114 protein-coding genes and 1 pseudogene (2 of these 115 cut by a window edge) are annotated in these 109,351 nt (G+C 73.5%); 63 read left to right on the plus strand and 52 right to left on the minus strand.

The window, feature by feature from the left end; genetic code table 11:
- Positions 1-1,336, plus strand: the 3' portion of a protein-coding gene (locus ACFOYX_RS18430) for a PrsW family intramembrane metalloprotease (protein WP_322443341.1). Its footprint begins 152 nt before the window's first position; only the last 1,336 of its 1,488 coding nucleotides appear in the window; its start codon lies beyond the left edge, outside the window; it ends in the stop codon at positions 1,334-1,336.
- Positions 1,337-1,374: 38 nt separating this feature from the next.
- On the opposite strand, the gene ACFOYX_RS18435 is transcribed toward ACFOYX_RS18430, so the two are convergent.
- Together ACFOYX_RS18435 and ACFOYX_RS18440 are read right to left on the minus strand one after the other, a co-directional pair.
- Entirely contained in the window at positions 1,375-1,542 is a 168-nt protein-coding gene (locus ACFOYX_RS18435; protein ID WP_201749543.1) for a hypothetical protein, read from the minus strand.
- Positions 1,543-1,618: 76 nt separating this feature from the next.
- Positions 1,619-1,966, minus strand: a complete 348-nt coding sequence (locus tag ACFOYX_RS18440; RefSeq protein WP_109801032.1) for a co-chaperone GroES — start codon at positions 1,964-1,966, stop codon at positions 1,619-1,621.
- Between the two features lie 152 nt (positions 1,967-2,118).
- Between ACFOYX_RS18440 and ACFOYX_RS18445 the strand changes: the two genes are divergently transcribed.
- Positions 2,119-3,426, plus strand: coding sequence for an AI-2E family transporter (locus tag ACFOYX_RS18445; protein ID WP_377534163.1), 1,308 nt, complete (start codon positions 2,119-2,121; stop codon positions 3,424-3,426).
- A gap of 87 nt (positions 3,427-3,513) precedes the next feature.
- Here the strand turns inward: ACFOYX_RS18445 and ACFOYX_RS18450 are convergent.
- Positions 3,514-5,691 (minus strand): annotated as a pseudogene (locus ACFOYX_RS18450) (ATP-dependent DNA helicase); the annotation flags it as partial.
- 111 nt (positions 5,692-5,802) lie between these two features.
- Here ACFOYX_RS18450 and ACFOYX_RS18455 point away from each other — a divergent pair.
- The gene (locus ACFOYX_RS18455) at positions 5,803-6,309 is read left to right on the plus strand and encodes a DUF402 domain-containing protein (RefSeq protein WP_109801030.1); all 507 of its coding nucleotides are present in this window, start codon (positions 5,803-5,805) and stop codon (positions 6,307-6,309) included.
- A gap of 7 nt (positions 6,310-6,316) precedes the next feature.
- Here the strand turns inward: ACFOYX_RS18455 and sigJ are convergent, their stop codons facing one another.
- The gene (gene sigJ, locus ACFOYX_RS18460; protein ID WP_109801029.1) at positions 6,317-7,276 is read right to left on the minus strand and encodes an RNA polymerase sigma factor SigJ; all 960 of its coding nucleotides are present in this window, start codon (positions 7,274-7,276) and stop codon (positions 6,317-6,319) included.
- 211 nt (positions 7,277-7,487) lie between these two features.
- On the opposite strand from sigJ, the gene ACFOYX_RS18465 reads away from it, so the two are divergent.
- The 3 genes from ACFOYX_RS18465 to ACFOYX_RS18475 all read left to right on the plus strand — a co-directional run bounded on the left by ACFOYX_RS18465 (position 7,488) and on the right by ACFOYX_RS18475 (position 10,242).
- Complete coding sequence (locus ACFOYX_RS18465) at positions 7,488-8,477, plus strand: PPK2 family polyphosphate kinase (RefSeq protein WP_322475036.1); 990 nt, start codon at positions 7,488-7,490, stop codon at positions 8,475-8,477.
- Positions 8,478-8,606: 129 nt separating this feature from the next.
- Positions 8,607-9,233 (plus strand): DUF47 domain-containing protein, encoded by a 627-nt coding sequence (locus ACFOYX_RS18470; RefSeq protein ID WP_109804640.1) that lies wholly within the window; start codon positions 8,607-8,609, stop codon positions 9,231-9,233.
- A 4-nt stretch (positions 9,234-9,237) separates the two neighbouring features.
- Positions 9,238-10,242 (plus strand): inorganic phosphate transporter, encoded by a 1,005-nt coding sequence (locus tag ACFOYX_RS18475; protein ID WP_109804641.1) that lies wholly within the window; start codon positions 9,238-9,240, stop codon positions 10,240-10,242.
- 88 nt (positions 10,243-10,330) lie between these two features.
- On the opposite strand, the gene ACFOYX_RS18480 is transcribed toward ACFOYX_RS18475, so the two are convergent.
- Positions 10,331-11,299, minus strand: a complete 969-nt coding sequence (locus tag ACFOYX_RS18480; RefSeq protein WP_322443346.1) for a Gfo/Idh/MocA family oxidoreductase — start codon at positions 11,297-11,299, stop codon at positions 10,331-10,333.
- A gap of 70 nt (positions 11,300-11,369) precedes the next feature.
- Here ACFOYX_RS18480 and ACFOYX_RS18485 point away from each other — a divergent pair, with 70 nt between their 5' ends.
- Positions 11,370-12,197 (plus strand): NUDIX domain-containing protein, encoded by an 828-nt coding sequence (locus ACFOYX_RS18485; protein ID WP_322443347.1) that lies wholly within the window; start codon positions 11,370-11,372, stop codon positions 12,195-12,197.
- Here ACFOYX_RS18485 and ACFOYX_RS18490 read toward each other — a convergent pair.
- Entirely contained in the window at positions 12,142-12,876 is a 735-nt protein-coding gene (locus ACFOYX_RS18490) for a WYL domain-containing protein (protein ID WP_322443348.1), read from the minus strand. The genes ACFOYX_RS18485 and ACFOYX_RS18490 overlap by 56 nt on opposite strands.
- Here ACFOYX_RS18490 and ACFOYX_RS18495 point away from each other — a divergent pair.
- Positions 12,773-13,165 (plus strand): hypothetical protein, encoded by a 393-nt coding sequence (locus ACFOYX_RS18495; RefSeq protein ID WP_322443379.1) that lies wholly within the window; start codon positions 12,773-12,775, stop codon positions 13,163-13,165. The two genes, ACFOYX_RS18490 and ACFOYX_RS18495, sit on opposite strands and share 104 nt — an antisense overlap.
- On the opposite strand, the gene ACFOYX_RS18500 is transcribed toward ACFOYX_RS18495, so the two are convergent.
- The 10 genes from ACFOYX_RS18500 to ACFOYX_RS18545 form a co-directional block, all read right to left on the minus strand.
- Positions 13,096-14,085, minus strand: coding sequence for a phospholipase D-like domain-containing protein (locus tag ACFOYX_RS18500; protein ID WP_322443349.1), 990 nt, complete (start codon positions 14,083-14,085; stop codon positions 13,096-13,098). The genes ACFOYX_RS18495 and ACFOYX_RS18500 overlap by 70 nt on opposite strands.
- Before the next feature lie 55 nt (positions 14,086-14,140).
- Entirely contained in the window at positions 14,141-14,560 is a 420-nt protein-coding gene (locus ACFOYX_RS18505; protein ID WP_322443350.1) for a hypothetical protein, read from the minus strand.
- A 59-nt stretch (positions 14,561-14,619) separates the two neighbouring features.
- Complete coding sequence (locus ACFOYX_RS18510) at positions 14,620-14,898, minus strand: hypothetical protein (RefSeq protein ID WP_322443351.1); 279 nt, start codon at positions 14,896-14,898, stop codon at positions 14,620-14,622.
- An 88-nt stretch (positions 14,899-14,986) separates the two neighbouring features.
- Positions 14,987-15,763 carry a phosphate ABC transporter ATP-binding protein PstB gene (gene pstB / locus ACFOYX_RS18515; RefSeq protein ID WP_109799705.1) on the minus strand — a complete coding sequence of 259 codons (777 nt, stop codon included), beginning with the start codon at positions 15,761-15,763 and terminating at the stop codon, positions 14,987-14,989.
- Between the two features lie 20 nt (positions 15,764-15,783).
- Positions 15,784-16,872 carry a phosphate ABC transporter permease PstA gene (pstA, locus tag ACFOYX_RS18520; RefSeq protein WP_238454053.1) on the minus strand — a complete coding sequence of 363 codons (1,089 nt, stop codon included), beginning with the start codon at positions 16,870-16,872 and terminating at the stop codon, positions 15,784-15,786.
- The gene (gene pstC, locus ACFOYX_RS18525; protein WP_322443352.1) at positions 16,869-17,957 is read right to left on the minus strand and encodes a phosphate ABC transporter permease subunit PstC; all 1,089 of its coding nucleotides are present in this window, start codon (positions 17,955-17,957) and stop codon (positions 16,869-16,871) included. Before pstC ends, pstA begins: the two co-directional genes overlap by 4 nt.
- A 46-nt stretch (positions 17,958-18,003) precedes the next feature.
- Positions 18,004-19,107 carry a phosphate ABC transporter substrate-binding protein PstS gene (gene pstS, locus ACFOYX_RS18530; RefSeq protein ID WP_238454051.1) on the minus strand — a complete coding sequence of 368 codons (1,104 nt, stop codon included), beginning with the start codon at positions 19,105-19,107 and terminating at the stop codon, positions 18,004-18,006.
- A gap of 311 nt (positions 19,108-19,418) precedes the next feature.
- Positions 19,419-20,345 carry a mycothiol synthase gene (gene mshD, locus ACFOYX_RS18535; protein ID WP_322443353.1) on the minus strand — a complete coding sequence of 309 codons (927 nt, stop codon included), beginning with the start codon at positions 20,343-20,345 and terminating at the stop codon, positions 19,419-19,421.
- 67 nt (positions 20,346-20,412) lie between these two features.
- Positions 20,413-21,258, minus strand: coding sequence for a polysaccharide deacetylase family protein (locus ACFOYX_RS18540; RefSeq protein WP_238454049.1), 846 nt, complete (start codon positions 21,256-21,258; stop codon positions 20,413-20,415).
- Positions 21,259-21,432: 174 nt separating this feature from the next.
- Positions 21,433-22,146 (minus strand): response regulator transcription factor, encoded by a 714-nt coding sequence (locus ACFOYX_RS18545; protein WP_109799711.1) that lies wholly within the window; start codon positions 22,144-22,146, stop codon positions 21,433-21,435.
- 252 nt (positions 22,147-22,398) lie between these two features.
- Between ACFOYX_RS18545 and ACFOYX_RS18550 the strand changes: the two genes are divergently transcribed.
- The 6 genes from ACFOYX_RS18550 (at position 22,399) to ACFOYX_RS18575 (ending at position 26,897) form a co-directional block, all read left to right on the plus strand.
- Complete coding sequence (locus ACFOYX_RS18550) at positions 22,399-23,454, plus strand: hypothetical protein (protein ID WP_238454048.1); 1,056 nt, start codon at positions 22,399-22,401, stop codon at positions 23,452-23,454.
- Between the two features lie 80 nt (positions 23,455-23,534).
- Positions 23,535-24,320, plus strand: a complete 786-nt coding sequence (locus tag ACFOYX_RS18555; protein WP_322443354.1) for a DUF2993 domain-containing protein — start codon at positions 23,535-23,537, stop codon at positions 24,318-24,320.
- A gap of 95 nt (positions 24,321-24,415) precedes the next feature.
- Positions 24,416-24,493, plus strand: a complete 78-nt coding sequence (locus tag ACFOYX_RS18560) for an Ms5788A family Cys-rich leader peptide (RefSeq protein WP_311202345.1) — start codon at positions 24,416-24,418, stop codon at positions 24,491-24,493.
- Positions 24,494-24,698: 205 nt separating this feature from the next.
- Positions 24,699-25,547 (plus strand): sulfurtransferase, encoded by an 849-nt coding sequence (locus ACFOYX_RS18565; RefSeq protein WP_238454046.1) that lies wholly within the window; start codon positions 24,699-24,701, stop codon positions 25,545-25,547.
- 5 nt (positions 25,548-25,552) lie between these two features.
- Positions 25,553-25,876: a DUF1416 domain-containing protein gene (locus tag ACFOYX_RS18570; RefSeq protein WP_109799715.1), complete on the plus strand. Its 324-nt coding sequence runs from the start codon at positions 25,553-25,555 to the stop codon at positions 25,874-25,876.
- 154 nt (positions 25,877-26,030) lie between these two features.
- Positions 26,031-26,897, plus strand: a complete 867-nt coding sequence (locus ACFOYX_RS18575; RefSeq protein WP_322443355.1) for a hypothetical protein — start codon at positions 26,031-26,033, stop codon at positions 26,895-26,897.
- Between the two features lie 16 nt (positions 26,898-26,913).
- Here ACFOYX_RS18575 and ACFOYX_RS18580 read toward each other — a convergent pair whose 3' ends face one another.
- From ACFOYX_RS18580 to ACFOYX_RS18590, 3 genes are all read right to left on the minus strand, one after another.
- On the minus strand, positions 26,914-28,968 hold the full coding sequence (locus ACFOYX_RS18580) for a glycogen debranching N-terminal domain-containing protein (protein ID WP_238454044.1): 2,055 nt from the start codon (positions 28,966-28,968) through the stop codon (positions 26,914-26,916).
- Complete coding sequence (locus ACFOYX_RS18585) at positions 28,965-29,345, minus strand: SCP2 sterol-binding domain-containing protein (RefSeq protein WP_322443356.1); 381 nt, start codon at positions 29,343-29,345, stop codon at positions 28,965-28,967. Before ACFOYX_RS18585 ends, ACFOYX_RS18580 begins: the two co-directional genes overlap by 4 nt.
- Before the next feature lie 90 nt (positions 29,346-29,435).
- Positions 29,436-29,798, minus strand: a complete 363-nt coding sequence (locus ACFOYX_RS18590) for a DsrE family protein (protein ID WP_109799719.1) — start codon at positions 29,796-29,798, stop codon at positions 29,436-29,438.
- 23 nt (positions 29,799-29,821) lie between these two features.
- Between ACFOYX_RS18590 and mtfM the strand changes: the two genes are divergently transcribed.
- Together mtfM and ACFOYX_RS18600 are read left to right on the plus strand one after the other, a co-directional pair.
- Positions 29,822-29,926, plus strand: a complete 105-nt coding sequence (gene mtfM, locus ACFOYX_RS18595) for a small membrane protein MtfM (protein WP_281180942.1) — start codon at positions 29,822-29,824, stop codon at positions 29,924-29,926.
- 54 nt (positions 29,927-29,980) lie between these two features.
- The gene (locus tag ACFOYX_RS18600) at positions 29,981-30,568 is read left to right on the plus strand and encodes an FABP family protein (RefSeq protein ID WP_322443357.1); all 588 of its coding nucleotides are present in this window, start codon (positions 29,981-29,983) and stop codon (positions 30,566-30,568) included.
- A gap of 9 nt (positions 30,569-30,577) precedes the next feature.
- Here ACFOYX_RS18600 and ACFOYX_RS18605 read toward each other — a convergent pair whose 3' ends face one another.
- On the minus strand, positions 30,578-31,426 hold the full coding sequence (locus ACFOYX_RS18605) for an aminotransferase class IV (protein WP_322443358.1): 849 nt from the start codon (positions 31,424-31,426) through the stop codon (positions 30,578-30,580).
- 69 nt (positions 31,427-31,495) lie between these two features.
- Between ACFOYX_RS18605 and ACFOYX_RS18610 the strand changes: the two genes are divergently transcribed.
- From ACFOYX_RS18610 to ACFOYX_RS18625, 4 genes are all read left to right on the plus strand, one after another.
- A complete protein-coding gene (locus tag ACFOYX_RS18610) occupies positions 31,496-31,924 on the plus strand; it encodes a Fur family transcriptional regulator (RefSeq protein ID WP_109799722.1) in 429 nt (142 codons plus the stop codon).
- A complete protein-coding gene (locus ACFOYX_RS18615) occupies positions 31,921-33,033 on the plus strand; it encodes a folate-binding protein (protein ID WP_322443359.1) in 1,113 nt (370 codons plus the stop codon). Before ACFOYX_RS18610 ends, ACFOYX_RS18615 begins: the two co-directional genes overlap by 4 nt.
- Positions 33,034-33,158: 125 nt before the next feature.
- Positions 33,159-33,986, plus strand: coding sequence for a 3-keto-5-aminohexanoate cleavage protein (locus ACFOYX_RS18620; protein ID WP_322443360.1), 828 nt, complete (start codon positions 33,159-33,161; stop codon positions 33,984-33,986).
- A 94-nt stretch (positions 33,987-34,080) separates the two neighbouring features.
- On the plus strand, positions 34,081-35,040 hold the full coding sequence (locus tag ACFOYX_RS18625) for an asparaginase (protein WP_322443361.1): 960 nt from the start codon (positions 34,081-34,083) through the stop codon (positions 35,038-35,040).
- A 245-nt stretch (positions 35,041-35,285) separates the two neighbouring features.
- Here the strand turns inward: ACFOYX_RS18625 and ACFOYX_RS18630 are convergent, their stop codons facing one another.
- A complete protein-coding gene (locus ACFOYX_RS18630) occupies positions 35,286-36,083 on the minus strand; it encodes an alpha/beta hydrolase (RefSeq protein WP_322443362.1) in 798 nt (265 codons plus the stop codon).
- Positions 36,084-36,194: 111 nt separating this feature from the next.
- On the opposite strand from ACFOYX_RS18630, the gene ACFOYX_RS18635 reads away from it, so the two are divergent.
- The 5 genes from ACFOYX_RS18635 (at position 36,195) to ACFOYX_RS18655 (ending at position 39,509) form a co-directional block, all read left to right on the plus strand.
- Positions 36,195-36,803, plus strand: a complete 609-nt coding sequence (locus ACFOYX_RS18635) for a helix-turn-helix domain-containing protein (protein WP_238455388.1) — start codon at positions 36,195-36,197, stop codon at positions 36,801-36,803.
- A complete protein-coding gene (locus tag ACFOYX_RS18640; protein WP_322443363.1) occupies positions 36,800-37,483 on the plus strand; it encodes a hypothetical protein in 684 nt (227 codons plus the stop codon). Before ACFOYX_RS18635 ends, ACFOYX_RS18640 begins: the two co-directional genes overlap by 4 nt.
- Positions 37,484-37,555: 72 nt before the next feature.
- Complete coding sequence (locus ACFOYX_RS18645; protein ID WP_109803686.1) at positions 37,556-37,876, plus strand: DUF2516 family protein; 321 nt, start codon at positions 37,556-37,558, stop codon at positions 37,874-37,876.
- Positions 37,873-38,760, plus strand: coding sequence for an alpha/beta hydrolase (locus ACFOYX_RS18650; protein ID WP_322443364.1), 888 nt, complete (start codon positions 37,873-37,875; stop codon positions 38,758-38,760). The genes ACFOYX_RS18645 and ACFOYX_RS18650 overlap by 4 nt, the downstream gene beginning before the upstream one ends.
- 11 nt (positions 38,761-38,771) lie before the next feature.
- The gene (locus tag ACFOYX_RS18655) at positions 38,772-39,509 is read left to right on the plus strand and encodes an alanyl-tRNA editing protein (RefSeq protein WP_322443365.1); all 738 of its coding nucleotides are present in this window, start codon (positions 38,772-38,774) and stop codon (positions 39,507-39,509) included.
- A gap of 53 nt (positions 39,510-39,562) precedes the next feature.
- Here ACFOYX_RS18655 and ACFOYX_RS18660 read toward each other — a convergent pair whose 3' ends face one another.
- On the minus strand, positions 39,563-40,249 hold the full coding sequence (locus ACFOYX_RS18660) for a DNA polymerase beta superfamily protein (RefSeq protein ID WP_322443378.1): 687 nt from the start codon (positions 40,247-40,249) through the stop codon (positions 39,563-39,565).
- 77 nt (positions 40,250-40,326) lie between these two features.
- On the opposite strand from ACFOYX_RS18660, the gene ACFOYX_RS18665 reads away from it, so the two are divergent.
- Entirely contained in the window at positions 40,327-41,241 is a 915-nt protein-coding gene (locus tag ACFOYX_RS18665) for an SDR family oxidoreductase (protein ID WP_109803689.1), read from the plus strand.
- Here the strand turns inward: ACFOYX_RS18665 and ACFOYX_RS18670 are convergent.
- A complete protein-coding gene (locus ACFOYX_RS18670) occupies positions 41,232-42,233 on the minus strand; it encodes a YafY family protein (protein WP_322443367.1) in 1,002 nt (333 codons plus the stop codon). The genes ACFOYX_RS18665 and ACFOYX_RS18670 overlap by 10 nt on opposite strands.
- Before the next feature lie 64 nt (positions 42,234-42,297).
- Here ACFOYX_RS18670 and ACFOYX_RS18675 point away from each other — a divergent pair, with 64 nt between their 5' ends.
- The gene (locus ACFOYX_RS18675; protein ID WP_322443368.1) at positions 42,298-43,089 is read left to right on the plus strand and encodes an EI24 domain-containing protein; all 792 of its coding nucleotides are present in this window, start codon (positions 42,298-42,300) and stop codon (positions 43,087-43,089) included.
- A 1-nt stretch (position 43,090) separates the two neighbouring features.
- Positions 43,091-43,606 carry an O-acetyl-ADP-ribose deacetylase gene (locus tag ACFOYX_RS18680; RefSeq protein WP_322443369.1) on the plus strand — a complete coding sequence of 172 codons (516 nt, stop codon included), beginning with the start codon at positions 43,091-43,093 and terminating at the stop codon, positions 43,604-43,606.
- 61 nt (positions 43,607-43,667) lie between these two features.
- Here the strand turns inward: ACFOYX_RS18680 and ACFOYX_RS18685 are convergent, their stop codons facing one another.
- The 8 genes from ACFOYX_RS18685 to ACFOYX_RS18720 form a co-directional block, all read right to left on the minus strand.
- Positions 43,668-44,564, minus strand: coding sequence for a GNAT family N-acetyltransferase (locus ACFOYX_RS18685; RefSeq protein WP_322443370.1), 897 nt, complete (start codon positions 44,562-44,564; stop codon positions 43,668-43,670).
- Positions 44,564-44,977, minus strand: coding sequence for a RidA family protein (locus ACFOYX_RS18690; protein WP_322443371.1), 414 nt, complete (start codon positions 44,975-44,977; stop codon positions 44,564-44,566). Before ACFOYX_RS18690 ends, ACFOYX_RS18685 begins: the two co-directional genes overlap by 1 nt.
- A gap of 60 nt (positions 44,978-45,037) precedes the next feature.
- A complete protein-coding gene (locus tag ACFOYX_RS18695) occupies positions 45,038-46,045 on the minus strand; it encodes a LacI family DNA-binding transcriptional regulator (RefSeq protein WP_109803694.1) in 1,008 nt (335 codons plus the stop codon).
- Between the two features lie 19 nt (positions 46,046-46,064).
- Positions 46,065-47,453: a GH1 family beta-glucosidase gene (locus tag ACFOYX_RS18700; protein ID WP_322443372.1), complete on the minus strand. Its 1,389-nt coding sequence runs from the start codon at positions 47,451-47,453 to the stop codon at positions 46,065-46,067.
- On the minus strand, positions 47,450-48,283 hold the full coding sequence (locus tag ACFOYX_RS18705; RefSeq protein WP_322443373.1) for a carbohydrate ABC transporter permease: 834 nt from the start codon (positions 48,281-48,283) through the stop codon (positions 47,450-47,452). The genes ACFOYX_RS18700 and ACFOYX_RS18705 overlap by 4 nt, the downstream gene beginning before the upstream one ends.
- The gene (locus tag ACFOYX_RS18710) at positions 48,283-49,269 is read right to left on the minus strand and encodes a sugar ABC transporter permease (protein ID WP_322443374.1); all 987 of its coding nucleotides are present in this window, start codon (positions 49,267-49,269) and stop codon (positions 48,283-48,285) included. The genes ACFOYX_RS18705 and ACFOYX_RS18710 overlap by 1 nt, the downstream gene beginning before the upstream one ends.
- Positions 49,270-49,342: 73 nt before the next feature.
- Positions 49,343-50,653 (minus strand): extracellular solute-binding protein, encoded by a 1,311-nt coding sequence (locus ACFOYX_RS18715; protein WP_322443375.1) that lies wholly within the window; start codon positions 50,651-50,653, stop codon positions 49,343-49,345.
- A 241-nt stretch (positions 50,654-50,894) separates the two neighbouring features.
- Positions 50,895-51,650, minus strand: a complete 756-nt coding sequence (locus tag ACFOYX_RS18720) for a maleylpyruvate isomerase family mycothiol-dependent enzyme (protein WP_322443376.1) — start codon at positions 51,648-51,650, stop codon at positions 50,895-50,897.
- A 70-nt stretch (positions 51,651-51,720) separates the two neighbouring features.
- Here ACFOYX_RS18720 and ACFOYX_RS18725 point away from each other — a divergent pair, with 70 nt between their 5' ends.
- Positions 51,721-52,812: a UDP-N-acetylmuramate dehydrogenase gene (locus ACFOYX_RS18725; RefSeq protein ID WP_322443377.1), complete on the plus strand. Its 1,092-nt coding sequence runs from the start codon at positions 51,721-51,723 to the stop codon at positions 52,810-52,812.
- A gap of 221 nt (positions 52,813-53,033) precedes the next feature.
- Here the strand turns inward: ACFOYX_RS18725 and ACFOYX_RS18730 are convergent, their stop codons facing one another.
- Both ACFOYX_RS18730 and ACFOYX_RS18735 read right to left on the minus strand, forming a co-directional pair.
- Positions 53,034-53,813 (minus strand): class I SAM-dependent methyltransferase, encoded by a 780-nt coding sequence (locus ACFOYX_RS18730; RefSeq protein WP_322439125.1) that lies wholly within the window; start codon positions 53,811-53,813, stop codon positions 53,034-53,036.
- Positions 53,813-54,577 (minus strand): SDR family NAD(P)-dependent oxidoreductase, encoded by a 765-nt coding sequence (locus ACFOYX_RS18735; protein ID WP_322439124.1) that lies wholly within the window; start codon positions 54,575-54,577, stop codon positions 53,813-53,815. The genes ACFOYX_RS18730 and ACFOYX_RS18735 overlap by 1 nt, the downstream gene beginning before the upstream one ends.
- 171 nt (positions 54,578-54,748) lie before the next feature.
- Here ACFOYX_RS18735 and mshA point away from each other — a divergent pair, with 171 nt between their 5' ends.
- From mshA to ACFOYX_RS18750, 3 genes are all read left to right on the plus strand, one after another.
- Positions 54,749-56,113, plus strand: a complete 1,365-nt coding sequence (gene mshA, locus ACFOYX_RS18740) for a D-inositol-3-phosphate glycosyltransferase (protein ID WP_238453362.1) — start codon at positions 54,749-54,751, stop codon at positions 56,111-56,113.
- 48 nt (positions 56,114-56,161) lie between these two features.
- Complete coding sequence (locus tag ACFOYX_RS18745; RefSeq protein ID WP_322439123.1) at positions 56,162-56,716, plus strand: YbjN domain-containing protein; 555 nt, start codon at positions 56,162-56,164, stop codon at positions 56,714-56,716.
- Between the two features lie 75 nt (positions 56,717-56,791).
- Positions 56,792-57,730, plus strand: a complete 939-nt coding sequence (locus ACFOYX_RS18750) for a hypothetical protein (protein ID WP_377534171.1) — start codon at positions 56,792-56,794, stop codon at positions 57,728-57,730.
- Between the two features lie 382 nt (positions 57,731-58,112).
- On the opposite strand, the gene ACFOYX_RS18755 is transcribed toward ACFOYX_RS18750, so the two are convergent.
- Entirely contained in the window at positions 58,113-59,426 is a 1,314-nt protein-coding gene (locus ACFOYX_RS18755; protein WP_322439121.1) for an MFS transporter, read from the minus strand.
- A gap of 155 nt (positions 59,427-59,581) precedes the next feature.
- Positions 59,582-60,907: an MFS transporter gene (locus ACFOYX_RS18760; protein WP_322439134.1), complete on the minus strand. Its 1,326-nt coding sequence runs from the start codon at positions 60,905-60,907 to the stop codon at positions 59,582-59,584.
- A 150-nt stretch (positions 60,908-61,057) separates the two neighbouring features.
- Between ACFOYX_RS18760 and ACFOYX_RS18765 the strand changes: the two genes are divergently transcribed.
- Positions 61,058-61,825: a phosphoglyceromutase gene (locus ACFOYX_RS18765; protein WP_238453366.1), complete on the plus strand. Its 768-nt coding sequence runs from the start codon at positions 61,058-61,060 to the stop codon at positions 61,823-61,825.
- Positions 61,826-61,874: 49 nt separating this feature from the next.
- Here ACFOYX_RS18765 and phoU read toward each other — a convergent pair whose 3' ends face one another.
- Positions 61,875-62,528 (minus strand): phosphate signaling complex protein PhoU, encoded by a 654-nt coding sequence (phoU, locus tag ACFOYX_RS18770; protein ID WP_109803599.1) that lies wholly within the window; start codon positions 62,526-62,528, stop codon positions 61,875-61,877.
- A gap of 213 nt (positions 62,529-62,741) precedes the next feature.
- Here phoU and ACFOYX_RS18775 point away from each other — a divergent pair, with 213 nt between their 5' ends.
- Together ACFOYX_RS18775 and ACFOYX_RS18780 are read left to right on the plus strand one after the other, a co-directional pair.
- The gene (locus ACFOYX_RS18775) at positions 62,742-64,037 is read left to right on the plus strand and encodes an ATP-binding protein (RefSeq protein ID WP_322439120.1); all 1,296 of its coding nucleotides are present in this window, start codon (positions 62,742-62,744) and stop codon (positions 64,035-64,037) included.
- A gap of 21 nt (positions 64,038-64,058) precedes the next feature.
- Entirely contained in the window at positions 64,059-64,742 is a 684-nt protein-coding gene (locus ACFOYX_RS18780; protein WP_238453368.1) for a response regulator transcription factor, read from the plus strand.
- Between the two features lie 292 nt (positions 64,743-65,034).
- Here ACFOYX_RS18780 and ACFOYX_RS18785 read toward each other — a convergent pair whose 3' ends face one another.
- Positions 65,035-65,706: a response regulator gene (locus ACFOYX_RS18785; RefSeq protein ID WP_238453369.1), complete on the minus strand. Its 672-nt coding sequence runs from the start codon at positions 65,704-65,706 to the stop codon at positions 65,035-65,037.
- On the minus strand, positions 65,703-67,340 hold the full coding sequence (locus tag ACFOYX_RS18790) for an ATP-binding protein (RefSeq protein ID WP_322439119.1): 1,638 nt from the start codon (positions 67,338-67,340) through the stop codon (positions 65,703-65,705). Before ACFOYX_RS18790 ends, ACFOYX_RS18785 begins: the two co-directional genes overlap by 4 nt.
- Positions 67,341-67,439: 99 nt before the next feature.
- Between ACFOYX_RS18790 and ACFOYX_RS18795 the strand changes: the two genes are divergently transcribed.
- Genes ACFOYX_RS18795 through rraA form a run of 5 tightly spaced genes read left to right on the plus strand, consistent with a single transcriptional unit; the run spans position 67,440 to position 71,524 of the window.
- Positions 67,440-68,447: a tripartite tricarboxylate transporter substrate binding protein gene (locus ACFOYX_RS18795; protein WP_109803595.1), complete on the plus strand. Its 1,008-nt coding sequence runs from the start codon at positions 67,440-67,442 to the stop codon at positions 68,445-68,447.
- A gap of 5 nt (positions 68,448-68,452) precedes the next feature.
- Complete coding sequence (locus tag ACFOYX_RS18800) at positions 68,453-69,127, plus strand: tripartite tricarboxylate transporter TctB family protein (RefSeq protein WP_322439118.1); 675 nt, start codon at positions 68,453-68,455, stop codon at positions 69,125-69,127.
- Positions 69,128-70,630 (plus strand): tripartite tricarboxylate transporter permease, encoded by a 1,503-nt coding sequence (locus ACFOYX_RS18805; RefSeq protein ID WP_322439117.1) that lies wholly within the window; start codon positions 69,128-69,130, stop codon positions 70,628-70,630.
- Entirely contained in the window at positions 70,627-71,028 is a 402-nt protein-coding gene (locus ACFOYX_RS18810; RefSeq protein ID WP_322439116.1) for a universal stress protein, read from the plus strand. Before ACFOYX_RS18805 ends, ACFOYX_RS18810 begins: the two co-directional genes overlap by 4 nt.
- 13 nt (positions 71,029-71,041) lie before the next feature.
- A complete protein-coding gene (rraA, locus tag ACFOYX_RS18815) occupies positions 71,042-71,524 on the plus strand; it encodes a ribonuclease E activity regulator RraA (protein WP_322439115.1) in 483 nt (160 codons plus the stop codon).
- Between the two features lie 16 nt (positions 71,525-71,540).
- Here the strand turns inward: rraA and ACFOYX_RS18820 are convergent, their stop codons facing one another.
- Entirely contained in the window at positions 71,541-72,350 is an 810-nt protein-coding gene (locus tag ACFOYX_RS18820; protein ID WP_322439114.1) for a hypothetical protein, read from the minus strand.
- A gap of 74 nt (positions 72,351-72,424) precedes the next feature.
- Here ACFOYX_RS18820 and ACFOYX_RS18825 point away from each other — a divergent pair, with 74 nt between their 5' ends.
- The gene (locus ACFOYX_RS18825) at positions 72,425-73,369 is read left to right on the plus strand and encodes a Ppx/GppA phosphatase family protein (RefSeq protein WP_109803590.1); all 945 of its coding nucleotides are present in this window, start codon (positions 72,425-72,427) and stop codon (positions 73,367-73,369) included.
- Between the two features lie 75 nt (positions 73,370-73,444).
- On the plus strand, positions 73,445-74,251 hold the full coding sequence (locus ACFOYX_RS18830) for a sugar phosphate isomerase/epimerase (RefSeq protein WP_322439113.1): 807 nt from the start codon (positions 73,445-73,447) through the stop codon (positions 74,249-74,251).
- 19 nt (positions 74,252-74,270) lie between these two features.
- Here the strand turns inward: ACFOYX_RS18830 and ACFOYX_RS18835 are convergent, their stop codons facing one another.
- Genes ACFOYX_RS18835 through ACFOYX_RS18845 form a run of 3 tightly spaced genes read right to left on the minus strand, consistent with a single transcriptional unit; the run spans position 74,271 to position 76,303 of the window.
- On the minus strand, positions 74,271-74,846 hold the full coding sequence (locus ACFOYX_RS18835; RefSeq protein WP_109803588.1) for a CGNR zinc finger domain-containing protein: 576 nt from the start codon (positions 74,844-74,846) through the stop codon (positions 74,271-74,273).
- 19 nt (positions 74,847-74,865) lie between these two features.
- Positions 74,866-76,032 (minus strand): glutathionylspermidine synthase family protein, encoded by a 1,167-nt coding sequence (locus tag ACFOYX_RS18840; protein ID WP_322439112.1) that lies wholly within the window; start codon positions 76,030-76,032, stop codon positions 74,866-74,868.
- Position 76,033: 1 nt separating this feature from the next.
- Positions 76,034-76,303 carry a hypothetical protein gene (locus ACFOYX_RS18845; protein ID WP_236648177.1) on the minus strand — a complete coding sequence of 90 codons (270 nt, stop codon included), beginning with the start codon at positions 76,301-76,303 and terminating at the stop codon, positions 76,034-76,036.
- Positions 76,304-76,420: 117 nt separating this feature from the next.
- Here ACFOYX_RS18845 and ACFOYX_RS18850 point away from each other — a divergent pair, with 117 nt between their 5' ends.
- The 12 genes from ACFOYX_RS18850 (at position 76,421) to ACFOYX_RS18905 (ending at position 87,355) form a co-directional block, all read left to right on the plus strand.
- Complete coding sequence (locus ACFOYX_RS18850; RefSeq protein ID WP_322439111.1) at positions 76,421-77,341, plus strand: proline dehydrogenase family protein; 921 nt, start codon at positions 76,421-76,423, stop codon at positions 77,339-77,341.
- 120 nt (positions 77,342-77,461) lie between these two features.
- Complete coding sequence (locus tag ACFOYX_RS18855) at positions 77,462-78,256, plus strand: alpha/beta hydrolase (protein WP_322439110.1); 795 nt, start codon at positions 77,462-77,464, stop codon at positions 78,254-78,256.
- A complete protein-coding gene (locus tag ACFOYX_RS18860; protein ID WP_322439109.1) occupies positions 78,249-78,818 on the plus strand; it encodes a WHG domain-containing protein in 570 nt (189 codons plus the stop codon). Before ACFOYX_RS18855 ends, ACFOYX_RS18860 begins: the two co-directional genes overlap by 8 nt.
- The gene (locus ACFOYX_RS18865) at positions 78,815-79,255 is read left to right on the plus strand and encodes a YrdB family protein (protein ID WP_322439108.1); all 441 of its coding nucleotides are present in this window, start codon (positions 78,815-78,817) and stop codon (positions 79,253-79,255) included. The genes ACFOYX_RS18860 and ACFOYX_RS18865 overlap by 4 nt, the downstream gene beginning before the upstream one ends.
- Positions 79,252-80,646: a hypothetical protein gene (locus tag ACFOYX_RS18870; protein ID WP_238453377.1), complete on the plus strand. Its 1,395-nt coding sequence runs from the start codon at positions 79,252-79,254 to the stop codon at positions 80,644-80,646. The genes ACFOYX_RS18865 and ACFOYX_RS18870 overlap by 4 nt, the downstream gene beginning before the upstream one ends.
- A 40-nt stretch (positions 80,647-80,686) precedes the next feature.
- On the plus strand, positions 80,687-82,075 hold the full coding sequence (locus ACFOYX_RS18875) for an HlyD family efflux transporter periplasmic adaptor subunit (protein WP_322439107.1): 1,389 nt from the start codon (positions 80,687-80,689) through the stop codon (positions 82,073-82,075).
- Between the two features lie 74 nt (positions 82,076-82,149).
- A complete protein-coding gene (locus ACFOYX_RS18880) occupies positions 82,150-83,028 on the plus strand; it encodes an ABC transporter ATP-binding protein (RefSeq protein WP_322439133.1) in 879 nt (292 codons plus the stop codon).
- A complete protein-coding gene (locus ACFOYX_RS18885) occupies positions 83,025-84,209 on the plus strand; it encodes an ABC transporter permease (RefSeq protein WP_238453378.1) in 1,185 nt (394 codons plus the stop codon). The genes ACFOYX_RS18880 and ACFOYX_RS18885 overlap by 4 nt, the downstream gene beginning before the upstream one ends.
- A gap of 221 nt (positions 84,210-84,430) precedes the next feature.
- Positions 84,431-84,640, plus strand: a complete 210-nt coding sequence (locus tag ACFOYX_RS18890) for a helix-turn-helix domain-containing protein (RefSeq protein ID WP_109803579.1) — start codon at positions 84,431-84,433, stop codon at positions 84,638-84,640.
- Positions 84,641-84,842: 202 nt separating this feature from the next.
- Complete coding sequence (locus ACFOYX_RS18895) at positions 84,843-84,944, plus strand: 30S ribosomal protein bS22 (RefSeq protein ID WP_007465623.1); 102 nt, start codon at positions 84,843-84,845, stop codon at positions 84,942-84,944.
- A 120-nt stretch (positions 84,945-85,064) separates the two neighbouring features.
- The gene (locus ACFOYX_RS18900; RefSeq protein WP_109803578.1) at positions 85,065-86,138 is read left to right on the plus strand and encodes an NAD-dependent epimerase/dehydratase family protein; all 1,074 of its coding nucleotides are present in this window, start codon (positions 85,065-85,067) and stop codon (positions 86,136-86,138) included.
- A gap of 260 nt (positions 86,139-86,398) precedes the next feature.
- On the plus strand, positions 86,399-87,355 hold the full coding sequence (locus tag ACFOYX_RS18905; RefSeq protein WP_322439132.1) for a lysophospholipid acyltransferase family protein: 957 nt from the start codon (positions 86,399-86,401) through the stop codon (positions 87,353-87,355).
- A 13-nt stretch (positions 87,356-87,368) separates the two neighbouring features.
- On the opposite strand, the gene ACFOYX_RS18910 is transcribed toward ACFOYX_RS18905, so the two are convergent.
- From ACFOYX_RS18910 to ACFOYX_RS18920, 3 genes are all read right to left on the minus strand, one after another.
- Entirely contained in the window at positions 87,369-88,238 is an 870-nt protein-coding gene (locus ACFOYX_RS18910) for an HAD-IB family hydrolase (protein ID WP_322439106.1), read from the minus strand.
- 122 nt (positions 88,239-88,360) lie between these two features.
- Positions 88,361-89,224: a DUF5667 domain-containing protein gene (locus ACFOYX_RS18915; protein WP_377534174.1), complete on the minus strand. Its 864-nt coding sequence runs from the start codon at positions 89,222-89,224 to the stop codon at positions 88,361-88,363.
- A gap of 287 nt (positions 89,225-89,511) precedes the next feature.
- Positions 89,512-90,486, minus strand: a complete 975-nt coding sequence (locus tag ACFOYX_RS18920; protein WP_109803575.1) for an ECF subfamily RNA polymerase sigma factor, BldN family — start codon at positions 90,484-90,486, stop codon at positions 89,512-89,514.
- A 548-nt stretch (positions 90,487-91,034) separates the two neighbouring features.
- Between ACFOYX_RS18920 and ACFOYX_RS18925 the strand changes: the two genes are divergently transcribed.
- Genes ACFOYX_RS18925 through ACFOYX_RS18935 form a run of 3 tightly spaced genes read left to right on the plus strand, consistent with a single transcriptional unit; the run spans position 91,035 to position 93,613 of the window.
- A complete protein-coding gene (locus ACFOYX_RS18925) occupies positions 91,035-92,678 on the plus strand; it encodes an AMP-binding protein (RefSeq protein WP_322439104.1) in 1,644 nt (547 codons plus the stop codon).
- Complete coding sequence (locus ACFOYX_RS18930) at positions 92,668-92,922, plus strand: glutaredoxin family protein (protein WP_109803573.1); 255 nt, start codon at positions 92,668-92,670, stop codon at positions 92,920-92,922. Before ACFOYX_RS18925 ends, ACFOYX_RS18930 begins: the two co-directional genes overlap by 11 nt.
- Positions 92,923-92,953: 31 nt before the next feature.
- Positions 92,954-93,613 carry an HAD hydrolase-like protein gene (locus ACFOYX_RS18935; protein ID WP_322439103.1) on the plus strand — a complete coding sequence of 220 codons (660 nt, stop codon included), beginning with the start codon at positions 92,954-92,956 and terminating at the stop codon, positions 93,611-93,613.
- 7 nt (positions 93,614-93,620) lie between these two features.
- On the opposite strand, the gene ACFOYX_RS18940 is transcribed toward ACFOYX_RS18935, so the two are convergent.
- Together ACFOYX_RS18940 and ACFOYX_RS18945 are read right to left on the minus strand one after the other, a co-directional pair.
- On the minus strand, positions 93,621-94,280 hold the full coding sequence (locus ACFOYX_RS18940) for a response regulator transcription factor (RefSeq protein WP_109801592.1): 660 nt from the start codon (positions 94,278-94,280) through the stop codon (positions 93,621-93,623).
- Between the two features lie 130 nt (positions 94,281-94,410).
- The gene (locus tag ACFOYX_RS18945) at positions 94,411-95,712 is read right to left on the minus strand and encodes a sensor domain-containing protein (RefSeq protein ID WP_322439102.1); all 1,302 of its coding nucleotides are present in this window, start codon (positions 95,710-95,712) and stop codon (positions 94,411-94,413) included.
- 414 nt (positions 95,713-96,126) lie between these two features.
- Here ACFOYX_RS18945 and ACFOYX_RS18950 point away from each other — a divergent pair, with 414 nt between their 5' ends.
- Genes ACFOYX_RS18950 through hemB form a run of 5 tightly spaced genes read left to right on the plus strand, consistent with a single transcriptional unit; the run spans position 96,127 to position 101,832 of the window.
- Positions 96,127-96,897, plus strand: a complete 771-nt coding sequence (locus ACFOYX_RS18950) for a redox-sensing transcriptional repressor Rex (protein WP_109801590.1) — start codon at positions 96,127-96,129, stop codon at positions 96,895-96,897.
- Positions 96,894-98,288 carry a glutamyl-tRNA reductase gene (locus tag ACFOYX_RS18955; RefSeq protein ID WP_109801589.1) on the plus strand — a complete coding sequence of 465 codons (1,395 nt, stop codon included), beginning with the start codon at positions 96,894-96,896 and terminating at the stop codon, positions 98,286-98,288. The genes ACFOYX_RS18950 and ACFOYX_RS18955 overlap by 4 nt, the downstream gene beginning before the upstream one ends.
- On the plus strand, positions 98,285-99,253 hold the full coding sequence (gene hemC, locus ACFOYX_RS18960; RefSeq protein WP_322439101.1) for a hydroxymethylbilane synthase: 969 nt from the start codon (positions 98,285-98,287) through the stop codon (positions 99,251-99,253). The genes ACFOYX_RS18955 and hemC overlap by 4 nt, the downstream gene beginning before the upstream one ends.
- Positions 99,250-100,830, plus strand: coding sequence for a uroporphyrinogen-III synthase (locus tag ACFOYX_RS18965; protein WP_109801587.1), 1,581 nt, complete (start codon positions 99,250-99,252; stop codon positions 100,828-100,830). The genes hemC and ACFOYX_RS18965 overlap by 4 nt, the downstream gene beginning before the upstream one ends.
- Positions 100,831-100,848: 18 nt before the next feature.
- A complete protein-coding gene (gene hemB / locus ACFOYX_RS18970; RefSeq protein ID WP_322439100.1) occupies positions 100,849-101,832 on the plus strand; it encodes a porphobilinogen synthase in 984 nt (327 codons plus the stop codon).
- Here the strand turns inward: hemB and ACFOYX_RS18975 are convergent.
- Together ACFOYX_RS18975 and ACFOYX_RS18980 are read right to left on the minus strand one after the other, a co-directional pair.
- Complete coding sequence (locus ACFOYX_RS18975; protein WP_322439099.1) at positions 101,826-102,971, minus strand: hypothetical protein; 1,146 nt, start codon at positions 102,969-102,971, stop codon at positions 101,826-101,828. The genes hemB and ACFOYX_RS18975 overlap by 7 nt on opposite strands.
- Positions 102,972-102,973: 2 nt before the next feature.
- Entirely contained in the window at positions 102,974-103,519 is a 546-nt protein-coding gene (locus ACFOYX_RS18980; RefSeq protein ID WP_322439098.1) for a sigma-70 family RNA polymerase sigma factor, read from the minus strand.
- A 306-nt stretch (positions 103,520-103,825) separates the two neighbouring features.
- On the opposite strand from ACFOYX_RS18980, the gene ACFOYX_RS18985 reads away from it, so the two are divergent.
- Entirely contained in the window at positions 103,826-104,329 is a 504-nt protein-coding gene (locus tag ACFOYX_RS18985) for a helix-turn-helix transcriptional regulator (protein WP_322439097.1), read from the plus strand.
- A 56-nt stretch (positions 104,330-104,385) separates the two neighbouring features.
- Here ACFOYX_RS18985 and ACFOYX_RS18990 read toward each other — a convergent pair whose 3' ends face one another.
- From ACFOYX_RS18990 to ACFOYX_RS19000, 3 genes are all read right to left on the minus strand, one after another.
- Positions 104,386-107,658: a lamin tail domain-containing protein gene (locus tag ACFOYX_RS18990; RefSeq protein ID WP_322439096.1), complete on the minus strand. Its 3,273-nt coding sequence runs from the start codon at positions 107,656-107,658 to the stop codon at positions 104,386-104,388.
- A gap of 94 nt (positions 107,659-107,752) precedes the next feature.
- Positions 107,753-108,769 carry a GNAT family N-acetyltransferase gene (locus ACFOYX_RS18995; RefSeq protein ID WP_322439131.1) on the minus strand — a complete coding sequence of 339 codons (1,017 nt, stop codon included), beginning with the start codon at positions 108,767-108,769 and terminating at the stop codon, positions 107,753-107,755.
- 72 nt (positions 108,770-108,841) lie between these two features.
- On the minus strand, positions 108,842-109,351 hold the 3' end of the coding sequence (locus ACFOYX_RS19000; RefSeq protein WP_322439095.1) for a lytic murein transglycosylase. It continues 834 nt past the right edge of the window; the window shows 510 of its 1,344 coding nt (coding positions 835-1,344); its start codon lies off the right edge, out of view; it ends in the stop codon at positions 108,842-108,844.

Genomic DNA, 109,351 nt, shown 5'->3' on the forward strand with positions numbered 1-109,351 from the left:
GTTCCTGGCGCTCGCCGGGGTCGTCCTGCTGATCGCCGTCGGGGCGGTCTTCATGGTCTTCACCCTCGGCGAGAGCCTGGGCGCCCAGGCGCTGCTGGTCGGCGTGGTCGCGGCGGTCCTGCCGGTGCCGGTGCTGGTCTCCTGCTTCCTCTGGCTGGACCGCTACGAACCCGAGCCGCTCAAGTACCTGATCTTCTGCTTCGCCTGGGGCGCGTTCGTCTCCACCGCCGTCTCCCTGCTGGTCAACGAGACGTTCGCCGGGCTGTTCAAGGACTGGGGGCTGCCCACGGCGCTCACCGCCGTGCTGGTCGCCCCGTTCATCGAGGAGCTGACGAAGGCGCTCGGGCCGATCCTGTTGCTGATCTTCCGGCGCCGGGAGTGGTCCGGGATCACCGACGGCCTGGTCTACTGCGGGCTCTCCGCGATCGGCTTCGCCATGGTGGAGAACATCCTCTACCTGGGCGGGTACGGCTACCGCACGGGCGTCGAGGAGTACGGTCCGGCGACCGGCGCCCGCCAGGTGATCGCCATCTTCATCGTCCGGATCCTGATCTTCGGGTTCGCCCACCCGCTGTTCACCTCGATGACCGGGGTGGGCCTGGGCATCGCCGCGCGGACCGCCGACCGGCGGGTCCGGGTGCTCGCCCCGATCGCCGGCCTGCTGCTGGCGATGATGCTGCACGGCACCTGGAACCTGCTGCCCTCGCTGGCCGCGGCCACCGGCCAGCCGCTGATCGCCCTGTACGGCTACATCGGCGTGATGGTGCCGATCTTCTTCGGCATGGTGGGCCTGGCGATCTGGCTGCGGGCCTGGGAGGGGCGGCTCACCGAGCGGACCCTGCCGGACTACGTGCGGGCCGGCTGGCTGACCCCGCCCGAGGTGGCGGCGCTGGGCAGCCTGGGCCGGCGGCACGCGGCCCGTACCTGGGCCCGCCGGATCGCCGGTGACGGCGGGGTGAAGGCGATGCGCGGCTACCAGTTCGCGGCCACCCGGCTGGCGCTGCTGCGCGACGGGATGCGCCGCGGGCTGGACCGCAAGCAGGCCGACCGGGACCGGACGGCCCGGGAGGAACGGGAGCTGCTGGAGGCGATCAGCGCGTACCGGTCGTTCTTCGTGGGGCGGGACCCGCAGACGCCGGTGGGGGTCTGGGACGGGCAGCGCTACCACCTGCGGTTCCCGGACGGGTCGCAGCGGGCGGTGCCGGCGCCCGACGAGCCGGTGGTGCCGATTCCGGTGGTGCTCACCCCGCCGCCGTCCCCGGCCTTCCCGGCCGCCTACGGCCCGCCCGGCTGGTACGGCCCGCGACCGGCCGCGCCCTGGCCCCCCGGCACCTGATCGCCGACCGCCGACGCGGGGCGGGTGGTGGCGGGTAGTCAGGTCATCAGGCCGGTCATGAAGTCGCCGAGGCCTTGGAAGATGGCCATCAGCGCCGCTCCGATCCCCTTGAACATCTGGGCCGCGCCGTCCGGGCGGAACGCTATGAAGTAGATCAGGAAGCCGACGAAGCCCCACAGCAGCAGCTTCTTCAGGAATTCCGGCATCGTCCCTCCCCAGGGCGCTGGAGGTGCCTGGCTTCCCGTCGGGAAGGAAGGCAAACGACGTCCGGGTGGGGAGGGCCTAGAGGTAGAGGCCGGTCGAGCCGGTGGGCTCGTGCTCCACCCGTTCGGCGGCGACGGCGTGCACGTCGCGCTCGCGGAGGAGGACGTACCCGCGGCCGTGCAGCTCGACCTCGGACCGTTCGTCGGGGTCGAAGAGCACCCGGTCGCCGGCGACGATCGAGCGCACGTGCGGGCCCACCCCCACCGCGGTGGCCCAAGCGAGGCGCTTGCCCACCGCCGCGGTCGCCGGGATCACGATGCCCGCGGTGGAGCGGCGCTCGCCCTCACTGCCCTCCATACGCACCAGCACGCGGTCGTGCAGCAGGCGGATCGGCAGGCCGGAGTCGAGGTTCTGGTCGGCGGTCACGCGAAGACGCTACCGCGTGCGCCGCGGTCGATCGTGCGGTGGTTGAGCGGAGTCGAGCGGGGGCAATGTGTGGCGGAACCGGCCTAGGGTGGGACGGACGGACGTATCCTGCCCCCTGTGTCGTGGGCGGGCCAGCTTTGCGGGAGGTGCGCTTGAGCCGCTTCGAGCGGGTACGCGGACGGCTCCGTCACGCGTACGAGTCGGGACGTGAGTCGGTGCGCGCGCGCCGTGACGACCCGGCGGACGAGCCCGACGACCCGGGCGTGGCCTCGCCGGCCTCGCCGGCCTCGCCGGGTCCGGTGGCGCCGCCCTCGGCGACGGTGGTGGGCGCGGAAGCGCCGGCCACCATGCACAACTCCACCTCCAGCCGGGACGACGCCGACGTGCCGCACGCGCTGCGGATCGCCGCCGCCTGGTCGTGGCGCCTGATCGTGATCGGGCTCGTCACCTGGGGACTGCTCAAGATCGTCGGCACCATCCGGATCGTGATCATTCCGCTCGCGGTGGCGCTGCTGCTCTCGGCGTTGCTCGCCCCCGCGGTCGGCTGGCTGCTCAAGGCCCGCTTCCCCCGGTCGCTGGCGACCGGCGTGGTGCTCGTCGGCGGGCTGGCCGCGGTGGTCGGCACGCTGACCCTGGTGGTGAACGAGTTCATCCAGGGCGTGCCGAAGCTGAGCGAGAAGTCGTCGGAGGGTGTGCGGCAGATCCAGAACTGGCTCAAGACCGGGCCGCTGCACCTCTCCGACGGCCAGCTCAACCGGTACATCGACGAGGCGCAGGGCTGGGTCAACGGCAACACCTCGAAGGTCACCAGTGGTGCCCTTTCCACCGCGGCCACCCTGGCCGAGGTGCTCACCGGCACCATCCTGGTGCTCTTCGCGACCTTCTTCTTCCTCCGCGACGGCAAACAGATCTGGCGGTTCCTGGTCCGGCTGCTGCCGGTCGCCGCCCGCTGGAAGGTCGACGACGCCGGCCGGGCGTCCTGGTCGACGCTGGGCGCGTACGTCCGGGCCACCGTCCTGGTCGCCTTCATCGACGCGGTCGGCATCGGCATCTTCCTGGTCGTCTTCGACATCCCGTTCGCCTTCCCACTGGCCGCGCTGGTCTTCCTGGGGGCGTTCATCCCGATCGTCGGGGCGGCCCTCTCCGGCGTCGTGGCGGTGCTGGTGGCGCTGGTCGACAGCGGGCCGATCAAGGCCCTGATCATCCTCGGCGTGGTGATCGGCGTGCAGCAGTTGGAGGGGCATGTGCTCCAGCCGCTGATCATGGGGCGCGCGGTGGCCATCCACCCGCTGGCCGTGATCATCGGGATCGCCGCCGGCGTCGTCCTCGCCGGGATCACCGGGGCGCTGGTCGCGGTGCCGCTGATCGCGGTGCTCAACACGGCCGTCCGGCGGCTCGCCGCCCGGACCGTGCCGGACACCCCGCCGGACGCGGTGGTCGTCGCCTCGCAGGCGCCCTGAGTTGACCGGAATTGACCGACGGGGACGGTCAGCGACCCATGTGGAGGGAGCGGGCGGACGGCCGACGGGGTCGTCCGCCTGCTCCCGTCAGCTCTTCCCGAGCCGTTCCAGGGCGCCCCGGGCCACGTCCGGCCGGGTGGTGTACCAGAACGGCGGCAGCGAGCGCCGCAGGAACGGGCCGTAGCCGCGGGCGGTCTCCAGCCGGGAGTCGAGCACCGCGACGACGCCCCGGTCCCCGGTGGCCCGGATCAGCCGCCCCACGCCCTGCGCCAGCCGCACCGCCGCGATCGGCACGCTCACCGCGGCGAAACCCGACCCGCCGCTCGCGTCCACCGCCGCGGCCCGGGCCGCCGCGAGCGGCTCGTCCGGGCGCGGGAAGGGCAGCCGGTCGATCACCACGAGCTGGCAGGCGTCGCCCGGCACGTCCACCCCCTGCCAGAGCGACATCACCCCGAACAGGCAGCTCGACCGCTCCTGCCGGAACCGGCGGACCAGCAGCGGCAGCGCCTCCTCGCCCTGGAGCAGCACCGGCAGGTCGGTCCGTGCGCGGAGCAGCTCCGCGGCCTGCTGCGCGGCCCGGCGCGAGGAGAAGAGCCCGAGGGTACGCCCACCGAGTGCCCCGGCCAGCGCGAGCAGCTCCTCGCCGGCCGCCTCGGGCAGCCCGGAGACGCTGGGGCGGGGCAGGTGCGCGGCGACGTAGAGGATGCCCTGCCGCGCGTAGTCGAACGGTGAGCCGACGTCGAGCGAACACCAGCCCGGCCCCTCGGTGGCCGGCACGGTGCCGGTGGCGGCCCGGCTGCCCGGCGTGGCGGCGACCGGCGCGGGCGGGACGGCGTCCCCACGCGCCGTGCTGGCGGCGAGGGCGGCGGCGGCCGGGGTCGGCGGGGCGGGCGGCGGCGCGTCGAGTCCGAGCGCTCGGGCCACCGTGTCGAACCGGCCGCCCAGCGCGAGGGTGGCCGAGGTGGCGACCACGGTGCGCTCGTCGTACAGGTGGGTGGCGAGGGTGCCGGCGACGGAGAGCGGGGCGACCACCAGGGCCCGGCGGCTGCCGTTGTCGGGCTTCTCCACCCAGGCCACGTCGTGGTCCGCCTCCTCCAGCAGCCGCTGGGCGGTGGTGGAGAGCTCGTCCAGCACCGCCTTCGCCTGCTGCTTGCGGACCGGGTCCGGGTCGTCGGCCTTGACCTCGCCGATCGCCTCCAGCGCTGCCCGGGTCGCCGCGTCGAGCAGCGTGCACGCCTCGCGCAGCGGCCCCGGCAGCCCGCCGGTCAGCCGCCCGGCGGGCACCTCGGCCAGCCCGACGGCGAGGGCGTCGCCGGCCTCGGTGAGCCGTTCGGCGACGTCCGGGCGCAGCAGTGGCCGGGCCCGCCGGGCGGACCGGTCGATCAGCTCCGGGGCCAGCTCGGCCTGGGCGGCCGAGGAGACCCGGTCGGCGAGCTCGTGCGCCTCGTCCACGATGAGCAGCTTGTGCGGCGGCACGATGTGCCGGCCGGCGAGCATGTCGACGGCGAGCAGGCTGTGGTTGGTGACCACGATGTCCGCCTCCCGGGCCCGGGCCCGGGACGCCTCGGCGAAGCACTCCTGACCGAACGGGCACCGGCTCGCGCCGACGCACTCCCGCGCCGGCATGGAGACCGTCCGCCAGACCTGGTCGTCCACGCCCGGGTCCAGCTCGTCCCGGTCGCCGGTGGCGGTCTCCTCGGCCCAGTCCCGCAACCGCTGGATCTGCTTGCCGAGCCGGCCCGCCTCGCCCAGCCACTTCGTGCCGCCGCCGCCGGGGCGGGCGGCCGGGGCGTCGAAAAGGGTCTCCTCCGGCTCGTCCTCGGTGGAGTTGTCCAGCCGGGCCAGGCAGAGGTAGTGGTGCCGGCCCTTGAGCACGGCGAAGGTGGGCCGCCGGCGGAGCAGCGGCTCCACCGCGTCGGCGAGCCGGGGCAGGTCGTGGTCGACCAGCTGGGACTGCAAGGCCAGGGTGGCGGTGGAGACCACGACCGGGCCGTCCACGGTCAGCGCCGGGGCGAGGTAGGCCAGCGACTTGCCGGTGCCGGTGCCGGCCTGGACGAGCAGGTGCTCGCCGGAGGCGATGCTCCGCTCGATCGCCTCGGCCATCTGCTGCTGGCCCGGGCGGGTGGCCCCGCCGGGCACCGCGCCGACCGCGGCGGCGAGCAGGTCGGCCCCGCTCGGCCGGGTGCCCCGACCCTTCCGGGACGCGGCGGGACCGGTGGCGGTGCGGGGCGGAGTCACCGTGCGACGGTACCCGTCGCCGCCGACACCGGGCGCGCCCATCCGCCGCGTGGCGTCGTCGCGGCATGCGTCCGCGCGGGTCGCGTCCGGTTACCTGCCGATCGCGTCGCGTGGCCGGAATCGGTTAGGGTGCCAGTCATGCCGAGCGACGTGGTCCGCGTGATCTACCGCAAGTACGACGGCAGCGCCCACCGCGACTACCCGGCCCGTCGGCTCGCCGAGGACGACCTCGGTGTCTGGCTCGGCGTGCCGGCCGGCACCGAGTCGGTCTACCACGGCCGGCCGTCGGTCGAGCAGATCCCCTTCGTCCTGCTGGTGCCGCACCACGGCTGGTGGACCGGCATGTTCAACCCGCCGCCGCGGACCAGCGAGGTCTACTGCGACATCGCCACGCCGGCCCGTTGGGAGGGCGACGACACGGTCCACCTGATCGACCTCGACCTGGATGTGGTGCGTCGCCGGGCGACCGGCCTGGTGGAGTTGCGGGACGAGGACGAGTTCGCCGAGCACCGCGAGCGGTTCGGCTACCCCGACGACGTGGTCGCCGAGGCCCAGTCGGCGGCCCGCTGGCTCTTCGGCGCGCTCGGCGACGGCACCGAGCCGTTCGCCACGTCGTACCGGAAGTGGCTGGCCCTGGTGGTCTGAGCCGACCTCACCAGCGCAGCGGCCAGGTCTCCTCGGCGCCCAGCGGTGGGAGGTCGCGCACCTTCTCCGGGTTGAGCTGGTTGAACACGCCGGTGATCCGGCCGGAGTGCACGGCGAACGCGGTCACCAGCCGGATCGGCCGGCCGTCCCGGTGCACGGTCTCGGCCTGCCAGCCGAGGGCGCCGTCGACCAGTGCGGGCCGGGCCAGCAGCCGGCCGCCGTACCGGCCGGCCTGGCCGAAGAGGCCGAGGATGAAGCGGGCCACCGCGTCGGCCCCGACGACCGGCCGGCGGGCCGCGGGGAAGTGCCCGCCGCTGTCGCCGATCAGCACCACGTCCGGGGCGAGCACCTGGACCAGCCGGTCCAGCTCGCCGGACTCCACGGCGGCGGCGAACGCGGTCAGCACCCGCCGCTGCTCGGCCAGGTCGGCGGTGTGCCGGGGGACGTCCGGGGCGGTGACCGCCCGGCGGGCCCGGGAGGCGAGCTGCCGGGCCGCGGCGGGTGTGGTGCCGAGCACCTCCGCGATGGTGGCGAACGGCACCGCGAAGACGTCGTGCAGCACGAACGCGACCCGCTGTTCCGGCGCGAGCCGTTCCAGCACCACCAGCAGCGCCGTGCCGACCTGGTCGGCGCGGACCGCCCGTTCGGCCGGGTCGGGGGCGAAGCCGTCGGCCGTCGGGACCGGCCGCACCACCGGCTCCGGCAGCCACTGGCCCGGGTAGGCCTCCCGGCGTACCCGCGCGGAGCGGAGCACGTCCAGGCAGATCCGCGAGCAGGTGGTGGTGAGCCAGGCGCGCAGGTCCCGGATCTGGGCGCGGGCCGCCGGGTCGGCGAGCGCGGCGGCGTACCGCAGCCAGGTCTCCTGGACCGCGTCCTCGGCTTCGCTCCGGCTGCCCAGCATCCGGTGGGCGACCGCCATCAGGTGCCCGCGCTCCGCCTCGAACTCGGCATCGAGATCCACTGCCATCACGTCCCTCCCCGCAGCCGCATTCTCCCCCTCCTCTGCACGTCCCGCCGCCCCGGAACGTGACGGCCACCGCGACTCGATGCCGAATCCTGCCCGACGAGGGCGCGGAACGGGTTGAACGGGTGTTCACACCGCCCTGGTTCGACCGGACGGGGGGCAGGGGAGGGGTTGTCGGGAGGCGGGGGCGGGTGGGCTGGGTGAGGATCGGGGGATGAGCGGAGTCGAAGGGGCCGGGGTCGTGCCGCCGCACGGCGGCACGATGCGGGAGTTGCTGCGGGTGCGGCCCGAGGGCGGCGCGCTGGACCTGGGGGCGCTCGACCCGCGCTCGACGCCGGGGCTGCCGGCGGCGGCGGGCAGCGGGAAGCGGCGTAGGGCGTGGGCCCACGAGCAGGTCGAGCTGCTCGGCGCCGACCTGGGCCGGCAGCAGGAGATGCTGTACGCGTCGGCGAAGGGCGCCGCCGGCCCGGATGCGCCGACCAGCGCTCCGACGGAGGCGGACGCCCACCTCGACGGCGACCGGCCGGGCCGGGTGCTGCTGGTGCTCCAGGCGATGGACTGCGGCGGCAAGGACGGCACGATCAAGCGGGTGGCCGGCGCGATGAACCCGCTCGGCCTGCACATCCGCTCGTTCGGGCCGCCCAGCGCGGAGGAGCTGCGGCACGACTTCCTGTGGCGGATCCGCCGGGCCCCGCCGCCCCCCGGTTACGTCGGGATCTTCAACCGCTCGCACTACGAGGACGTGCTGATCGCCCGGGTCGGCGCGCTGGTCGACGAGGCCACCTGGCGGGCCCGGTACGACGAGATCAACGCCTTCGAGCGGGAGCTGGCCGACGGCGCGGTGACCCTGGTGAAGGTGATGCTGCACATCTCGTACGCGGAGCAGGGCGAGCGGCTGATGGAGCGGTTGACCGACCCGCGCAAGTACTGGAAGTACAACCCGAGCGACCTGGAATCGCGGGCCCGCTGGGACGACTACCAGGCGGCGTACGCCGACGCCCTGGCCCGGTGCGACGCGGACGACGCGCCCTGGTTCGTGGTGCCGGCGGACCGCAAGTGGTACCGGGACTGGGCCGTCGCCCACCTGCTCCGGGAGACGTTCGGCGGACTTCACCTGGGGTATCCGGCTGCCGGTTTCGACGTGCAGCGGGAGCGCCAGCGGTTGCGGAGCGGGGACGAGGGGCTGAAGGTGAACGGCAGGTGAACGAGCGGTGAATCCGGCCTGACCAGGGGTGGGCCGGGGAATGCCCGCTCCCGCCGTGTCCTTAGCATGCCCAGAGCAGGCGCCCGGGGGCGTCGGCCACCCTTCCACCGACACGACGAGGTCCGTGCTGTGAAGTTTTCCTTCCGTCCCACCGAGGGCGCCTTCTACGAGCTCTTCACCAGGGCCGCGCAGAACCTGGTGCGGGGTACCGAGCTGCTCAACGAGCTGGCCCTGCCCGGCGTCGACGTCCAGTCGGTCAGCGAGCGGCTGACCGAGGTCGAGCACGACAGTGACCAGATCACCCACCAGCTGTACAAGAAGATCAACTCCACCTTCATCACCCCGTTCGACCGGGAGGACATCTACCGGCTGGGCTCGCTGCTCGACGACGTGATGGACCACCTGGAGGCAGTCGGCAACCTGCTCTACCTGTACGGCCTGACCAAGCTCCCCGCGCTGCCGCGCGAGCTGCACGAGCTGGTGAACGTCCTCGACCTGCAGGCCAAGCTGACCGCCGAGGCGATGCCCCGGCTGAAGTCGATGAAGGATCTCGAGGAGTACTGGATCGAGTGCAACCGGCTCGAGAACGACGGCGACCAGGCGTACCGGATGCTGCTGGTCCGGCTCTTCTCCGGCGAGTACGACGCGCTCACCGTGCTGAAGATGAAGGAGGTCGCCGACGAGCTGGAGGCCGCCTGCGACGCCTTCGAGCACGTGGCGAACACCGTCGAGACCATCACGGTCAAGGAGTCCTGATCCTGTGACTCCCGAACTCATCGCCGTGCTGGCGGTGATCGCGGTGGCCCTGGCGTTCGACTACACCAACGGCTTCCACGACGCCGCCAACGCGATCGCGACCAGCGTCTCGACCCGGGCGTTGACGCCCAGGATCGCCCTGCTGCTGGCCGCCGTCGGCAACTTCGTCGGCGCGCACTTCGGCGCCGGCGTGGCCAAGACCGTGGGCGACGGCCTGGTCACGCTCCCGACCGGCGTGGCCAGCCTCGGGGTGGTCTTCGCCGGGGTGCTCGGCGCCATCGCCTGGAACCTGATCACCTGGTACTTCGGCCTGCCGTCGTCCTCCTCGCACGCCCTCTTCGGCGGCCTGGTCGGGGCGACCCTGCTGGCCACCGGCGGCGTGGTCCAGTGGGCCAACATCGGCGAGAAGGTCATCCTCCCGATGATCCTGTCGCCGATCGTCGGCCTCACCCTCGGCTACCTCCTGATGCTGGCCATCCTCTGGCTCTTCCGGAAGGGGCAGCCGGGCAAGCTGAACCGCGGTTTCCGCTGGGCGCAGACCCTCTCGGCGGCGGCCATGTCGGTCGGTCACGGCATGCAGGACGCCGCGAAGACCATGGGCATCGTGGTGCTGGCCCTCTACACCGGTGGCTTCCAGGACGACAAGACGCACATCCCGGGCTGGGTCTTCTGGACCTCGGCGACCATGCTGGCACTGGGCACGTACGCCGGTGGCTGGCGGATCATCCGGACCCTGGGCCGCAAGATCATCGACCTGGGCCCGCCGGAGGGCTTCGCCGCCGAGACGGTGGCCAGCGCGGTGCTCTACTTCAACGCCCTCGTGCTGAAGGCGCCGATCTCCACCACCCACACGATCACCTCGGCGATCATGGGCGTGGGCGCGACCAAGCGGCTCTCCGCGGTCCGCTGGAACGTCGCCGGCAACATCGTGATCGCCTGGATCATCACGTTCCCGGCCGCCGCGGCGATCGCCTGCCTCTCCTACCTGGTGGTCCGGCCGCTGTTCTGACGCGCCGACCGCCCGTCGAGGGGCCCCCTGCCACGGCAGGGGGCCCCTCACGCGTGGTCGACGGGTTTGCTGCCACGGCAGTGGGCCTTCACGGGTAGTCGACCCCGATCCGCTCCCGGATCCCGTCCAGCAGCGCCATCACCTCCAGCGTCGTGGCGTGCGGGACCAGCGGGCTCTCGGTCAGCCCGGCGGCCAGGCAGCGCTGCACCTCGGCGGCCTCGTGCTGGTAGCCGCCGCCGGTCAGGTCGGCGGGAATGGTCTCCGGTTCGGTCCCGAGCCGGTGCAGCACGGCCGAGCCGGGCCGGTAGAAGGGCTCGGGCAGGTCGACGCGGCCGGTGGTGCCGGTGATCGAGGCGGTGATCGCGGTCGCGCCGACCATGCCGCAGCTCAGCGTGGCGACCGCGCCCGAGTCCCAGCCGAGCACGATGCCGGTGTTCTCGTCCACGCCCTCCGGGCCGAGCCTGGCCCAGGCGTGCACGTGCTGCGGCACGCCGAGCAGCAGGTGGGCCAGGCTCACCGGGTACACCCCGAGGTCGAGCAGCGCGCCGCCGCCCAGCGTCCGGGCCCGCATCCGATGCTCGGGCGGGAACGGCCCGGCCACCCCGAAGTCCGCCCGCACGCTGGTCACCTCGCCGATCGCGCCGTCCGCGATCAGCTCCACCACGCGCAGGATCAGGGGATTGGTCCGCATCCACATGGCCTCCATCAGGAAGACCCCGCGGGCCCGGGCCGTCTCCACCAGCTCGGTGCTGGTGACCAGGTCCAGCGTGCACGGCTTCTCCACCAGCACCGCCCGTCCGGCGGCCAGGCAGGTCCTGGTCGCCTCGTGGTGGGCGGCGTGCGGGGTGGCCACGTAGATCACGTCCAGGTCCGGGTCCGCGGCCAGGCCCGCCCAGGAGCCGTACGCCCGGGGGATGCCGTGCCGGGCGGCGAACAGCTCGGCGCTCGCCGGCGTACGCGAGCCGACCGCGACCAGTTCGGCTCCCGGCACCAGCCGCAGGTCCTCGGCGAAGCGGCCGGCGATGTGCCCGGTGGCCAGGATTCCCCAACGCGTCATGCCGGCACGCTATCCCGGCCCGCCCGGGCGCCGGGAGGATGATCCACCGGTCGGGAACTAGGCTCGCGGGATGACGATCGACGGCTTCACCGCACCCCCCGCCCTGGTGGAGCACGCCCGGCGGTTCCGCGCCGAGGGCGGCACCCCGGCGGTGCCCCGGGTCGCGGCCACCGTGCTGCTGCTCCGCCCCGCCGGCGCCGACTTCGAGGTGTACGTCATCCGCCGGGTCGCCGCGATGGCCTTCGGTGGCATGTACGCCTTCCCCGGCGGCGGGGTGGACCCCTCCGACTCCCAGATCCACCTGGACTGGGCCGGCCCGGAGCCGGCCGAGTGGGCCACCCGCCTCGGGCAGCCGCCGGACGCCGCCCAGGCGGTGGTCTGCGCCGCCGCCCGGGAGGTCTTCGAGGAGGCCGGCGTGCTGCTGGCCGGCCCGGACGCCGCGATCGTGGTGGGTGACGTCAGCGGCGACGACTGGGAGACCGCACGACAGGATCTGGAGGGCCGCCGGGTGGGCTTCGCCGACCTGCTCGCCGGGCGGCGGCTGACGCTCCGCTCCGACCTGCTGCTGCCGTGGAGCCGGTGGATCACGCCGGAGTTCGAGCCGCGCCGCTTCGACACGTACTTCTTCGTGGCCCTGCTGCCGGAGGGGCAGCGGACCCGGGACGTCTCCGGCGAGGCCGACCACACCATGTGGGTGCGCCCGGCGGACGCGCTGGCCCGCGCCGAGGCCGGCGAGCTGACCATGCTGCCCCCCACGCTGGTCACCCTGGCCCAGGTGGCGGCGGCCGGCGACCTGGCCGGCGTGGCACGCGCCGCCGCCGCCCGCGACGCCGCCACCCCGATCACCCCCCGCCTCGACCTCCCCGACGACGGCGAACCCCGCTTCGTCCTGGCCTGACCCGCACCGCCCTCCGCGATCTTGCACTTTCGGCCCGGGCGAAACCGGCTTTCCGGGCAACGGGCGGGCCCTGACTGCAAGATCGGCGGGGGAGGGCGGTCAGCCCGCCGCGCGGAGGTAGCGGGTGGCGAGGGTACGCAGCAGGTCGGCCAGTTCCGGTGGGTGCTGGACGGTGAAGTCGGTGTCGAGGAGGCCGAGCCAGACCGATCGTCTCCAGGCGGTCCGCGCCGGTGTGCAGCAGGCAGCTCCGCTGGTCGACCGGTTCCACCGTGCCGACGGCCGGGTTGATCTGTTCGGCGACCACCTCGGCGGGGGCGTGCACCAGGATCCGCGCCCGGTGCCGCCAGGCTGCCGCCGACACCCCGCGCCGGACCCGGTCGACCACGTCCTCGGGCAGTTCCCGGCGCGCGAAGCGGGGACCATTCGGAGTGCGCGGGGTGATCCGGTCGACCCGGAACGTCCGCCAGTCGTCGCGTTCCGGGTCGAAGGCCACCAGGTACCAGCGGCGCCCCCAGTTGACCAGCCGGTACGGCTCGACGTCCCGGCGGCCGGCGGAGGCTGGCCAAGCTCGCACAGTGGTGGCGGACGTCCAGATCGGCGGAGAGCGTCGAATCGGCGAATCGCCCGAGGTTTGGGGGGTCAGCAGCGTGCATGTGCAGGTCGTCAACCACAGTGCCATGCCGATCCTCAACCTCTACATCGTGGCCAGCCCACAAGACCACGATGAGGTACCAGGGGACTCGCTCCCAGTCGTCGGACCCGGCGAAAAGGTCTTGAGCATCATCGAACTGTCGCCTGCGGTGCCGCCTCCCACGGTGGGCCGCAAGGAGGACATGATCGGGTCGGTAATCCGCTTCACGGACGCGGCCGGCCTCCAGTGGACCGCGCGCGAGCCGGGTCACCGGCAGGGGAAGTTGCTCTTCGAGCAGGTGACACCGGTGTTGTACGCGTCGTTGAAGTGCGTGTAGTAGGCGTCGTAAAGCGGGTGGGCGGTGCCGGTCTCCGGGGCCATCTTCACGAAGATCTCGTCGTTCTCGCCGAGCGCGTCCTGCGTCCGTTCTGCGAGCCCGTGTAGACGCGGTACTGCAGGGCGATGCCGTACCTGCCGTACGCCGCGAAGAACTTGTCGTGCACCTTGTCCTTGCGGCGGATGGCCACACCGGCGTCGAGGAGTTCGTTGTAGACCGACTGGCTCATGGCGATACCGCCGTCGGCGTTCGTACCGATGGCCATCCAGACCTTGCACCCGGCGGCGCGGAACCCGGGTGGCGAGGTTGACGAGCTGCGGACGCCCGGTGGTCACCGACGCCATGCCGACGCGCAGCCGGCAGTCGGCGTCCGGGGTCAGGTCGTTGAGCCGGGTGACGATGGTATCGGTCTGCCCCGCGCCCTCCGGGGAGGCGTACGCGTCGGCCGCGGCCGCCTGGTAGTAGCCGCGGCCGGAGGCGGAGTCGTAGTAGTCGTTGCCGCTGTAGTGCCGGCGGTTCCACATGTCGGTGAAGTTCGCGTTGAGCCCCGCGGCGAGCGTGGCGTCGCCGTAGACCGTGACGGCGTTGTTGAACGCGTCGGGGCCGGTGGCGTAGGTGAGGTTGCTCGACCCGAACCAGACGACGTTGCCGCGGGCCACGCCGTTCGGGTCGGTGGTGCTGGTGAACGTGAAAATCTTCGTGTGCATGTCGCCGTCGGCGCTGGTGCTGATGCAGCCGTGGCCGCCGCTGCTGTTGAGGCAGAACTGGTGGTTGGTGAGCTGCTTGATCGTCGTGACGGCCGGGTCGGTCGAGGTGGCGTTCTTTCCGTCGAGGACCACCATCACGGTGACGCCGCGACTCTGGGCATGCAGCAGCGCGTCGGCCACGGAGTCCACGCTGAGGGAGTGAATCATGGTCATGAACGAATTTCCCGGTGTCAATGCCCGGGCGCCGGACGTCCCGTGAACGGCGGTGTCAGCGCTGCGTGCGGTCGTCGATCTCGGTGCCGGACTCGCCGGGCCGGGCCCCGATCGCCTCCTCGGCGGCCCGACCGCCAGTGCTCTCGTCACCCAGGTCCAGACTGCTGCGGGGCAGGCCGGACAACCCGGCCGGATCCTGCGTCGGCTGGTCGACGGCGGCGGCCGTCTGCGCGCCCGACCCGCCGGCCGACTCGCGGCGTCCGACGCCCTCGGCGCGGTACGTGCCCGAGGTCGGTGCGCCGCCCTGCTCGGCCAGGTTGGTGTCGACCGGCCGGCCGTCCGGCTCGGCCAGTCCGGCCCGGCGCAACATCTCGACCAGCTCGTCGTGCGGCATCCGGTCCGTGTCCGGTATCCCCGCACCGCGCGCGATCGACCGCAGGGTCGTGAGGTCCTGATCCGCGAAGGTCTCGGCCATGCCGCTGGCTTCCCCCGTGCCGGGGACGGAAACCCCGGATCAGGCCCGCGCCGCCGACGTCACTCCTCGTCCTGTTTGTCCATCCCGCCGGTGGCCTCGTAGTGCCAGCCGTCGCCGGCCGGGCGAACCTTGCGGTACTCCACGTACCAGGTGCCGTCGCGCGCCTCGTGGGTGAATTCCACGATGTCGCCGGGCCCGTCGGGCAGCTCCCGCTGCACACCGTCGAGCGGCCCGCCGTGCAGATGCGCCAGTGAAGCCTCCGTGCCCCACAGCGCCTCCCCGTCGTCCTGCTCTTCATGGCGGTGGGGCGCTGTCAGGTGCTTGCTGGTGGCCGACATCCGCCGGTTCTTCGCGGCGTTGCGGTGAAGACGCCGAGGGGCGTCGGTCGACGCGACCGACGCCCCTCGCAGACCGGGAACCAGCGGCTCAGCCGAAGCGGCCGGTGATGTAGTCCTCGGTCTTCTTCACGCTCGGGTTGCTGAAGATCTTCTGGGTGTTGTCGTACTCGATCAGCCGGCCCGGGTCGCCGGTCTTCTCGATGGAGAAGAAGGCGGTCCGGTCCGACACCCGGGCGGCCTGCTGCATGTTGTGCGTGACGATGACGATGGTGAACTTGTCCTTGAGCTGGAACATCAGGTCCTCGATGGCCAGCGTCGAGATCGGGTCCAGCGCCGAGCAGGGCTCGTCCATCAGCACCACCTGGGGCTCGACGGCGATGGTGCGGGCGATGCAGAGCCGCTGCTGCTGACCGCCGGACAGGCCGGCGCCCGGCTTGCCGAGCCGGTCCTTGACCTCGTCCCAGAGGTTCGCCGAGCGGAGCGCCTTCTCGGCCGCCTCCTCCAGGATCGACTTCCTGCGGATGCCGTTGAGCCGCAGGCCGGCCACCACGTTCTCGAAGATGCTCATGGTGGGGAACGGGTTCGGCCGCTGGAAGACCATGCCGATCATCCGGCGGACCGCGGTGACGTCCACGTCCCGGTCGTAGATGTCCTGGTCGTCGATCGTCAGGCTGCCCTCGACCCGGGCGCCGGGGAGCACCTCGTGCATCCGGTTGATGGACCGCAGGAAGGTGGACTTGCCGCAGCCGGACGGGCCGATCAGGGCGGTGACCGTCTTCGGTTCGACGGTCAGGTTGATGTTCTCGATCGCCTTGAAGGCGCCGTAGTACGCGGTGACGTTGGTGGCTTCGATGCGCTTGGCCATGATGGCGGTACCTCCGGGGTTCATCGGCCGAGCCGGTTGCGACGGGCCAGCAACTTCGCCGCGATGGTCAGGACGAGTACGAGGGCGACCAGGGTCAGCGCCGCGGTCCACGCCCGCGCCGGCGAGTACTTCGAGGCCTCGCCGGCCTGCTGGTAGACGAACAGAGCCAGCGACGACTGGTTGTTCTCGAACGGGTTGAAGTTGATCGCCGCGCCGCCGCCGGCGACGAGCAGTACCGGGGCGGTCTCACCGGCGGCCCGCGCGATGGCGAGCATGATGCCGGTGACGATGCCCGGCAGCGCGGTCGGCAGAACAACCCGCAGGATGGTCTTCCACTTCGGCACGCCGAGGGCGTACGCGCCCTCCCGCAGCGGCGCCGGGACGAGGCGGAGCATCTCCTCGGTGGAGCGCACCACGGTCGGGAGCATCAGCACGCTCAGGGCCAGCGCCGCGGCGAAGCCGGAGAATCCCGGCCGCCCGTCGTTGAACCACGGCGAGACGATCAGCACCCAGAACGCCAGCACGAAGAGGCCGGTGACGATGGACGGGATGCCGGTCATCACGTCGACGAAGAACCGGATGGCGAAGGCGAACCTGCCCCGGCCGTACTCGACGATGTAGATCGCGCAGAGCACCCCGAGCGGGACGGTGATCAGAGTCGCGATGCCGACCTGCTCCAGCGTGCCGATGATGGCGTGGTAGGCGCCGCCGTTCGCGTCCCGGGCCCCGATGTTGTTCATCGAGGTGCCGAAGAAGTTCCCGTCGAGCCGTTCGACGCCCTTGCTGACCAGGGTCCAGACCACCGAGGCCAGCGGCAGCACCGCCAGCACGAAGGCCGAGTGGATCAGCGCGCTCCAGGTGCGGTTGCGGGCCGCCCGCCGCCCCTCGACCGCGTTCGCGGCGGTGAAGAGCCCGGCCAGGTAGAACAGCGCGCCGAGGACCACCACCAGGACGGGGCCGCCGATGCCGAGGCCGTAGACGACCCCGGCGGCGACCAGCAGGGCCGCGACGGCGATGGCGGGCGCGGCGTACCTCGGCAGCCGCTTGGCCCGCAGCGTGGCCGGCTGCGCCGGCGGCCGCGGGCGGTGGGTGGTGACAGTCGTTGTCATGCGGCCGACTCCGTGAACTCGCGGCGGCGGTAGATGATCGCCCGGGCGGTGATGTTGACGATCAGCGTGATCGCGAAGAGCACCAGGCCGGAGGCGATCAGCGCGCCCCGACCGGTGTCGTTCGCCTCGGCGAACCGGTTCGCGATGTTCGCGGCGATGGTGTTGCCACCGCTTTGCAGGACGTTGAACGAGATGGCGTAGGTGGAGCCGAGGGTCAGCGCCAGCGCGATGGTCTCGCCGAGCGCGCGACCCAGGCCGAGCATCACCGCGGCGATGATGCCCGGGCGCCCGTACGGCAGCACGGCGGTGCGCAGCATCTCCCAGCGGGTGGCGCCCAGCGCGAGGGCGGCCTCCTCGTTGGCGGTCGGGGTCTGCAGGAACACCTCGCGGGAGAGTGAGGTGATGATCGGCAGCACCATGATCGCCAGCACCAGGGAGCCGAGCAGGATCGAGTTCCCGTACGGGCCGTCGCCGAAGATCGGGATCCAGCTGAAGTACTTGTTCAGCCAGGTCGACAGGTCCGTGATCGGTTCGACGAGGTAGTCCCGGCCCCACAGGCCGAAGACCACGCTGGGCACGGCGGCCAGCAGGTCGATCACGAAGCCGAGGCCGGTGCCGATCCGGCGCGGGGCGTAGTGCGTGAGGTAGAGGGCGATGCCCAGCGCGACCGGCACCGCGACGAGCAGCGCCAGCAGCGCGGTGAGCACGGTGCCGAAGGCGAGCGCGCCGATGCCGAACTTGGGCGGGTTGTCGTTCGGGAACCAGCCCTCGAAGGTCCAGAAGTCCTCGGTGTTCGCCCGCAGAGCCGGCACGGCCTTGGCGATCAGGAAGACCGCGATCGCCGCGATGATGACCAGCACGGCGGCGCCGGCGGCGAGGGTGAGGCCGCGGAAGGCCCGTTCCGCGCCGAAGGCCCGGGCCTTGGGCAGGCCACCGCCGCCGCCCAGTCCGTTCCCGATCGGGGTACGAGGGTTGCCTGAGGTCTCGGCCACACGCGCCGAGGCACCGGCGGGCCAGTCGTGACCGGAGGTCACGCGGGTCCCGCCGGTGCCGGCGTGTGCCGAGCGGTGAGGGGTTTCACCCATCTGCTCGCTCGCTTCGAATTGAGGAGGTGGTGTTGCTCGGAGGAGGTCAGGAGAGGTTCTTGACCGCGGCCTCGACCTTGGTGCGGACCGAGTCCGGCAGCGGGGCGTAGCCCAGCTCGACCAGGTCGGCCTGACCCTCGGCGCTGGCGGCGTGGCTCAGCAGGCCCTTGACCAGCGGCAGCTTGTCGGCGGCCAGGCCCTTGCTGCAGACGATCTCGTAGGTCGCCAGGACGATCGGGTAGGCCCCGGCCTCCTTGGTGTTGTAGTCGATCGACATCTTCAGGTCGTCGCCCTGGCCCTCGAACTTGGCCCCGGCGATGGTCTTGCCGGCCGACTCGGCGGTGAGCTCGGCCCACTCGCCGGCGCCGTTCTGCACCTTGGCCTTCTTCAGGCCGCCGTTCTCGGCGTACGACCACTCGACGTAGCTGATGGTGCCGTCGGTGCCCTTGACCTTGCTGGCGACACCGTCGGACTTGGCGGCGCCCACGCCACCCGGGGCCTTCCACGCCTTGGCGTTGCCGAAGGTCCAGTCCGCCTCGGCGGTCTTGGCGAGGTACTTGGTGAAGTTGTCGGTCGTGCCCGACTCGTCGGAGCGGTGCACCGCCTGGATCGCGGTGGCCGGCAGCTTGGCGTCCGGGTTGTCGGCCTTGATGGCCGCGTCGTCCCACTTGGTCACCGTGCCGGCGAAGATCTTCGCCAGGGTGGCCGGCTTGAGCTGGAGGTTGTCCACGCCGCTGACGTTGTAGACGACGGCCACCGGGCCGATCACCATCGGCAGGTTGAGCGCCTGGCCGCCCGCGCACTTGGCGTCGGCCTGCGGCTGCTCCTCCGGCTTGAGGGCCGAGTCGGAGCCGGCGAAGTCGGCGGTGCCGGCGATGAAGGCCTGGATGCCCGCGCCGGAGCCGGTGGGCTCGTAGTTGATCGTGGTGCCGGCGCACTTCTGCTGGTACGCCTTGATCCACTCGGCCATCGCGTTCTTCTGCGCGGAGGAGCCCTGCGCGTTCAGCGTGCCCTTGCCGCAGTCGACCGCGGCCGCGGAGCCGGAGGCGGAGGTGCCGGTCGGCTCGTTGTTGTCCGAGCCGCAAGCGCTGAGACCGAGCACCGCAGTGAGAGCGAGGCAGGCAATGGCGCCGTGCCGCTGGAGCTTCACCTGAGGGGTTTCCCTTCACGTCTTTGGTCAGTCGCCCGGACGAGGCCGGGGGCCGGCGCTGACCGGCTGACCTGAAAGTTAGAAGTGCCAGGTGGACGGTTCGCCGGTCGGAAGTGAACGGAAGATGAACAGGTCCGTCCGACGGGGTGACCGTGGGCTGAGTGGGGGTTGTCCGTTAAGTGAACTCGCGGCCCACTATCGCTATTAATGCTATTTATCAGGACAGCCGTTACCGGGCCGAGCCCACCCCGTGACACCATCGTGACCGATCTTCCGGACGCGACGGTCGCCCGGAGGGCCGGGGTGGGGAGTCAGCCGAGCTGGTAGTTGACGTGGCCGGACCAGCGGGCGAAGCCGAGCCGCTCGTAGAGCGCCATCGCCCCCGCGTTCGACTCGTCGACGTAGAGCATCACCCGGTCCAGGCCCCGCCGGTCCCGCAGGTACGCGAGCCCGGCGGTGGTCAGCGCCTTGCCGAGGCCGCCGCCGTGCGCGGACGGGTCGACCCCGAGCACGTAGACCTCCCCGGTCCGGGCGGACCCGGGGCGCTCGTGCACCTTGGTCCAGTGGAAGCCGAGCAGCCGGCCGGTGGCGGACTGCACGGCGAGCAGGAAGCCGGCCGGGTCGAACCACGGCTCGGCGAGGCGTACCCGCAGGTCGGCCGGGGTCCAGCCGCCCTGCTCCGGGTGCGCGGCGAAGGCCAGGTTGTTGAGCGCCAGCCAGGCCTCGTCGTCCACGCCCGGCTGGAAGGCGCGCAGCTCCACCCCGTCGGGCAGGCGTACCTCCGGCAGTGCGGCGGTGAGCGGCCGGCGGAGCTGCCAGAGCACCCGGGCGCGGGTGAAGCCCAGGTCGACCGCGAGCGCGGCGGCGGACGGATGGTCGCCGTGCGCCCACGCGCGCAGTGGACCGGACGCCGCGGCCAGCACACCCCGGGCCAGCGCCCGGCCGGTGCCGCGCCGCCGGTACGTGGGGTGCACCACCAGCTCCACCCCGATGCCGCCGGTGGCGTCGGTGGTGTCCAGGTGGGCGTAGCCGGTGAGCGTCCCGTCGGCGGCCCGGGCGGTGAGGTGCACCGCGGGCGCCTCCGGGTCCCGCAGCCGGAGCAGCACGTGCTCGTCGAGCGGGTCCGCGCCGTCGGCGTCCCCGGCCGTGCGGGCCAGCGCCAGCACCTCGGCCACCTCGACCGGCGCCAGCCGGTCGGCGCGGGCGACACGGTCGGCGGTCGGCGCGGTGCTGCTCATCCCGTCACCGTAGCGGCCGGCGCCCGGCCGCTCGCGCCGGACGCGGGGACCGGCAGCGCGACTCCCGTCACGTGGTGCCGGTGGGCAGCGCCTCCAGTTGGAACCGGCTCATCAGCTCGGGCAGGAGGTACCGCAGCGCCGCCACGGTGCCGGCACGGTCCCCGCCGGCGTCGTGCATCAGCACGATCGCGCCGGGCGCGGTCTGGGTCAGCACCGTGGCGGTGATCTTCGCGACGCCGGGCACGGTCCAGTCGGCCGGGTCGACCGCCCAGTGCAGCGGCGCCATGCCCAGCTCCCCGCAGACCGACGCCACCCGGTAGGTCCAGGCCCCGCCGGGCTGCCGGTAGTACGCGATCGGCGCGCCGGGCACCGCGGCCCGGATCGCCTCGTTGGTGCGGAGCAGGTCGGCCCGGATCTCGTCGGGCGGGCGCGTGCCCAGGTCGATGTCGTGGTTCCACGAGTGGTTGCAGAGGGTGTGGCCCTCGGCCACGATCTGCTGGACCAGGTCCGGGTGGCTCTCCACGTTCTCGCCCACCACGCAGAAGGTGGCCTTGACGTTGTACTCCCGCAGGAGCGCGAGCACCTCGGGGGTGTACAGCGGGTCCGGCCCGTCGTCGAAGGTGAGCGCCACCCGGGAGGAGCCGGTGGAGACCAGGCTGCCGAAGGGCCCCTCGCCGCCGTCGGCGGAGGGCCGGCGGTCCTCCCGAGTGGGGCTCGCCGAGGGGGCCTCCGGGGAGTCGGCCGGGCTCGGCGGCTGGTCGCCGTAGCGCGGGCTGTTGACGCTCGCCGTCACGCCGGTGCCGTGTCCCGGCTGGTCGGGGAGGAGGCTGCGGCCCAGCGCGTACGCCGAGCCGAGCAGCGCGGCCGCCACCAGCGTCACGACCCCGGTGGCCCGCAGCGTCGACCGGGGCATCAGAAGCCCCGACCGTTCGGATCGGGGCCCGGTCCTGTCGTCGCCCCCGTGATGATCACGCCCACCGTCGCCCCCTTTGTGTCGACCCGGCAGTCAGCCTAAAACTGGGCAGGTCGGGCAGAACGGGCGAACGTAAAATGAGCCCCTAAGGGGGTGTATTGGTCGAACAGCCGGTCAGACCGACAGCGGGGCGGGCTCCGACTCGGGCAACGAACGGGACGGCGGGACGACGAACTTGTAGCCGACCTGGCGGACGGTCCCGATCATCGACTCGTACTCCGAGCCGAGCTTGGCGCGCAACCGCCGGACGTGCACGTCGACCGTACGGGTGCCGCCGAAGTAGTCGTAGCCCCAGACCTCGCGCAGCAGCTGGTCCCGGGTGAACACCCGGCCCGGGTGCTGGGCCAGGAACTTCAGCAGCTCGAACTCCTTGTAGGTGAGGTCGAGCGGGCGGCCCTTGAGCTTCGCCGCGTAGGTGTCGGGGTCGATGGTCAGCTCGCCGGCCCGGATCGAGCCGCCGGCCCCCGCCGTCGCGTTGCTGATCCGGCCCACCGCGAGCCGCAGCCGGGCCTCCACCTCGGCCGGGCCGGCCCCGGCCAGGATGACGTCGTCCACGCCCCAGTCGGCGTTGAGCGCGATCAGGCCGGCCTCGGTGACCACCGCGACCAGCGGCACGCCGAGCCCGGTGGCGTGCAGCATCCGGCAGGTGGCCCGGGCCTCGCTCAGCTCGGCGCGGGCGTCCACCAGGACCGCGTCCGGGCTGGGCCCGCTGACCAGCGTGCGGACGTCGCGGGGCGCGGTGCGGACCGAGTGCGGCAGCAGGTCGAGTGCCGGCAGCACCGCCGATGGCTCACCTGCGCGCGCGGTCACCAGCAGCAGGAGCTCCACACGATCACCTCCGTCCCGGCGGCCCTTCGACCGCGCGCGAACAGCGGCACGCCCGACCGGGGTGGCGCTGAGAACTTGCGTGGGTCCCGGCGTCGCTGACGGGCGGGTAACGGCTTGAGCGTAACCGATCGCCCCGGCTTCACCTCCGTGCCCTTTCCGCTTTGTCTGATCTGCCCCTGATCGCGGCGCAGGTTTTAACGTTGCCGAAACCGTGACCTCCGCCGGGGCGGCCCGGTCTGGCACGATCGGGGCGTGTTTCCCTCCACCTCGCCCGAGACCGGCCGCGACCCCTGGGCCGGCGGCGCCCGTCCGGCGCCGGCCGACCCCTCCCGTGGCTACCCGCCGGGCCCGCGTACCGGCCCGGCCGCCGACGAGGGCGGGGAGCGGCGGGAGCGGAGTGGTCCCCGCCGGCTCCGCAAGGGCGGCCCGGCCCGGCGGCCCGACGACGAGCCCGCCGACGACACCGCCGAGGAGGAGGTGGAGCCGGTCGCGGTACGCCGACCGCTCGCGCTCACCGTCGCCGGGTTCGCCGCACTGCTCGGCGTGGGCCTGGTGCTCGGCGCGCAGACCGCCGGGCCCGGGCACCGGCTGCCGTTCGCGTTCATCATCTTCGGCGTCCAACTGCTCTTCGTGCTGGCCTGGACGATGGCCATGCGGCCGCCCGCGCTGCTGCTGGTCGCCCTGGTCAGCGCCGGTGTCGCCGCCGCGGCCGACACCGCCGCCGTGCAGTCGGAGATCGCCGGCCTGGCCCCCCTCGGGTACGCGGCGGTCGGCGGCTTCGTCCTCGGCGTGCTCGGTCAGCTCGTCCGCCGGGTCGACCGGGTCCGGGTGACCGACTCGCTCGGCGGCACGCTGCTCATCGTGGTCGGCGTGGTCGCGTTCGGGACCCTGATCGTGCTGAGCCGGATCCCGGCCGGCACCCAGGCCATCACCGTCTGCCTGACCGCGACCGGCGCCGCGCTCACCGTGGCCCGGCTGACCGACGCGGTGGCGCCCTGGCCGCGGCTCGCCCCCCAGGTGCCCCGGGGTGCGGCCGGCGTGGTCGTCGGCGCGATGGTCGGCACCCTGGTCAGCGCGGTGCTCGGCAGCTACCTGGTCGGCTTCACCCCGACCAGCGCCGCCCTGATCGGCCTGGTCACCGCGGCCACCGCGGTGCTGGCCGACCTCGCCGTCGGGTACGCGGAGGCGGGCCGGCTGATGGCCGGCGAGGCGCCGACCATGTGGGTGGCCCGGCACATGCAGGGCCCGCTCGGCGGTTTCGCGCTGGCCGCGCCCGCCGCGTACGCCATGTGCGTGCTCTTCCTCTGAGCCGGCGATTGAGCGATCCAGCCATCGGGTACTACCGGTGCGCCGCACCGCGGCGACCGACAGCGAACACAGGAGGCGGCGTGTCACAGGCCGAGGCGGCGTACGAGGAACGGCCCCGGCGGCGCGGGCGCAAGGTGCTGATCGGGTTCGTCGTCCTGCTACTGGTCCTGGCCGGGCTGCTGGTGGTCGCCGACCGGGTGGCGGCCGGCGTGGCCGAGCGGGCCATCGCCGACCAGGTGAAGCAGGAGGTCGCCAAGCAGGACGCGCAGTCCGCCGCGCCGCAGGTCCAGGTCGGCGGCTTCCCGTTCCTGACCCAGGTGCTGGCCGGGAAGTACGAGCACATCTCGATCGTGCTGACCGACGTGCAGGGTCCGGTGCGGGGCGACACGGTCAGCGTGCCGCGACTCGACGTGGACGCCCGCGACGTGCGGGCCTCGCTGGACACCATCCGTTCCGGTCAGGGCGAGGTGGTCGCCGAGCGCGTGGACGGTCGCGGCACCATCACCTACGACAGCCTGGCCAAGCTGCTCGACCGGCCCGGGCTGACCCTCGGGGAGCAGGGCGGCAAGCTGGCCGTCACCGCTCCGGTCGACATCCTCGGCGTCAAGCTCACCGTCGTCGGCACCGCCGACGTGACCGTCAGGGACAACAAGGTGGCGCTGCGCTTCAACAACCTGAACGCCGAGGGGCTGCCCAACGTGCCGCTGGCCCGGACGCTGCTGGCCAACTACGCCAAGGGCATCTCGGTCGACGTGCCCCTGCCCGAGCTGCCGTTCCAGCTCAACGTCCGCACGGTCGAGCCGAAGCCGGAGGGGCTGACGGTGACCGCCGACGCGCGGGACGTACCCATCAACTCGGCCGGCTGACCGGCCACGCCGCGCCCACCACCGGCCGGGAGCGGCGTCCCGGATGCTGGTCGGTCCGGTGGCGCCCCGAGGGCCGGCTGGTAGGCTGCCTGCTCATGGGGACACTCCTCACCAAACGGCGCGCGGTCGACCTGTGCCGCGTGGCCACCTGCCTGTGTCGCCCCGTCATCTGACGGCGGGGCTGTCCTCGGCCGCCTAGCGGCCACCGGCACGCAGGGTCCGCGTACCCTCCGGTGCTCCCCTGATCGCCCGGCAGCGGCGCCGTCGCACGAACCCGTGATCCCGTTCCTAGCTCTGGGTCCCGCGCGTGGTGCGACAATCATCGACTTCGACCTCCGCGCGCTGGCTCACCATCCATCCTCACCAGGGAGTGATCTGATGAGTCGCGACACCGCACTCGTCTCGGCCGAGTGGGCCGAGAAGAACATCGACGCCCCGGGCGTCGTCTTCGTCGAGGTCGACGAGGACACCTCGGCCTACGACACCGGCCACATCGCCGGCGCGATCAAGCTCGACTGGCGCACCGACCTCCAGGACCCGGTCCGCCGGGACTTCCTCGACAAGGCCCAGTTCGAGACGCTGCTCTCCGAGCGCGGCATCGCCAACGACGACGCCGTGATCCTGTACGGCGGCAACAACAACTGGTTCGCCGCGTACGCGTACTGGTACTTCAAGCTCTACGGGCACCGCGACGTGAAGCTGCTCGACGGCGGCCGCAAGAAGTGGGAGCTGGACGCCCGCCCGCTGGTCACCGACAAGGTCGAGCGCCCGGCGACGCAGTACGTCGCGCAGGAGCCCGACCGCTCGATCCGCGCCTTCCGGGACGAGGTGGTCGACGCCATCGGCACCAAGAACCTGGTCGACGTGCGCAGCCCCGACGAGTACGCCGGCCGGCTGCTCGCCCCCGCCCACCTGCCGCAGGAGCAGGCGCAGCGGGCGGGCCACGTGCCCACCGCGATCAGCGTGCCGTGGTCCAAGGCGGCCAACGAGGACGGCACCTTCAAGTCCGACGACGAGCTGCGCAGGATCTACGCCGCCGCCGGCCTGGACGACAGCAAGGAGACGATCGCGTACTGCCGGATCGGCGAGCGCTCCTCGCACTCCTGGTTCGTGCTCCAGGAGCTGCTCGGGCACCGGAACGTGAAGAACTACGACGGCTCCTGGACCGAGTACGGTTCGCTGATCGGCGTGCCGATCGCGCTCGGCGACGAGCCCGGGGAGGCCTGATTTCCATGACCGCTCCCACCGCCGCCGGTTGCGCGGCTCCCGACCAGGCCGCGCCGCTGCCGGCCAGCCTCGACCTGGAGAAGGAAACCGTCATCACCGGCCAGGTGCTGGCCGAGTCCGGCGAGGTCGTGCCGGGCGCGTACGTCCGGCTGCTCGACTCCACCGGTGAGTTCACCGCCGAGGTGGTCACCTCCCCGGCCGGCCAGTTCCGGTTCTTCGCGGCGCCGGGCAGCTGGACCCTGCGGGCGCTGTCCCGGCACGGCAACGGCGACACCGCCGTCACCGCCACCCGCGGGATCAACGAGGTGACCGTCACGGTCGCCGCCTGACCCACGCTCTGATCGGCCCACGGGGCCGGTCGCCCCGGCCCGGGGTGACCGGCCCCGTCGGCCGTCCCGCCGGGGCCCGGTCCCGTGACCGGGGTGGTCGTACCTGTGCACGGGCCGGCGCCGGGGGCGGGCCGCCGCGTGACACCATGGCCCGGTGAGTGGTGCTGTCCAGGCCGGGTACGCCCCGCCGACCGGTCCCGACCAGCCGGCCCCCGGCCGGCGGCGGCTGCGCTGGCTGCTGGCCGCGACCGTGGCGTGGGCGGTGCTGCTTGCCGTGCTGACCTGGATCTCCGTCCGCGACGACCCGCCGACCGTGCGCGAGCAGCGCAGCCTGGCCGAGGCCGGGCCGGTGGTCGACCGGGCGGTGGGTGAGCTGCTGGCGGCGGCGGGCGACGGCGGCGCGGCCTGGCTCGTGCCGGACGTGCTCCGGCGGGGCTGCCGGGTCACCCCGTTCGCGGACGGCGCCGCGCTGACCCGCGGGGTGGAGGTGCTCCTCGCCGACGACGACGCGCGCGGGCTGCTCCAGCGGGTGGCCGACCGGCTGCCGGCGGACTGGCGGGCCGGGGTCCGGGTGACCGGCGAGGGGCCGGTGCTGCGCGCCGACGCCGGTGAGTTCGTCGCCGTGGAGGGTCGCTCCACCGGGTCGGGCCGGGTCCGGCTCACCGCCGAGACCGGCTGCCGACCGGTGGGCGCCGGCTACCGCGCCCCCACCGCCGACGGCGGGTCGGAGGCGGCCATGGTCACCGAGCTGCTGGGTGGTTTCGGCGGCGCGGCGGGCCCGGTGGAGGTCTCCGCCGCGCCCTGCCCGGACGGCGCGACGGCCCGGACGGCCACGGCCGTCTCGGCGCCGGACCGGCCCGACCGGCCGACGCTGCCGGGCGCGCTGTCGCGGTTCAGCGACGGCACCCTGCAGGTCCGCGCCACCACCGAGCTGTACGCCTACCGGTCGAGCCGCACGGTGGTGGCCGAACGCGTCGACGGGCGGGTCCGGCTGACCGTCGCCGCGATCTGCCGCCGCTGACCGCGGCCCCTCCGGGTCAGTGGCCCCGGGTGTCGTCGTGCGGGCTACGGCTGCGGCCCAGGGCGTCCACGCGGCCCCAGCGACCGGGGATGTCGAGCAACTCCACCCGGCCCATCCCCTCGGGGACGGCGGGGTCGATGATCAGGTGTTCGCCCTGCGGTTCGAGGCCCAGCATCACCCGGAGCAGCAGCAGCGGGGTCCCGGCCGACCAGGCTTGCGGACTGCACGCGGTCGGGTACTGCACCGGATAATCGGTGAGGTCCCGCTCGTAGCCGGCGAACGCCTCCGGCAGCCGGCCGTCGAAGAACCGGGACGCGCTCACTACCGACTCGCAGATCCGGCCGGCCTCCTCGCGGAAGCCGTACTTCCACAGCCCCCAGGCGATGATCGAGTTGTCGAACGGCCACACCGTGCCGACGTGGTAGCCGATCGGGTTGTACCGCCCCTGGTCGTCGGCGAGGGTCCGCACCCCCCATCCGGAGAAGAGCCGGGGCCCGAGCAGGTGCTCGGCGACTGACACGGCCCGGGACTCGTCGACGATCCCGCTCCACAGCAGGTGTCCGATGTTGGAGGAGAGGGCGTCGATGTGCCGCCCCTCCGGGTCCAGGGCGAGCGCGTAGTACCCGCGCTCCGGGATCCAGAAGTCTCGGTTGAACCGCTTCTTCAGCTCCGCGGCCTCCCGCTCCAACCGGTCGGCGTACGCCGGGTCGTTCCAGATCCTCCGGGCCATCCGGGCGCCGCGGAGCTTCGCGTCGTAGGCGTACCCCTGAAGCTCGCAGGTGGCGCGGGGGAACGCGGGCAGCCGGCCGTCGCGGTAGGAGACCGAGTCCCAGGAGTCCTTCCAGCACTGGTTCTGCAGGCCGGTCTCCGGGTTGCGGGTCATGTACCAGACGTACCCGGTGCCGAGCAGGTCGCCGTAGGTGTCGATCCAGTTCAGTGCCGCCCGGGCCTGGGACTCGAGTTTACGGACCAGGCCGGCGTCCCCGGTCCACCGCTCGTACTCGTCGAGCAGGATGACGAAGAGCGGGGTGGAGTCGGCCGAGCCGTAGTAGGGGGAGTGCGGCTGCTCCTCGAAACCGGCCGTTTCGCCGTACCGGAGCTCGTGCAGGATCTTGCCCGGTTCCTCGTCCCGGAAGTCGTCCAACCGGCTGCCCTGGAGCCCGGCCAGCATCAGCAGGGTGGGCGGGACCAGTGCCGGCAGGAACGGCAGCAACTGCAACGAGGTGAACAGGCTGTCCCGGCCGAAGAGGGTCATGAACCAGGGCAGGCCGGCGGCGAGCAGGCGTACGCCGAGCGTGATCGACTCGTACCGGAGCGCGGCGAGGTCGTTCAGGCTGCGCCGGTACGCCCCCGCGAGCGACTGGCAGTCGCAGCCGAGCTTCGGCGCCCGGTCGATCAGGTCGTTCTGCTCGGCGTGGATGTCCGCGGCCCCGCGGCGGCCGCCGAGCGGCAGAGTGGCCCGGATGTCCTCGCCGCGGGCGCCGTAGATGTTGGTGGCGACGTGCAGCCGGGTGGTCCACTCGCCGTGCCGGCCGACCCGGATCCGGAAGGTCATGCCCCGGTCGTCGATCTCGCCGCGGGCGGAGGTGCTGATCACCACCTCCCGGTGGAACCCCTCCCGGCGGTAGCTGAGCCGGAGCTCGTTGTCGCCGACCGTCGGGCTGGTGCGCCCCTTCTTCTGCCGCTCGTGCTTGATCTCGAAGAGGTCGGCGAAGTCGGCGCCCATGTCGAGCCGGAGGGCGAACTCGACCTCCCGCTCCGAGTGGTTGAGCACGGTCAGCTCCTCGGCGAAGCTCCCGCCGATCGAGCGGCTGCGGATCACCGAGACCTTGGCGTCGAGGTAGTGCGTCGGCTCGCCCGGCACCAGGAAGAACCGGGTCCGGTACGACTGGGCGTCGTCGATGGACAGGGCGTGCAGCCGCTGCCCGTCGAGGGTGAGCAGCCAGGTGGAGAGGAACCGGGTGTCGAAGGAGAAGAGCCCGGTGGGAAAGTCGAAGGACGGCTCGATGTCCCCCTGCCGGTCGCAGACCAGGAAGGTGTTGCCGTCGAGGATGCTGACCCGCTCCTTCATGCCGGCCGTCCGGCCTGCTCGCGGGCGGTCTGTCGGGGGTCGCGGGTGCCGGGCGGGTCGGGGAAGAAGCGCCGGAAGGCGAGGAAGAGCAGCACCTGGCCGCTGAACGTGCACTCGTTGCGCAGCACCGAGGCGATGCCCTGGGCGCGCCCGGTGACCAGCCGCTCGAAGAGGCCGGCGCTGCTGGTCCAGACGGCGTCGGCCGGTCCATGCTCGTGCCTGACCCGGACGGAGCCGGGGGCCAGCTCGATCAGCCAGTGGTCGGTGCGGTTGCCGGTGGTCAGGTCGATCCGAAGGGTTCCGGCAATCGGACTGCGCAGCACCGCCGGGGCGCGCGCCGGCAGTGACGCGAAGAACTGTTCGATCACCTCGCCCACATCCGAATCGTAGGCAGTGACCCGACATGTCGGGTCACTATCGGTACTCCGCCCGAAAAGGACATGCCAGGCGGAGCTGGCCGGCCGGCGTCAGTAGACGAGGGCCTGGGCGCCCTCGGCCATCGCCTCCTCGACGAAGACCGCCGCCCCGGCGATGCGCACGCCGGGGATGACGTCGCCGGGACCGATGTCCCGGCGGGCCGCGCACTGGGTGCAGGCCGTCACCTTCCCGGTGGCCAGGATCACGTGCAGCAGCTCGGCCAGCGGCGCGGAGTGCGGCAACTCGAACTCCTGTGCCTTCCCGGGCAGCGCGAACCAGGTGGACTCGCCGGTCAGCCAGAGCGACACGTCGACCCCGGCGGCTGCCGCCGTGGCGGCGACCGTGAATGCCTGCGCGCACCGCTCCGGGGCGTCCGCGCCGGCGGTGGCCTTGACGACGAGAGTGCGGGCCATGGGGCCAGCATAGGATGGCCGGGATGGTCACCGAGATCGGGTTCGTCAGCCTGCTGGTCGCCGGCCTGGGCGCGCTCGCCGGTGGCCTGGTCTACCTTGCCGTACGCATGTCGAGAGGTAACTGGTGAGCGCGAGGAGTGAGCCGGGTTTGCGAGCCCCGCAGTCACGAACGGAGAGTTTCAGTGAGTGAGAACCCGCTGCAGCCGCCGTGGCTGAACGCGCCGCCGGTCGACCCATACCCGTACGAGGAGAGCCACGACCTGCGCGTCGGCCCCAAGCTGCACCCGAGCCTGGACGGCCTGCTGCCGTACATCGGGGTGTGGCGCGGTCGCGGGCGCGGCGGTTTCCCCACCATCGAGGACTTCGACTTCGCGCAGGAGATCCGGATCAGCCATGACGGCCGGCCGTTCCTGTTCTACGAGTCGCGGGCGTGGATCCTCGACGACCAGAGCCGCCCGGTGCGCCCGGCCGGCCGTGAGGTCGGCTGGTGGCGTCCGGTGCTGGACGGCGAGCGGGTCACCGACGAGCTGGAAGCCCTGATGGCCACGCCGACCGGCGTGATGGAGCTGCACATCGGCAAGCGCAAGGGCACCCAGATCGAGTTCGCCACCGACGCGGTGGTCCGCACGGCGACGGCCAAGGAGGTCACCGCCGGCGCCCGCCTGTTCGGCATCGTCGAGGGCGCGCTGCTCTACGCCCAGGAGATGGCCGCCATGGGCCACGCCCTCAGCCCGCACCTGTCCGCCCGCCTCGTCCGGGTGGCCGGCTGACCCGAGCCGTCACGGGACGGGGAAGGCCAGCAGGTTCCGGAGCGCGGCGGTCCGCTCGGAGCGGGGCACGGGCGTGCCGTCCAGCGCGGTCACCTCGGCGAGGCCGCGCAGGGACGAGGTGAGCCAGACCCCGCCGGCCCGCCGCAGCTCCGGGACGGTGACCATCCGTTCCCCGGGGGTGAGGCCCAGCTCGCCGGCGTGGTCGAGGAGCCAGCGGGCGGTGACGCCGGGCAGGATGCCGGTGGCCGCGGCCGGCACGGTGCACAGCGTCGAGCCGGCCAGCCAGACCACGTTCGCGCTCGGCCCCTCCAGCACGTACCCGTCGCTGGAGAGCCACAGCACGTCGTCCACCCCGTTGCGGGCCGCCCAGCGGCGGGCCGCGGTGCTCACCCCGTACGAGGTGGACTTGATCCCGGCCGGCAGCCAGCCCAGCGCGGTACGGGCCGCGGCCGGCACCCCGAGGGGGAGGGTGGCCACGGTCACCCCGTCCCGCCGGGCCTGCTTCGCCGCCGCCGGGATCTCGCCGAGGGTGGCCCAGACGGTCGGCGGCCCGCCGCCCTCCGGGCCCCGGGTGCAGACCAGCCGCAGCGCCCCCTCCACCTCGGCCGGCCAGCCCGCGCGTACCGCGTCCAGCAGCTCGACCAGGACGCCCTCGGGCGGCAGCGACAGGTCGACGGCCGCCGCGCCGGCCCGCAGCCGGGCCAGGTGGGCGTCGAGCAGCCAGGGCCGTCCGTCGCGCAGGTGCATCGTCTCGAAGAGCCCGTCGCCGTGCAGCGCGCCCCGGTCGTCGCCGCGCAGCACCGGCTCCCCGGCCGGTACGACGCCCCGCCCGAGCACGGCCACCCGCGATGCCACCACGACCGCCGAGCCTAGTGGCGTACGACATCGGCGGCCGGTCGGGCGCGGCGGCCGAACTATGATCGGACGGTGTCCGAATCCTCCCTCGCGGAACTGCTCCGCTCCCGCGGGCTGCGGCTGACGGCGCAGCGGCAGCTGGTGCTCCAGGCGGTGCTGGAGCTGGGGCACGCCACGCCGGAGCAGGTGCACACGGCGGTCCGGGAGGTCGCCGCCGGGGTCAACATCACCACCATCTACCGCACACTCGAGCTGCTGGAACGGCTCGGTCTGGTGACCCACACCCACCTTTCGCACGGCTCGCCGACCTATCACGCGGCCGGCGAGCACCAGCACGTCCACCTGGTCTGCCGGGAGTGCGGCGCGATCGACGAGATCGATCCGGAGCTGCTCCGCCCGCTCGCCGACCAGTTGGCCGCCCAGCGGGGATTCCAGGTCGACATCGGGCACGTGGCGCTCTTCGGCGTCTGCGGCCACTGCGAGGACGGGGAACAGAAATGATCGACATCGCGGGAGCGGTGGCCGCCGAGGCGATCGACGAGGAGACCCGGGACCAGCCGGAGCCCGCCCACCGGGCGGCCGGTGTGCGGGGCGTTGCCGCCCACTACGGCGACCCGATGCGCGAGCAGCGCACCCTGGCCACCGCCGTCGGCCTGGTCGACCGGTCGCACCGGGGCGTCGTCGCGGTGCCCGGCGCGGAGCGGATCGGGTGGCTGCACACCCTGACGAGCCAGCACCTGGCCACGCTGAGCGCCGGCCAGGGCACCGAGCTGCTGGTGCTCTCCCCGCACGGCCACGTCGAGCAGCACGCCATGGTCGCCGAGGACGGCGAGACCACCTGGCTGGACACCGAGCCGGGCGCCACCGAGGGCCTGCTGTCATACCTGGAGCGGATGCGCTTCTTCAGCAAGGTGGACCCGCGCGACGCCACCGCCGATTACGCGCTGCTCTCGCTGGTCGGGCCGGAGGCCGGCGGTGCGCTGGACACCCTCGGCGTCGCCGGGCTCGCCGAGCCCGACCTGGTCGCGGTGCCGGGCCCGAAGTTCCGCGCCGGCGAGCTGCCACCGCGGCCCACCGTCGTGTACGACGTGAAGCCGCTGCCGATCGGCGGTCTGGCCCGGCGGGTGGCGCTCGGCGTGGACCTGCTGGTGCCCCGGGTGATGATGACCCAGCTGGTGGATGAGCTGCGGGGGGCCGGGGTGCCGGTGGCGGGGCTGTGGGCGTACGAGGCGGTGCGGGTGGCCGCCCGGCGGGCCCGGGTCGGGGTGGACACCGACCACCGGACCATCCCGGCCGAGGTCGGCCTGATCGGTCCGGCCGTCCACCTGGACAAGGGCTGCTACCGGGGCCAGGAGACGGTGGCCCGGGTGCACAACATGGGGAAGCCGCCGCGTCGCCTCGTCCTGCTGCACCTGGACGGGGTGACCACCGACCAGCCCCCGGCCGCCGGCACGCCGGTGACCCTGGACGGCCGGGCGGTCGGTTTCGTCGGCACCGCCGTGCACCACTACGAGCTGGGCCAGGTCGCCCTCGCGGTGCTGAAGCGGAACGTGCCCGACAACGCCCGGCTGCTGGTGGGTGAGACCGCCGCCGCCATCGACCCGGCGTAAGGGTGCCGCACCGACCCCCGTATCGCGGGAAGGTTTCCTTTTTCGCGGGCAGCAATACGCGAATCTTCCTTCACGACGCGCGTCAGCCGTCGACTGGAGGTGGGCGGGCCGTCTAGGATCCCGGCATGACGACAGGGACGTTGATCACGGTTGCCCCCACCGGCGCGGAGTCGGCCAAGGCGGAGGTGCCGGCGCTGCCGGTGACCCTCGACGAGCTGCTGTTGACCGCCAAGGAGTGCGAGGCGCTCGGCGCCGCCGTGATCCACGTCCACATCCGGGACGACGAGGCGAAGCCCACCCTGGACCAGGGGCGGCTGCGGGCGACGGTTTCCGCGCTGCGGGAGAGCACCGACCTGATCGTGCAGCTCTCCTCCGGGGGCGCGGTGACCGACCCGGAGTCGGCCCGGCTGGCCGTGCTGGACGCCGGGCCGGACATGGCCTCCTGCACCATGGGCACGGTCAACTTCGGCGACGACGTCTTCCTCAACCGCTGGGAGTTCATCGTCGACCTGCACACCCGGATGCAGGAGAAGGGCATCGTGCCGGAGTACGAGATCTTCGAGCTCGGCCACCTGACCGCCCTCCAGCGGCTGCTCGGCAAGTACGGCCTGCCGCACGGCGGGCACGTGCACGTCGACTTCGTGATGGGCGTGCCGGGCGGGATGCCGGGCACCACCGCGACGCTGGTCGCCGCCCAGCAGATGCTCCGTGACCTGCCGGAGGGGACCACCTTCTCGGCGACCGGCATCGGGCGCGGCACCATCCCGGTCATGCTCGCCTCGCTGTCGACCGGCGGGCACCTGCGGGTCGGCATGGAGGACACCGTGACGTACGCCAAGGGCCGGCCGGTGGAGTCCAACATGCAGCTCGTCGCCCGGGCCGTCGGCTTCGCCCAGCTCGCCCAGCGTCCGCCGCTGACCGCCGCCGAGGCCCGGCAGCTGCTCGGCCTGTAAGCCCGCTCCGGCCCGGCACCCCTGTACGCCGGCGGTCGACGCCGCTGGTCACCCGGGTGCCGGGGCCGCCGGGCCCGTCGGTACCGTCCACCTCGTGGGAAAGACGTACGAGGGCGGCGTGCCGCTCGTCGAGGTGGTCCGGTCCGGCTTCGTGGAGGGGCTGCACCGCGGCTCGGTGGTGGTGCTGGACGCGGCCGGCGCGGTGGTGGCCGGCGCCGGGGACGGGGTCTCCCCGATCTTCCCGCGCTCGTCCAGCAAGCCGATGCAGGCGGTCGGGATGCTCCGCGCCGGCCTGCCGTTGACCGACCCGGCGGACGTGGCGCTGGTCTCGGCCAGCCACGCCGGCGAGGAGTTCCACCTGGAACGGGTCGGCGCGCTGCTCCGCCGCGGCGGGCTCGACGAGACGGCGCTGCACTGCCCGCCCGACCTGCCGGTGGGCGACGCGGCCCGGGAGGCCGTGCTGCGGGCCGGCGGCGGGCCGAGGCGGATCCAGATGAACTGCTCCGGCAAGCACACCGGAATGCTGTTGACCTGCCTGGCGGCCGGCTGGCCGCTGAACGGGTACTGGCGGCCCGACCACCCGTTGCAGCGGCGGTTGACCGCCGCGATCGAGGAGTTCACCGGCGAGGAGGCGGCGGCGGTCGGGGTCGACGGTTGTGGCGCGCCGGTGCTCGCCGTCTCGCTGACCGGGCTGGCCCGGGCGTACCTGCGGCTGGTCTCGGCCGAGCCGGGCAACGTCGAGCGGACCGTGGCCGACGCGATGCGGGCGTTCCCGGAACTGGTGGGCGGCACCCAGGCCGACGACACCCGGCTGATGCGGGGCGTACCCGGCCTCCTGGCCAAGGTCGGCGCCGAGGGCGTCATCGCGGCGGCCGTCCCCGGGATCGGCGCGGTCGCCCTCAAGATCGACGACGGCGCGGCCCGCGCCCGGATGCCCGTGCTGGTCTCCGCGCTGCGCCGGCTCGGCGTCGACGCTCCGGTCCTGACCGAGTACGCCGACGTGCCGCTGCTCGGTGGCGGCCTGCCGGTCGGGGCGGTCCGCGCCGTCTGGTGACTCCACGCGCCCCGGCCTGCCCCGGCCGCCCGGTGGCGGGCGCCGGCGGGCGCGGCGCGGCGCCCGTCCGGGGGCCCCTCCACGGTGCGGCCTTCCTCCCGTCCGGCGGCGGGTGCCGCGTCCCCGTCCGTCCGGTACTGGTCACCGGATTGGGCGACAGTCATGACGCTGTCCGGGCAGGTGACGCTGAGCCGGCGACACGCCGGTCGGGCGCCCGGTCGCGGCGGAACCGGCCGGCGAGGCGGTCATGGCAGGAAGTCGAGCAGGGCGGCGTTGACCGGCCCGGGGCGTTCCAGCGGCAGCAGGTGGCCGGCGTCCGGGACGTCGGGCAGGCGTACGCCGTGGGGTGCCTCGGCGGCGATGCGGTCGGCGAGCCGGCTGATGTCCGGCACGTCCGCCGCGCCGGCCCCGACCAGCACCGGCATCCGCAGCTCGCCCAGCCGGTCGATCGCCGGCGGGTCGAGTTCACCGACCTCGACGGCGCTCAACGCCAGTTCGGCGGCGAGCGCCCGCTGGTCCATCTCCTGGGCGAACCGGATCAGCTCCGGGTCCACGTCCTCGGGCCGGCGGGCCGGGCCGACCACCCAGAACCGCACCTCGCCGGCGGCGGACGCGGCGAAGTCCTCCGGGTCCACCTCGCCGACCAGGGTCTCCCAGAGCTGCTCGGTCTCCTCCGACCATTCGCTGCCGGACACGGGGGCGCCGAAGAGGGCCAGCGCCGAGACCCGCTCCGGATGGGCCAGGGCGGTGTCCACGGCGACCTTGCCGCCGAACGAGCACCCGACCAGGGCGGCCCGGTCGAGGCCGAGCGCGTCCAGCGCGCCGACCACGTCCTCGTGGTGGGCGAAGGGGACCGGCGGCAGCTCGGAGTCGCCGTAGCCGCGCAGGTCGAGGGCGACGACCCGGTGCCGGGCGGCGAGCGCGGGGATCTGCTCCCGCCACATCCTCCGGTCGGCGATGCCGGCGTGCAGCAGCAGCACGGGCGTCCCCGTCCCGGCCTCGTCGTACGCGAGCAGGGCGCCGTTGACTTCGATCTTGGTCACCCCAGGACGGTACGTACCGGACACCGAGCGCGCAACAGTCGATCTGAGACCTTGCTAACTCCGGTTAGCGCTTTGCTTGCAGTTGCTAGCATCCCGGGTTAGCGTCGAGTCATGGCCACCAGCAAGGACCTTCCCGACGTCGGCGGGTTCATTCGCGATCTGCGCCGCAACGCGAAGATCTCGCTGCGGCAGCTCGCCGAGCAGGCCGGCGTCAGCAACCCGTATCTCAGCCAGATCGAGCGCGGCCTGCGCAAGCCGAGCGCCGAGGTGCTGCAGCAACTGGCCAGCGCGCTGCGCGTCTCCACCCCGGCGATGTACCTGCGGGCCGGCCTGCTGGACGACAAGGAAGGCCAGGGGGTGCTCGCGGCCATCGCCGTCGACCCCGAGCTGACCATGGCGCAGAAGCAGTCGCTCACCCAGATCTACGAGACGTTCCGCCGGGAGAACGCGCGGATCGCGGAGGCCACCGCCGCCGCGAACACCGTCGCCGAGCCCGCGGCGCCGTCCGCCACCGGGCCCGCCGAGGCCCCGGAGGCGCCGGGCACCGTGACGCCGGCCGCCACCGGCCCCACGACGCCGGACGGTACCCCGACCGAGGCGGTCCTCGAGTCGGTCGCCGTCACCGAGGCGGGCCCCGCACCCGCCCCGACGACCAGCACCGCCCGTCAGAGGAAGACCGCGCCGAAGGCCGCCGGTGCGGCCGAGGAGGAGAAGTCATGACCCAGCCGAAGACCAACCGCATCCCCGCCCCGCTCTACGCCGCCGCCGGCGCCGGTGAGCTGGCCCTGCAGCAGCTGCGCAAGCTCCCGACCGTGGTCTCCGACCTCGGCACCAAGGTCGTCGCCGACCTCGGCGGCAAGGCCGTCGTCACCGGCTTCGAGCTGCGTCAGAAGGCCACCGAGACGCTGAAGACCGCGAACCTGACCGCGGCCGGGCTGCGGGAGAAGGCCGTCCCGACCGACCTCGACCTGGACAAGCTCCGTGAGGCCGCCACCCGGAACGCCGCCGCCGTGCTGTCCGCCGCCGAGGCCGCGCAGGAGCGCGCCCTGGCCGGCGCGCAGGCCGCGCAGGGGCGGGCCCTGGCCGCGTACGCCGAGCTGGTCGCCCGCGGCGAGCGGGTCGTCGGCGCCGGCGTGCTGGAGGCCGCCGACACGGTGAACGCGGACATCGAGGCGACGGAGGCCGCGCCGGTCGCGACCACCACTCCGGCCGCCCCGGTCGAGGCGCCGACCCCGGCCGACGTTGCCGAGGTCGTCGAGGCCAAGCCGGCCGCCGCCAAGACCCCGCGGACCCGGGCCACCAAGGCCACCGCCACGAAGGCCGCGACCGCCAAGCCGGCCGCCACCCCGTCGGCGAAGCTGCCGAAGGCCACCAAGCGGACCCGTCCGGCCGCCGAGTAGTCGAGCCTGGATCGACGGCCCCGGAAGCGTCCTGCGGGACGTTTCCGGGGCCGTCGGCATAAGCTTGCCGACATGGCAAACGCCGCGCCGATCTTCGCGTACGAAGTCCGCTATGTGATCGAGCTGATCCTGCTCGTCTTCGCCCTGGTCATCGAGGGCGTGGCCCTGGTGCACGCCATCACCCAGCGCTCCGACGCGTTCGCCGCGATCGGCACCCTGCCCAAGGGCGGCTGGATCGCCATCCTCGCGGTCTGCCTGGTGCTGACCCTGCTCGGCGTCGGGGGCGGCGTCCTGAGCATCTTCACCCTGATCGGCATCGCGGCCGGTCTGATCTACCTGCTCGACGTCCGGGTCGGGCTGCGCGACCTGCACGACGGCAAAGGCTTCTGGTGAGGGGTTTCCGCTGGCCCCCGCCGCCGGACGGCGGTCCCCGCACCTGGGGGCCCGGCCCGGGCGGGCCCCGCACCGGCCGTCCCGCGCTGCCGGAGCCGGAGACCGAGCTGGTCACCACCCCGCACGGGGTGCGGCTGGAGCGGCTGGTCACCGGCACCGGTGACCCGGTCACGGTGTTCGCGCACGGGCTGGGCAACGGCATCGCCACCACCCGCCCCTTCGGCAGCGCGGTCACCGGCCGCAAGGTCTTCTTCCAGTTCCGCGGGCACGGCCGCTCCGACTCGCCGCCCGGCCGGTGGACCTATCTGGACCTGGCCCGCGACCTGCGGGCCGTCGCCGACCTCGGCGGCGCCACCCGGGCCTTCGGCGCCAGCCTGGGCGCCGGCGCGCTCTGCCGGCTGCTGGTGGAGAGCCCGGAACGCTTCGAGAAGCTGGTCTTCTTCCTGCCCGCCGTGCTGGACCAGCCGCGCGGCGAGGTGGCCCGGGCCCGCCTGACCGACCTGCTCGACGCGGTGGAGAGCGGGGACGCCTCCGCCCTGGCCGAGGTCGTCTCGACGGAGCTGCCGCCCGCCGTGCGGAACACCCCGGCCGGGTGGGCGTACATGCGGCAGCGGCTGGACCAGCTGCTCCGGGACGGGCTCGCCCCCGGGCTGGCCAGCATGCCCGAGCAGGCGCCGCTGCGAGACGCGGCCGTGCTCGCCCAGGTCACCGCCCCGGCGCTGGTGATCGGCTGTGCGGACGACGACCTGCATCCGGTGCCGGTCGCCGAGGAACTGGCCGCCGCGCTGCCGAACGCCACCCTGCACGTCTACGACCGCCCCGGCGTGCTCTGGTCGGAACGCGCCGACCTGCGGGAGCGGATCTCCGGGTTCCTCAACGGGTAACGTCGCCTGTCATGGGCGTCACACACCACGGCCGTACCCACCGACTCGACCTCGCCGATCCCACCCTGCGCGAGTGGGAGTGCACGGTGCTGGCGGCCGACCCCGAGCAGGGCATCGTGCTGGACCGGTCGGCCTTCTACCCCGGCGGCGGCGGGCAGCCGCCGGACCACGGGGTGCTGCTCTGGCAGGGCGTGCAGACCCGGATCGTCGGCACCCGCAAGGGCGACGACCTCTATCTCATCCCCGCCGAGGGTGACCCCGTGCCGCCGGCCGGCACCACGGTCACCGGTGCCGTGGCGGACGACCGCCGGACGATGCTGATGCGTACCCACTCGGGGCTGCACGTGCTCTGCGGCGTGGTGTTCCGCGACTTCGGCGCGCTGGTCACCGGCGGCAACATGGAACCCGGTGAGGCCCGGATGGACTTCAACCTCCCCGAGGTGCCGCCGGACTTCAAGAGCCGGATCGAGGAACTGGTCAACGCCGAGGTGGCCGCCGACCGGTCGGTCGCCGTCCGGGTGCTGCCCCGGGCCGAGGCGCTGGCCCTGCCGGACATCATCCGTACCCAGTCGAACCTGATCCCGCCGGACGAGCAGGAGGTCCGGATCGTCGACATCGTCGGCCTGGACGTCCAGGCCGACGGCGGCACGCACGTCGCGTCGACCGCCCAGATCGGCAAGGTCCAGGTGGTCAAGGTGGAGAGCAAGGGCCGCGCCAACCGCCGGGTCCGCGTCCGGCTGGCGGACTGACCAGCACAGCCGCCGACGTGCGGTGACCGCCGGGGCCGGGGCGCGGCACCGGGTCAGCGCCGGGCGAGTTCCGGCGGCAGGAAGGCGGCCCGGACGTCGAGCAGCCACCGCTCCACGGTCTCCTCGTCGGGCCGCTCCGGCAGCGGGGTGCGGATCCGGTCGAAGTCCCGCTCCGCCTCGGCGACCAGCGCCTCCGCCTCGTCCAGCGCCCCGCCGGCGACCCGTTCGCCGAAGGCCCGGAACCACTCCGGATCGGCCAGCCGGATCTCCAGCACCCCGGTCGCGTAGAGCACCCGCCCCTGCTGCAACAGGCGGGCCAGGTGCCGGGCGTGCTTCGCCGAGCGCCGCCGGCCGCCCACCGACGAGTCCCGGGTGGTGAGTTTGCGGAACTGCTGGGTGGCGTACCCGAGATAGGCGTCCCGGGCCCGGGGCGCGCTGAGGAACGCCGACCGGACGGCGATCAGCCGCTCGCCGAGCTCCGTCCGCGTCTCGTAGCAGTCGTCCGGGAGCCACATCAGCTCGGTCGCGGTCGGGTTGCCGCTCAGCGCGAGCCGGCAGTACTTGGCCGCCTCGTGCAGGGTGACGTCCGGTTCGGTGGTGACCACCGACTCCCGGGGCGGGCGCAGGCCGTGGAAGGCCACCGTCGGCGCGGCGTAGACGCCGAGCCGGTCCACGTCCGAGCCGGGGCCGGCCAGCCCGTAGGCGACCGAGCCGACGATCCCGGAGAGCAGCAGGTGCATGCCGGCCATCATGGCGGATCCGGATCACCCGGGAAACCGGACTTCGGCTGTCAGGTATTGCTGACACCGTCGAGCGCATGACGACACCGCTGACAGGAAAGATCGCCCTCGTCGCCGGGGCGACCCGGGGCGCCGGCCGGCAGATCGCGGTCCAGCTCGGCGCGGCCGGGGCCACCGTCTACGTCACCGGCCGCACCACCCGCGAGCACCGGTCCGAGCTGGACCGGCCGGAGACCATCGAGGAGACCGCCGAGCTGGTCACCGCCGCCGGCGGCACCGGCATCGCCGTGCCCGTGGACCACCTGGAGCCCGACCAGGTACGCCGGCTGGTCGAGCGGATCGACGCCGAGCAGGGCCGCCTCGACGTGCTGGTCAACGACATCTGGGGCGCCGACCCGCTGATCACCTGGGAGAAGCCGGTCTGGGAGCAGCCCCTCGACGCGGGCTTCCGCACCCTGCGGCTGGCCGTGGACACCCACATCATCACCAGCCACTTCGCGCTGCCGCTGCTGATCCGCAACGCGGGCGGCCTGGTGGTCGAGATCGGCGACGGCACCAAGGAGTACAACGACTCCACCTACCGGCTCTCGGTCTTCTACGACCTGGCCAAGGTGTCGGTCAACCGGCTCGCCTTCACCCAGGCGCACGAGCTGGCGCCGCACGGCGGCACGGCGGTGGCGCTGACCCCCGGCTGGCTGCGTTCCGAGGCGATGCTGGAGCACTTCGGGGTCACCGAGGCCAACTGGCGCGACGGCGCGGCGAAGGACCCGCACTTCGTCATGTCCGAGACGCCGGCGTTCGTCGGGCGGGCGGTGGTCGCCCTGGCCGCCGACCCCGACCGGGCCCGCTGGACCGGGAGGTCCGTGGACAGCGGCGGGCTGGCCCAGGTGTACGGCTTCACCGACCTCGACGGCACGAGGCCGCACTGGTCGCGCTATCACGACGAGGTGGTGGCCGCCGGGAAGCCGGCGGACGACACCGGCTACCGCTGACCGGCGTCCGGCCCCTCCGGCGCGTCGGCGTAGAGCGCCGCCGACTGGCGGGCCGCCTCGGCGAAGCGCGCCCGCAGCTCCGGCGGGTCGAGCACCTCCACCTCCGGACCGAGCCGGAGCAGCACGTCGTACGCCACCGGGACGGACTCGACGGGCAGCCGGGTCAGCACCCAGCCCTGCCCGTCGGGCTCGCCCGCGCCGGTCACCGCCGCGTCGTACGCGAAGGGGGCCTCCGCGACGTGCCGCAACGCCCGCCGGCCGGCGGGGCTGAGCCGGACGGTGACCTCGGCCCGCAGCATGCCGCGCAGGAACGCCTCGGCCTGCTCCCGCCAGTACGCCCCCAGGTCGAAGCCCTCGTCCCGGGCGAAGGTCTCCTCGCCCACCTCGACGCCGACCACCCGGTCCACCCGGTACGTCCGGTGCCCGTCGCCGACCCGGCCCACCAGGTACCAGACCCCGCTCTTCAACACCAGCCCGTACGGCTGCACGGTGCGGCTGACCTCCCGGTCACCGCGCCGGTAGCGCAGCTCGACCACCCGGTCCCGCCACACCGCCCGGGCCAGCTCGGTCAGCCACGGCGGGGGTTCCGCCTCCCGGAACCAGCCCGGCACGTCGAGGTGGAACCGCTGGCCGGTGCGGGCGGGCGCGTCCCGCAGGCTCGGCGGCAGCGCGGCGAGCACCTTCAGCTCGGCGGCGGCCACCGCGTCGGCGAGCCCCATCTCCCCGGCCGGGCCGGGCAGCCCGGACAGGAACAGCGCCTCCGCCTCGTCCCGGGTCAGCCCGGTCAGCCGGGTCCGGTAGCCGCCGAGCAGCCGGTAGCCGCCCGCCCGGCCCCGGTCGGCGTAGACCGGCACCCCGGCGGCGGAGAGCGCCAGCACGTCCCGGTAGACCGTCCGCTCGGAGACCTCCAGTTCCCGGGCCAGCTCGGTCGCGGTCATCGTCTCCCGGGACTGGAGCAGCAGGACCAGCGAGATCAGCCGGGACGCGCGCACCCGTCCATCCTGCCCGCGTCGGGTCGCCCGGCGCGGGGCCGGGGGACCGTTAGGCTCTGCGGTCGTGAACGCACCCCGCCTCGCCGCCCCGGTCACCGGCGCCGTCGGCCGGTTCCTCGCCGGCGCCGGGCTGCTCCTGCGCGGCCTCGGCCTCTACGTCCGCAGCCCCGGGCTGATGCTGCTCGGCATCGTCCCGGCACTGCTCTCCGGCGTGCTCTTCCTCGCCGCCTTCGCCACCCTGGTGTACTTCGTGGACGACCTGGCCGCGCTGGTCACCCCGTTCGCGGACGACTGGTCGGCGACGCCGCGCGGCCTGGTCCGGGTGATCGCCGGGCTGGCCTTCCTGGGGCTGGGCGGGCTGCTCGCGGTGGTCACCTTCACCGCGGTCACCCTGGTCATCGGCGACCCGTTCTACGAGAAGATCTCCGAGCGGGTCGAGGAGCGGTACGGGGGCGCCCCGGGCGCGGTCGACGTGCCGTTCTGGGCGTCGCTGCGCCGCAGCGTCGTCGACTCGCTGCGACTGGTGGCGATCTCGGCGCTGGTCGGCGTACCGCTCTTCGCGGCCGGGTTCATCCCGGTGGTGGGGCAGACCGTCGTACCGGTGATCGGGGCGGCGGTGGGCGGCTGGTTCCTCACCCTGGAACTGGTCGGGGCGCCCTTCTACCGGCGGGGCATGCGGCTGCCGGACCGCCGCACCCGGCTGAAGGCGGACCGGCCCACGGCGCTGGGCTTCGGCGTGGCGGTCTTCGTCTGCTTCCTGATCCCGCTCGGCGCGGTGCTGGTCATGCCGGCCGCCGTGGCCGGGGCCACCCTGCTCGCCCGCCGGTCGCTCGGCCAGTCCATCGAGGAGCGCTGACATGGAGATCACCCTGGTGGCGGGGGACATCACCGCCCAGCGGGTCGACGCGATCGTCAACGCGGCCAACTCCTCGCTGCTCGGCGGCGGGGGAGTGGACGGGGCGATCCACCGCAGGGGCGGGCCGGCGATCCTCGGGGAGTGCCGGGCCCTGCGCGCCTCCCGGTACGGCCGGGGCCTGCCCACCGGCCAGGCGGTCGCCACCACCGCCGGTGACCTGCCCGCCCGCTGGGTGATCCACACCGTCGGCCCGGTCTTCTCCGCCGGCGAGGACCGGTCGGCGCTGCTGCGGGACTGCTACGCCAACAGCCTGGCGGTCGCCGACGAACTGGGCGCCGCGACGGTGGCCTTCCCGCTGATCTCCGCCGGTGTCTACGGCTGGCCGGTCGACGACGCGGTACGCCAGGCGCTGACCGTGCTCCGCGCGGCGACCCCGGCGCGGGTCACCGAGGCCCGGCTGGTCCTCTTCGACCCCGACACGTACGCCACCGCCGAGCGGGTCGCCGCCACCGGCTGAGCCGGCGGTTCGGCTCCGGCGGGTGGCACCAACCCCCGCCGGGGGCGGTCGGCCCGTCAGCTCAGTTCAGCTCGGCGAGGCAGGACCACTGGGCGGCCACCGGCCGGTAGCCGAGTCGCTCGTTGATCGCGAGCATCGGGGCGTTGGACTCGTCGTTCGAGGTGTAGGCGACGGTGACGCCGCGGGCGCGGGCGTGGTGCAGCGCGGCGAGCTTGGCCAGCCGGGCCAGCCGCCGGCCACGGTACGCCGGCACGGTGGCCGTCATGTCCGACCACATGCGGTCGCCGTCCCGCTTGACCAGGCTGAAGGCGACCAGCTCCCCGTCGACCTCGACGGCCGTGCTGGCCTCCCGGTCCAGCCCGAGGTTGTCCCAGACCTCGTAGCGCCAGCTCGCGTAGCCGATCGCGTCGGCGGGCGCGTCGCCCGGCTCGTCGGCGGCGGCCGCGACGTGGACGGCGTGCATCCGGCGCGGGTCGAGCCCGGCCAGCGGCAGCAGCCGTACCCCGTCCCGGGTGTCCGGCAGCGGCGGCGTCGCCCGCAGGTCCAGCGCGGAGTAGCGCAGCTCCCGGCTCGGCGTGAAGCCGTGCCGGCGGGCGAACGGCAGCGAATCGGTCAGCGCCCCGGTCCGCACCCGGCGGATCCCCAGCGGACGAAGGTGACCGAGCGCCTCGGCCAGCAGCGCCCCGCCGACGCCCCGGCCGCGTTGCTCGGGGTGGACGTGCAGCAGGGAGACCTCGCCGAAGTCCGCCTCCGACGTGCCGCCGTTGCGGTAGGCCGACACCCAGCCGGCCACCCGGCCGTCGACCTCGGCCACGAACGCGGTCCACTCCTCGCCCGGCGGCGGTTCGGTGATCATCTGGCGGGTCGACTCGACCCCGCGCACCAGGTACGGGTAGACCAGCGCGCGCAGAGCCACGACGGCGGGCGCGTCGTCCGGGTGGGCGGCACGGATCAGCATCAGCCCACCTCGCGGACGGCGGCGACCGCCTCGACCTCGACGAGCTGGTCCGGGTAGCCCAGCACGGTCACGCCCAGCAGCGTGCTCGGCGGGTCGTGGTCGCCGAAGGCGTCCCGGACCACCTCCCAGACGGCCACCAGGTCGGCCCGGTCGGTGGTGGCGACGTACACGGTGGTCTTGACGACGTCGGGGAGGCGCGCCCCGGCGGCGGCCAGCGCGGCCGCCAGGTTGGCCATTACCTGCCGTGCCTGGGCGGCCGGCTCACCGGGGGCGACGGTGCGGCCCGCGGCGTCCAGCGGGCAGGCCCCGGCGGTGAAGACCATTCGGGCCGGCGGGGTGACCCGAGCCGCGTAGGCGTACTCGGCGACGTCGGAGAGTTCGGGGGCGTGAATCAGGTGCAGGGTGCCGGTCACGGGGCGACCGTAGCTGCCCACCGCAGCGCACCGCGACGGGTTATCGGCGGGACCGCCCGGTCAGGCGGAGTCGCGGACGATCAACTCGGTGGGCAGGATGAACGCCTGCTCGACGTCCTCACCCGCCGCGATCCGCAGCAGCTGCCGGGTCATCGCGCGACCCAGTTCCACTATCGGCTGCCGGACCGTGGTCAGCGGCGGCTCAGTGTACGCCGCGGTCTCGATGTCGTCGAAACCGATCACCGCCACGTCGGCCGGTACCCGCCGCCCGGATTCCCGCAGGGTACGCAGGGCGGCGTGCGCCATCAGGTCGGAGGCGGCGAAGACCGCGTCCAGATCCGGGTGCTCGGCGAGCAGCTGGCGCATGGCGGCCCCGCCGGACTCCCGGGTGAAGTCGCCGAACGCGACCAGCTCCGGCAGCCCGGCGTCGGCCACCGTCTCCCGGTATCCGACGAGCCGCTCGATCCCGGCCACCATGTCCTGCGGCCCGGCGATGGTGGCGATCCGCCGCCGGCCGCCCTCGATCAGGTGCCGCACCGCCCGGCTCACGCCGCCGACGTGGTCCACGTCCACGTACGGCAGTTGGGCGCCGCCCAGGGGGCGGCCGCTGCACACCACCGGGATGCCGAGCCGGGCCAGCGTGCCCGGCAGCGGGTCCTCGCCGTGCAGCGAGGCGAACAGCACGCCGTCGACGTGCCGACCGGTGGTGTAGCGCTCGACCCGCTGGTGCCCGGCCGGCGACCCGGCCAGCATCAGCACGAGCTGCTTGTCGGCCGCCTCCAGCTCCTGGCTGACCCCCCGGATGATGCCCGGGAACACCTGGTCGTCGGAGAAGACCCGGGTGGCCTCCTCGGGCATGACCAGGGCGACCGAGTCGGTCCGCTGGGTGACCAGGCTGCGGGCGGCCAGGTTCGGCACGTACCCCAGCTCCTCGACCGCCCGGCGGACCGCGTCCCGGATCGACTCCGCGACCGTGGTGGAGCCGTTGACCACCCGGGAGACCGTGGCCCGGGACACCCCGGCCCGTCGGGCCACCGCCTCCAGGGTCGGTCGTTGTGCCGTCGTCATCCCCGTCACCACCACCTCGTCACAGCCCGTTCCGGGAGATCACCTCCTGGTACCACCGAGCACTCTCCTTCGGTGTGCGCCGCTGGGTCAGGTAGTCGACGTGGACGATCCCGAACCGCTTCCGGTAGCCCTCGGCCCATTCGAAGTTGTCCAGCAACGACCATACGAGATAGCCGCGCACGTCCACGCCTCGGGCGATCGCCCGGTGCACGGCGCGCAGGTGTCCGTCGAGGTACGCCACCCGGTCGGTGTCGGCCACCCGACCGGTCGCGTCCGGGTCCTCGGCACCGGTCTTGTCCGGGAACGCCCCACCGTTCTCGGTGATCATCAGGGGCAGTCCCGGGTAGTCGACGCCGATCCGCTCCAGCAACCGGGTCAGCCCGGCCGGCTCGATCGACCAGCCCATCTCGGTGAGCGGCCCGACCGGGGGCAGGAACTCCACCACGCCCGCCGTCCCCGGGTACGCGCTGCCGCCCGCCCCGCCCACGCGCCCGGCGACGTAGGTGGGCGAGTAGTAGTTGACGCCGAGCAGGTCGATCGGGGCCGCGATGATCTTCTCGTCTCCGCCCCGGACGAAGGTCGGCTCGACGTGCCGGGCGACCTGCGCCAGCACGTCGTCCGGGTAGCCGGCGCCGGTCAGCGGGTCCAGGAAGATCCGGTTCTGCAGGCCGTCGACCAGGCGTACCGCGGCGGCGTCCGCCTCGCTGCCGGCGTCGGCGGGCTGCACGTCCGCCGGGTTGAGGGTGATCCCGAGGGTCGCCACGCCGACCGCGCGCAACGCCCGGGTCGCCAGGCCGTGGCCGAGCAGCAGGTGGTGTACGGCGCGGAAGGCCGCCCCGGCGTCCTGCTCGCCGGGGGCGTGCACCCCGTTGCCGTACCCCAGGTAGGCCGAGCACCACGGTTCGTTCAGCGTGGTCCAGGTGCGGACCCGGTCGCCGAGCCGGCCGTGCACGGCGACCGCGTAGTCGGCGAAGTGCTCGGCGGTCTCCCGGTTGGTCCAGCCGCCCCGGTCCTGGAGCGCCTGCGGCAGGTCCCAGTGGTAGAGCGTGACGAACGGGTCGATGCCCCGGCTCAGCAGCGCGTCCACCAGCCGGTCGTAGAAGTCCAGGCCGCGCGGGTTGACCGGGCCGGTGCCGTCCGGCTGGATCCGGGGCCAGGCGATCGAGAAGCGGTACGTCCGGAGCCCCAGCTCCGCCATCAAGGCCACGTCGTCGGCGTACCGGTGGTAGTGGTCGCAGGCGACGTCGCCGGTGTGCCCCTGGAACACCTTCCCCGGCGTACGGCTGAAAATGTCCCAGATGGACGGACCGCGACCGTCCTCCCGGGCCGCGCCCTCGATCTGGTACGCGGCGGTGGCCGCCCCCCAGACGAAGGTCTCGGGGAACCGGAGCTCGCTCCTCGCGCTCACGCCTTGACCGCACCTTCCATGATGCCGCCGATGATCTGGCGGCCGAACACGACGAAGACCAGCAACAGCGGAAGGGTCGCGATCGCCGTCCCGGTGAACACCTGCGACATGTCCTGGTAGTAGCCGTCGGACAGCGCCCGCAGGGAGAGCTGCACGGTGGGGTTCTCCGGGTCGTTGAGGACGGCGTACGGCCAGAGGAAGTCGTTCCAGGTGGTCATGAAGGTGAGCAGGCCGAGCACGGCGGCGGCGGGGCGCAGCGCGGGCAGCACCACGTGGAAGTAGATCCGCGCGGTGTTGCAGCCGTCCATTCGGGCGGCCTCGATCAGCTCGGTGCTGACCGCCTGGCCCGCGTACTGGCGCATCATGAACACCCCGAACCCGGTGACCAGGGCCGGCACGATCACCGCCGGCAGCCGGTCGTTCCAGTTCAGCCTGGTCATCAGCAGGTACAGCGGGATGACGCCGAGCTGGGTCGGCACCATCATGGTGGCGACGACGAGCAGCAGCAGCGCGTTACGTCCCCGGAAGCGCAGCTTCGCGAAGGCGAACCCGGCGAGCGTGGAGAAGAAGACCACCGAGACGGTGACCGTGCCGGCCACGATCGCCGAGTTGATCAGACCGGTGACGAAGTACGCGTCGGTGTTGGCGAACAGCCGGGCGATGTTGGCGCCGAGGTTGCCGCCCGGGGTGACCGGCGGTGGCACCTGTCCCATCGCGTCGCTGGTCCGGCTGGCCACCACGAACATCCAGTAGATCGGGAAGATCGACAGGATTGCCGTGAGGGTCAACGCCAGGTAGGTGAGCCGGCCGGCCGACCAGATCCGGGACATCAGTCGTCCTTCTTCCGGACGCCGCCGCCGAGCCGGCGGAGGAGCAGTACGTTGCCGGCCGCGACCACCGCGATCAGCGCGAAGAGCAGCCAGGCGATGGCCGAGCCGTAGCCGAAGTTGTAGTGCGGCGCGAAGGCGTTCTCGAACATGTACATGGTCACCGTCTGCGACTCGCGCAGCGGGCCGCCCCGGATCGCGTTGGTGCCGGAGTTGAAGAGCCGGGGCTCGGTGAAGAGCTGGAGCCCGCCGATGGTGGAGATGATGACCGCGAAGACGATCGTCGGCTTGAGCAGCGGCACGGTGATCGACCAGAACTGCCGGGACCGGCCGGCGCCGTCGATCGAGGCCGACTCGTACAGGTCGCGCGGGATGGCCTGCATGGCGGCCAGGAAGATCAGCGCGTTGTAGCCGGTCCACCGCCAGTCGACCATCGCCGAGATCGCGGTCCACGCGGCGAACCGGTTCGCCTTCCAGTCGATCGCGTCCACGCCGACGAGGTCGAGCAGCCAGTTGATCATGCCGAAGTCGCGGCCGAACAGCACGGCGAAGACGATCGCCACGGCGGCGGTCGAGGTGACGTTCGGGATCAGCACCGCCATCCGCCAGGTGGTCCGGGCCCGGAGCCGGCGGTTGAGCAGGTTGGCCAGCCAGAGCGCGAGGAGCAGCTGCGGGACGGTGGAGATGACGAAGATGCCCAGGGTGTTGACCACCGCGTGCCAGAAGTCCGGGTCGGCCAGCAGCTGGGTGTAGTTGTCGAGCCCGATGAACGGGTGCTCGGCGCCGAGCAGGTCCCAGTCGTGCAGCGAGACCCAGAAGGTGTACATCAGCGGGTAGATCCCGAACACCCCGAAGAGCAGGAAGAACGGGGCGATGTAGAGGTACGGCGAGTACCGGGTGTCGAACCGGCTGAGCCGGGCGGCCCGGGCGGTGCGGGGGGTGCGGTGCGCCGGTGCGACCGGCGGCCGGGCGTCGAGCTGGACGGCCATGGCCCGGGACTCCTTTCCGCCGTGCGGGCGGCACCCCGTCACCGGGGCCCGCCCGCGCGGCTGGCTGCTCGGGCTACTTGGCGGCGGCCTTCTCGGCGTTGTTCACCGCGTCGGTCCAGCCCTGCTCGGGGCTGCGCTGCCCCAGCTCCACGGTGCGGACGGCGTTCTCCACCTCGGTCCGGACGGCCTGGTTCTTCGGGCCCATGTAGACCGGCTTCAGGCTCTTGGCCCCGGTGGCGAAGATCTTGCCGACCGGCGCGTCCGAGAAGTACGCGTTCTCGGAGTCGACGATCGCCGGGTCCTCCAGCGCCTGCGGCGAGGACGGCAGCGGGCCCTTGGCCTTGAAGGCGCCGATCTGGCCCTTGGCGCTGGTCAGGAACTTGGCCAGCTCGATCGCCTCGGCCTGGTGCCTGCTCTGCTTCGGCACGGCGAGGAAGGAGCCGCCCCAGTTGCCGCCGTTGCCGGGCACCTGCGCGATGTCCCACTTGCCCTTGGCGCCGGGGCCGGCGTTGCCCTCGATGACCCCGGTCATCCAGGCCGGGCAGGCGATGGTGGCGAACTTCGACTGCTTGAACGCCGACACCCACTCCTCGGACCAGGAGCCGTACTTGCCGGAGAGGCCGGAGTCGATGATGTCCATGGTGGTGTCGTACGCCTGCTTGACGGCCGGGTTGCTGTCGACCACCAGGTTGTTACCGGTGTCGTAGTAGCTGTAGCCCTGCGCGTTGCCGGCGGACTGGAGCAGGATGGTGTTGAAGGTGTTGGTCGCCGCGTCCAGGAACGCCGCGCCGGTGTTCTTCGCCTTGAACTGCTCACCGACCTTGATGTAGTCCTGCCAGGTCGGCCAGAGCTTGGACACGGCGTCCCGGTCGGTGGGCAGGCCGGCCTTGGCGAAGAGGTCCTTGCGGTAGCACATCGCCATGCCGCCGACGTCGGTGCCGAGGCCGATCAACTGCTTGCCGTCGGCGGTCAGGCCCTGGTTCCACTTCCACTCGAGGAAGTTGCCCTTGAGGTCGGCGGCGCCGTGGTCCAGCAGGTTGACGAAGTTCTGCGGGTTGGCCTTGTACTCGACCAGCAGGCCCTCCTCGATGGCGACGATGTCGCCGGCGCCCTTCCCCGCGGCCAGCCACTGGGTGAGCTTCGGCGAGTACTCGTCGAGGTTGCTGCCGGTGCCCCGCTCCACGATCTTCACGTCGGGGTGGCTGGCCATGTACTCCTTGTACAGCTCGTCGTAGCCGAACTGGCCGAAGACGTCGACGGTGAGCGTGATCGGCCCGTCGTCGGCGGACTTGTCGTCCCCGCCGCCGCAGGCGGCGGTGCCGAGCAGTGCGGTGGTGGCGACGAGGGCCACCGCCGCCAGGTGGCGGCGCGTGAAGGTAGCCATCTCTTATCTGACCCCTCTAGGTCGTACGGGTGGTGGAGGTGGTTCCGCTGATTCAGAGAGCGCTCTCACGAAAGGGTGCTGCCTGCCCCGATTCCTGTCAAGAGAGCGCTCTCAGACCGTTGTCACGAGGGGTCTGCGGTCCCGCGGGCACCCCTGAACGGCGAAGAGTGGCCTTCCGACGAGGGAAGGCCACTCTTCGCGTGGCGTCGTGCGAGCCCCGGTGGGTGCCGGGGCCGTCGGCTCACCCGACCCGCAGGCCGTCGAGCAGGCCGCGGTCGCCGGTCACCCCGAGGGTGTCGAAGCTGATCCGGCCCCAGAGGGCGAGCATCAGGTCGCTGGCGCTCGCGGTCACCTGCGCGCGGGCGTGGTGCTCCTCGTGGCCGAAGACGGTGGCGGTGTCCAACAGGGCCACACCCTCACCACGTAGCCGCAGGTACCAGTCCTGGGCGGCGTCCGTGGCGGTCAGCTGCACCACCCCGTGCCACTGGCCGGGCGTCCGCCGCCGGCCCGCCGGCAGCCAGGTGTCCAGCACCTCGCTCACCCCGTCGGCCGCGAGCTTCGCCTCGATCGGGCCGCCCGCGGCGATGGCGAGCTGGGCGTCCCACCGGTGCACCGCCGTCTCGTGCGCCAACCGGCGCGGCCAGAAGCCCGCCTTCTTCGGCTGCGGCGCCCAGTTCCACGCCGGCGACTCCGGGTCCAGGCCCTCGAAGAGGGCCATCAGCTGGTCGTACTCCTGCTGCCAGAACTGGAGCGGAGTCATCCCGGCGGGCAGCTCGGCGGCCGGCCGGGCCGGCAGGTTCGTCGAGCCGGAGGTGACGAAGGAGCGCACCCACTGGTAGACGCCGCCCAGGTGGCGGGTCAGGCCGGAGACCGTCCAGCCAGGACAGGAGAGCACCGGTGTCTCCGGGGGCGCCTCGGCGACGGCGGCGGCGAAGGCGGGTCCCTCGGTCCGCAGCGCGCCGATCCAGAAGTCCTTGGTGCCGTGCAGTCTGCTCATCGCAATCCTCCCGGGGGTGACCGGGCCACCAGTGGGTGCCGCGGCTACCCCTCAGCCTAGGGTGAAAGACGTGTCAGACGTCTACGCCGAATCGACGACCGGAGCCGACCCGACCGACCCGGCGACCCTGGCCAGATACACCACCCTCCGCCTCGGCGGCGCCGCCGGACGGTTGGAAACCGCCACCAGCGCCGATGAAATCGTACATAGGGTGCAGGAGGCGGAACGGCGGGAGGATCCGGTCCTGATCCTCGCGGGCGGCAGCAACGTGGTCATCGGCGACCGGGGCTTCCCCGGCACGGTGGTGCTGGTCCGCTCCCGGGGCCTCCGGGTGGTCGGCGAGGACGCAGACACGGTCACCGTACGGGTCGAGGCCGGCGAGCCCTGGGACGACCTCGTCGCCGCCACCGTGGCCAACGGCTGGTCGGGGCTGGAATGCCTCTCCGGCATTCCCGGCTCGGCCGGCGCGACCCCGATCCAGAACGTCGGGGCGTACGGCCAGGAGGTCGCGGAGACCGTCACCGGCGTCCAGGTGTACGACCGCACCGACGGCAGCGTCGGCCGGATCGACACGGCGGACTGCGGTTTCGTGTACCGGGGCAGCATCTTCAAGTACAGCGACCGCTGGGTGGTGCTCTCGGTCGACTTCCGGCTGGCCCGCTCGGCGCTCTCCGGCCCGGTGCGTTACGCCGAGCTGGCCCGGGCGCTCGGCGTCGAGGTGGGCGACCAGGTGCCGCTGGCCGACGCCCGCGCGACCGTGCTGCGACTGCGCGCCGGCAAGGGCATGGTGCTCGACGCCGCCGATCCGGACACCTGGTCGGTCGGCTCGTTCTTCACCAACCCGGTTCTCGAACTCGAGGCGTACGAGCTGCTCCGGGAGCGCGCCGCCGACCTCGGCGAACCGCCCGCCTGGCCCGGGGCCGGGGACGTGGTCAAGGTCAGCGCCGCCTGGCTGATCGACAAGGCCGGCTTCGCCAAGGGCCACCCCGGCCCGGAGGGCGTGGCCATCTCCAGCAAGCACACCCTCGCCCTCACCAATCGCGGCGGCACCGCCAGCACCGCCGCCCTGGTGGCCCTGGCGAGAGAGATCCGCGACGCCGTCCACGACCGCTTCGGCGTCACCCTCCACCCCGAACCCGTCCTCATCAACTGCACCATCTGACCCCCCACCCCCGGCCCTCTCCAGCCCTCCGCGCCCGCCGCCGCCCACCCGCCACCGCGATCTTGCACTTTGTGCCCCGGCAAAGCGGGCAGAAGCGGGCAAACTAGGGGCCCTAAGTGCAAGATCGCCGGGGCGGGGCGGGGCGGGGCGGGGCGGGGCGGGGCGGGGCGGGGCGGGGAGCGGGGAGCGGGGAGCGGGGACGCCGGGGGTGGGGCCGGGGGTCAGCGGGGGGTTATGGCGGGCCAGGGGACGGTGAGTTCGCCCTGGCGCCAGCGGCGGGGGCGGTCGAGGACGGGCCAGCCGGCGGCGCGGACGGCACGGACCGTTTCCAGCCACCGGTGGCGGGGGCCGAAGGGGGCGTAGCCGGCGGCGGCCCGCCAGGCGTCGTCGAGGGCGCGGATCAGGTCGTGGATGCGTTCGCCGGGGACGTTGCGGTGGATCAGTGCCTTGGGCAGCCGCTCGGCGAGTTCGGCCGGGCTGGTCAGCGTGGTCAGCTTCGCGGCCAGGGTCAGCGTGCGGGGGCCGTCCGCGTCGAGCAGCACCCAGCTGCCGAGCCGGCCCAGCTCGTCGCAGGTCCCCTCGACCAGCAGCCCACCCGGGGCGAGCCGGTCGGTGACCGTATGCCAGGCGTCGGCGACCTCGCCCTCGTCGTACTGCCGCAGCACGTTGAACGCGCGGACCAGGGCGGGGCGCAGGCCGGCCAGTTCGAAGCCGCCCCGGGCGAAGGTAAGCCCGGGCGGGTCGGCGGCGGGCTGGGCGGCGGCGACGCGTACCGGATCGATCTCCAGCCCGACCACCCGGACGTCGGCGCGGACCCCGGCCGCCAGTCGGGCCCGCAGCTCGACGGCGGTGACCGGCGTGGCGCCGTAGCCCAGGTCGACCACCAGCGGGTCGGCCGCCGCCCGCAGGGCGTCGCCGCAGGTCTCGGCGATCCAGTTGTCGACCCGCCGGAGCCGGTTCGGATTCGTCGTCCCCCGGGTGACCACGCCCAAGGGCTTCATCAGGTCACCCGGTGCACCTTGTGCTGGGCGGCCTGGGCCAGCGGGCGCACCACCAGCCGGTCCACGTTGACGTGGTGTGGGCGGGTGGCGCACCAGGCGATGCAGTCGGCGACGTCCTCGGCGACCAGCGGCTCAGCCACCCCGGCGTAGACCGCGGCGGCCTTGTCCGCGTCCCCGCCGAAGCGGACCAGGCCGAACTCGTCGGTCTTCACCATCCCCGGGTCGATCTCGATCACCCGCACCGGCCGCCCGCTGAGCTCCAGGCGCAGGGTGCCCGCGATCGCGGTCTGCGCGTGCTTCGCGGCGGCGTAGCCGCCCCCGCCCTCGTACACGGTGAAGCCGGCGGTGGAGCTGACGATCACGATGGTGCCGGCGCCGGAGGCCACCAGCGCCGGCAGGAGCGCCTGGGTGACCCGGAGCGTGCCGAGCACGTTCACGTCGTACATCCACTGCCAGTCGCCCACCGATCCGGACTCCACCGGGTCGAGGCCGCGCGCCCCGCCGGCGTTGTTGACCAGCAGGGTGACCGGCCCGGGCGCGGCGGCGGCCGCCTCGGCCAGCCCGGCCACCGACTCGTCGGAGGTGACGTCGCAGGCCACCGCGGTCGCGCTGCCGCCCGCCGCCGCGATCTCGGCGACCAGGTCGGTCAGCCGGTCGGTACGCCGCGCGGCGGCGAGCACGTGGAAGCCCTCGGCGGCCAGCCGGCGGGCGGTGGCCGCGCCGATCCCGCTGGACGCCCCGGTGACGATCGCGACTGAGGTCATCCGGTCATTCTGCCCCCGCCCGTGGTGCCCCGCGGTGATGAGGTCCGTCACCCCGGGGCCCCGGCGACACGCATTTCCGAAGCCCGATGGGGAAGATGACACCCGGCGTGGAGGTTGACCGAGAAGCGCCGGTCGTGCGGAACGGCATCAACCGTGGCAGAGGGAGCGGACGTGGCGGATTTGCACACCGGTGTCGGTCGTCAGCGAGGTGCCCTGCCGTGGCCCCGGCCGCGCCGGATCGCCACCCTCTCCGTGCACACCTCCCCCCTGCACCAGCCCGGCACGGGCGACGCGGGGGGCATGAACGTCTACATCCTGGAGGTCGCCCGCCGGCTGGCCGAGGCCGACGTCGAGGTGGAGATCTTCACCCGGGCCACCTCCGGTGACCTGCCCCCGGTGGTCGAGATGGCCCCCGGCGTGCACGTCCGGCACGTCACCTCCGGCCCCCTGGAAGGGCTCACCAAGGAGGAACTGCCCGGGCAGCTCTGCGCGTTCACCGCCGGGGTGCTGCGCGCCGAGGCGGCCCGCCCGCCCGGCCACTACGACCTGATCCACTCGCACTACTGGCTCTCCGGGCAGGTCGGCTGGCTGGCCAAGGAGCGCTGGGGGGTGCCGCTGGTGCACACCGCGCACACCCTGGCGAAGGTGAAGAACGCCCAGCTCGCCGCCGGCGACCGGCCGGAGCCGAAGGCCCGGGTCATCGGCGAGGAGCAGGTGGTCGCGGAGGCCGACCGGTTGGTCGCCAACACCCGGGTGGAGGCCCGCGACCTGCTCGGCCGGTACGACGCCGATCCGGACCGGGTGGCCGTGGTCGAGCCCGGCGTCGACCTGGAGCGGTTCCGCCCGGCCGCCGGGGATCGGGACCTCGCCCGGCTCGCCGCCCGCCGCCGGCTGGGGCTGCCCACCCAGGGGTACGTGGTGGCCTTCGTCGGCCGGATCCAGCCGCTCAAGGCGCCCGACGTGCTGATCCGGGCGGTGGCCGCGCTGCGCCACCGGGATCCCGCGATCGCCGACGAGCTGACCGTGGTGATCTGCGGCGGTCCCAGCGGCAGCGGCCTGGACCGGCCGACCGCCCTGATCGAGCTGGCCGCCTCGCTCGGAGTTGCCGACCGGGTGTGCTTCCTGCCGCCGCAGACCGGCGAGGACCTGCCCGCCCTCTACCGGGCCGCCGACCTGGTCGCGGTGCCGTCGTACAACGAGTCGTTCGGGCTGGTCGCGCTGGAGGCCCAGGCCTGCGGTACGCCGGTGCTGGCCGCCGCGGTGGGCGGCCTGGTCACCGCCGTCCGGGACGGGGTGAGCGGGGTGCTGATCGACGGCCACGACCCGGTCGACTGGGCCCGTACGCTCGCCAGGCTGCTGCCGGACCCGCTCCGCCGGGCGGCCCTGAGCCGGGGCGCGGAGCGGCACGCGGCCAACTTCTCCTGGCAGCGGACGGTCTCCGGCCTGCTCGCGGTCTACGGCGAGGCGATGGCCGAGCACCGCGCCCGGCTCGCCGACCGGCTGGCCGGTGACCCCGCGCTGTCCTGCTCCTGGTGAGGCGTCCGCCGCCCGTCGGCGGCCCGGTGCGGCCGTAAAGTGGGTCCGATGAGCCGTAGGAGCGACGTCGCCGCCCTGATCGAGTCGGTCTGCGCCGAGCGTGAGCTGGACTGGGAGTCGACCGGCGAGGGGTCGTACGCGGTCACCCTGCCGGGCACGCACAAGCTCAAGACGATCTGCAACCTGATCGTCGGCGAGCACGCGTTGCGGGTCGAGGCGTTCGTGATGCGCCAGCCGGACGAGCGCCGCGAGGAGCTGTGGGCCTGGCTGCTGCAGCGCAACGCCCGGATGTACGGGGTCTCCTTCTCCATCGACGCGGTCGGCGACGTCTACCTCACCGGCCGGGTCAACCTGGCCGGGATCGACGAGGACGAGCTGGACCGGCTGCTGGGCGCCGTACTGACCTACGCCGACGATTCGTTCGACAGCATGCTGGAGATCGGCTTCGGCACGGCGATCCGCCGCGAGTGGGAGTGGCGGGTCAAGCGGGGCGAGTCGACGGCCAACCTGGCCGCGTTCGCCCACCTCTTCGAGCCCTCCGCCGGGGCCGGCCGGGCGGCGGGCGCCGTCGGTTCGACCGCCGGAGGTTCGGAGCCGTCCTGACGGGTATGCCGCACCGCGCGGTGCGGTAATGGGACCCACCGCGGGCCGAGGACGGACTGTCGAGGAGCGTGTCCCATGGCTCAGCGCAACAGCTCAGGTCGCGGCGGGACTGCGACGAGGACCAAGCAGCAACCCGGCAACCAGACCCCGGGGACGCCAAACATCTCCGAGTCTGAGATCTCCCGGATGAGGGTGGACGACATCCGCGGCCAACTCCGCCGGCGCGGGGTCTCCGGGATCTCCGCCCTGCGCAAGCCGGAGTTGGTGAAGACGTTGGCCCGGACCATGCGGGCGGAGAGCCGGGGCGGCGCCGCCGCCCGCAAGGCCACCGGGCCAGCCGGCCGCGCCGCCCCGACGAAGAGGGCGGCCGCCAAGAAGGCTCCGGCGAAGAAGACCGCCGCGGCCCGGGCGAAGGCGGCGCCCGCCGCGAAGGCCACGGGCGCGCGGGCGAAGAAGGCGGCCCCCGCGAAGAAGGCGCCGGCCGCGAAGAAGGCGCCGGCCGCGAAGAAGGCGCCCGCCGGCAAGAAGGCGGTCCCCACCAAGAAGGCGCAACCGTCCCGGGCCCGCGCCGCGAAGGCGCCAGCCGGGGCGGGCGCGAGGGCGGCGCCCGCCCGGGGCGCCGGTATGGCGGCGGCGGCGACGCCGGTCCGGACCGGGCGATCCTCGTCCCGTTCGGTGCGGTCGTCCCAGCAGGTCACTTCGATCGAGGATCGTCCCGAACGTCCCGGTCGGAGCCTGGTGACCGCCAACCACGAGGTGATCCAGCGGTGGGCGCGGGCCCGCAACGCCAAGCCGGCCACCATCGCGGGCACCGAACGGGAGGGCCGGCCGGGGGTGCTGACGTTCAACATTCCGGGCTACCGGGAGAGCAGCCGGATCCGGGAAATCACCTGGGACGACTGGTTCCGGACATTCGACATCCGTGGGCTGAACCTGATCTACCAGGAGCAGATGCGGGACGGCCGGCAGAGCAACTTCTTCCGTACGGAAAACCCGGATCGGGAGGACGCCTGAGGTTTACGGGAATGGCCGGCGGGAACCCGCTGTTGCCACATCCATGGCCCGGAGCAAGGACAGCCGGATTTCCGACACGAATGCTGTGACGGGCGAGACACTGATCTGAGTTGAATCCAGAATCCGGGCGAACTAACTTTATTGCACCGCGCCACGCTTGGAATCGTTCGGGGGAGCGGCGGATCGATCAGATCCGCGCAAGCGAGGCGCGAGGGAAACAGGTGGAGCACACCGTTGGGGGACGGTGCCACCTGTGGAACCGGCGGCGCGAGCGGGCGACGCTTACGGGGGTGAGTGTCGCCCGCCGCCGCCGGGCGTACGGTGCGGGCGTCCACCACGACGGGGGTCGTGGTGGGCGCCCAGCGCCGTTTCCGGGCCAGGCTCAGCGGCCCGCGGCCACGGCTTCCGCCCGACGTTCCCGGTCGCGCAGCGCGGCCACCCGGCGCTCCCGGGGCGGACCCGCCAGCAGGTGGCCGACCGCCGCCGCCAGGCCCAGCCCGCCGACGACCAGCCAGTGCCGGTCGCCCAGGTACTGCAGGCTCAGGCCGCCCAGCGCGGGCGCCACGAACGACGCCGCCGGGAAGGTCAGGTAGAAGACCGACTGATACCGGGCGCGCAGCTCCGGCGGTGCCAGGTCGGCGTTGATCTGCGCGTTCGGCGGCGCGGCGAGCATCGAGCCGATCGTCCAGACCACCGCCGCGCCGAGGTAGAACGGCAGCTTGTCGGCGACGGCCAGCGCGCCGAAGCCGAGCGCCATCAGCCCGGTGGAGACCGACAGCACGGTCGCCTTCCGGTAGGGCTCGATCAGCCGGGGCACGAAGAGCTGCCCGAGCACGATCAGCGCGCCGCCGAGCGCCACCACCACGCCGTACGCCGAAGGGCCCAGGCCGTCCGCGCGCATCGCCAGCGGCATGATCGTCGAGGTCTGCATGGTGAGCACGGCCAGCACGAAGGTCAGCCCGACGAAGGCCAGGAAGGTCCGGTCGGTCAGCGCGGTGACCAGCCCCGGCCGCCGGGAGCCCGAAGGGGCCTCGTGGGCCGCCGGATCGGCCGTGCCTGCCGCGCCGGGACCGGCCGTGTCGGCCGCCGCGCCGCGCCGGCGGGCCCGGGCGAGCGTCTCGGGAACCTTCCAGGCGATGATCGCGGCGGCGGCCAGCGTGGCGCCGGCGTCCACCAGGAACAGGGCGACGAAGCTCGCCTCGGCGAGCACGCCGGCCAGCAGTGAGGCGACCGCCATCCCCAGGTTGAACGCCCAGAACTGCAGGTTGAACGCGCGCGAGCGGCGGGCCTCGGGCACCACGTCGACGATCGCCGCCACGAACGCCGGACTGGGCATCGAGTGAACCACCCCGACCAGCGCGGCGAGCACCGCGATCACCGCCAGGTGCCGGCTGAACGCCAGCGCCACCATCAGCCCGGCGGCGCCGAGGTGCGCGGCGAGCAGGGTGGCCCGCCGGCCCCAGCGATCGGCCAGCACCCCGCCGAGCAGCACGCCGACCGCCCCGCCGGCCCCGTACGCCCCGACCACCGCCCCGGCCAGCGCCTCGGAAGCGCCCCGCACGCCGGTGAGGTAGAGCGACAGGAACAGCATCGCGAACGCGCCGGCCCGGTTGATCAGCAGGCCGGACCAGAGGTACCAGAAGGTGGCAGGCAGCCCGCCGGCCGTGTCGTGCCACCAGCGCCGCAGCCCCCGCACCTGTCCTCCATGAAGGTTTGTCAACAGACCACACCCGACCGTAGGGAGGGGCAGGCCGGGTCGCCAGGGTGACCGCGGTCACCGCGCCCTGATCATGCCGCGGCACCGCAGGTCACGGCAGGAACAGCGGCGACCTCGCAGCGGCCGGGCGTATCTCAGGAGCGGGTCGGGACGGGCTCGGCCGGCGCGGTCGCGGCGGCCTCGGCCGCCTCGGGGGCCGGGGGCTGGATGACGGTGACCGGCCGGACCGGCACCACGGCCGTGCGGAGCTGGACGGCCCGCCGCTCCCGGGCCGGGCCCGAGACCAGGTGGGCCACCGCCATCACCGCGCCGATCGCGGCGCAGCCGAACCACAACGCGCCGTTGCCGACGTGCTCCCGCACCAGGCCGCCGAGGATCGGGGCGGCCGCCCCGGCGATCTGCCAGGAGAGCGAGAAGACGCCCTGGTAGCGCCCGCGCAGTTCGGCCGGCGAGAGCTCGGCGATCAGGGTGGAGTTGGACGGCGAGTTGAGCATCTCGCCGAGGGTCCAGATCAGCACCGTGACCCCGTAGAACCAGGCCGTGCCGGCGAACGCGGTCAGGCCGAAGCCCACGCCCATCACCAGCGAGGCCAGCGCCAGCACGTGCGACCGGCTGCGTCCCTTGATCAGCCGGGGTACGAAGAGCTGCCCGACCACGATCAGCACCCCGTTGAGCGCGATCACCGAGCCGTACGTGGCCGGGCTGAGGCCGGAGTCGCCCATGGCGATCGGCAGCATCGAGATGTGCTGGAGGAAGACCAGCGCGGCGAACAGGTTCAGCGCGACGAAGCCCAGGTAGACCCGGTCGGTGAGGATGGTCCGCAGCGCGCCCGCGGGCGCGGCGTCGCCCTTGGCGACGGGGGTCGCCGAGGCGGTGCGGGTCTCCTTCACCCGGGTGAAGATGATCAGTGCGGTGATCAGCGTGGTGGCCGCGTCGACCACGAAGAGCAGCAGATAGCCGGCCTGGGCGGCCATTCCGGCGAGCACGCCGGCGCAGGCGAACCCCAGGTTGATCGCCCAGTAGTTCAGCGAGAAGGCGCGCAGCCGGTCCTTCTCCGGCACCACGTCGATCATCATGGCGCCGAACGCCGGCCGGGCGGCCTCGGCGAAGGTGCCCAGCAGCAGCGCGCCCAGGGCCACCGCCCAGAGCGGCCGGGCCAGGCCGAGCGCGAGCATCATGGTGGCCGCGCCCAGGTGCGCGGTGAGCAGCGTGGGGCGCCGCCCCCACCGGTCGGCGAGGGTGCCGCCGACGGTGGTGCCGACCGCGCCGCCGACGCCCCATGCGCCGAGCACCAGGCCGGCCTGCGAGGCCGAGAAGCCGCGCTCCTGGGTGAGGTAGATGGCGAGGAAGACCAGGACGAACGAGCCGAGCCGGTTGATCAGCGTCCCGGTCCAGAGGTACCAGAAGGCCCTCGGCAGACCGCCCGTCGTGTCCCGGAACCAGCCCCGTACCGTCCGCACCGCGTCGCCCCCGTTTGTAATGACCGGCATATCTCAAGCGCCTTACAACCTAGTCCCGCCCCGGAACGCCGGTCATCAGCTTTTCCACGTGGTGGTCGTCACCGACCGGTCCCCGCGTGTCCACCGGCGGCGTACGGCAGGATGATCGGCATGACTGCGAGCGAGGGGCCCACCGTCGGGACGCTGGTCCTGCTGCGGCACGGCGAGAGTGACTGGAACGCGAAGAACCTCTTCACCGGCTGGGTCGACGTCGACCTGACCGCCAAGGGCGAGGCGGAGGCGCGCCGCGGCGGCGAGCTGATGCGCGAGCACAGCCTCCTGCCGGACGTCATGCACACCAGCGTGCTGCGCCGGGCGATCCGCACCGGCGAGCTGGCGCTCGACGCCGCCGACCGGCACTGGATCGCGGTGCGCCGGTCGTGGCGGCTCAACGAGCGGCACTACGGCGCCCTGCAGGGCAAGAACAAGAAGCAGACCCTCGACGAGTACGGCGAGGAGCAGTTCATGCTCTGGCGCCGCTCGTACGACACACCGCCGCCGCCGATCGACGACAACGACGAGTGGTCCCAGGCCGGCGACCCCCGGTACGCGCTGCTGCCGACCGAGCTGATGCCGCGCACCGAGTGCCTCAAGGACGTCGTCGATCGGATGCTGCCCTACTGGTACGACTCGATCGTGCCGGACATCCTGGCCGGCCGGACGGTGCTGGTCGCCGCGCACGGCAATTCGCTGCGCGCCCTGGTCAAGCACCTCGACCAGATCTCCGACGAGGCGATCGCCAAGCTGAACATCCCGACCGGGATCCCGCTGCGCTACGACCTCGACCCGCAGCTGCGTCCGCTGACGCTGGGCGGGACGTACCTCGACCCGGCCGCCGCCAAGGAGGCCGCCGCCGCGGTGGCCAACCAGGGCCGCTGATCCGACGACGAAGGCCCCCGGGTGACCGGGGGCCTTCGTCGTGTCCGGCTCAGCTCGCCGAGGGGCTGTTCACCCCGGTGATCAGGTAGACCACGTGCTCGCCGGCGTTCACCGCGTGGTCGGCGAAGCGCTCGTAGAACCGGCCGAGCAGGGTGGCGTCGATCGCCGTCTCCACCCCGTACGGCCAGTCGTCGCCGAGCAGCACGCCGAACAGGCTCTTGTGCAGGTCGTCCATGGCGTCGTCGTCGCGGTCCAGCTCCGCGGCGAGGTCGGCGTCGGGCTTGGCCAGCACCGAGCCGATCTTCTCGGCCATCCGGTCGGCGATCCCGGCCATGTCGGTGAAGACCGGCCGCAGCTCGGCCGGCACGGCCGGGGACGGGTGCCGGCGCAGCGCGGTCTTGGCGACGTGGTCGGCCAGGTCGCCCATCCGCTCCAGGTCGGCGGCCACGTGCAGGGCGGTGATCATGGCGCGGAGGTCGGAGGCGACCGGCGCCTGCCGGGCGAGCAGGTCGCACACCCGCTCCTCGACGTGCCGGTACAGCTCGTCGATCTCGGCGTCCCGCGCGATCACGGCCTCCGACGCCTCGCGGTCGGCGGTGAGCAGGCCGCGGGTGGCCTGGCGCATCGCGGCGCGCACCCCCTCCGCCATGTCCACCAGCAGTTGGCTGACAATCTGCAGGTCGGCCCGGAATTCGTCGCGCATCGTCACTTCCTGGGGTCGGTGGCCGCGCGCCGGCCCGGGGATCCGGTGCCGGTGCGGCTTGAGCAGGTGCGCGACAACCGTAGGCCGGGGGAGCGGACCCGAGGTGAACGAGGGTGAACGACGCGGGACCCGCGGGTGAACATTCCCGGAAGTGAGAGTGATTCGTCCCGGTCTGGGCGATCCCCAGGTTAACAATGACCCTACGATCGCCAGGTGGAATGGGCGGTGGCGATCGTGGTGGCCCTGGCTCTGGTGACCGGACTGGTCGCCGGGCTGCTGCTGTCCCGACCCCTCGGCGACCGGTGGCGCCGCTCGCGGCTGTCCGGGGACGGGGGCTTGCGCCCCAGTGCAGGGAGGCCGGAGATGCCCGACGACCAGCAGAGCGGGCTCTCCGGGCTCGGCCGCAAGACGATCGACTCGCTGCGGGCCGGCGTCGTGGTGCTGGATCCGGGCGACGTCCCGGTCCTGGTCAACCCCGCGGCGCGGGCCCTGGGCCTGCTCCGGACCGGCCCCACGCCCGGCTCCATCGCCGCCCACCCGCTGATCCGTACCCTCGCCGGGCAGGTCCGCCGCACCGGCGTACGGCGGGAGATCGAGCTGGACCTGCCGCGCGGACGGGACAACGCGGGGGACAACCCGCTCGGGGTGCACCTGCGCGCGATGGGGCTCGGCGCCGGCTACATCTCGGTGGAGGCGGCCGACGTCACCGAGTCGCACCGGCTGGCCCGGGTCCGCCGGGACTTCGTGGCCAACGTCAGCCACGAGCTGAAGACCCCGATCGGCGCGCTGCAACTGCTCGCCGAGGCGCTGGTGGACGCCACCGAGCCGACCGGTGGTGACGGGGCGCCGGACCTCTCCGAGGACCTGATCGCCGCCCGGCGGTTCGCCGAGCGGATCCAGCACGAGTCGACCCGACTCGGTCGGCTGGTGCAGGAGCTGCTGGAGCTGACCCGGCTCCAGGGCGCCGAGCCGCAGCCCCCGCCGGAGCCGGTGTCGGTGGACTGGGTGATCGCCGAGGTGATCGACCGGACCCGCACCGCGGCCACCGCGCGCCGGGTGGACGTCGTGGTCGACGGCGCGCGCGGCCTGACCGTGTACGGCAGCGACACCCAGATCGCCACTGCGGTGGCCAATCTGGTCGAGAACGCCATCAACTACTCGGGCGAGGACACCACCGTCCGGGTGACCGCCCGGGCCACCGACGAGCACGTCGAGATCGCCGTCGCCGACCAGGGCATCGGCATCGCCCCGAACGAGGTCGACCGGATCTTCGAGCGGTTCTACCGGGCCGACCAGGCCCGGTCGCGCTCCACCGGTGGCACCGGCCTCGGCCTGGCCATCGTCAAACACATCGCCAGCAACCATGGCGGCCGGGTGGAGGTGTCGAGCACTCTTGGTGGGGGGTCGACGTTCACCCTCCGGCTGCCCGCCAGCCCCCCGGACGACCTGGAGGCGACACTCTCCTCCGCTGGGATCGAGGCCGGCCCGGCCGGGTTCCGGCAGGCCTGACCACAGGAAAGGAAACACCCGTTGAGCCGCGTACTGGTGGTCGAGGACGAGGAATCGTTCTCCGACGCCCTGTCCTACATGCTCCGCAAGGAGGGTTTCGAGGTCTCCGTCGCCGCGACGGGTCCCTCCGCCCTCACCGAGTTCGACCGGACCGGCGCCGACATCGTGCTGCTCGACCTGATGTTGCCGGAGATGTCGGGCACCGAGGTCTGCCGGCAGCTCCGGCAGCGCTCGCACGTGCCGATCATCATGGTCACCGCCCGGGACAGTGAGATCGACAAGGTGGTGGGCCTGGAGATCGGGGCCGACGACTACGTGACCAAGCCGTACTCGCCGCGCGAGCTGGTGGCCCGTATCCGGGCGGTGCTGCGCCGGCAGAGCGCGGAGGTGGCCGAGTCGGGCGCCCCGACCCTCGCCGCCGGCCCGGTCCGGATGGACATCGAGCGGCACGTGGTGACCGTCGACGGGGCCGCCGTCCAGCTGCCGCTGAAGGAGTTCGAGCTGCTGGAGCTGCTGCTGCGCAACGCCGGCCGGGTGCTCACCCGGGGGCAGTTGATCGACCGGGTCTGGGGCGCCGACTACGTGGGCGACACGAAGACCCTGGACGTGCACGTCAAGCGGCTGCGCTCCAAGGTCGAGCCGGAGCCGTCCGCGCCGCGCTTCATCGTCACCGTCCGCGGCCTGGGCTACAAGTTCGAGCCGTGACCGGTCCGGCCCGTGGCGGGCCAGGTAGGCGCGATCACCGCCGCCCGCCGTCGGCTGCCCGCCCTCCGGCATCGCGGCCCGCCGCGGGGCGCGGTGGCCCGGGGCGGAAGGGTGGATGCCCGAGAGGCGATATGCCTGAGAGGCATATTTATGACGCTCAGGCATATCGCTCGTCGGGGTTGCCCTCTCGTGGGTCCGGGTTGACGGGCTGGCCGTGGGGTGCTCGACGGGGACCCGGCCGCCGCCGAGGCGCCAGGCGCCGCGCCTGCGCCCTCGTCGACGCCGCCCTGGCTCAACCCACCCAGCAGTACCGGCGTTCCGGCCGGCCGGCCGCGCCGTAACGCAGGCTCACCTCCGCCCGGCCGGTCCCCGAGAAGTGCTCCAGGTAGCGGCGGGCGCTGACCCGGGAGATGCCCACCCGGTTGGCGCACTCGGCGGCCGAAAGGGTGCCGGTGTGCTCACGGAGCGCGCGTTCGACCAGCTCGGCGGTCTCCGAGCTCAACCCGCGGGGCAGCGCCGGGTTGGCGACCGAGCCGCTGCGGGACAGCACCCGGTCGACATCGGCCTGGTCGCTGACCACCGTGGCGCGCAGCGTGTTGCGCCGGGCCGCGTACTGCTCCAGCCGGGTCCGCAGCTCCTCGAAGCCGAACGGCTTGAGCAGGTAGTTGACCGCGCCGTAGCGGACCGCCCGGCGGACCGCCTCCGCCTCCCGCGCGGCGCTGATGACCAGGACGTCGCAGTCGTGCCGGGCGGCCCGCAGCCGGGTCACCACGTCCAGGCCGAACATGTCCGGCAGGTAGAGGTCCAGCAGCACCAGGTCGGGGCGGAGCTCGTCGACCTTCGCGACGGCCTGCTCGCCGGTGCTGGCGGTCCCCACCACCCGGAAGCCCTCGATCCGCTCGACGAACCCGCAGTGGATCCGCGCCACCATGAAGTCGTCGTCGACGACGAGCACGTCGATCATCGAACCTCCTCCAGCGCAGGCGACACCGACATCCGGGCGGTGAACATCGCGCCCTCCTCGGTGTTCGTCACCGCGACCTCACCGCCGCGACGGTGGCAGACCAGCCGGGTGAGCGCCAACCCGATGCCCCGCTCGCCGCCCTGGGCCGCCTTGGTGGTGAACCCGTGGGTGAAGACCTCCTTGGCCAGCTCCGGGGCGACCCCGGGGCCGGAGTCGCGCACCACGATCTCCACCGACGAGGCGTCCTGCCGCAGCTCGACCTCCACCCAGGCGGGCCCGTCGCCAATTGTCTCCCGGCCACCGGCGATCGCCTCGACCGCGTTGTCCACCAGGTTGCCGACGACCGTGGCCACGTCCGCCGAGACCTCGGGATCCAGCCGGTCGAGTCCGGTCCGCTCGGAGATCCGCAGCTCCACCCGGCGCTCGGCGGCCACGGCCGACTTCGCCATCAGCAGGGCGGCCACCGCCGTGTCGTGGATCCGGCTGGTGACCGTCAGGTCGAGCGAGGCGCGGTGCCGGCTCAGCGCGTCGACGTACCGGACCACCTCGTCGTGCTCGCCGATCTGGATCAGCCCGGAGATGGTGTGCAGCTGGTTGGCGAACTCGTGGGTCTGCGCCCGGAGCAGCTCGGTGGTGCTGCGGAACGAGCCGATCTCCCGCTCCAGCCGGGCCAGTTCGGTCCGGTCCCGCAGGGTGGTCACCGAGCCCAGCCGGCGGCCGTCCTTGGTGATCGTCATCCGGTTCATCACCAGCACCCGGCCGCCCCGGACGACCACCTGGTCGCGCGCCTCCGGGCCGCTGCCGGCCAGCACGTCCCGCAGCCGGCCGGAGATCCGCAGCTCGGACAGGCTCCGGCCGAGGCAGTCCTCGGGCAGGTCGAGCAGGCGCCGGCCGACGGAGTTGACCAGCGTGACCCGCCGCTGCGGGTCCAGCGCGATCACCCCCTCGGCGATGCCGTGCAGCAGCGCCTCCCGGTGCTCGGCCAGGCCGGCGATTTCCCGCGGCTCCAGGCCGAGAGTCTGCCGCTTGATCCGCCGGGCCAGCAGCCAGGACCCGACCACTCCGAGCGCGCTCGCGATCCCGAGGTAGGTGAAGAGGTACGACGAGGCGCCGACCAGCCGCTGTGACCAGGTCCGCGAAACCTCGCCGATCACCACCACGCCCAGGTACCGGCCGAGGTTCTCTTCCCGGGCGCCGAGCACCGGCACCTGGGCCACCAGTTCGCGCGACCCGTCGACCTCCAGCTCGCCGAACCAGCTCCGGCCCTGCGCCACCTCGGGATCGCCGAGCACCACCGGGCTGTCCACCAGGGTGGGGTTCGTGGAGCTGACCACCCGGCCGCGGGCGTCGGCCACGGTCACCGAGGTGACGCCGGACTGGGTCCGCGTGTTCTGCACCAGCGGGGCGATCGCCTCGGCGGGCGCCACCCGGTTGAGCCGGTCCCGGAGCAGCGCGCTGCCGGCGAGCTGCTCGCCCAGGGCGGCGACCCGGCGCCCCTCAACCCGGTTGAAGGTGGCCGCCGACTGGGCGAGCGAGACAGCGGCCACGGCCACCAGCACCACGACGATGATCGCGAGCTGGAGGACCAGCAGCTGCCCGGCCAGGGTTCGGCGGCGGGACGTGATCGCGACCACAAAGACCTCAACTTCCGCTGGTGACACAACGCAGACAGGCGGCCCGCGCGGAGGTCACCATATTGCCGCTGGACTCATTCGAAACGGAAGAGAAACAAGATGGCAACTAGGAGAAACCTGCTGGTCATGGGGGTCGCCGCCGCCTCGGCGCTGGCCCTGGCTGCCTGCGGCGCCACCGCCGACAAGAACGAGGGCGGCTCCAGCAACGACGGCAAGCCGGTCAGCGGTCTGCGGATCATGGTGCCGAACACGCCCGGCGGCGGGTACGACACCACCGCCCGGACCGCCGCGAAGGTGATGGAGGACGCCAAGATCGCCACCGGTGTGCAGGTGTTCAACCTGCCCGGCGCGGGCGGCACGGTCGGCCTCCAGCGGACCGTGAACGAGAAGGGCAACGGCAAGCTCGCCATGCAGATGGGGCTGGGCGTGGTCGGTGCCTCGTACACGTCCAAGTCGTCGGCGACGCTGACCCAGACCACCCCGCTGGCCAAGATGATCGAGGAGGCCGGCGCCATCGTGGTGCCGAAGGACTCGCCGTACAAGACGATCGGTGACCTGGTCGCGGCCTGGAAGGCCAACCCCAAGGGTCTCGCGGTCGGCGGCGGCTCCTCGCCCGGCGGCCCGGACCACCTGCTGCCGATGCAGCTCGCGAAGACCGTCGGCATCGACCCCCGCCAGGTCAACTTCGTCTCCTACGACGGCGGCGGCGAGCTGCTGCCGGCCGTGCTCGGCGGCAAGGTGGCCTTCGGCGCCAGCGGCTTCGGCGAGTTCCTCGACCAGGTCGAGGCCGGCCAGATCCGGGTCCTCGCGGTGACCAGCGAGGCGCCCATCGACGCGCTCAAGGATGTGCCGACGCTCAAGTCCGCCGGCATCGACCTGGTCTTCACCAACTGGCGGGGCATCGTCGCGCCCCCCGGGATCAGCGACGCCGACAAGAAGGTCTGGATCGACGTGCTGACGAAGATGCACGAGTCCGAGGAGTGGAAGGCCGAGCTGGCCAAGCGCGGCTGGACCGACGCATTCGTCACCGGCGACGAGTTCGGCACCTTCCTGACCGAGCAGGACAAGGCCGTGGCCGACGTGCTCAAGCAGCTCGGGTTGGCATGAGCGGCATGACCATCCGACCGGACCGGGGCGGCGAGCAGCCGCCCCGGCCCCCGGCCGTGGAGACATCCGTACCGCCGATCCCGGAACAGCCGGGCGCGGAGCGTACGCCGGATCTGCCGGAGGCGGCGCGGCCCACGACGGCCGACGTGCCGCCGGCGGTCGGCGAGCCGGCGGTGGACGACGGTCCGGCGCCCAGGCCAGACCGGGCGCAGTACGGCGTCTGCGCGTTCCTCGCCCTGGTCGGCGGCCTGGTGATCCTCGACGCGACCACGCGCATCGGGCACGCGGTGAACAGCGCCGACCCGATCGGCCCCAGGCCGGTGCCGATCCTGCTCGGCGTGCTGCTGCTGATCGTCGCGGCGATCTACGGGTTGGACGTGGCCCGCGGCGGCACCGGCGAGCCGGAGGCCGGCGAGGACGTCGACCTGAGCAGCCCGATCGACTGGCGGACGGTGCTGCTGCTGATCGGCGCGTTCCTGGTCAACGCCGTGCTCATCGACCGGCTGGGCTGGGTGATCAGCGGGACGATCCTCTTCTGGGGCTCGGCCTACGCGCTGGGCAACCGCCACTACATCCGGAACCTGCTGATCGCCGTGGCGCTGTCGCTGATCACGTTCTACACATTCGCCATCGGGCTCGGTGTCAACCTGCCCGCCGGCGTGCTGCAAGGGATCCTCTAGATGGACAACTTCGGCAATCTGCTCGACGGGTTCGCCAACGTGCTGACCCCGATGAACCTGCTGATCGCGCTGCTCGGCGTGACCATCGGCACCGCCGTCGGGGTGCTGCCCGGCATCGGGCCGGCGATGACGGTGGCGCTGCTGCTGCCGGTGACGTACGGGATGGAGCCCACCCAGGCGTTCATCATGTTCGCCGGCATCTTCTACGGCGGCATGTACGGCGGCTCGACCACCTCGATCCTGCTGAACACCCCGGGCGAGTCGTCGTCGGTGGTGACCGCGATCGAGGGCAACAAGATGGCGAAGGCGGGCCGGGCGGCGCAGGCGCTGGCCACCGCCGCGATCGGCTCGTTCGTCGCCGGCACCATCGCCACCGTGCTGCTGGTGCTGGTCATCTCGCCGATGGTGTCGTTCGCGGTCAGCCTCGGCGCGCCCGACTACTTCGCGGTGATGCTGCTCGCGTTCGTGGCGGTCACCGCGGTGCTCGGGGCGTCCCGGGTACGCGGCTTCGCCTCGCTGCTGCTCGGCCTGACCATCGGCGTGATCGGGATCGACCAGACCGGTCAGCAGCGGCTCACCCTGGGCATTCCGCAGCTCGCCGACGGCATCGACGTGGTCGTGGTGGCGGTCGGCATCTTCGCCGTGGGCGAGGCGCTCTGGATCGCCGCGCACCTGCGCCGCAAATCCGGTGAGGTGATTCCGGTCGGCCAGCCGTGGCTGGGCCGGGAGGACTGGAAGCGGTCCTGGAAGCCCTGGCTGCGCGGCACCGCGTACGGGTTCCCGTTCGGCGCGGTGCCGGCGGGCGGGGCGGAGATCCCGACCTTCCTGTCGTACGTCACCGAGAAGAAGCTGACGAAGCACCCGGAGGAGTTCGGTCGGGGAGCCATCGAGGGTGTCGCCGGGCCGGAGGCCGCCAACAACGCCTCGGCCGCCGGCACCCTGGTGCCACTGCTGGCGATCGGCCTGCCCACCAACGCCACCGCCGCGGTGATGCTGGCCGCCTTCCGGCAGTACGGCATACAGCCCGGTCCGCTGCTCTTCGAGCGGGAGTCAGCGCTGGTCTGGACGCTGATCGCCAGCCTGTTCGTCGGCAACCTGCTGCTGCTGGTGCTAAACCTGCCGCTCGCCCCGGCCTGGGCGCGCCTGCTGCGGATCCCGCGCCCGTACCTCTACGCCGGGATCCTCTTCTTCGCCTCGATGGGCGCGTACGCGGTCAACTCCCAGCCGTTCGACCTGTTCCTGCTGCTCGCCCTCGGCCTGCTCGGCTTCGGCATGCGGCGGTTCGGGCTGCCGATCCTGCCGCTGATCGTCGGGGTCATCCTCGGCCCGCTCGCCGAGTTGCAGGGCCGGCGGGCGCTCCAGCTCTCCGGCGGCGAACTGCACGGCCTGATCGGCGGCTGGGTGTCCTGGCTGATCTACGCCGTCGTGCTGCTGGTGCTGCTCTGGCCGTTGCTCGGCCGGTTCGTGGTCCGTCCGCTGCGTGGAAGGTTGGTGACCGGATGACCGTGCTGGTGGGGTACGTGCCCTCCCTGCTGGGCGAGGCGGCCCTGCAGGCCGCCATCGAGCAGGCGAAGTTCCGCGACGAGCCGGTGCTGGTGGTGAACACGTCGCGCGGTGACGCGTACGTCGATCCGCGCTTCGCGCAGGAGCCCGACCTGGAGCGGGTCACCCGCGAGCTGACCGCCGCGGGCGTGCCGCACACCGTCCGGCAGCTCATGCGTGGGCGGGACGCCGCCGAGGAGATCATGGAGATCGTCGAGGCGGGGGACGTGTCGCTGGTGGTGATCGGCATCCGGCACCGGACCCCGGTGGGCAAGCTGATCATGGGCTCGACGACGCAGGAGATCCTGCTCCGGGTGCCCTGCCCGGTCCTCGCGGTGAAGGCCCCCGTAACCGAATGAGAGAGGGAAGACCATGGTGATCCCCACCGCCGACCTCTTCGACCGGTACGGCGACACGCTCGGCTCCTGCGACACCCAGCTGCGCCAGTACGGCGGCGTCGCCGCCTTCGCCGGGCCCGCGGTCACCGTGCGCTGCTTCGAGGACAACGCCCTGGTGAAGTCGATCGTCGGCGAGCCGGGGGCGGGGCGGGTGCTGGTGGTGGACGGCGGCGGATCACTGCACACCGCCCTGATGGGCGACCTCATCGCCGGCACGGCCGCGGAGAACGGCTGGGCGGGCGTGGTGATCAACGGCGCGGTTCGCGACGTCGCCGCCCTGCGGGCCCTGCCGATCGGTATCAAGGCGCTCGGCACGAACCCCCGCAAGAGCGCCAAGACGGGCGCCGGTGAGCGGGACGTGCCGGTGTCGTTCGGCGACTGCGTCTTCGCGCCGGGCGCCGAGGTGCACAGCGACGACGACGGCGTCGTGGTCGTGCCGCCCGGGGGACGGCCGTAGCGTCGGCCGCGCCGGGTCAGCCCTCGCTGGCCGGGTGCGGGGCGATCTGACCCTGCCGCAGCCGGGCCGCGCACAGCTCCGCCAGCTTCGCGTACGCGGGAGCGCCGATCAGCGCGGTCAGCTCCGGGCCGTACGAGACGTACATCGGCTCGGCGCCGACGTGCGCGTCGGTGGAGGAGGTGCACCACCAGTCCAGGTCGTGCCCGCCCGCGCCCCAGCCCCGCCGGTCGAACTCCGACAGCGTGGAGATCAGCACCTTGGTGTTGTCGGTCCGCTTGTGCCAGTCCTGGTCGCGGCGGATCGGCAGTTGCCAGCAGACGTCCGGCTTGTACTCCAGCGGATGCACGCCGTCGCGCAGCGCCTGGGCGTGCAGCGCGCAGCCGCCCCCACCCGGGAAGTCGGCGTCGTTGAGGAAGACGCACGGCGCGTCGACGTCCCGGGTGGCGGTGCGCCGGGCCGGGTTCTTGCCGTCGATGGTGTCGTTCTCGGTCCAGTTCTTGAAGCCGCGGCGGAAGTGCTGCCAGGTCGACGGGGTGAGCCGCTTGACCGCGGTGCGGACCCGCTTCTCGTCGTCGGAGTCGGTGAAGAACGCGCCGTGCGAGCAGCAGCCGTCGGCGGCCCGGCCGGCGACGATGCCGTGGCAGCCCTTGCCGAAGATGCACGTCCAGCGGGAGAGCAGCCAGGTCAGGTCGGCCCGGACCAGGTGCTTCTCGTCCGCCGGGTCGACGAACTCGATCCACTCCCGGGGAAAGTCGAGCCCCACCTCCCGGCTGCGCGGGTCGTCGGGGTCGTCCACGAGTCCCTGCAGCTCGATCTGGCCTGTCACCCGGACCAGCGTACGCGGGGTGCCTCCGGCCGGCTGGCGAGCCGGGAAAACGTGTTGGGCCTAGGGTCATCAGCATGCGACTGGGTGTCCTCGACGTCGGTTCGAACACGGTGCACCTGCTGGTGGTCGACGCCCACCACGGGGCGCACCCCTGGCCGGCGCACTCGGAGAAGGTGGTGCTCCGGCTGGCCGAGCAGATCGGCCCGGACGGCGCGCTGACCGAGGCGGGCGCGGACGGGCTGGTCAAGGCGGTCGGCATGGCCCGGGCGGCGGCGGCCGGGCTGGACGCCGACGACCTGCTCGCCTTCGCCACCTCCGCCGTCCGGGACGCCACCAACGCCGCCGAGGTGCTGGCCCGGGTCCGGGAGGAGACCGGCGTACGGCTGGAGGTGCTCGCCGGCGCGGACGAGGCGCGGATGACCTTCCTGGCGGTCCGGCGGTGGTTCGGCTGGTCGGCCGGCCGGCTGCTGGCCCTCGACATCGGCGGCGGCTCGCTGGAGCTGGCGGCCGGGATCGACGAGGAACCGGACGTGGCGATCTCGTTGCCGCTCGGCGCCGGGCGGTTGAGCCGGGAGCGGCTGCGGGTCGACCCGTCGGGCACCCTGGCGCCGCCGGCCGAGGCCGTGGAGGAGCTGCGGGAGTACGTCGACGAGCGGCTCGACCCGGTGGTGGAGAAGTTGGCGGCGGTGGGCTGGGAACGCCCGGTCGCCACCTCGAAGACGTTCCGGACGCTGGCCCGGCTGGCCGGCGCCGCGCCCTCCGGCGCCGGGCTCTGGGCCCGGCGCAGCCTGACCCGCACCGGGCTGCGGCAGGTGCTGGGCTTCGTCCGGCACATCCCGCCGGCGCAGCTGCCGGAGCTGGAGGGGGTGAGCGCCGCCCGGGCCCACCAGCTCCTGGCCGGCGCGGTGGTGGCCGAGGCGGTGATGCGCCGGCTCGACGTCGACGCGCTCGACGTCTGCCCGTGGGCGCTGCGCGAGGGGGTCATCCTCCGGCGGCTCGATCAGCTCGCGCCGATGTGATCCGGTCGGTCGTTCTGGGCTTTTTGCGGGTGCTCGTCCTGATGCCGTCCGACGGGCCGGGCTACCCTGAGGGGCGTGACTTCCCGCGTCCCGGTGCTCCTCTCCAGTTCCTCGGTCTTCCCTGAGCGGACCGCGGCGGCGTTCCAGCTCGCCGCCGCGCTCGGCTACGACGGCGTCGAGGTGATGGTCTGGACCGACGTCGTCAGCCAGGACCCGGGCGCGCTGCGCGGGCTCGCCGACCACTACGGCGTGCCGGTGCTCTCGGTGCACGCGCCCTGCCTGCTGGTCACCCAGCGGGTGTGGAGCCCGGACCCGTGGGAGCGGCTGCGCAAGGCCGCCGAGCTGGCCGAGACCCTCGAAGCGCCGACCGTCGTGGTGCACCCGCCGTTCACCTGGCAGCGGGACTACGCCCGGAACTTCACCGACGGCCTCGACGAGATCGCCCGGCAGTTCGGCGGGCTGCGCTTCGCGGTGGAGAACATGTACCCGGTGCGGATGGCCGGCCGGCAGTTCGTCCCGTACGTCCCGGGGTGGGATCCGACCGACACCGGCTACGCCGCGTACACCCTGGACCTGTCGCACTGCGCCGCCTCGCACACCGACGCCCTGGAGATGGCCGACCGGATGGGCGCCGGCCTGGCGCACGTCCACCTCGGCGACGGCACCGGTGAGGGACGCGACGAGCACCTGGTGCCCGGGCGGGGCGGCCAGCCCTGCGCCGAGCTGCTCCGCTCGCTCGCCGGGCGCGGCTTCACCGGCTCGGTCGCCGTGGAGGTCACCACCCGGGGCGCGAAGAGCCGCGCGGTGCGGGAGGCCGACCTGCGCGAGGCCCTGGAGTTCGCCCGCGCCAACCTCACCGCCCCCTCCCCGGTCGACGTCTGACGGGGAGGGCGCGCCCCGGTCAGCTGACCGGGGTGAGGGTCTCCGCCTGGGCGGGCACGGTGAGCTGGTCGCCGACGGCCGCCCGCTTGCGGGCCCGGTGGGCCGCCACGTGCGAGCGGGTGGCGCAGCGCTCCGAGCAGAACCGCCGGCAGCAGTTCGACGAGGTGTCCAGGTAGACGTTGCCGCAGCGCTCGTCCGCGCAGACGCCGAACCGGGCGCTGCCGTACTCGCAGAGCCAGACCGACAGCCCCCACACCGCGCCGGCCAGGTACTCCTGGCTGACCGAGGCGCCGCGGCTGGTCACGTGCATGTGCCAGTCGCTGGAGTCGTGGCCGGAGATCCGCGGCTGCACCGGGAACGCCTCCAGCAGCGCGTTCAGCTCGGCCACCGCCTGACCGTCCCGGCCCGAGGTGCCGTACTCGAAGACGTCACGCAGGCGCTTCTGCGCCCGCCGGAAGATCGCCAGGTCCCGCTCCGCGACCTCGTCGCGCATCCACGCGTTGTCGTCCGGGAAGAGGGCCCGCAGGTCGTCGAGGTCGTCCAGGCGGGCGTTGACGAGGTCAACGCCGGTCCGGGCGTACGCGTCGAAGTTCACGACACCAACGGTAGACGACTCACGGGGTACGCGGCGCATCGATGTAGTGCGGCAGGAACCGCGCGTAACCGTCCGTGATGAGGCTCTCGCTCTCGCGTACGCCGGCGCCGGCCGACTCGCCGTCGACGATCCAGCTCCCCAGCACCATCCGGCTGCCGGCGAACTCGGGCAGCGCCCGGAACTGCTGGTAGCAGAACCCCTCCTGGCCGTAGCTCCCCGGATTGGTGATCTCGGCGCCGCCGGCGACGATCCGCACCGAGCCGCCCTCCCGGCCGAGCAGCGGCTTCGCCACGTACTCGGTCATCCCGCGCGGTGAGTCCAGGTACGCCGGGAGCAGGTACTCGTGGTCCGGGTACAGCTCCCAGAGCACGGCCAGCAGGGCCTTGTTCGACAGCAGCAGCTTCCAGGCCGGCTCGATCCAGGTGGTCGGGGTGCCCGGGTCCAGCGCGAGCGGCCCGTACGGCTCGGCGAGCATCCACTCCCACGGGTAGAGCTTGAAGCAGGTGGTGACCGGGCGGTCGGCGGCGTCGACGAAGCGCCGGCCGTCCCAGCCGACCTGCTGGATGGGGAGCAGCTCGACGTCCAGCCCGGCCTGGCGGGCGGTCTCCGCCAGGTAGCCGGCGGTGATCTGGTCCTCGCCCGACTCCTCCTCGCCCGACCAGACCACGTGCACCCGCCGGTCGTGCAGGTCGGCGCCGATCTTCGCCCACGCCCCGACCAGGCGCTCGTGCAGGCTGTTCCACTGGTCCGCCGCGGGCCGGGTGTGCTCCAGCCAGTACCACTGGATGATGCTCGCCTCGACCAGCGCGGTCGGGGTGTCGGCGTTGTACTCCAGCAGCTTCGGCGGCCAGGAGCCGTCGTACCAGAGGTCGAAACGGCCGTAGAGGGAAGGCGGGGCTTCGCGCAGCGACCGGGCGACCGCCTCGGCGGCCCAGGCCGGGATGCCGAACTCGGCGTACCGGTCGCGGGCCACCACGTGCTTCGCCGCGGCCACCGACATCCGGTGCAGCTCCTCGGTCGCGTCCTCCAGCCGGAGCACCTCGTCCAGCGCGAAGGCGTACGCGGCGGTCTCGTCCCAGTACGACATGATCCCGCCGTCGGGCAGCTCGGTGTCGACGTACACCAGGCCCTGCGAGCGGATGGTGGCGTCCCAGCCGGGGCGGGGGGTGCTCGCCTCGCGCCGCACCTCAGCCCCCGCAGGCGGCGAGGTGGGTGCCGAAGCCGCCGCGCTCGGGCACCGCCGCGGCGACCGGCTCCGGGGCGGTCCGGGCGGCGGCCGGCGCGGGGACCCGCAGCGCCAGCGCCACCGTGTCCCCACCACCGCCGGCCGGGCCCAGCGCGCAGTCGTCATCGTCGTCGTCGGTCAGGTTGCAGCCGGAGAGGGCGAGCGCCAGGGCGGTCAGCGCGCCGAGCTGCACGGTGGCCGACCGGAGCCGGCGTCGGGGGCGTGGTTCCACGTGAACGTTGTAGCCGATCACCGCCACGTCGTCGGTCCCGACGGCCCGCTCGCAGCAGTGCGTGACGTACGCCCCGCCCCCCGGCGGGGGTGGCTCGCCGGGCGTTACCCTCGGCTCATGCTCCGTTCCGTCATCCTCGCCGCCTCCCGGTCATCCCAGGTCGAGCGGCTCGTCGCGACGGCCCCGTTCACCCGGGACGTCGTCCGCCGGTTCGTCGCCGGCGCCGGCACCGACGACGCGTTGCGCGCGACCCGCGAACTCGTCGCCGACGGCCTCGCGGTCACCCTCGACAACCTCGGCGAGGACACCGTCACCCCCGAGCAGGCGAACGCCACCCGGGACGAATACCTCAAGTTGCTGCGGCTGCTCTCCGCCGCCGGCCTCACCCCCGCCGCCGAGGTGAGCGTGAAGCTCTCCGCGCTCGGGCAGATGTTCGACGAGCAGCTCGCCTACGACAACGCGCGAGCGATCTGCGCGGCCGCCGACGCGGCGGGCACCACGGTCACCCTGGACATGGAGGACCACACCACCACCGACTCGACCCTGGACGTCCTGGCCAAGCTGCGCAAGGACTACCCGTCGACCGGTGCGGTGCTCCAGGCGTACCTGCGGCGGACCGAGTCGGACTGCCGGGAGCTGGCCGGCGCGGGGTCGCGGGTGCGGCTGTGCAAGGGCGCCTACAAGGAGCCGGAGTCGGTGGCCTACCAGTCCGCCCGCGAGGTGGACAGGTCCTACGTCCGCTGCCTGAACGTGCTGATGGCCGGCGACGGCTACCCGATGCTGGCCACCCACGACCCGCGCCTGATCGCCATCGGCGAGGACCGGGCGCGCTGGTTCGACCGCGGCCCGGACCGTTTCGAGTTCCAGATGCTGTACGGCATCCGCCCCGAGGAGCAGGCCCGCCTCGTCGGCGAGGGCTACACCGTGCGCACCTACCTGCCGTACGGCGAGGACTGGTACGGCTACCTGATGCGCCGCCTCGCCGAGCGCCCCGCCAACCTGATGTTCTTCGGCCGGGCCCTGATGTCCAAGAAGTGACCCACCGGTTCGACCAGGCCCGGGTGCTGAGCACCAGGCGGTAGCCGTCCGGGATGGCGAAAGGTCACCCCCGGCGGTAGCGCCTTGACGATTGAAGCTAATGGCATTAGCTTTGTGGCTATGACGATTAGCCAGGTGGCGCGGGACGGCGGAACCATCGCGTACGAGGTGCACGGGGAGGGGCCGCTGGTGGTCCTCTCGCACGGCATGGGGGAGAACCGGCGGTCCTTCCGCCACCTGATCCCGCTCCTGGTCCGGGCCGGTTACCGGGTGGCCTCGGTGGACGTCCGGGGACACGGCGACTCCAGCCCGCACTGGCCGACGTACGCCCCGGCCGAGGTCGGCGCCGACCTGCTCGCCGTGGTCCGGGCCCTCGGCGGCGGCCCGGCCACCCTGGCCGGCAGCTCGTCCAGCGCGGCCGCCGTGGTCTTCGCCGCCGCCGACGCGCCCGACCTGGTCAACGGCGTCGTGCAGCTCAGCCCGTTCGTCGCCGAGCCGACGCCCAACCCGGTCATGCGGGTCGCCCAGGCCGCGGTGCTGCGCAGCCCCCGGCTGTTCGGCATGTTCCACCGGACCCTGTTCCCCGCCGCGCGGCCGGCCGACGACGCCGCGTACCGCACGGAGCTGGTCGCCGGCCTGCGCGGGCGGATGGACGCCGTGCGCGGGGTGATCGCGCCGGCCGCGCCGCACTGGACCGCCCGGGCCGCCGACGTGCGGCAGCCGGTGCTGGTGCTGATGGGCACGAAGGACCCCGACTTCACGGACCCGGGCGCCGAGGCGCGCGCCGCCCGGCGGCTCTTCGCCACCGCCGAGGCGCGCATGGTCGACGACTCCGGGCACTACCCGCACGCCGATCAGCCCGAGGCCACCGCCGCCCAGCTCGTCGAGTTCCTGGCGGTGACCACCGGTGCCTAGGGCCGGCCTCACCCCGCAGACCGTCGTCCGGGAGGCCGCCCGGCTCGCCGACGAGGTCGGCTACGACCGGCTCACCCTGGCCGCGCTCGCCGGCCGGCTCGGCGTCGCGCTGCCCAGCCTCTACAAGCACGTCAAAGGCGCCGACGCGCTGCACCAGAAGCTGGCCGCGCTGGCCACCGCCGAGATCGCCACCGTGCTGACCGGTGCCGCCGCGGGTCGAGCCGGCGACGACGCGCTGCGCGCCGTCGCCACCGCCTACCGGGCGTACGCCCACCGGCACCCCGGCCGCTACCCGGCCACCCAGCGGGCCCCCGACCCCGCCGACCCCGACCACGTCGCCGCGGCCGAGCGGGCCGTCGGCGCGATCTACGCGATCCTGCTCGGGTACGGCCTGACCGGCGACGCCGCGGTGGACGCCACCAGGATGTTCCGCGCCGCGGTGCACGGCTTCGTCACCCTCGAGGCGGCCGGCGGGTTCGGGCTGCCCAGGGACATCGACCGCTCCTTCGACGAGCTGGTGGCCGGGCTGGACGCCGCGTACCGGAGCTGGAGGTCCCGATGAAGGGGCTGCTGTTGGCGCTCGCCTTCCTGCTGGAGCTGGCGATGCTCGTCGCCGCCGGCTGGTGGGGCTTCACCCTCGACGCCGGGTGGCCCGTCCGGCTCCTCGCCGGGCTCGGCGCGCCCCTGCTGATCGCGGTCGTCTGGGGCACCTTCTGCTCGCCGAAGGCGGCCGTGCCGCTGCCCGCGCCCGGCAAGCTCGCCGTCCAGGCCGCCTGCTTCGTGACCGGCGGCGCGCTGCTCGCGCTGGCCGGCCGCCCGGTGCCGGCGATCCTGCTGGTCGCGCTCTGGGCGGTGGACAAGGCGCTGCTCAGCCTGGCCGGCGACCCGATCTGCCCTACCCCTCGCCCGTCACCGGTCCGACGGGGGAGGGCCGCAGCCGACGCCGCCGGCGCGCGGCCCTGGCCCGATCGCCCGAATGGTCGTACCCTTCGCCGGTGACCGACGGTGACCAGCAGCCCGGCGAGACAGCCGCGGACCGCGAGCCGGGCGTTGCCCCCGTCGCCACCCCCGAACCGGTGCCGGCAACCGGCGAAAACGTCACCCAGGCGCAGGCGGTGCCGGAACAGGCAACGGCAGCGGTCCCGGCACGTCGGCGCCGGTGGCCGTTGTGGGCGGCGCTCGCGGTCGTGGTCGTGGTGCTGACCTGCGCGCTGCCCGCGGTGCTGCTGGTCGGGCTGGTCGGCGGCGCGGCCGGACGGACGGCCACCGGCGACGACCGCGCCACCGCCGCCGCCCGTCGTCTCGGCGCCCGGATGACCGCCCAACTCGACCGGCAGGCCGCCGCGCTGCTCGGCGGCGACCGGAACGGCTTCCTCGACGTCGCCGAGCCGGGGGCCCGCGCCGACCTCACCCGCCGGTACGCCGCGCTGCGGGCGCTCCGGGTGACCGTGTGGCGGCCGGCGGCGGACGGGATACCCCGCACGGTCACCGGCCGGCCAGGGGAGTGGCAGCTCGCGGTCCGGGTGGAGTACTGCTTCGTCGTCCCGGGCTGCACGGCGGCCGCCACCGTGTTCGGCACCCGCTGGCGGGAGGCCGGGGAGCAGCCCCGGCTGCTCGCGGTGGAGGAGTCCCGTACCGCCCCAGCCGGCGCCCGGCCCTGGGAGGTCAGCGACCTGGCGGTGACGTTCGGGAAGCGGACGATCGTCGCCACCACGCCCGCGCTGCGGGCCAAACTGCCCGGCCTGCTCGCCGAGGCCGAGGCGGCGGCGAAGGTCGCCGACCTGTACACGGTGGGGGGCGCACCCCCCGACCGCTACCTGGTCTACTACGCCGGTCGGGCGGAGTGGCGGCGCTGGTACGGCGGCGGCCGTCCCCGATGGACGGCCGGCTACGCGGTCGGCGTGGGCGGTGGCCACCACGACGTGGTGCTCAACGCGGAGAGCCTGTCGCCCACCGGGGTCGACGACCTGCTCCGGCACGAGCTGACCCACGCCGCCTCGCTGCCCGAGCGGGGCTACTCGGACCGGGCCACCTGGTGGCTGGTGGAGGGACTGGCCGAGTACGCGGGCGCCGACGGTCAGCCGGTGGGCCGCTACGACGGACTGCCCGAGGTGCGGGAGCTCGTCCGGGGCGGCTGGAACGGCCGGCTGGACGGGCTGGCCCCGGCCGACGACGCGGCCGACGACCGGGTCGGCGGCAGCTACGGGGTCGGCTACCTGGCCGTCCGGCACCTCGTCGACCGGTACGGGGAGCAGCGGGTGCTGGACTTCTTCCGCCTGGTGGTCCACGACCGGCGGTCCGCCGAGGAGGCCTCCGACCAGGTCTTCGGCGAGCAGTGGGCCACCCTGCACGACGACTGCGTCCGGTACGTGCGGACCGTCGCCGGCTGACCGGTGGCGGGCAGGTCGACGATCGCCGACGGGTCGTAGCATGGGCCAGGTGGCCCGCACCCACCCGCCGCGGCCCCCGATCGTCACGCGGCCCCGCCTGCTCACCGCGCTCCTCGCCGTCGTCGCCCTGACCGGCACCACCGCCGCCTCGTGCGGCGACGAGAAGTCCCCCGTCGCGCTGGCCCAGGTCGGCCGGTCCGCCGTCGCCGAGGTGATCGACGCTCCGGCCACGGTGACCGCCCGGGCCGCCGCGACCCTCACCGCACCCGCCGACGGCACCCTCGCCAGCCTGCGCTTCCAGCCCGGACAGCGGGTACGCCGAGGGCAGGTGCTCGCGGTCATCAGCTCACCGTCCGCGCAGGACCGGCTCCGGCAGGCCCGCGAGGCGCTGCGCGCCGCGAAACGGGCCGGCCGGGGCGTCGGCGTCGGCGACCTGGGCGGCAGCCGGCGCGGCACGGACCAGGCCGCCGTCGAGGCCTTCGACACGGCCCGGGCCGCCGCCGGGAAGATCGGCGACCCGCAGCTGCGGTCCGCGTTGCTGCTCCAGGTGGAGTCCGCCCAGCGGCAGTACGAGTCGGCCGCCCGCGCCGCCGACCGGGCGGTCACCGCGGTGCAGCGCGGCGTGGCCGGGCTGAACTCCGCGGTCGGCGCGCTGTCCAGCGCCCAACGGCTCCAGGCCCAGCAGGCGTACGACCTGGCGAAGGCGACCGTCGACGCGCTCACCCTGCGCGCGCCGGTCGACGGGGTGGTGCAGCCCGGGGGCACCCGGTCCGCGAGCGGATCGGCCGAGCTGGCCGGGCTGCTCGGGGCGGGCGGCGCCACGGGGCTCGACCCCTCGGCGTTCGCGCCGGCCCAGGGCGGCCCGCCGGCCGGTGTGGACGACGCCGTGCCGGCCGGTGGGCGGGTCACCGCCGGAACGCCGGTGCTCACCGTGGTCGACACCGGCGCGCTCGGCCTGCTCGCCGAGGTCGACGAGACGGACGTGCTCCTGGTTCGGGCCGGCCTGGCCGCCTCGGTCGAGCTGGACGCGGTCACCGGCGCGACGTACGACGCCCGGGTCCGCTCGGTCGACGTGCTGCCCAGCACCTCCGCCCGGGGCGGGGTCACCTACCGGGTGCGGTTGGCCCTGGGCGCGGGCCGCCTCGGCGAGGGGGAGGCCGCGCCGGCGCCCCGGCCCGGCATGAACGCCGTGGTCCACCTCCGGGTCCGCGAGGCGGCCGACGCGGTCGCCGTGCCCGCCTCGGCGGTCTTCTCCGCCGACGGTCGGGACGCGGTCTGGGTGCTGCGGGACGGGAAGGCGGACCAGGTGCCGGTCACCCTGGGCGTGCAGGGGCAGGACCTGGTGCAGATCGTCAGCGGCGTGCAGGCCGGTGACCAGGTGGTGGTCCGGGGCGCGGACCAGGTTCGCGACGGCCAGGAACTCCGGTGAGCGCGAGGAGTGAGCCGGGCCTGCGAGCCCCGCAGTCGCGAACGAAGACCGGCTCCGTGACGCCGCCGGCCGGGGTGCCGGCGATCGAGGCGGTCGACGTGTCCCGGACGTACGAGCTGGACGGCGTCTCGGTGCCGGCGCTGCGTGGGGTGTCGTTGACCATCGCGCCCGGCGACTACGTCGCCGTGATCGGGCCGTCCGGCTCCGGCAAGTCCACCCTGATGCACCTGCTCGGAGGCCTGGACCGGCCCACCGACGGCCGGCTGGTGATCGGCGGCCGGGACGTGGCGACGCTCTCCGCCCCGGAGCTGGCGACGCTGCGCAACGAGACCATCGGCTTCGTCTTCCAGGCGTTCCACCTGCTGCCCCGGACGTCCGCGGTGGACAACGTGGCGCTGCCGCTGGTGTACCGGGGAATCGGCGCGCGGCAGCGGCGGGAGCGGGCGGCGGCGATGCTCGGCCGGGTGGGCCTGGGGCACCGGCTGCACCACCGGCCCAACCAGCTCTCCGGGGGCGAGCAGCAGCGGGTGGCGATCGCCCGGGCGCTGGTCACCGACCCGGCGGTGCTGCTCGCCGACGAGCCGACCGGCAACCTGGACAGTGCGACCGGCGAGGCGGTGCTGGAGCTGCTGGAACGGTTGAACGCCGAGTCCGGGGTGGCCCTGGTGATGGTCACCCACGACCAGGAGGTGGCCGCGCGGGCCCGCCGGCGGATCGCCGTGCGGGACGGCATGGTCCGCTCCGACACGGTCGCGGCGGGCGGCGACCGGCTCCATGATCGACCGCTGTCCGACCGCGAGCGTCGACCTGAGACACTGGACCCCGCTCCCAGCGCGGAGCCCCGGTCCGTGTCCGGAAGCGGCCCGGGGCACCCGTCCGGTGGCTCCGGTGGCGCCGCCGGAGCCACCGGGCGCCTTCCGCGCCATGAGCAGCGCGGTGGGGGCGCGCCGTGAGGGTGGCCGAGGCCTGGCGGGTGGCGCTGGACGCGCTGCGGGCCAACCGGATGCGCAGCGCCCTGACCATGCTCGGCGTGATCATCGGGGTGGCCTCGGTGGTGCTGCTGGTCGCCATCGGCACCGGCACCAAGCAGAAGGTCGAACAGCAGGTCGAGGGGCTCGGCTCGAACCTGCTCCTGGTCGTGCCCGGCAAGATCGACGTGGGTACCGCCCCGGTGGTCTCGCCGCTGACGTTGCAGGACGTCGACGCGGTCTCCCGGGTGGTCGGCGACCCGGGCCGGGTGGCCGTCACCGTCGCCTCCGGGGCGACCGCGCGGGCCGGCAACCGGTCGGACTTCACCACCGTCCAGGGCGTGCTGGAGAACACCCCCACGGTCTTCACCCGGTCGCTGGCCCGGGGCCGCTACCTGACCGGGGCGGACGTGGACACCAGCCGTCGGGTGGCGGTGCTCGGCGCGTCCGTCGCGACCGCGCTCTTCCCCGGCCGCGACCCGCTCGGCCAGCAGCTCGCGCTGGCCGGGGTGCGGTTCCGGGTGATCGGCGTGTTCGCCCCGCTCGGGCAGAGCCTCGGGGTGGACCGCGACGACGAGGTGCACGTGCCGGTCACCGCGGCGCAGCGGCTCTGGGGCACCCAGCGGGTGGACGGCATCGCGGTCAAGGCGCCGGACCGGGAGCGGATCGGCGAACTCGGCGACCGGATCGTCGCCGAGCTGTCCCGACGCCACCCGGACACCGAGTTCAGTGCGGTCACCCAGCAGCAGATCCTCGGCGTGCTCGGCGACATCCTCGGCGTGCTGACCGGCGTGCTGGCCGCCATCGCCGGCATCTCGCTGCTCGTCGGCGGGGTCGGCGTCTCCAACATCATGCTGGTCTCGGTCCGCGAGCGGACCCGGGAGATCGGCCTGCGCAAGGCGGTGGGCGCCCGCCCCCGGGACATCGGCGTGCAGTTCCTGCTGGAGGCGGTGCTGCTCACCGCCATCGGCGGGCTGACCGGGATGGCGCTCGGCGTGGGCGCCGCGTTGCTGGTGGACGCGGTCTCGCCGATCCCGGCCGCGATCACCTGGTGGTCGCTGGCGCTCGCCTTCGGGGTCTCCGCCGCGGTCGGCATCGTCTTCGGGGTGGTGCCGGCCCAGCGGGCCGGCCGGCTCGACCCGGTGGTCGCGCTGCGCGCGGAGTGACCGTGGCCTGGCGGTCCCGGCAACGGGACGAGACGCGCATCGGGGAGGAAAACGCCAGGTCAACGCGGGGGAAAACAGCGGCCCGTCCATGATCAGTTGCAGGAAGGGATCGCGCCGGTCACAGCCGTCCCGTTACCGTACTGGTAACACGCGCGTTGCCCGTCCTGGCGGGAGCTCCCGTCCGGTGGCACGCGCCGGGCACGGGAATGGGTCGGTGAGCCATGGCCGCGTCGCAGTCCGACGGTCGACTGTCGGATGTCAGGTTCCTGACCGTCGCCGAGGTGGCGACGGTCATGCGGGTCTCCAAGATGACGGTCTACCGTCTCGTGCACAGCGGTGAGCTGACCGCGGTACGGGTGGGCCGGTCGTTCCGGGTGCCCGAGCACGCCGTGCACGACTATCTCCGGGGCGCGTTTCAGGAAACCGCCTGACGCACCGCCGAGTGCGACGTAACGGGCATCGACGGGGGCGCGTTGGTCCTGCTGATGCACTCCAGCTACCCTGGACCCCGACCGCACCCTGGTGCGCCCTGCCCACCACGCTGGTCCGGTCCGTTGTCCGCAAGCGGTCACCGACGCCACCCGCGGTGGTGTCTCCCGGTCCGCCCCGCACGTTGCATCGAAAGGCTGTCGTATGGGCTCGGTGGTCAAGAAGCGCCGCAAGCGCATGGCTAAGAAGAAGCACCGCAAGCTGCTGCGCAAGACCCGCGTCCAGCGTCGCCGTCTCGGCAAGTGACCGGGGCCGGGCCATGGCCCGGCATCCGGCACCACTTGCCAACTGTCGACTCTCGGAGGCTCAGGTGATCAGGCCGCGAACGTCCCGGCTCGATCCCGCCTGCCAGACAAGGCGCACGACATGACCCCCGGTGGCACCCCAGGTGCTCCGGGGGTCGTCGTCGTCACCGGGGTCGGCCGCTACCTCGGCGCCCACGTCGCCGCCCGACTCGCCGCCGACCCCCGGATCGAACGGGTCATCGGCGTCGACCCGGCCACCCCCGGCCCTGAGTTCACCGACCTGCTCGACCGGGTCGAACGGATCCGCCTCGACCTCGACTCGCTCGGCGGTCTCCTCGCCGACCTCGAGGTCGACGCCGTGGTACACCTCGCCCTGGTCAGCGCCCCCGACCAGCAGCACGGCGGCCGGGCGGCGATGAAGGAACAGAACGTCATCGGCACCATGCAGCTGCTCGCCGCCTGCCAGCGGGCGCCCCGGCTGCGCAAGCTCGTGGTCCGCTCGTCGACCGCCGCGTACGGCGCGTCGTTCCGCGACCCGGCGGTCTTCACCGAGGAGACCGAGCCGCGCGAGGTGCCACGCGGCGGTTTCGGCCGCGACATCCTCGACATCGAGGGGTACGTCCGCGGTTTCCGCCGCCGCCGTCCCGACGTCACCGCCACCGTGCTGCGCTTCGCACCGTTCATCGGCTCCACCGCGGACACCACGCTGACCCGCTACTTCTCCCAGCCGGTGGTGCCCACCGTCTTCGGCCGTGACCCGCGGCTGCAGTTCGTCCACTTCGACGACGCGCTCGAGGTGTTGCACCGGTCGATCGTCGAGGAACACCCGGGGACGTACAACGTCGCCGGCCCGGGCGTGCTCTCCCTCACCCAGGCGATCCGGCGGGCCGGCCGGGTGGCCATGCCGGTGCTGGAGCCCGGTCTCTCCGGCGCGGCGGCGATCGCCCGCAACCTCGGCTTCGGCCGCTACGGGTTGGACCAGGTCGACCTCTTCGTGCACGGTCGGGTGGTGGACACCACCAGGCTCGAGCGGGAGTACGGCTTCACGCCGCGCTCCACCGCCGCCGCGTTCGACGACTTCATCCGCGCCCACCACGGCGGTGTGGTGGTGAGCCGGGATCAGCTCGCCGCAGCCGAGCAGCTGGTGCTGGAGGGCATCCGGCAGGTCCGCTCGGCCGTCCGGGAGCGATCGTGAGCGGCCGGGACGAGCGGCGCGACGGCCGGTACGACGTACCGCTGACGGTGGCCGGGCCGGACGCGGAGCCGGCGCGGCGCAACGGACACCGCCGGACGACGGCGGCCGCCGCCGACCCGGCGGCGCACGACGAGCCGGACACCGCCACGGACGAGCCGGACACCGCCGCCACGGACGAACCTGCGACGGCTGCGATGGACGTGCCGTCCGCGGACGAGCCGGACCCGGCGGCGACGGCCGTGGCGGACGAGCCGTTCCGCATGGCGGACCAGCGGTCCGGCGGCCCGGAGCCGGCGGCGGTCGAGGAGCCGGCCGAGGCGACGCCGGACGACCACGGGGCGGTGGCGTTTGCCGGGCCGGCGGTGCCGGACCGGCGGGACCACTGGGACCGCCGGGTCGCGGGCGGGCTGGCCTTCCTGCGGCGACGGCTCGCCGGCGACTACGAGGTCGACGAGTTCGGCTTCGACCCGCACCTCACCGACGCCGTGTTCCACCCGCTGGTCCGGCTGCTGTACCGGGACTGGTTCCGCACCGAGGTCGGCGGCCTGGAGAACGTGCCGGCCGACGGGCCCGCCCTGGTGGTCGGCAATCACTCCGGCACGGTGGCGCTGGACGCGCTGATCCTCTCCGCCGCCCTGCACGACCAGCACCCGGCGCGCCGCTACCTGCGGCTGCTCGGCGCCGACCTGGTCTTCCGGATGCCGGTGGTCTCCGAGATCGCGCGCAAGACCGGCGGCACGGTGGCCTGTAACCCGGACGCCGAGCGGCTGCTCGGCAACGGCGAGCTGGTCGGCGTCTTCCCGGAGGGCTTCAAGGGCGTCGGCAAGCTCTACTCCGACCGCTACAAGCTCCAGCGGTTCGGCCGGGGCGGGTTCGTCTCGGCGGCGCTGCGTACCGGCACCCCGATCGTGCCGGTGGCCATCGTCGGTGGCGAGGAGACCTATCCCATGCTCGCCGACATCAAGCCGCTCGCCCGGCTGCTCAAGCTGCCCTACTTCCCGGTCACGCCGACGTTCCCCTGGCTCGGGCCGCTCGGCATGGTGCCGCTGCCGAGCAAGTGGCTGATCGAGTTCTGCCCGCCGATCCCCACCGCGCACCTCACCGACTCGGCCGACGACCCGCTGGTCGTCTTCAACCTCGCCGACCAGGTCCGGGAGACCATCCAGCAGACCCTGCACCGGCTCCTCGAACGACGCCCCGACCCGTTCGGCCCCTGAGGGGACCGCGCCGTCAGGGCGTCCGGCGGCGGCGGTGCAGCGCGAGGCCGGCGCTGACCGCCCCGGCGACCAGCCCGGCGGCGGCGGTGGACGGTACGGCGATCTTGACGGCCCGACGGCCGGTGCGGAAGTCCCGGACGTCCCAGCCCCGCTCGCGGGCCTGCCGCAGCAGGGCGGCGTCCGGGTTGACCGCCACCGGGTGCCCGACCGTCGAGAGCATCGGCAGGTCGTTCGCGGAGTCGCTGTAGGCGGCGCAGCGGGTCAGGTCCAACCCCTCGACCGCGGCGAGCTGGGTCACCGCCTCGGCCTTGGCCGGCCCGTGCATGAGGTCGCCGGCCAGCCGCCCGGTGTACGCCCCGTCGACCACCTCGGCCACCGTCCCGATCGCACCGGTCAGGCCGAGCCGGGTGGCGATCACCCGACCGATCTCCACCGGGGCGGCGCTGACCAGCCAGACCCGCTGGCCGCTGTCCAGGTGGCGCTGGGCCAGCTTGCGGGTGCCCGCCCAGATCCGCGGGGCCATCAGCTCGTCGAAGATCTCCTCGGCGAGGCGCTCCACGTCCTCCACCCGCCAGCCGTGGATGAAGGCGAGCGCGGCCTCCTTGGCCTGCGACATGTCCCCGGCGTGCTCGGTGGCGAGCAGCCGGAACCTCGCCTGCTGCCAGGCGAACCGGGCCAGGTCACCGGTGGTGAAGTACTTGCGGGCGGCCAGCCCGCGGGCGAACCAGTAGATCGAGGCGCCCTGCATCATCGTGTTGTCGACGTCGAAGAAGGCCGCCGCGGTGGGGTCGGGTGTGACCGGCGGGGCCTGCTCGGTCTCCGACCAGCCGGCGGTGTGGCCGTGGACGTCGGTGCTGACCGTGACCTTCCGGGTGCGGGCCACGCGACCTCCCTCCGCTCGACGACCGCGACGCGTGCTCCAGGGCGAGCGTATCCGGACGCCGGTGACGGCCGGTCGGACGAGTGGAGAACTGTGGCGTGGTCGGCTGTCGCGCCGGCCGCGGGTCAGCGCTCGGCGGGGCAGGTGCCCGGGGCGGGACCGAGCGCGTCGCTGGCGGCGGGCGTCGGCAACCCGCACGCGATCGCGTCGGCGCGATCGCGTGCGGCGTCGAGCAGCGCCAGCGAGCGCCGGGTGCGGTCCCGCTCGACGTGATCGGTCCGGTCGAGCAGCCCGCTGACCGCCCGGCGCTGGCCGGTGACGAAGACGTTGACCGCCTCCAGGCCGGCCGGGTCGGAGCGCTGCGCCGCGACAGTGGTGAGCAGCCGTACGCCCTGGCGGGTGTCGGCGTCCATGTCGTCCAGGACGGCGCCGAACCCGATCCGGTCGTCGCGCACCGTGTCGGCCTCGTCGAGCCGGGTCCGGGCGAAGTCGAGGAAGAGCTGGCCGCGGCTGATGTCCGAACTGGCCAGGGCGAGCTGGGCGCGTTCCGTGGAGCGCTTCATGCCGTAGAGCGCGTCGCCGGGCAGCGCGTTCTCGCTGGCCGCCGAGATACCGGAGAGGGCGACCGCCCCGGCCGCGATGCCGACCAGGATCGCGCCCCGGGCGCGGGCCCGCCGGGCGGTGACCGCCGGCAGGAGGGAACCCCGGATCCCGCTGCCCGCCGCCGCGGTGGTCTTGATCTTCGCCGCCGGGGTGCCGATGCCCTCCCGCTCGGCGGTGGCCACCAGCATCGCCCGGAGTCCGGTGCGGAACTCCGAATCGACCTTGACGTCCGGCCGGTCGGCGGTGAGCCGCTGGCTGACCGCGACGAGCGCGGCGAGTTCGTCGTCGACCCGGGAGCGCACGTGGTGACGCCGGCCGCCGCTGGCCTCGTCGAGAAGCTGTGCGAAGCGCTCGGCGCGCCGACGGGAGAAGAGGTCGCTGTCCACCGCAGGCACCTCCTCTCGCTGGTCACGGCCCGTCGGGCCGTATTCGTCACCAGCGACCGGTGGCAGCGTGACGCCGACGGGCGACCAGGTTGGTCGACCGTGCCCGCCGGACCGGGTGGCCCGGGGCGCCGGGACAACCACTGGTCGCACCCGGAGAAACGGTCCGCGCCGGGTGGCGGTTACGGGGCGGGCGGAGGCGAAATCACGAAGCGTGATCGTCGTCACGGACGGGCGGCGTCCCGCGCACCCGTCCACGGAGCGGGACGGGCCGGCGCGAACCAGGGCGGTCAGGGCTGGAAGCCGTCGGGCAGCAGCCGGGCCAGCGCCCGCACCGCCCGGTACTGCAGCGCCTTGATCGCGCCCTCGTTCTTGCCCATGGCGCGGGCCGTCTCGGCCACCGAGAAGCCCTGGAGGAAGCGGAGCACGATGCACTCCTGTTGCTCCGGGTTGAGCTGCTTCACCGCGGTGAGCAGGGCGACGTTGGTGATGTGCTCGACGACCGCGGCCTCCGGGCTGCCCTCCGGCCCGCGGTCCTCCCGGTCGGCGTCGAGCACGTCGCCGGTCGTCACCTCCAGCCGGTAGCGGCCGGACTTGAAGTGGTCGGCGACCAGGTTGCGGGCGATGGTGACCAGCCAGGCGCCGAGGTCCCGGCCCTGCCAGGTGAAGCTGCCGATCCGCTTGAGCGCCCGGAGGAAGGTGTCCGAGGTCAGGTCCTCGGCCAGCTGCCGGTTGCCGACGCGGAAGTACACGAACCGGAAGACGGTGTCGACGTACCGGTCGTAGATCAGGCCGAACGCCTCGGACTCGCCCGCCTGGGCCCGCTCGACCAGGGTCCAGACCTCGGTGGCCGGGTCCGACGGGTCGGGGCGGCTCGGGAAGCCGGTGGCGGTGACCGGCGCGGCGGGCACCGCGGGCAGCACGGCCGTGTCCGCGGCCGGCACCGCCGGCAGGACGGCGGTCTCGCTGGTCGACGGGTCGGCGGCCGGCGGCGTCTCCGCACCCCGGCGGCCCTGCGCCGGCATGGTCGGGCGGGACGGCGCGCCGACCCGGCTCGCGTTGCCGCCCGGCAGCGCCGGGCGGGGCGGCGCCTCGTTGTGGTGCGGGCGGTTGCGGACCCGACGGGCGCCCTCGCCGCGGACGGCGAGGCCCCACGAGCCCTCCGCCGCACCGCGCGGCGTCTGCTCCAGCCGCTCGTTCACCGGCGTCCTCGGTGTCGGACCGGTCAGGCCGGCCGGCCGCTCCGCGTAACCGAAGGTGGTCACCGGGCCTCCCCGATCGAGGCGGGGCACGGCCGCACCGGATGCCGCGGCGTCGCGGCGGGACCGGGTACGCCCCGGTCGGGCAGGGCCGTTCCGGGACGTGCCGACGGGCGGCAGATCCCCTTGAGGTGCTGGTCCAATGCGCTCACAGGCACGGGGGCCTCCTCGGGCTGAGGGGTGTCGACTCACGGCAAATGGGGTGAGCCGACCCGAGTGATGATAGGGGCCAACGTCACCCGCGCGTGGCAAGTCCGTTACACAGGGCGGAAGTATTTCCCTCCCCGTCGCACGAATGGCGGACCCGTTGTCCGTCGTGTGCGGTTGACTTTGCCGGCGAAAGCTGGTCGCAGTGGAAGGTCCTGGTCGGAGCGATTTCGACCCGCCGCTCGGCGTGTCGCGCCGGGCCTGCCGGGCCGGCGTCGACGGGGGGCGGGGGAAGGAGGTCGGGCGGTCGCCGCCCCAGTCCCGTGAGCGGGACCGGACGGACCGTCCCGGGCGTACGGACGCGCGGGCATGGTCGGCCGGCGGCCACTGTGCCAGACTCAGCCACCGTGCAGGACGCAGCCGACAGCTCCGCGCCCAACCTCGCCGACCGGCTCCGGCGGGCGGCGCTGGCCCACGCCGACCGCCCCGCGTTGCACTGGCGGGAGCAGACCCTCACCTGGTCCGAACTGGACGCCGCGGTGACCGCCACGGCCCGGGCGCTCGCCGCCTCGGTGCCGGCCGCCCCGCCCGGCGACCGGCACCCACCCCGGGTGGCCGTGTCGTTCGGCAACACGCCGGACTTCGTGGTCAGCTACCTGGCGGTGCTGCGCGCCGGGCTGGTCGCGGTGCCGGTCAACCCCGGGCTCACCGCCCGGGAGCTGCGGCACGTGCTCGCCGACTCCGGCGCCGCCGTGCTGATCTGCGCCCCGGAGGTCCGCGACCGGGTCGCCGGCCTCGCCGCCGAGCTGCCCGCGCTGACCGCCGTGCACACCGCCCCGCCGGTGACCGACGGCGACGCCCGGGAGGAGTTCCCGACCCGGGGCGGGGAGGAGCTGGCGGTGCTGCTCTACACTTCGGGCACCGAGGGCCGGCCCAAGGGGGCGATGCTGTCGCACCGGGCGCTGGCCGCCAACCACGAGCAGGTCGGCCGGATCACCCCGCCGGTGGTCGGGCCCGACGACACCGTGCTGCTCGCGCTGCCGCTCTTCCACGCGTACGGGTTGAACTCGGGGCTGGGGGCGGTCGTCCACCACGGCGCGACCGGGGTGCTCGTCGACGACCTCGGCCCGGCCGGAGCGCTCGCCGAGCTGGCCCGGCACCGGGTCAGCGTGCTGGTCGGCGTACCGTCGATGTTCCTGAACTGGGCCGACGCGGACCGCGAGGCGGTGGCGGCGGCGATGGCGTCGGTCCGGGTGGCGGTCTGCGGCGCGGCGCCGCTGCCGCCGGCCACCGCGGCGCGGTTCGCCGAGGTCGCCGGCCGCCCGTCGCACGTCGGGTACGGCCTGACCGAGACCGCCCCGGTGCTCACCTCCACCCTGGTCGGCGGGGAGCCGAAGCCCGGCTCGATCGGCCGTCCGCTGCCCGGCGTCGAGGTGCGCCTGGTCGGGCCCGACGGGGTCGACCTGTGGCGGGACGGAGTCGCCACGCCCGAGGAGGATCCGGACGAGCCGGACCTCGCCGACGACGGGCCGGGCACCGACCCGGGCGAGATCGTGGTCCGGGGCGCGAACCTCTTCGCCGGTTACTGGCCGGACGGCCGGGGCGGCCCGGACGGCGACGGCTGGTGGGCCACCGGCGACATCGCGTACGCCGACGAGGACGGTGACCTCTTCCTGGTCGACCGGCTCGGCGAGCTGATCCTGGTGAACGGCTTCAACGTCTACCCGCACGAGGTGGAGCTGGTGCTGGACGCGCATCCCCAGGTGGCCGAGTCGGCGGTCCTGGGGGTGCCGCACCCGCGGACCGGGGAGACTGTCCGGGCGTACGTGGTACGGGCGCCCGGCTCCGCGCTGACGGAGGCGGACCTGCTCGGCCACTGCGCCGCCAACCTGGCCCGGTTCAAGTGCCCGACCGGGGTCGAGTTCGTCGACGCGCTGCCGCACTCGGCGATCGGCAAGGTACGCAAGACCCAGCTCCGCCCGTCGGCGCCCCCGGTGCCGTCGCCGGCGCCGCCGACCGACACCCGCACGGAGGTACCCGATGTCCACTGACGCCCGGCTCACCCTGATCACCCGGCCCGGCTGCCACCTCTGCGACGACGCGAAGGTGGCGCTGGACCGGGTGGTGGCGGTCACCGGCGACCGGTGGGTCGAGAAGGACGTGACCGGCGACATCGAGCTGGAACGCGAGTACGGGGACCGGCTGCCGGTGGTGCTGCTCGACGGCAAGGAGCACGGCTACTGGCGGGTCGAGGAGGACCGGCTGCTGCGGGACCTGACCACCCCACAGCTCTGATCCCGTCGGCAGGCTCGATTATGGTGCTGCGATGACCCCTGCGCGGCGCCACCTGGTGTGGGACTGGAACGGCACCCTCCTCGACGACCTCGACCTGGTGGTCCGGGCCACGAACGTCGCCTTCGCCAGCGCCGGCGGGCCGGCCGTCAGCACCGCCGAGCACCGGGTGCGGTTCCGCCGGCCGATCGCCGACTACTACGCCGAGATGCTGGGCCGGGCGATCGACGACGAGGCGTTCGGTCGGCTCGACCGGATCTTCCACGACGCGTACCGCGCGGAGCTGACCAGCTGCGCCCTGGCCGCCGACGCGACCGCCGCGATCGCGGCCTGGCCGGGCAGCCAGTCGCTGCTCTCCATGTGGTTCCACGACGAGTTGGTGCCGACGGTGCACACCTACGGCCTGACCCCGCACTTCACCCGGGTGGACGGGCTGCGGTCGACGGTCGGCGGCGGCTTCAAGGCGCAGTGGCTGGAGAAGCACCTGGCCGAGCTGGGCCTCTCCGGCGGTGCGGTGGTGCTGATCGGCGACTCGCTCGACGACGCCGACGCGGCCGAGAGCGTCGGGGCCGCCTGCGTCCTCTACACCGGTGGCCTCTCCGACCCCGCCCGCCTCCGCGCCTCCGGCCACCCCACCGCCGACACCCTCACCGAAGCGGTAACCCTCGCCCGCACCCTCCCCGACCGCCCCTGACCCGGGGTCAGGCGCGGAGGTGGGTGAGGACGGCGAGGACCCGGCGGTGGTGGTGGGTGGCGTCCGGGGGGAGGTTGAGCTTGGTGAAGATGTTGCGGACGTGCTTCTCGACCGCGCCGTCGCTCACCACCAGGGCTCTCGCGATGGCGGTGTTGGAACGGCCCTCCGCCATCAGGGCCAGCACCTCGCGTTCGCGCGGGGTCAACTCCCGCAGCGGGTCGTCGCGGCGGCGCCGGACCAGCAGCTGGCCGACCACCTCCGGGTCGAGCACCGTGCCACCGGCGGCCACCCGGGTCAGCGCGTCCAGGAACTCGTCGATCGCGGCCACCCGGTCCTTGAGCAGGTAGCCGATCCCGCCGCCGCCGGCCCCGCCGGTGGTCGCCAGCAGGTCGTCGGCGTACGACACCTCGACGTACTGGGACAGCACCAGCACCGGCGTACGCGGCACCAGCCGCCGGGCCTCCACCGCCGCCCGCAGCCCCTCGTCGGTGTGCGAGGGCGGCATCCGGACGTCCACCACCGAGACGTCGGGCCGGTGCGTCACCACCGCCTCGACCAGCGCGTCGCCGTCACCGACGGCGGCCACCACCTCGTGTCCCGACTCGGTCAGCAGCCGGACCAGCCCCTCCCGGAGCAGTACGGCGTCGTCCGCGATCACCACCCGCATGGTTCCGGTGTCTACCACGCCGCCGCCACCGGGACAGCCCGCCCAGCCCAGGGCGGGGTCGGCGGGGGCCGCTTCACCGGGGCGGCTCGGCGCGGGATCTCGCTCGGGCGCGACGGGCCCGCCGGCCGCTTCAGCGGGGCAGTTCGGCACGGACCTCGCTCGGGCCGCCGGTCGGGCTGACCACGTCGAGCGTGCCGCCGGTGGCCCGGACCCGGTCGGCGATGCCGGCCAGCCCGTGCCCCTTGGCCAGGTGGGCGCCGCCCACCCCGTCGTCCCGTACGGCGATCTCCAGCCGGCCGACCCGGCGGGTCACCTCGACCTGGCACGAGGTGGCCTGGCTGTGCTTGGCGACGTTGGTCAGCGCCTCCGCCACCACGAAGTACGCGGTGTTCTCCACCGCCGGGTCGAGGCGCCCGCTGGGCGTGCCCAGCTCGGGTTCGATCATCAGCTCGACCGGGACCAGGGCGCGGGCGGCGAGGGCGGCCACGGCGCTGGGCAGGCCCCGGTCCACCAGGATCGGTGGGGCGATGCCCCGGGACAGGGCGCGCAGCTCACCGAGGGTCTCCCGGGTCTGGGTGACGGCCTCGTCCAGGGTCCGGCGGGCCGCCTCCGGATCCACGGCGAGCTGCTGGCGGGCCCGGCTCAGGTCCATGGCGAGCCGGACCAGGCGCTGCTGCGGGCCGTCGTGGATGTCGCGTTCCAGCCGGCGCAGGGCGGACGCCTCGGCCGAGGCGGCGGCGCGCTTCTGCTCCTCCAGCGTGGTGATCCGGTTGCGCATCTCGGCCACTCCGGTGAGCAGGGAGCGGGCCAGGCCCGCCTGGAGCAGGGCGCAGGCCCGGGCCAGCAGCGGCAGGGTGAACAGGCAGAACACGCCCAGCGCGGTGTTCAGGACGATCCGCGCGCCGGCCCGGTCGCCCATCCCGAGGAGCTGGCTGAGGTCCTGGTCGTCCGGGCCGCGCGGGATGGCCCAGTCGTACGCGCCGTAGAGCGTGCCGGCGACGGCGACCGCCCACCAGACGAGCAGCAGCACGAAGGTCGGCAGCGCCACCAGCAGCTTGAGCAGGCCGTGCGCCAGGTCGAGCCAGGACTGGGCGTCACGCATCGGCACGAAGACCCGGCGCCAGAGCTTCGCGCCCGGCTCGGGGACCAGGTACTCGGGGCGTACCCGGGGCTGGCGCAGCACGGCGGGGAGCCGCAGCCGCTCGATGTCGGCCAGGCCGCGGGCCACGTAGAGGGTGCCGGCGAGGACCGGCAGGCCGACGGTGGTCACCAGCAGGCCGGCGCTGAGTGAGATCCCCGCCACCACGATCACGAAGCCGGCGAGGGCCAGGGGGAGGCCGAGCAGCACGTAGCCGGAGTCGCGCAGGAGTTGACGGGTGACGCCGCGGGCGGGTGCCGGGGCCGGCGTGGTGGCCAGGGGAATGGCGGTCATGCCACGAGGCTATGGGCGACGGCGGGCCGGACCCATCCCGTGCGCGGGCCTGTCCGGGGTGGGGTTCTCCCTACCGTGACCGGGTCGGCCGGACCGGCGGCGGGGAGTGACCCTCGACCAAGATCCATCATGACACAGCGCGACGGAGCGCGCGCGATTGGTCAGAGAAGTCGGGATTGAGCAATAATCGCCGAGCGGCGCCGATGGAGTGCGTCAGATCGATCTTGTGGAATGGAGGGGCAGGTGGAGGCGCGTCGCGGGCCAGCAAGATCGCGATTTGTGCACGTCTTCACAAGCGCCTACTCTGTAGTTCCGACGCGCCCTGCTAGCACAGCCGGCAACATCGGTCGCCAGCGGGAGTCCCGAAACGACCGGCCGCCGACGCTGGTCGAGGATCGCACCGCACGGAGTCTCATGAGTCAGCACCGTCACCCTGGCGCGCCCGGCCGCGCCGGTGCCGTACCGGCGCTTCCGGACCTGCCCGAGGCGACCGTCGCGCGGCTCCCGGAATACCTTCGCGCGCTGCACAATCTCGCCGACGCCGGCCACGAGACGGTGTCCAGCGAGGGCCTGGCGAACGCCGCCGGCGTCAACTCGGCGAAGCTCCGCAAGGACCTCTCCCACCTCGGCTCGTACGGCACCCGCGGCGTCGGCTACGACGTGGCGCTGCTGATCGAGCAGATCGAGTCCGTGCTCGGGCTCACCCAGTGCCGCTCGGTCGCCCTGGTCGGCGTGGGTAATCTCGGTCACGCCCTGGCCGGGTACGACGGCTTCGCCAGCCGGGGCTTCCGCATCGCCGCGCTCTTCGACGCGGACCCGGCCCGGGTCGGCGAGGAGATCAACGGCCTGGTCGTCCGGCATGTCGACGAGCTGCCCCGGGTCGCCGCCGAGCAGCTGATCTCGATCGGTGTGATCGCCACCCCGGCGTCGGCCGCCCAGGCGGTCGCCGACCAGCTCGTCGCCGTCGGCGTGACGAGCATCCTCAACTTCGCGCCGTGCGTACTCTCGGTTCCGGAGGGGGTCGACATGCGCAAGGTCGACCTCGCGATCGAGCTGCAGATCCTGTCCTTCCACGAGCACCGCAAGGCGTCGCTGACCGCGCTCCCCGGCACCGCCGGGTCCGCCCTCACCGCCCTGCCCGGCGGGCTCGCGGCCACCGACACCCAGGAGGCGATCGGCACGTGAAACTGCTCGTCGTCGGCGCGTCCTACCGCACCGCTCCGGTCGCCACGCTGGAGCAGCTGGCGGTCGCCCCAGCCGATCTCACCCGCACCCTGGACCGCCTGGTCGCCCAGCCGTACGTCGCCGAGGCCGTGCTCGTCTCCACCTGCAACCGGGTGGAGGTCTACGCGGCCGTCTCCGGCTTCCACGGCGGCCTCGGCGACATCTGCGCCGTCCTGGCCGAGCAGGCCGGGGCCCCGCCGGCGGCGCTCGCCAACCACCTCTACGTGCACTACGACGCCGCCGCCGTCGACCACGTCTTCCGGGTCGCCGCCGGGCTGGACTCGATGGTGGTCGGCGAGGCGCAGATCCTCGGCCAGCTCCGGGACGCGTACCACTGGGCCAGCGGCGCCGACTCCGCCGGCCGGCTGCTGCACGAGCTGATGCAGCAGGCGCTGCGGGTGGGCAAGCGGGCGCACGCCGAGACCAACATCGACCGGGCCGGTCAGAGCGTGGTCACCGCCGCCCTGGACCTGGCCGCCGGTCTCCTCGACGGCGACCTCTCCGGCCGGCCCGCCATGGTGGTCGGGGCCGGCGCGATGGGCTCGCTGGGCGTGGCGACGCTCTCCCGGCTGGGCGCCGGGCCGCTCACCGTGACCAACCGCGGCGCCGACCGGGCCGTCCGGCTGGCCGAGTCGTACGGCGCGAACGCGGTCCCGATGGCCGAGCTGGTCGACGCGCTCTCCACAGTGGACATCGTAGTGGCCGCCACCGCGGCCACCGAACCGGTCCTCACCCGCGACGTGGTGACCCGGGCGTTGGCCCGCCGGGACGCCGACCGGGGCCCGTTGGTGCTGCTCGACCTCGCCGTTCCGCGTGACGTCGAGGAGGGCGTGGCCGAGCTGGCCGGCGTCGAGGTGATCGACATCGACCGGATGGCGGCGATCCTCGCCGACGGGCCGGCCGCCGCCGACGCCGCCGAGGTGACCCGGATCGTCGCCGGCGAGGTCGAGGCGTTCCTGTCCTGGCTGCGCGGCGCGGACGTGGCGCCCACCGTGGCCGCCCTGCGCGGCCGCGCCGACGACGTGGTCACCGCCGAGCTGCGCCGGCTCGCCCAGCGCCGCCCCGACTTCACCGACGACCAGCGCGCCGAGGTCGCCCGGACGGTGCACCGGGTGGTGCAGCGGCTGCTGCACCAGCCCACCGTGCGGGTCCGCCAGCTCGCCGCCGAGCCGGGCGGCGACCAGTACGCCGCCCTGCTGCGCGAGCTGTTCGACCTGGAGGTGCCGCAGACATCCCCGGTCGACAACGTCCCCGACGTGGTCGAGACCGACCCGGCCGGACGGCCGTCGTTCGAGGTCGCGGACGTGCCGGTGGCCGAATCCCATGTCCCGTCCACCGGAGGTGCGCGATGACCGCCCCCCTGCGCCTCGGCACCCGGGGCAGCGCCCTGGCGATGGCCCAGTCCGGCCAGACCGCCGAGGCCCTCACCGCGGCGACCGGCCGCGACGTCGAGCTGGTCGAGGTGGTCACCGCCGGCGACCGTTCCTCGGCCCCGGTGCACCGGCTCGGCGTGGGCGTCTTCGTCTCCGCCCTGCGGGACGCGCTGGCTGCCCGCACCATCGACTTCGCCGTCCACTCGTACAAGGACCTGCCGACGGCGGCGGCCCCCGGGCTGCACATCGCGGCGGTGCCGCCCCGGCAGGACCCGCGCGACGCGCTGGTCGCCAAGGGCGGCCGAACGCTCGCCGAGCTGCCGCCCGGCGCGGTGGTGGGCACCGGCGCGCTGCGCCGCATCGCCCAGCTGCACGCCCTCGGCCTGCAGTTGGAGGTCACCCCGATCCGGGGCAACGTCGACACCCGCCTCCGTCGGGTGCTCGGCCCGGACGCCGACCTCGACGCCGTGGTCCTGGCCCGGGCCGGGCTGGCCCGGCTCGGCCGGACCGACGTGATCACCGAGACGCTCGACCCGATGCTGATGCTGCCCGCGCCCGCCCAGGGCGCGCTGGCCGTGGAGTGCCGGGCCGACGACACCGACCTGGTCGAGCTGCTCGCGGTGCTCGACCACGCACCGTCCCGTGCCGCGGTCACCGCGGAGCGGGCACTGCTGGCCACCCTGGAGGCCGGGTGCACCGCGCCCGTGGCCGCCTACGGCGAACTCGCCGAGGGTGACGCCGGCGAGGAGATCTACCTGCGCGGGGCGGTGATCAGCCCGGACGGTACCCGTGACCTCCGGCTGTCCCGCACCGGAACGCCCGCCGACGCGGCGGAGATCGGCAAGGCACTCGCCGCCGAGCTCCTCGAACTCGGCGCCGACTCGATCCTCGGCCAAGAAGGACACGCCGCCCCGGGGACCCAGCAATTTGGGAGCAACGAATGACCCGCACCCGTAAGCCCGTCGGCCGCATCGCGTTCGTCGGGGCCGGCCCCGGCGACCCGGGCCTGCTGACCCGCCGGGCGCACGACGCCCTGGTCGACGCCGACCAGGTGGTGTACGACCGGGGAGTCCCCGAGTCGCTGCTCGACGCCGTCCGCGCCCAGGCCAAGTCCGACGCCCAGTTCAGCCCCGCCGAGGGCGCGCCGGGGGACGTGGCGAAGGTGCTGATCTCCGCGGCCCGATCCGGGCAGAACGCGGTGCACCTGGTCGCCGGTGACCCGTTCGGCCACGACTCGGTGGTCAAGGAGGTGCAGGCGGTCGCGCGGACCGCCGCGCACTTCGAGGTGGTCCCGGGCGTCGGCCAGGCCGAGGGCGTGGCCACCTACGCGGGTGTGCCGCTGCCGGGGGTGCGGACCGCCGCCGACGTCGAGGACGTCAGCACGCTGGACTTCGACGCGCTGGCCGCCGCCGTCGGCCGGGGCTCGCTCGCCCTGGCCGTGGACGCGGGTGACCTGGCCGCGATCCGGGACGGCCTGCTGGCCGCCGGGGTGGACGGCACGACCGGCGTCGGGGTGACCGGGGACGGCACCGGCGAGACGCAGTACACCACCACGTCGACCGTGGACTCGTTCGTCGCGGCGGCGCTCGGCTTCACCGGCCGGGTGGTGCTCACCATCGGCGAGGGCGTCGGCCAGCGGGACAAGCTGAGCTGGTGGGAGAACCGCCCGCTGTACGGCTGGAAGGTGCTCGTTCCCCGGACCAAGGAGCAGGCCGGCGTGATGAGCGCCCGGCTGCGCGCGTACGGGGCGATCCCGTGCGAGGTGCCGACCATCGCGGTCGAGCCGCCGCGTACGCCGGCCCAGATGGAGCGGGCGGTCAAGGGCCTGGTCGACGGCCGGTACGCCTGGGTGATCTTCACGTCGGTCAACGCGGTCCGCGCGGTCTGGGAGAAGTTCGCCGAGCACGGCCTGGACGCCCGGCACTTCGGCGGCGTCAAGATCGCCTGCATCGGCGAGGCGACCGCCGACGCGGTCCGCGCGTTCGGCATCCAGCCGGAGCTGGTCCCGTCGGGCGAGCAGTCCTCCGAGGGGCTGCTGGCCGAGTTCTCGCCGCACGACGAGATCCTCGACCCGGTGGGCCGGGTGCTGCTGCCGCGCGCCGACATCGCCACCGAGACGCTCGCCGCCGGGCTCACCGAGCGCGGCTGGGAGGTCGACGACGTGACCGCGTACCGGACCGTCCGGGCCGCCCCGCCGCCCGCCGAGATCCGCGACGCGATCAAGTCGGGCGGGTTCGACGCGGTGCTCTTCACCTCGTCCTCCACCGTCCGGAACCTGGTCGGCATCGCCGGGAAGCCGCACGCGCGTACCGTTGTTGCCGTCATCGGGCCCAAGACGGCGGAGACCGCGACCGAGTTCGGCCTGCGGGTCGACGTGCAGCCTCAGCACGCCTCGGTGCCCGACCTGGTGGAGGCGCTCGCCGCCTACGCCGTCGAGCTGCGCGAGAAGCTCGCCGCCATGCCGGCGAAGCAGCGCCGCGGCTCGAAGGTGCAGGGGCCGACCGCCCTGCGGTTCCGCTGATCGTCAAGGAGGCCCGCCATGCCGTACCCCGAGATCCGGCCCCGCCGGCTGCGCCGTAACGCGGCGGTGCGGCGGCTGGTCTCCGAGACCCGCCTCGACCCGGCCGAGCTGGTCGTGCCGATGTTCGTGAAGGAGGGGCTGACCGAGCCGCGCCAGATCGCGTCGCTCCCGGGGGTGCTCCAGCACTCCCGGGACTCGCTGCGCAAGGCCGCCGTCGAGGCGGTGCAGGCCGGGGTCGGCGGGATCATGCTGTTCGGGGTGCCCGCCGAGCGGGACGCCACCGGCTCCGGTGGCCTCGACCCGAACGGCATCCTCAACGTGGCGATCCGGGACGTGGTCGCCGAGGTCGGCGACGCCACGGTCGTGATGAGCGACCTCTGCCTGGACGAGTTCACCTCGCACGGGCACTGCGGCCTGCTCACCCCGGACGGCGGGGTCGACAACGACGCCACCCTGCGGGCGTACGCCGAGATGGCCGTGGCCCAGGCCGCCGCGGGCGTCCACATGGTCGGGCCGTCCGGGATGATGGACGGCCAGGTCGGCGTGGTCCGCCGGGCCCTGGACGCCGCGGGTCACCAGGACGTCGCGGTGCTGGCGTACGCGGTGAAGTACGCCTCCGCGTTCTACGGCCCGTTCCGCGACGCGGTGGAGTCGGCCCTGGAGGGCGACCGGCGGACCTACCAGCAGGACCCGGCGAACCTGCGGGAGTCGCTGCGCGAGGTGGAGCTGGACGTCGCCGAGGGCGCCGACCTGGTGATGGTCAAGCCGGCGCTGCCCTATCTGGACGTGGTGTCGGCGGTCCGGGCCGCGGTGGACGTCCCGGTCGCCGCCTACCAGGTCTCCGGCGAGTACGCGATGGTCGAGGCGGCCGCCGCGAACGGCTGGATCGACCGGGAGCGGGTGATCTTGGAGACGCTCACCTCGATCCGCCGGGCCGGCGCCCAGATCATCCTCACCTACTGGGCGGTCGAGGCCGCCCAGCTGCTCCGCCAGCGCTACTGAACGCTGACGGTCACCACCTTCAGCACTTCCTCCACGGAGTAGACCCGACGGGCCCCGGCGGGCAGCTCGGCCCAGGCCACCCGGAGCGACGTGTCGTCGGCCCAGGCGAGCCCCTGGACGCCGCCGGGCACGGGCAGCCGGCGGGGAGTTCCGATCGCCTGGTCGACGCGGAGCTTGCCGGTGCCGGTTTCGTAGACGGCCACCCGCTGCTGTCCGCCGTGGTTCAGGAGGAAGTACGGGACGGCGACCAATCGCCCGTCCGGGGAGAGCCGAAGCCCGTTCATGCAGATCCCGTCGGCCGTCAACCGCGCGATCCGCTTTCCGTCGGCGAGCCGGCGTACGTCGGTGCGGCAGGGCTGGTCGGTGCGCTGCTCGGCCAACCGGTCGGAACCGACCGAGGTCTGGCCGGCCGCGATCAGGTCGACGCCCGCGGCCGACGACCGGAGCAGGATCCGCTCCCGGCCGGTGGTCAGCTCGTGCGCGACGATCCCCTCGTCCCGGGCCAGGTAGGCGTACCGCTGGTCGGCGCCGAGCAGTTCGATGCTCTGGCCCTTGATCCGGACCTCCCGGCTGATCTCCACGGCGTCGTCCGGACCCAGCACCACCAGCTTGATCGACAGGCCCTCGACGTTCGGGCCGTCGGTGCGCCGTACCCCGGGCATCAGGTCGGTGTACAGGAGTCCGACCAGCCGCCCGTCCGGCAGCGCCGCGCCGGGGCTGAAGTCTTTCGGCGTCCGGTGCCGTCGCACCGACCCGTCCGGTAGCACCTCGCCCCCGCCGCGCAGGCCGACTTCCGGCCCCTTACCGCCGTCGAGCCGCCAGGTGGTCCAATCCACCGCGATCATCAGTCGCTGCGCCGGCTCGGCGGGCCGGATGGTGGGCGGTGGCGGCGCCGGCACGGGGCTGGCCGGCGCGGGTGCGGTGGTCGCGGGCCGTGCCAGCCGGCCCCCGGCCAGCAGCGGGACCGCACCGCCGGTGAGCGCGACCAGAACGACCAGGCCGCCCGCGGTCGCCGCGGCCCGACGCCGTCGCCGGGCACGGGCCCGCCGGCGTACGTTCGCGAGATCGCCCACGTGCGGCGGGGTCGCCAGCGCGGCGCGGTGCACCAGGTCGGCCAGATCCTCGGGTACGCCGTTCACGGTCACTCCTTCTCCTCCAGCGCGACCCGCAGCTCCGCCAGGCCACGGGAGAGCCGGCTGCGGACCGTGCCCTCGGCCAGGTTCAGCACGGCGGCGGTCTCCGCCGTGGAGAGGTCCAGCAGGACCCGGCAGACGATCACCGTGCGCTGGCCGGCGGGCAGTCGATCCAGGGCCGACCGGGCGGCCAGGCCGGCCGGGTCGGGCGCCGCCACCAGTGCCTGCCAGTCGTCGGCCGGTGGCCGTTCCCGCCGTACCTTTCGCCACCACGAGGTGGCCCAGTTCAGCCCGACCCGGAACACCCAGCCCGCCGGGTTGTCGAGCTTCCGAACGCGGTCCCAGCGCGCGTACGCCCGGGCCATCGCCTCGTCGGCGGCCTCCCGCGCCACGGCCGGGTTTCCGACGGCCAGCGCGAGCGCCCGGTGGATCCGGTCCACGTGCTCCCGGTAGAACTCTTCGAACGGCAGGTCCCGGTGGGTCCCGGGGGGCGCCGGGCGGTCGGGCGAGAGAGCTTCGGGGGCACGGGCCGGCGCTGCCGGGTGGTTTCCCATGCCAAGTACACGCGTGGCAGGGAGCGGCTGTTCCATCCGTTGCCCCCGTTTCTGGCACCTCGACGGCTGGCGGCCCTCGCCCCGCTTGGCGGTCCGCCCTGTGACTTGTTGGTTCTCGTCCTTTGCTCTGCTGCAGCCCACGCAACACCGAAGTGCTCCCAGTGTTGCGGTCGCTGCAGCAGAGCAAAGGGGGTCAGGTGGATCCCCGTGGTGGCGGGTCGGCACGTGAGGGGCGGTCGCACGCTCTGTCCACAGGGTTGTCCACAGGGGTTGCCGGTGGTGTGTCCCGCTGGGCAGGGTTCGGGCATGGCTTCCGCGCTCGATCCACCGCCGACCGGGCAGACAATCGGTCGTGTCCCGATCGCCGGTCTGGTCCGGCAGGCCCGCCGGATCGCCGGGCTCGGCCAGCGGCAGATGGCCCGGTTCGCCAAGGTGGCGCCGTCGACCGTGGGCAGGGTCGAGGCCGGGGGGATGACGCCCAGTCTCCAGGTGCTCGAACGGCTGCTGGGGGCGGCGGGCCTCTACCTCGTCGTGGTGGACCAGGAGGGCCGGGTGATCCAGCCGATGGAGGACTGGGACGACACCCGCGACGGCGCCGGCCGCCGGTATCCGTCCCACCTGAAGCTCATCCTCGACCCCGAGCCTGGCGAATGGTGGGCGGACATCTACGGCCTGGCCCGGCCGCCCGAGACCTTCCACCGCTGCCCGATCGACCGGGAGGCGCGCCGCCGGCGCAGCCAGTGGGAGGTGCGGGTGGCGAAGTACCGTGGCGTGCCGCCCCCGGAGGATCCGCGGCGGTGGACGTACTGAAACGGCCCGTCGTCCAGCCGGTGAGCTGGACGACGGGCCGCCTCGGGGCGGACCGCTCAGTCGTCGTTGGCGATGGTGCCGACGGCGACCGGGTCGGCGAGCTCAAGCCCCGGCACACCCGCCACATACAGCGTGAGCTGCTCGTCCGCCTCGACCTTCCGGTCACCGCGGACGGTCACCGGGAAGGTGAGCGACGTCTGGCCGGCGGCCAGGGTCTTGCAGCCGACGTACGGGTCGTAGTCGGAGCCCGCCTGGGCGGACGTGCCGTAGGTGGTGGCGCAGATCAGCGCCGACTCGGAGAGCGGCCGGGACACCGTCACCGTGAACATCAGGGCGCTGTCGCCCTTGTCGCCCTCGGCCACCGACGCGTCCGCCACGGCCAGCGACGCCCGGGAGCGGAATCGGGCCACCTGCGGGTCGTGGTCGCTGGCGCCCCGGTCGCCGAGACCCTCGGCGTCGGTCGGGTAGTCGGCGTTGATGTGCGCCGAGCGGATCTGCACCAGGTCGTCGTGGAGCTTGTCGTTGGTGAAGAGGTTGTCCAGCGTCTGCGCCTGCCCGCTGAAGGTGTACGAATAGGCCGCCGCCGGCACGTCCGCGACCAGGTCGTCCCAGAGGTTGTGCATGCCGGCCTGGTACAGCGGGCCGAGCTGGTCCGACGGGGTCGGGTTCGCCCCGGTGGCGATCGGGTCGTCCGGGCGCGGGAAGACGTTCAGATCACCGCCGTAGATCACCCGGGCGTTCGGGTCCCCGGCGTCGATGGCCTTGACCAGCGCGGCGCCGTACGCGGCCTGCTCCCGGCGCTGCCCGACCCGGCTGTCCGGCCCCGACGAGAAGTGGTTGCTCAGCGCCCAGAGCGTGTAGTGCTCCGACGAGCCGGGCGCGGCCGCCACGGTGAACTTCCCGAGCTGCGGGGCGCGCGTGTAGACGTTCGCGCCGTCCACCCCGGTGGACCGGTCCACGTCCGCCGGCAGCACCGCGTTGAGCGCCTTCGGGTTCTGCACGTCGGCGTTGGCCGGCAGCCCCGCCGAGCGGTACTCCACCGTCGGGGTGGTGCCGAGCAGCGGGTCGGTGGCGGTCGCCTCGGCCAGCGCCAGCCGGTCGGTGCGGTAGAGGAACGCCGAGGTGATGCCCCGGGCGTCCGCGCCGGTCCGGTCGTACGCGGCGGCGTAGGCGGGACCGCCGCCGGCCGCGATGGTGAGCGCCAACTCCTGGATGGTGTCCGGCGCGCCGTCGGCGTCGTTCGTGGTCCCGCAGACCAGCTTGCCGTCGGCGACCGAGCAGATGTCCTGGTCCTCGGCCTCCTGAACGAGCACCAGGTCGGGGCTGTGCAGGGCGTTCACGATCTGCCGCGCCTCGACACCCAGCCGCTCGGTGTACGCGGCCTCGCTGGCCGGCACGTAGTCGAACGGCGGGGAGACCCCGGTGCAGCCCGGGTTGCCGGCGAAGTCGCAGCCGTCGAACGGGTCGTCCCGGTAGTCGTACAGGTTCTCCAGGTTGTAGGTGGCAACCGCGACCTCGGTGTTCCGGTTCGCCGGCTGCGGCGGGTTGTTCGCCGACGGGTCGGCGCCACCGGTGAGGGTCAGCTGCTCGGGCTGGACGCTGTACTTGCTGAACGCGTACGAGATGGCGCCGTAGGCGTCCTCGGTCAGCGTGTCGAAGGTGCGGGCCTCCGGCAGCAGCGCGCCGGAGTCACCGCCGGTCGCCTTCACCCCGCCCGCGCCCAGCAGGACCCGCTGGTTGTTGCCGTTGTCGAAGAGCTGGCCAGGAATGTCGTCCAGCGGGTGCGCGTCCCGGAACACCCGGCGGGCGTACGGGTCGGCCCGCTGCATGATCGGGTCCTCGCGGTCCACCACGTAGATCTCCGAGTCGGCCGTGGAGGCGAAGATGTGCCGCGGGGCGGAGACCCCGCTGCCCGAGCGGACCCGCATCCGGGCGCCCTCGTGCCGCTCCCAGTACAGGTCGGCGCCCGCCGCGTCGGCCGGCGGCGTCGCGTCGTCGACCCGCACGGCGGTGTCGACGTCCAGGCCGGAGTCCAGCTTGCGCACCAGCGAGGCGCTGGAGAGCTGCGTCTGGTTGAAGAACTCGGACACCCGCCCGCGCAGCACCACCTCGTCGCCGACGGTGGGCGCGTAGCCCCCGATCAGCGTGGTGAAGGAGCCCATGAAGACGAAGATGCCGTCCGAGGTGAGCGGGTCGCCGTCCTCGGTGCCCGTGCGGCTCTGCAGGTAGAAGCCGTACTGGTCGGCCCCGGCGGAGCTGCGGGTGAGCGACTTCTGGGTGATCACGCCGCGCACGTCGTACAGGCTGGAGCTGGTGCCGTTGCCGCTGGCCGGGGCGAGCGGCGATCGGTCGGTGGCGCCCTTCTCGTCGTCGCCGGTCCGGCCCTGCACCTCGCCCACCGACAGCACCGTCGTGGCCTGCACGGTGAGCGTGCAGGTGGCGGTCGTGCCGTCGGCGTCCGTCGAGGTCACGGTGACCGTGTACGAGCCGGCCGGCAGGCCGGTGGCGGTGACCGTGGCGGTGGCGGTGCCGCCGACCCCGCTCGCCGGGGTGACGGCGGTACGGCTGATCGAGCCGGTCGCCGGGCTCGGGCTGACGGCGGTGACCGCGAGGTCGGTGACCGTGTCGTCGGCGTCGGTGGCGGTCACCTCGCGGGTCGCGGTGGCGCCCGCCTCGACGGTCAGCGTGCCGCCGCAGGTGAGCTTGGCCGGCTGGTCGACCGGGCCGCCGCCGTCGACGGAGTGGCTGCCCAGGCCGTCGAAGGTGTCGGTGGCGAAGCCGGCCCACTGGACGGCCGGGTCGAAGGCGTCCGACGGGTCGGTGTCCCCGGCGGTCACCGTGGGCAGCCGGCGCAGCGTGTTGTCGGCGGTGCTGATCACCCCGGTGCCCCACTCGGTGCCCGGGTCGACGCCGACCTGGCCGATCGAGTCGACCACGGCGCCGCCCTTGCGCAGCACGATCGCGTCGTCGCCGTTGTACAGCGAGCCGCCGTACGTCTGGTCGGCCTGGGCGAGGATCGCCGGCGCGGCCGAGGAGGCGGCGAAGACGAAGACGTCGCCGGCGGCCACCGTGCCGCTCAGGGCGACGTTCGTCGACGTGGTGGCGCCGTTGAAGTAGAGCTGGAGCTGGTATCCGGCGGCGGTCAGGTCGACCGGGGCGCCGGTGCCGTTGTAGAGCTCGATCGCCTTGTTGTTGGACAGGCCCTCGACGTACTCGGAGATGAACAGGTCGGTGGGCGCGGCGCTGGCCGCGGGGGGTGCGACGCCGATGGCCGTGATCGAGACGGCGGCGGTGGTCGCGAGCGCGGCTATTGTGCGGCGCGGGCGCATGAGGCCTCCACGATGGGCGGACGGGAACTAACGCACGTTAAGGGGCTTTCCTGTCCGGCGTCCATCCCCCGGCAGGCCGTTTGATGAATATCCGTCACGGGTGGGCGTCGAGGCGGTGCACCAGCTCGGCGACGTCCACGCCGTACTCGCACCAGTCCCGGTCGGGCCGGTAGCCCAGCTCGGCGTTCACCTTCAGCATCGCCTCGTTGGCCTGGGCGTTCCAGGTCTGCACCTCGGCCAGCTCCGGCTCGGCCGAGCGCAGTTCCAGCAGCATCCGCGCCTTGATCGCCCGGTCGATGCCGTAGCCCCGGTGGTCCTGCACCACGATCGTGTCGTACTGGTCGGCGCGGGTCGGGTGCTGGGCCGGCACGACCACCTCGGTCAGCCCGGCCACCTCCCCGCTCTGCTCGTGGATGGCCAGCACGATGTACGGCTTCATGCCACGCCGGTGCAGCGTGTCCAGGCTGTCCCGGAGCCGCTCCGGGTCGTACGAGCTGGGACGCAGCTCGCCGTCGTCGACGTCGCGCACCTCCGCCTTGGCCCGCGCGTACGCCTCGATCACGTCGTCGGGCGGGCCGCCCGGGCAGAACTCCAGGTGGTAGCCCGCCCCGATGCCGGTGGCCATCTCCGCCAGCGCCGGCCAGTCCACCGCGCCCAGGTCGAGCACGCTGCGGGTCTCGACGTACTCCCGGGCGAAGCCGAGCGACTCGTAGAAGGCCACCGCCGGGGTGTCCCCGACGACCTCGACGCCGATCGATCCGAAGCCCTCGTCCCGGATCCGGCGGGCGGCCAGCTTGACCAGGGTGCGGCCCAGCCCGGTGCGCCGGACCGACGGGTGCACCAGCACCTCCAGCACCCCGATCCCGCCGAGGAGCAGCACCTGGACCTGCCCGAGGATCCGCCCCGGGTTGCCGTCGGCGGCCGGTTCCTCCTGGGCGACCCAGGAGATCCGCCGTTCACCGGGCATCACCTCGGAGAGGTATTCCCGCAGGGAACTCTCCCGCCAGGGCGGATCCTGCGGGAGGTCGGCCGTGAGGACCGCGTTCAGCGTGTCCAGCAGCGACGCGATCTCGGCGGACGACGCGGTCCTGGGGTCCCACTCGCGCACCATCACCCGTCTAGCTTGCCGTCAACGGCTGCTGGGGGGAAGTGCCCAGTTCTCCAATGTATGCGAACGATCACCTTACGTACGGCTGAGCCGTCCGTACTCGTTCGCCCGGTCGAACACGCTCTGGGCGTACCGGCGCACGTCGTTGTAGGAGAGGATGGCGCCCCACCAGTCGCCCGGGATGGTCATGTTCCGGCCGCCCTTGCAGAGGTAGTTGCCGGCAGCGAGGGCGGCGTCGTCGATGTCGTGCGGGTCCCGGCGGCCGTCGTTGTCCGCGTCCGCGCCGATCTCCTGCCAGGTGCTGGGGATGAACTGCATCGGGCCGAGCGCCCGGTCGTAGACGGTGTCGTGGTCGAGCTGACCCCGGTCGGTGTCGAGGATCCGGGACCGGCCGCCCTGCCCGTCCAGCGGGTCGCCGACGATCTCCGGCTCGGCCCGGCCGGTCGACTCGAGGGTGGCGGAGTTGGCCGACCCGTGCCGGGACTCGACGTACCCGATCGCGGCGAGGGTGGTCCAGCTGAGCTGGCAGCTGCGGTGCGTCTCGGCCAGCACCAACTCGGCGTAGCCGTACGCCTGCATCGCCAC

Source organism: Micromonospora sp. GCM10011541, from assembly GCF_042650725.1.
Taxonomy (GTDB): domain Bacteria; phylum Actinomycetota; class Actinomycetes; order Mycobacteriales; family Micromonosporaceae; genus Micromonospora; species Micromonospora sicca.

What these genes read in the sequence shown, in the direction of transcription:
- ACFOYX_RS18940 (WP_109801592.1), bottom strand. Translation starts at nt 94,280, where the DNA reads ATGCGGGTGGTGATCGCGGACGACGCCGTACTGCTCCGGGAGGGGCTG.
- ACFOYX_RS18635 (WP_238455388.1), top strand. Translation starts at nt 36,195, where the DNA reads ATGGCCACCAGCAAGGACCTTCCCGACGTCGGCGGGTTCATTCGCGAT.
- ACFOYX_RS18795 (WP_109803595.1), top strand. Translation starts at nt 67,440, where the DNA reads ATGGCAACTAGGAGAAACCTGCTGGTCATGGGGGTCGCCGCCGCCTCG.
- ACFOYX_RS18805 (WP_322439117.1), top strand. Translation starts at nt 69,128, where the DNA reads ATGGACAACTTCGGCAATCTGCTCGACGGGTTCGCCAACGTGCTGACC.
- ACFOYX_RS18980 (WP_322439098.1), bottom strand. Translation starts at nt 103,519, where the DNA reads ATGGGAAACCACCCGGCAGCGCCGGCCCGTGCCCCCGAAGCTCTCTCG.
- ACFOYX_RS18455 (WP_109801030.1), top strand. Translation starts at nt 5,803, where the DNA reads ATGCCGAGCGACGTGGTCCGCGTGATCTACCGCAAGTACGACGGCAGC.
- ACFOYX_RS18965 (WP_109801587.1), top strand. Translation starts at nt 99,250, where the DNA reads ATGACCCGCACCCGTAAGCCCGTCGGCCGCATCGCGTTCGTCGGGGCC.
- ACFOYX_RS18540 (WP_238454049.1), bottom strand. Translation starts at nt 21,258, where the DNA reads ATGCCCCGGTCGACGCTGCGGGCCACCGGGGTCGTGACGCTGGTGGCG.
- ACFOYX_RS18660 (WP_322443378.1), bottom strand. Translation starts at nt 40,249, where the DNA reads ATGCACCTGCTGCTCTCCGGGATCGTCGGCTCGGTCGCCTACGGGCTG.
- ACFOYX_RS18825 (WP_109803590.1), top strand. Translation starts at nt 72,425, where the DNA reads ATGCGACTGGGTGTCCTCGACGTCGGTTCGAACACGGTGCACCTGCTG.
- hemC (WP_322439101.1), top strand. Translation starts at nt 98,285, where the DNA reads ATGACCGCCCCCCTGCGCCTCGGCACCCGGGGCAGCGCCCTGGCGATG.
- ACFOYX_RS18565 (WP_238454046.1), top strand. Translation starts at nt 24,699, where the DNA reads ATGAGTCGCGACACCGCACTCGTCTCGGCCGAGTGGGCCGAGAAGAAC.
- ACFOYX_RS18465 (WP_322475036.1), top strand. Translation starts at nt 7,488, where the DNA reads ATGAGCGGAGTCGAAGGGGCCGGGGTCGTGCCGCCGCACGGCGGCACG.
- ACFOYX_RS18810 (WP_322439116.1), top strand. Translation starts at nt 70,627, where the DNA reads ATGACCGTGCTGGTGGGGTACGTGCCCTCCCTGCTGGGCGAGGCGGCC.
- mshD (WP_322443353.1), bottom strand. Translation starts at nt 20,345, where the DNA reads ATGAGCAGCACCGCGCCGACCGCCGACCGTGTCGCCCGCGCCGACCGG.
- ACFOYX_RS18735 (WP_322439124.1), bottom strand. Translation starts at nt 54,577, where the DNA reads ATGACCTCAGTCGCGATCGTCACCGGGGCGTCCAGCGGGATCGGCGCG.
- ACFOYX_RS18800 (WP_322439118.1), top strand. Translation starts at nt 68,453, where the DNA reads ATGACCATCCGACCGGACCGGGGCGGCGAGCAGCCGCCCCGGCCCCCG.
- ACFOYX_RS18750 (WP_377534171.1), top strand. Translation starts at nt 56,792, where the DNA reads ATGGCTCAGCGCAACAGCTCAGGTCGCGGCGGGACTGCGACGAGGACC.
- ACFOYX_RS18765 (WP_238453366.1), top strand. Translation starts at nt 61,058, where the DNA reads ATGACTGCGAGCGAGGGGCCCACCGTCGGGACGCTGGTCCTGCTGCGG.
- ACFOYX_RS18480 (WP_322443346.1), bottom strand. Translation starts at nt 11,299, where the DNA reads ATGACGCGTTGGGGAATCCTGGCCACCGGGCACATCGCCGGCCGCTTC.
- ACFOYX_RS18435 (WP_201749543.1), bottom strand. Translation starts at nt 1,542, where the DNA reads ATGCCGGAATTCCTGAAGAAGCTGCTGCTGTGGGGCTTCGTCGGCTTC.
- ACFOYX_RS18580 (WP_238454044.1), bottom strand. Translation starts at nt 28,968, where the DNA reads ATGAAGGAGCGGGTCAGCATCCTCGACGGCAACACCTTCCTGGTCTGC.
- ACFOYX_RS18655 (WP_322443365.1), top strand. Translation starts at nt 38,772, where the DNA reads ATGGGCGTCACACACCACGGCCGTACCCACCGACTCGACCTCGCCGAT.
- ACFOYX_RS18705 (WP_322443373.1), bottom strand. Translation starts at nt 48,283, where the DNA reads ATGTCCCGGATCTGGTCGGCCGGCCGGCTCACCTACCTGGCGTTGACC.
- ACFOYX_RS18615 (WP_322443359.1), top strand. Translation starts at nt 31,921, where the DNA reads ATGATCGACATCGCGGGAGCGGTGGCCGCCGAGGCGATCGACGAGGAG.
- ACFOYX_RS18930 (WP_109803573.1), top strand. Translation starts at nt 92,668, where the DNA reads ATGTCCACTGACGCCCGGCTCACCCTGATCACCCGGCCCGGCTGCCAC.
- ACFOYX_RS18895 (WP_007465623.1), top strand. Translation starts at nt 84,843, where the DNA reads ATGGGCTCGGTGGTCAAGAAGCGCCGCAAGCGCATGGCTAAGAAGAAG.
- ACFOYX_RS18505 (WP_322443350.1), bottom strand. Translation starts at nt 14,560, where the DNA reads ATGGCCGAGACCTTCGCGGATCAGGACCTCACGACCCTGCGGTCGATC.
- ACFOYX_RS18850 (WP_322439111.1), top strand. Translation starts at nt 76,421, where the DNA reads ATGCTCCGTTCCGTCATCCTCGCCGCCTCCCGGTCATCCCAGGTCGAG.
- ACFOYX_RS18900 (WP_109803578.1), top strand. Translation starts at nt 85,065, where the DNA reads ATGACCCCCGGTGGCACCCCAGGTGCTCCGGGGGTCGTCGTCGTCACC.
- ACFOYX_RS18685 (WP_322443370.1), bottom strand. Translation starts at nt 44,564, where the DNA reads ATGCTGATCCGTGCCGCCCACCCGGACGACGCGCCCGCCGTCGTGGCT.
- mtfM (WP_281180942.1), top strand. Translation starts at nt 29,822, where the DNA reads ATGGTCACCGAGATCGGGTTCGTCAGCCTGCTGGTCGCCGGCCTGGGC.
- pstB (WP_109799705.1), bottom strand. Translation starts at nt 15,763, where the DNA reads ATGGCCAAGCGCATCGAAGCCACCAACGTCACCGCGTACTACGGCGCC.
- ACFOYX_RS18590 (WP_109799719.1), bottom strand. Translation starts at nt 29,798, where the DNA reads ATGGCCCGCACTCTCGTCGTCAAGGCCACCGCCGGCGCGGACGCCCCG.
- rraA (WP_322439115.1), top strand. Translation starts at nt 71,042, where the DNA reads ATGGTGATCCCCACCGCCGACCTCTTCGACCGGTACGGCGACACGCTC.
- ACFOYX_RS18680 (WP_322443369.1), top strand. Translation starts at nt 43,091, where the DNA reads ATGGAGATCACCCTGGTGGCGGGGGACATCACCGCCCAGCGGGTCGAC.
- ACFOYX_RS18510 (WP_322443351.1), bottom strand. Translation starts at nt 14,898, where the DNA reads ATGTCGGCCACCAGCAAGCACCTGACAGCGCCCCACCGCCATGAAGAG.
- ACFOYX_RS18730 (WP_322439125.1), bottom strand. Translation starts at nt 53,813, where the DNA reads ATGAAGCCCTTGGGCGTGGTCACCCGGGGGACGACGAATCCGAACCGG.
- hemB (WP_322439100.1), top strand. Translation starts at nt 100,849, where the DNA reads ATGCCGTACCCCGAGATCCGGCCCCGCCGGCTGCGCCGTAACGCGGCG.
- ACFOYX_RS18500 (WP_322443349.1), bottom strand. Translation starts at nt 14,085, where the DNA reads ATGACCATGATTCACTCCCTCAGCGTGGACTCCGTGGCCGACGCGCTG.
- ACFOYX_RS18710 (WP_322443374.1), bottom strand. Translation starts at nt 49,269, where the DNA reads ATGGCCGTCCAGCTCGACGCCCGGCCGCCGGTCGCACCGGCGCACCGC.
- ACFOYX_RS18620 (WP_322443360.1), top strand. Translation starts at nt 33,159, where the DNA reads ATGACGACAGGGACGTTGATCACGGTTGCCCCCACCGGCGCGGAGTCG.
- ACFOYX_RS18990 (WP_322439096.1), bottom strand. Translation starts at nt 107,658, where the DNA reads ATGCGCCCGCGCCGCACAATAGCCGCGCTCGCGACCACCGCCGCCGTC.
- ACFOYX_RS18640 (WP_322443363.1), top strand. Translation starts at nt 36,800, where the DNA reads ATGACCCAGCCGAAGACCAACCGCATCCCCGCCCCGCTCTACGCCGCC.
- ACFOYX_RS18490 (WP_322443348.1), bottom strand. Translation starts at nt 12,876, where the DNA reads ATGGCACTGTGGTTGACGACCTGCACATGCACGCTGCTGACCCCCCAA.
- pstC (WP_322443352.1), bottom strand. Translation starts at nt 17,957, where the DNA reads ATGGGTGAAACCCCTCACCGCTCGGCACACGCCGGCACCGGCGGGACC.
- ACFOYX_RS18950 (WP_109801590.1), top strand. Translation starts at nt 96,127, where the DNA reads ATGAGTCAGCACCGTCACCCTGGCGCGCCCGGCCGCGCCGGTGCCGTA.
- ACFOYX_RS18985 (WP_322439097.1), top strand. Translation starts at nt 103,826, where the DNA reads ATGGCTTCCGCGCTCGATCCACCGCCGACCGGGCAGACAATCGGTCGT.
- ACFOYX_RS18875 (WP_322439107.1), top strand. Translation starts at nt 80,687, where the DNA reads ATGGGCCAGGTGGCCCGCACCCACCCGCCGCGGCCCCCGATCGTCACG.
- ACFOYX_RS18645 (WP_109803686.1), top strand. Translation starts at nt 37,556, where the DNA reads ATGGCAAACGCCGCGCCGATCTTCGCGTACGAAGTCCGCTATGTGATC.
- ACFOYX_RS18865 (WP_322439108.1), top strand. Translation starts at nt 78,815, where the DNA reads ATGAAGGGGCTGCTGTTGGCGCTCGCCTTCCTGCTGGAGCTGGCGATG.
- ACFOYX_RS18945 (WP_322439102.1), bottom strand. Translation starts at nt 95,712, where the DNA reads ATGACCGCCATTCCCCTGGCCACCACGCCGGCCCCGGCACCCGCCCGC.
- sigJ (WP_109801029.1), bottom strand. Translation starts at nt 7,276, where the DNA reads ATGGCAGTGGATCTCGATGCCGAGTTCGAGGCGGAGCGCGGGCACCTG.
- ACFOYX_RS18715 (WP_322443375.1), bottom strand. Translation starts at nt 50,653, where the DNA reads ATGGCTACCTTCACGCGCCGCCACCTGGCGGCGGTGGCCCTCGTCGCC.
- ACFOYX_RS18935 (WP_322439103.1), top strand. Translation starts at nt 92,954, where the DNA reads ATGACCCCTGCGCGGCGCCACCTGGTGTGGGACTGGAACGGCACCCTC.
- ACFOYX_RS18745 (WP_322439123.1), top strand. Translation starts at nt 56,162, where the DNA reads ATGAGCCGTAGGAGCGACGTCGCCGCCCTGATCGAGTCGGTCTGCGCC.
- ACFOYX_RS18695 (WP_109803694.1), bottom strand. Translation starts at nt 46,045, where the DNA reads ATGACGACGGCACAACGACCGACCCTGGAGGCGGTGGCCCGACGGGCC.
- ACFOYX_RS18485 (WP_322443347.1), top strand. Translation starts at nt 11,370, where the DNA reads ATGACGATCGACGGCTTCACCGCACCCCCCGCCCTGGTGGAGCACGCC.
- ACFOYX_RS18890 (WP_109803579.1), top strand. Translation starts at nt 84,431, where the DNA reads ATGGCCGCGTCGCAGTCCGACGGTCGACTGTCGGATGTCAGGTTCCTG.
- ACFOYX_RS18560 (WP_311202345.1), top strand. Translation starts at nt 24,416, where the DNA reads ATGGGGACACTCCTCACCAAACGGCGCGCGGTCGACCTGTGCCGCGTG.
- ACFOYX_RS18570 (WP_109799715.1), top strand. Translation starts at nt 25,553, where the DNA reads ATGACCGCTCCCACCGCCGCCGGTTGCGCGGCTCCCGACCAGGCCGCG.
- phoU (WP_109803599.1), bottom strand. Translation starts at nt 62,528, where the DNA reads ATGCGCGACGAATTCCGGGCCGACCTGCAGATTGTCAGCCAACTGCTG.
- ACFOYX_RS18995 (WP_322439131.1), bottom strand. Translation starts at nt 108,769, where the DNA reads ATGGTGCGCGAGTGGGACCCCAGGACCGCGTCGTCCGCCGAGATCGCG.
- ACFOYX_RS18785 (WP_238453369.1), bottom strand. Translation starts at nt 65,706, where the DNA reads ATGATCGACGTGCTCGTCGTCGACGACGACTTCATGGTGGCGCGGATC.
- ACFOYX_RS18720 (WP_322443376.1), bottom strand. Translation starts at nt 51,650, where the DNA reads ATGAGCAGACTGCACGGCACCAAGGACTTCTGGATCGGCGCGCTGCGG.
- ACFOYX_RS18665 (WP_109803689.1), top strand. Translation starts at nt 40,327, where the DNA reads ATGACGACACCGCTGACAGGAAAGATCGCCCTCGTCGCCGGGGCGACC.
- pstA (WP_238454053.1), bottom strand. Translation starts at nt 16,872, where the DNA reads ATGACAACGACTGTCACCACCCACCGCCCGCGGCCGCCGGCGCAGCCG.
- ACFOYX_RS18905 (WP_322439132.1), top strand. Translation starts at nt 86,399, where the DNA reads ATGGCGGACCAGCGGTCCGGCGGCCCGGAGCCGGCGGCGGTCGAGGAG.
- ACFOYX_RS18855 (WP_322439110.1), top strand. Translation starts at nt 77,462, where the DNA reads ATGACGATTAGCCAGGTGGCGCGGGACGGCGGAACCATCGCGTACGAG.